This window comes from Pseudomonas sp. NPDC087804 (assembly GCF_044742965.1).
In the GTDB taxonomy this organism is placed as follows: Bacteria; Pseudomonadota; Gammaproteobacteria; order Pseudomonadales; family Pseudomonadaceae; genus Aquipseudomonas; species Aquipseudomonas rustica.
The window spans coordinates 642,400-757,742 of the sequence record NZ_JBIUVN010000001.1 but is presented as its reverse complement, the minus strand read 5'-3'; the positions used below and the strand labels follow the sequence as shown (position 1 = coordinate 757,742).

Sequence of the window (115,343 nt, the reverse complement as noted above, 5' to 3'; positions counted from 1 at the left end):
GGGTTGTGTGGCGTTGAGCAGCGAGCGACCGATGAAATCCTTGTCGCCCGTAACACCCGGGAGGGTGAAGAAGTAACCGCCGCCGACCGGTTTGAGGTATTCCTCAAGCGGTTCGCCGTTGAGGCGGGTCTGCACGGTGATGAAGCCTTTTTCCAGATCGGCCTGGTAACAGATGAACAGCAGGCCCATGTCAAGCTGGCCGTTCTTGTTGACGCCGTTGGAATAGTTGAACGGCCGACGCAGGATCAGGTTGGCCTGGCTCGCGGCGGTGCGCGGGTTGGCCAAGCGAATGTGCGCGTCGAGTTTGGTCAGCTTGCCTTCCGGGTCTTTGTGATAGTCCGGGACTTCAGTTTCGTGTTTGCCACCGATAGGCGCGCCGGAGGTTTTCACCCGGCCAAGGATGCTTTCCTGTTCCTGCAACGGCGTGCGATCCCAGCGCTCGACGAAGTTGCGGATGATCCGCACCGCTTGATAACTGCCATGCGCGGCCCAGGCCGGCTCATCTCTGCCCGGTTGCACCCAGACGATGTTGTCCATGGCTTTCGCATCGTTGGAATTCGGGTTGGCCGAGCCGTCGCGAAAACCAAGAAAGTTGCGCGCCGATTGCGCCGGCACACCCGGTTTCGACGGGGCTTGCGGCGGCACGCTGCCTTCCTGTTTCCAACGCACCAGCAGCAGATCGGGCAGGTTTTTGACGATGTCGCGCAGGGCGTGAATATTGGTGTCGGTGGTGTTCGAGCAGAACTGCAAACTCAGATCGCCGTGGCAGCAATCGGCCTCCAGCGCATCGTTGGGGAAACCGACCATGCGTTGCAGGCGCTTGGGCTTGGCATCGGCCAGACCGAAGCGCTCGTCGAACAGCGATTCGCCGACGGAAACGGTGATGGTCAGGTTGTCCGGCGTCACGTTCGGGCCGAGGATGCCGGAGTCCGGTGGCGGCAACTTCGGATCGATTTGCTCAACCGGGCCGCCCTTCATCAGGAAGGCGATGCGCTCGTTGAGGGTGCGGAACAGTCGCTCAAGGTCTTCGCGATCACTGGCCAACACGTCGAACGAAACGAGCATGCCCGACGCCGGGCGCGGGGTGACGATGCCGGTCTGGTGGACGCCGTGGAAATCGTGGCGGTCTTCGGTTTTGTCGCTGCTCGGCGCTTCGGTGACTTGCGCCGGCGCGGCGGCCATGGCCGGGCAGCTCAGGGCTGAGCCGGCGAGGGCGACACCGGCGGCGCCCATGCCCATCAGGACACGGCGACGTTGCAAGTTGAGGGGTTCCAAATCTTTCATCGCGAATTCGTCTTCTGCTTACAGGCCGGAGAGGCCGAGGGCGGGATCAATGCCATCAAGCGCGTCGGCCAGAGCCTGGGCCTTGTCGGCGATCTGCTTGCGTTGTTCGCCGCTGACGGAGTCGTAGCTGGCGTAGCCGTCCTTGATCTTGTAGCTGTTGAGTTGTGTGTCGAAGTCCGCCAGTGCCTTGTCGATTTTCGGCAGCAGGTCAGCGGCTGACTTGCTCAGCATTGGCCGCAGCAGATCGACGACTTTGTGCGCGGTTTCGGCATTCGCAGCAAAACCGTTGAGATCGCTGTGGCTGTAGCGTTCCTCTTCACCGCTGGCGGCGCGCACGTCGGCCAAGGTGTTGAGGTTGCGCACGACGATGTTCACCAGTTGCTCCGGTGGCAGCGATTGCGCGAGCAGTTGCTGTTTGAGCGCGGTGACGTCGCTGAGCAGGCGTTGGCCTATTGGCGCCAGTTCATCGAGTTTGCGCTGTTGGAACAGGCCGAATTCGAGGCGATGGAAGCCGACGAAGGCCGGATCCTGTTCGCGGTTTTCGAAATAATCGGCGCGGGCGTTGATGCTGTTGTCCAGCTCGGCCAGGCGTTGAGCGGCCGGGGCCAGACGCTGATAAGCCGCACGGGCCGGCAGGTACAACGCCTGAGCCTGATTCAAATCACCGCTTTCAATCGCTTGATTGAGCGCGGTCACGGCTTTGATCAGCACGCTGCTCTGGCTGGCCAGATAAACGCGGAATTCCGACAACGGCCCGACGAAAGCCACCATCGACGGCTTGGCTTTCGCGGCCGCATCAGAGGCGGCAGTCGGCGTGACGTGCAAGGTGCCGCGCGGGTTGCTCAGCAGGCCGCAGGTAATCGCGTAATCGCCCGGTTGCAGATTGGCGTTGATCACCTGGCTAAGGCCCGGCGCGATGTTCTCGCGCTCTTCGACAACCAGCACGCCGTCGAGAATTTCCCATTCCACCGCGCGGTCGGAGCGGTTGACGATACGGAAGCTGGCGCGGCCGGCCGGTACGGTCAGCGCATTCGGTTCGCAACTGCCCGGATGGATATTCACCACCACTTCATCGTGATTGTGCTGACGCTTGGCCGCAGCCATTTTCGAGGCGTACCAGAACAGGCCACCGGCGGCGATCATGATGACCACCGAACCGGCCACCGCCCAGCGCAAGGCGCGGGGAGGGGAGGCCTGAGGAGTATTAGGCTTTGACATGGATGCCCTTATTGGCTGGAAACGGAAGACGATTGCGCGGCGGGTTTGGGCGCGGGGAGAAAGAACATCACCAGCGCCACCAGCAGATAAAGCAGATAGGCACCGAGGGTGCTGACGGTCGGTGCATCCTGATAACCGAACATGCCGGCCAGCACCGAGCCCAACGGGCCATCCATCGGCAGCGTCGCGCTGAAGTCGAACAGCACGGTTTGCAGGTGATTCCACAGCCCGGCTTCATGCAGCGCCTGCACCGAGTTGGCGAGAATCCCGGCGGCAACCACCAGAATGAACAGGCCGGTCCACTTGAAAAACGCCGAAAGATTGAGGCGCATGCTGCCGCTGTAGATCAGGACGCCAACGATGATCGCCAGGATCAGGCCGAGCAGGGCACCGATCGGCGCGCCCGGGCCTTCGCTCTGCTGGAACACCGCGAGCAGGAAGAACACCGTTTCCAGACCTTCGCGGGCCACGGCAAAGAAGACCATGGCGATCAGCGCAATGACCTGATGCTTCGAAGAAGTCAGCGCGTGATCGAGTGAGGCTTGCAGCGAATGCTTGATCGAACGAGCAACTTTGCGCATCCAGAACACCATCGAACTGAGAATCCCCACGGCGACCAGCCCGACGATGCCTTCAAACAGTTCCTGCTGCTTTTGCGGGAATTCGGCGCTGACCAGTTCCAGACCACCACCAACCAGCAGGGCGAGGGCGGCGGCAAGGAAAACGCCGATCCACACGGCAGGCATCCACTGGCCACGGCCGGTTTGCTGGAGGTAACTGGCGATGATGCCAACGATCAGCGCGGCTTCAATGCCTTCGCGCAGCATGATCAGAAAAGGAACGAGCATTAGGTGTCCAACGAATCATTCTGAGGGGTTACAAGTTGTAACATAATGACAACCATTCTCACATGACAATCATTGACACAAACCTGAACAGAAGCTGAACAAAGTAAAGAACAACCATTCTCATGCGGGTGACACCGGAACTTTGTAGGAGCTGCCGAAGGCTGCGATCTTTTGATCTTGGTTTTGAAAATCAAAAGTCGCAGCCTTCGGCAGCTCCTACATAGGGTTTCGTGTGGCCTGAGGTAAGATGCGTGTCATCGAAAAAACAACAGGAATACGCGCGCTCCATGTCGGAAAAAGACACCATCGCCGTTCAACTGGTGCGTGAAGCGCTGCTGCAAAGTTGCGCCCCGGGCGTGGCCACGGAAGAGGTCTTGAACAAGGTCGGGATTGATCCGGCGCTGCTGCAAACCGACCACGGTCGGGTGCCGGCCTCGCAATACGCCAAACTCTGGCGCCTGCTGGCCCGGCGCGGTGACGACGAATTTTTTGGCATGGATCCGCGCCGGCTCAAGTCCGGCAGTCTGGAATTCCTTTGTCGCAGCGCCATGGCGCAACCCACGCTGGCAGCGGGTTTGAGTACGGGTTTGAGTTTTCTCTCGCTGATGCTGGAGCGCATGCCAGCGCAGTTGGTGCACCAGCAGAGCCTCGCGGAGATTGTGCTGCTTGAGAGTGACCCCGAACCGCGTCGCGCCTTCACCTATTTCACTTACTGGATGATCGTCCACGGCGTCGCCTGCTGGCTGGCGGGGCGGCGGATTCCGATTCTAGCGATCGAATTGCGTTGCGCTGAGCCAGATTTCACCGATGACTATCGGGTGATGTTTTCCGAGAACCTGCGTTTCGATCGACCGCGCACGCGGATGATCTTCTCGGCGGATTGCCTCGATCTGCCGATCAAGCGGTCTGCCGAAGAGCTGAAACGCTTTCTGGCCCATGCGCCGGCGAACATTCTGGTGAAGTACCGCGATCCCGAGAGCCTGGCGAGTCGGATCAAGCAGGATCTGCGAGAGTTGCCGGCCGAGCAGTGGCCGGAAACCGAGGCCCTGGCGCAGCAATTGTGCATGTCGGCCTCGACCTTGCGCCGAAGACTGGCCGAGGAAGGGCAGACGTATCAGGGGCTCAAGGACAGCGTGCGCAAGGAATTGGCGATTGTCTGGCTGGCGGAGCCTTCGATCAGTTTTGTTGAGATTGCGAGTCGGTTGGGGTTTGCCGATGCGAGTTCGTTTTATAAGGCGTTTCGGAAGTGGTCGGGGTCGAATCCGGGGCACTATCGGACGCTGATTTTGAATGAGATTGTCTGACCCGGCCCTATCGCGAGCAGGCTCACTCCCACAGGGGAATGCATTTCAAATTGTGGGAGCGAGCCTGCTCGCGAAAGCGCCAGTCCATGATGATCGTTCCCACGCTCCGCGTGGGAATGCCTCTAGGGACGCTCCGCGTTCCGGTTCTGAGGTGGACGCAGAGCGTCCGCGGCCGCATTCCCACGCAGAGCGTGGGAACGATCGGTGTAGCAAGGCATGGCCAAACCAGTCAGCCACTTTGATGGCTTTGACCATTGCCCCAACCCCCGCACAGCGCGACTATCCCTCTGTTGTTTACGGTTCCCAGCCTAATAAAAACACAGAGGGATTCTGGCAATGCGCGATTACTTGTCTGCCACCGCACAGTTCAACTATCAGCACACCGTGGAAGCCGCGCTCAGCGGTACGCTGGAGGCGCTCAACGCCTGCGTCGAATGCTGCGACCGCCACGCCTTGCCCGGGCGTATTGCGCTGTTCTGGGAAGGTCGCGACGGCGCCAGTGCGACATACACCTTCAGCGACCTGCAGGACAAAGCTGCGCGTTTCGCCAATTTCCTTCTCGCCCAAGGCGTGCAGAAGGGTGACAAAGTCGCCGGCCTGCTGCCGCGCAACATCGAATTGCTCATCACCGTGCTCGCCACCTGGCGCATCGGCGCGGTTTATCAACCGCTGTTCACCGCGTTCGGCCCGAAAGCCCTCGAACATCGCCTGAACAGCTCCGGCGCCAAAGTCGTAGTCACTGATGCTCTCAACCGGCCGAAACTCACTGAAGTCGCCGATTGCCCAACCCTTGTCACTGTCGGCGGCGCCAAAGGCCAGGGCATCGTCCGTGGCGATTTCAGTTTTTGGGCCGAACTCGCCAATTATTCCAACCTCTGCGAGCCAGTGCTGCTGACCGGTGAAGACCCGTTCCTGCTGATGTTCACTTCGGGCACCACCGGCCCATCGAAAGCACTCTCAGTACCACTCAAAGCCATCGTCGCGTTCCAGAGCTACACCCGCGATGCCGTCGATCTGCGCCCGGAAGATGCATTCTGGAACGTTGCCGATCCGGGCTGGGCCTACGGCATTTATTTCGGCGTCACCGGCCCGTTGTCGATGGGCCACCCGATCACTTTTTACGATGGCCCATTCACCCTCGAAAGTACCTGCCGGGTCATCAATAAATACGGCATCACCAACCTCACCGGTTCGCCGACGGCCTATCGTCTGCTGATTGCCGGCGGTGACGAGTTCGCCAAGTCGATCAAGGGCAAATTGCGCATCGTCAGCAGCGCCGGCGAGCCGCTGAACCCGGAGGTGATCCGCTGGTTCGCCGACAACCTCGGCGTGGTTATTCACGATCACTACGGCCAGACCGAATTGGGCATGGTGCTGTGCAACCACCACGGCCTCGACCACGCGGTACACATCGGCGCTGCCGGTTTCGCCTCGCCGGGCCATCGCATCGTCGTACTCGATGATCAGTACCACGAACTCGGTGTCGGCCAGCCCGGCATCCTCGCCATCGACCGTCCGCAATCACCGATGTGCTGGTTCGGTGGCTACGAAGGCGCGCCGACCAAGGCCTTCGTCGGCGATTACTACTTGAGTGGCGACACCGTGGAATGGAACACGGACGGCAGCATCAGTTTCGTCGGCCGCAGCGATGACGTGATCACCACCTCAGGCTATCGCGTTGGCCCGTTCGACGTCGAAAGCGCACTGATTGAGCACCCGGCGGTGGTCGAAGCGGCGGTGGTCGGCAAACCGGATCCGGAGCGCACCGAGCTGGTCAAAGCTTTTGTCGTGTTGAGTGCGCAATACCGCGCCGCGCCGGAGCTGGCCGAGGAACTACGGCAACATGTTCGCAAGCGTCTGGCGGCGCATTCGTACCCGCGTGAAATCGAATTTGTCAGCGAATTGCCCAAGACCCCGAGCGGCAAATTGCAGCGCTTTATCTTGCGCAACCAGGAAATCGCCAAGGCTCAAGAGGCCGCGGCGCATAACGTTTCAGCTTGAATCAGGAAAGACAGTCATGCAGATCGAGAACAAGGTTTTTATCGTCACCGGCGGTGCGTCTGGCCTAGGCGCGGCCACCGCTGAATTGCTGGTGAATGCCGGCGCCAAAGTGATGCTGGTGGACATGAACGCCGAGGCGGTTGCCGCTCAGGCTCAGCGTCTGGGCGCGCAAAGTGTGGTGGCTGACATCAGCAACGAAGCCGCCGCCGAAGCTGCTGTGCAAGCGACCGTCGCCGCGTTTGGCAGCCTCAATGGTCTGGTCAACTGCGCCGGCATCGTGCGTGGCGAGAAAATCCTCGGCAAGAACGGCCCGCATGCGTTGAGCAGCTTCGCGCAAGTGATCAACGTCAACCTGATCGGTAGCTTCAACATGCTGCGTCTGGCCGCTGCGGCGATTGCCGAATCCGAAGCCAATGCCGACGGCGAACGCGGCGTGATCATCAACACCGCCTCGGTCGCAGCGTTCGACGGCCAGATCGGTCAGGCAGCTTACGCCGCATCCAAAGGCGCAATCGCCAGTCTGACTCTGCCCGCCGCCCGTGAACTGGCGCGCTTCGGCATCCGCGTGATGACCATCGCCCCGGGCATTTTCGAAACCCCGATGATGGCCGGCATGACCCCGGAAGTCCGCGACTCGCTGGCCGCCGGCGTACCGTTCCCGCCGCGTCTGGGCAAGCCTGCCGAATACGCTGCACTGGTTCGGCATATCATCGAAAACAGCATGCTCAACGGCGAGGTGATCCGTCTCGACGGTGCCTTGCGCATGGCCGCCAAGTAAGGAGGATTTGTCATGACTATTTCCAACGATCCGATTGTTATCGTCAGCGCCGTGCGCACACCGATGGGCGGTTTTCAGGGCGAACTGAAAAGCCTCACCGCGCCGCAACTCGGTGCGGCGGCGATCAAGGCTGCGGTTGAACGCGCCGGTGTTGCCAGTGATGCGGTCGATGAAGTGCTGTTTGGTTGCGTGTTGCCGGCCGGCCTCGGTCAGGCGCCCGCGCGTCAGGCTGCGCTGGGCGCCGGGCTGGACAAGTCGACCCGTTGCACCACCGTCAACAAGATGTGCGGTTCGGGCATGGAGACCACCATTCTCGCTCACGACATGCTGGTCGCCGGCAGTGCCGATGTGGTGATCGCGGGTGGCATGGAGAGCATGTCCAACTCGCCGTATCTGCTGGATCGTGCTCGCGCCGGCTACCGCATGGGCCATGGTCGCGTGCTCGACTCGATGTTCCTTGATGGCCTCGAAGACGCTTACGACAAGGGCCGCTTGATGGGCACCTTCGCCGAGGATTGCGCCAAGACTAACCATTTCAGTCGCGAGGCGCAGGACGCTTTTGCCATTGCCTCGACCACTCGCGCACAGCAGGCGATTCAGGACGGCAGCTTCAAGGACGAAATCGTCCCGCTGACTGTGACCGTCGGCAAAGAGCAGGTGCTGATCAGCAACGACGAACAGCCACCGAAAGCCAAACTGGACAAGATTGCCTCGCTGAAACCGGCGTTCCGCGAAGGTGGCACGGTGACGGCGGCGAACTCCAGCTCGATTTCTGATGGCGCGGCGGCGTTGGTGCTGATGCGTCAATCGCAGGCGCAGAAGCTGGGGTTGAAACCGCTGGCGGTGATTCATGGTCATGCTGCATTCGCCGACACCCCCGGCTTGTTCCCGGTGGCGCCGATTGGGGCAATCAAGAAGTTGATCAAGAAGACCGGTTGGTCGTTGGGTGATGTCGATTTGTTCGAAGTGAACGAAGCGTTTGCCGTGGTTGGCATGGCGGCGATGACGCACCTGGAAATCCCGCATGACAAGTTGAATGTGCATGGCGGTGCGTGTGCGCTCGGCCATCCGATCGGTGCTTCCGGTGCGCGGATTCTGGTGACGTTGCTCTCGGCCCTGCGCCAGCGAAACCTCAAACGCGGCATCGCCGCGATCTGCATTGGCGGCGGTGAAGCCACGGCCATGGCCGTGGAATGCCTCTACTAAACACACCACCCCTGTAGGAGCTGCCGCAGGCTGCGATCTTTTGACTTTGATTTTTGGAAAACAAAAGCAAGATCAAAAGATCGTAGCCTGCGGCAGCTCCTACAAGGGATTGTGGAAACCCGGATTTAAGGATTCACCATGATTCCCAACGAAGACCAGACCCAGATCCGCGACATGGCCCGGCAGTTCGCCGAGGAACGCCTCAAGCCGTTCGCCGCCGAGTGGGATCGCGAGCACCGTTTCCCCAAGGAAGCCATCGGCGAAATGGCCGAGCTGGGCTTCTTCGGCATGCTCGTGCCGGAGCAGTGGGGCGGTTGCGACACCGGCTACCTGGCCTACGCCATGGCCCTGGAAGAAATCGCTGCCGGTGACGGTGCCTGCTCGACGATCATGAGCGTGCACAACTCGGTCGGCTGTGTGCCGATCCTCAAGTTCGGCAACGACGATCAGCGCGAACGCTTCCTCAAACCGCTGGCCAGCGGCGCCATGCTCGGTGCCTTCGCGCTGACCGAACCGCAGGCCGGTTCCGACGCCAGCAGCCTGAAAACCCGTGCGCGGCTGGAGGGCGATCACTACGTGCTGAACGGCTGCAAACAGTTCATCACGTCCGGGCAGAACGCTGGGATTGTCATCGTCTTCGCCGTCACCGATCCGAGCGCCGGCAAGCGCGGCATCAGCGCGTTTATCGTGCCGACCGATTCGCCGGGCTACAAAGTTGCGCGGGTCGAAGACAAGCTCGGCCAGCACGCCTCCGACACCTGCCAGATTCTTTTCGAAGACGTGAAGGTGCCGGTGGCCAACCGTTTGGGCGAGGAGGGCGAGGGCTACAAAATCGCTCTGGCCAATCTTGAGGGCGGTCGCGTCGGCATCGCTTCGCAATCGGTGGGCATGGCCCGTGCCGCATTTGAAGCCGCGCGTGATTACGCCCGCGAACGTGACACCTTCGGCAAGCCGATCATCGAACATCAAGCCGTCGCATTCCGCCTCGCCGACATGGCCACGCAAATTGCCGTCGCCCGGCAGATGGTGCATTACGCGGCGGCCCTGCGTGACAGCGGCCAGCCGGCACTGGTCGAGGCGTCGATGGCCAAACTGTTCGCTTCGGAAATGGCCGAGAAGGTCTGCTCGATGGCATTGCAAACCCTCGGCGGTTACGGTTATCTCAACGACTTCCCGCTGGAACGTATCTACCGCGACGTGCGCGTCTGCCAGATCTACGAAGGCACCAGCGACATTCAGCGCATGGTCATCTCCCGTAACCTATAAACCCCACCCCGTGTGTAGGAGCTGACGAGTGCAACGAGGCTGCGATCTTTTGATCTTGAAAACCAAAGTCAAAAGATCGCAGCCTGCGGCAGCTCCTACACGGGGAATGAATGAGGAGTTATGTAATGAGCTACGAAACGATTCTGCTGGAAAACCATGGCCGTGTTGGCCTGATTACCCTCAACCGTCCGCAGGCGCTGAACGCCCTGAACGCGCAACTTGTCAGCGAAGTGAACCAGGCGCTGGATACGCTGGAAGCGGACGCGAACATCGGTTGCATCGTTATCACCGGTTCGAAAAAGGCTTTCGCCGCCGGTGCCGACATCAAGGAAATGGCTGAGCTGACCTACCCGCAGATCTATATGGACGACCTGTTCAGCGACAGCGATCGCGTGGCCAACCGCCGCAAGCCGATCATTGCCGCCGTCAACGGTTTTGCCCTCGGCGGTGGCTGTGAACTGGCGCTGATGTGCGACTTCATTCTGGCCGGCGACAACGCCAAGTTCGGTCAACCGGAAATCAACCTCGGCGTGCTGCCGGGCATGGGCGGCACCCAGCGTTTGACCCGCGCAGTCGGCAAAGCCAAAGCCATGGAAATGTGCCTGAGCGGGCGCTTGATTGATGCGGTCGAGGCTGAGCGTTGCGGGATTGTCGCGCGGATTGTGCCGAGTGATGAACTGCTGGATGAAGCGCTGAAAGTCGCTGCGGTGATTGCGAGCAAGTCGTTGCCGATTGCGATGATGGTCAAGGAGAGTGTCAACCGTGCCTTTGAAGTGAACCTGACGGAAGGCGTGCGTTTTGAGCGTCGGGTGTTCCATGCGGCGTTTGCGACGCAGGATCAGAAAGAAGGGATGGCGGCGTTTGTGGCCAAGCGTGCGCCGGAGTTCAAGGGCAAATAGCGCAGATCAAAAGATCGCAGCCTTCGGCAGCTCCTACAGGAAACGCGTTCCAATGTAGGAGCTGCCGAAGGCTGCGATCTTTTGCCGTTAAAGTTGATAGTTCTTCAAATCCCGCGCAATCACCATCCGCTGAATCTCGCTCGACCCTTCATAAATCTGGGTAATCCGCGCATCGCGGTAGTATTTCTCGACCGGATAATCTTCCAGATACCCATACCCGCCATGAATCTGAATCGCCGACGAACAGACCTTCTCGGCCATTTCCGAAGCAAACAACTTGGCCTGCGAAGCCTCCGATAAACACGGTTTCCCCGCCGAACGAAGTCGTGCCGCGTGCAAGATCATCAGCCGTGCCGCGTTGATCTGCATGTGCATGTCCGCAAGCATATTGGCGATGCTCTGGTGTTCGATGATCGGCTTGTCGAACTGCACGCGATCCTTCGAATAGGCCAACGCCGCTTCAAACGCCGCACGGGCAATGCCCAATGCCTGAGCCGCGATGCCGATACGTCCACCCTCAAGGTTGGACAGGGCAATCGCCAGACCTTTGCCACGCTCACCGAGCAGATTGGCCTCGGGAATGCTGCAATTGTTCAGCGTCACCGCGCAGGTGTCCGACGCACGAATGCCCATCTTGTGTTCAGTGCGATCCACGATAAAACCAGCGGTATCGGTCGGCACCAGAAACGCCGAGATGCCTTTCTTGCCCAGCTCCGGATCCGTCACTGCAAACACAATCGCCAGTTTCGCCCGCTTGCCGTTGCTGACAAATTGCTTGGCGCCGTTGATCACCCACTGGCCGTCACGCAATTCAGCGCGGGTGCGCAGGTTGTGCGCTTCGGAGCCGGCCTGCGGTTCGGTCAGGCAGAAGCAGCCGATGGTTTTGCCACTGGCCAGATCCGCCAGCCAGGTTTGCTTTTGTGCTTCGCTGCCGTAGTTGAGCACCGGGCCGCAGCCAACCGAGTTGTGGATGCTCATGAACGCGCCGGTCGCGCCGTCGCCAGCGGAAATCTCTTCCACCGCCAAGGCATAAGCAACGTAGTCGACGTAGGTGCCGCCCCATTCTTCGGGAACGACCATGCCGAGCAAACCGAGCTCGCCCATCTTCGCCACGAGCGCATCGTCGATCCAGCCAGCCTTTTCCCACGCTTGTGCGTGCGGCGCGATTTCGCCACGGGCAAAGTCGCGGGCCATGTCGCGGATCATCACTTGTTCTTCAGTCAGTTCGAGATCGTGCATGGCTCAGCTCCCGCTCTCATCAAAACCGTGAAAGAAACTCGCGACGTGCGCAGCGTCCAGCGCGGCGAGGGTCGGCGGGTTCCAGCGTGGTGACTTGTCTTTGTCGATCAGCAGGGCGCGTACGCCTTCAATCAGGTCGCCACGGGCGAACCACTGACGATCGAGATGCAGCTCCAGGGCGAAGCAATTTTCCAGGCTGAGGTGGCGACCACGACGGAGCATTTCCAGGGTGACGGCCATGGCCAGCGGCGAGCGGGTTTCCAGCAGATCAGCCGTGATGGTTGCCCATTCATGGCTGTCGGCAACGGTCACCGCGCACAATTGCTCGACCATGCTTGGCACGTCGGGCAGGGAAAAGAAGTGATCGATCGCTGGGCGAAGTTTTTCGAGCGGTGCGTCGGGCAGGGTTTGCACGCCGTGTTTGGCCAGCAGGTTTTGCAGCGATTTGAGCGGCGTGTCCTGCCATTCCATCGCGTCTAGTTTTTCGTCGAGGAGTGCGAGTTTGCTGCTGTCCAGATACCAGTCAGCCAAGCCGCAATACAGCGCATCGGCGGCGCGAATCTGCACGCCGCTGACGCCCAGATAAATCCCCAGTTCACCGGGAATCCGAGGCAGGAAATAGCTGCCGCCCACGTCCGGGAAATAACCGATGGCCACTTCCGGCATCGCCAGACGGCTCTTCTCGGTGACCACGCGCAGATCCGCGCCTTGCACCAGGCCCATGCCGCCGCCGAGGACAAAACCGTCCATCAAGGCCAGCACCGGTTTGCGGTAGTGATGAATCGTCAGGTCGAGGGCGTATTCCTCGACGAAGAAATCTTCGTGCAACGTGTCGCCGCTTTTGAAACTGTCGTACAGGGAACGAATGTCGCCGCCGGCGCAGAAGGCTTTTTCGCCGGCACCGCGCAACACAACGGCGTGGACGTCGGCATCGGTCGCCCAGGCGTCGAGCTGCTGTTGCAGCAGGCGCACCATGTCGAGGGTGATGGCGTTGAGGCCGGCGGGGCGGTTGAGGGTCAGGTGCCCGATGTGGTTGCGAACCTCGGCCAGCACTTCGTTTTGCGTGGCATCCATGGACTGAGTCCGCGGGGATGAAGCCTGAGCTGTCATCAGTAACTCCCTGCTTTTATTGTCTTTATTCGAGAAGCTCGCGCGCGAGCGTTACCGGATCGTAACAGTGCAAATTTGCCATGTACAACGGGGATATGTGCAGGGGCTGTCTGCGTTTTTGCCTTAACACACGATCCCATTGTAGGAGCTGCCGAAGGCTGCGATCTTTTGATCTTGAAAAACAAAGTCAAAAGATCGCAGCCTTCGGCAGCTCCTACAAAGGTCAGGTGAAGGTTGCGGTGATGCTGCGGCGTTTGGCGTGCAGTTCGCTGGCGTGGATCAGTTGTTCGAGGTCTTCGGGGGTGATGTCGATGAAGGCTTCCATGTCGGCCAGCGCCAGCTTCAAGTCTTCGGCGGTGATTGCCTGGTTGTCCACCGGGGCCACCAATGGCGCCGGTTCCGCCGGGCGTTTCGGATAACGAATCCGCGTCAGATTGTTGTACGCCAACGCACTGAGCAGCATGCACGCGGCGCCGAGCATCACCGGCTCCATGGCTTTCCAGTCCATGGCGATCGTTGCGGGATCGGCCAGCACCAACGTCAATGCCAACGCACCCGCCGGTGGATGCAGGCAACGCAGCCAGCACATCAGAATCAGCGCCATGCCCGCTGCCAGACACGCACTGCCGAGGGTTCGCCCGAGTACATGAGCCACCAGCAAAGCGACGACGCCGGCACACAAGTAACCGCCGAGAATCGACCACGGCTGCGCGAGGGCGCCGGAAGAAACGGCAAACAGCAACACCGCCGAAGCACCCAGCGGCCCGATCAAGTGGTACGCGACTTCATGACCAAACACCTGCGCGCACAACCACACACTGAACAGCGTGCCGAGCGCCATGCCGATCGCGGCGCGGCTCCATTCGGTGGGGCGGGTATTTATGGCGGCGGGCAACCAGCGAGCGAGCATGTAAAACCGATCCTTCTACAAATTCCGGACAAAAAAAAGGACTCGTCCGGCAATCCGGAAAGCCCTCGAAGTGTTCCAACATTGGGGGAGGAACGCGCACAGTGTGCCGATCTATTTCGATGCTGACAAATTCATATAAATGCAGTTTCAGTGCATTACTTTTGAACTGAAGCGACACGACGTCCGCTGATTACACACAAATAACCACCCACCGCCGCCAATGCGCTCAACGCGTAGAACATGCTCGGCGCTGGCGTGTGCATCAGTAGAAACCCGCACATCACTGGACTCGCCGCGCCACCGAGTGCCGCCAGATTCTGCGCGCCGTAATAGCTGCCGCGCAGTTCTTCCGGGGCGAGGGTATCGACGAAGAGGAAATCTGCCGGGTAGATAATCATCTCGCCCAAAGTGAAGATAAACATCGCCATGCACCAGCCCACCAGGCTGTCGGCGAGGCTGAAACCGATCAACCCGACGATGAACAACGCCGTGCCGCCGGCTATCCAGTGACGCAGGTGTTCGCGCTTGAGGAATCGGCCGATCTGGTACTGCAACAGAATCACCGTGATCGCATTGCAGGCGAGCAGGGCGGCCATGGTGTCCAGCGTCTCTTGCTGGGTGTGCGTGACCAACAGGTATTGCGACAGGTACAAGGTGAAGCGCCCGTGCACCAATGTGCTGAGCAGGCAGCCAAGGGTGAAGAGGATCATCGTCCGGTCGTTTTTCAGGATCATCAGGGTGTTTAGAAAACTTTGCGGCGGGCTGCTCGAAGTCTCCGTGCTTGCCTCCTTCCTGGCGCCCAGCAGCAGAAAAATACTGCCTATGGCAATCGCCCCCGCCACGATGAACGGCGCCGACGGCTGAACGCCGGCAATCACCACGCCAATCATCGGGCCAACCGCGTAGCCGATATTGGTCAGCGTGTAGTTCAGCGAAAACGCCTTGACCCGTTGGCCCACCGGCAGGTTTTCACTGAGGATCGCCTTCGAGCAGATCAGGAACAGGGCTGACGCGGTTTCGCTGATGATCAGCACCAAAGTGACCAGATAAAGGTTCTGCGCGAAGGTCAAAAGCATCAGACCGATGCCGCTGGAGAGCATGGTCAGGATCAGCAACTGACGCTTGTCGAGGCGGTCGATGATGTAGCCGCCGTAGAGCGACAGGAGTGTGGCGCTGAAGACGGCGATACCCAGCAGAAGTCCGACATCCTGGGGGTTGAGGCCGAGTTTGTTGCTGAGAAAGAGTGTGAGTAAAGGGCTGATCAGGGCGCGGCTGATGACGACGGTCATTGAAGCGACCATTAGCCGGCGGATGAGGGGGGAGTAGGTGGCCACGGCGGGGGGAATGTCCTTATTTCGAGGTCTTTGCGGGCGTGGGGCAATCCTCTCTGGACGGGTGCGAGTGGTCAAGGCGAAGAACTGCTAATTCATTGCAGGGATAAACTTGGGTGGGCTAACGACCGTTTGTCGGGACTGTCAGATCTTACAGGTGTGTTCACTGGGCAGAGCAGATTACGTTAAGTCACACAGTACGCACACGAGTACCCATCTTTCTAGAGTGTGGCCAATATGACGGACGAAACCGATCAATCAATAAATGGCGGTAGTAGTGACGAGAACCCCGCTACGGAGACGTCGCAGGTTCAATCGGATTTGATAAATACAGCTGACCTGTCTACTCCCTATATTTTTCCGCCTACAAATGTAGGTGTTGGATTTTCCCCCAAAGTTTCGGGTTACGGTGATTCGGGGGCAACAGTGAGAGTGTACGTAAGTGGGGATGAAAGTACGGTCTATGGGACTGCCACAGTGGGGCCGTTCAATTTGTGGGAGGTTACGTTAGATAAGCAGTTACCTGCCAATATTAATAATTTGACCTGCCGACAAACTGTTGGAGGTAATCATTCTCAGTGGGCGAGCCCAGTCAAGTTTACATGCCTTGCGCCTCCTATAATTACACCTGATGATGACGTTATCGATTTTTATTCCAATATTTCCGGTACATCGATGGGACTGACGCCCACCAAAATCGACCTGTATGAGGATATGAGCGACGAAAGAATCGGTGGTAGTGATTCTACTTTTCTCTGGATGTGGGTGGCCAATTTCAATGAAAGCACCAAGCCAGGTGTAATCACCGTTACTGCGAAGCTGAATCGGCATGGAATTTTGTCCGAACGCAGCGGCCCTGTTACTTTCCTCCGACGCCCAAATTATCCCCTTATCACGAGAGTCGAGTATCGGGGCACAACCACCGTATTCTTCGGTACGGGCTATCCGAAAGCCACGATCGAGATTAACCACGAAAGCGGCAGCCCAATTGCAACGGCTCTGGTAGCTGCCGACGGTAAATACGAAACTACTCCAATCACTTTGCCGCCAGGTACTACAGGCATCGAATGGGGAGCAAGACAAAAAATCTTTGATCGAGACTGGATTTATTCGCTTTATCATCCCCAAAAACCCGTATTTGACGTACCCACTTGCGCCCCGACCATCAATGCGCCAACGTTGATCGAGCAAATTCCCACCGTTACTGGGCGGGGTAGTATCTGGGAGGGTTTGGCGGCTGCAAAAATCGAGGTGGTGCTCCAAGGCGCAACGAATGTTGCACTGGATCAGGCAACCGTTACAGCCACCGGCGACTGGACGGCGACAACCGCTACTGCGGTTGCACCGGGCAGCTATACCGTGTCGGTACGGCAGTTGATGAATGGCGTTTACTCACTACCGGTTACGGCGCCAGCGCCCTTGATCATCAAGCCACTGGCACCTACAGACATTCTTGTGGTTCCCGATGGTCTGTCCGCAACGTTTTCCGGTAGTTGCTGGCCAAGCGCTTCGCTCATGCTTTTGATCAACGACGGAAAACAAGAGATTCCGATTCCGGTAACAGGCGCTCCAGACGGCAAATGGACGTCATTGCCAATTACATTTGTGCCACGTAAATACACCTTCACGGTCACGCAAACATTTTCTGAACAAACATCTCCTCCTGCCGGCCCGGTTGAATTCAAAATTGCGACACCTACACCCGTGATCATCTTCCCGGGCAATCAACAGGAGACAGACTTCCGACCCGAAATCAAAGGGACAAACGGATACGATGGCGCCACCGTCGCAGTGTTCGACAACACGGTCCAAGGCCCAGCGCTGGGCCAGACTATCGTGCCCGCATCGGGTATATGGGCAGTAAAACTGGACAAAGAACTCGTCGTGGGCGAGCACGATATTTATGCCCAGCAGACCTCAGAAAAACAGGCCTCCGATCGCAGTGTTTCTGTACGGTTCGCGGTTAAGGTGCCAAAGCCTCTGCTCACACCTGTTCCAAACAATTATTACCCACGACGCAGCACATTTAGTGGAACAGGTTGGCCCGGTGCTGTTGTAAAACTGTCTTTCGATGGCGTCGATTACCCAGTGACCGGCGGCATTAAAGTCGATGCAAATGGCCAATGGGTAGCACCAGTATTTTTGGAGCCGGTGGGCGGCAAAAAATTGAAAATCACTCAATCTTACGGAGGCGGAGATGGGGTAAGCATGGACTACTCCTTTGTTACGGTGACCAACGCTCCAGATCTTGAAAGCCCTTCGGCAGGGGAGTGGGTTGATCCTTCGTCAATGGTCGTTTCGGGATACACCCACCCGGGCGATACGGTCGTTGTAAGACGTCTCGGTGCAGGAGCGGGCGACAATCTCGGTACATTCCTGGCAGACAGTGAAGGACGATGGTCGGGCACTGTCAAAAAAATCGAGGGTGATACGAACTATAGCTATTGGGCCTATAGCACCAAAGATTCAATTGGAGGAGATCCTAGCGATACCGCCGTCGTCAACCTTCAGGATCTGACGGCACCTCTGATCGTTCACCCTGCAGACGGTGACTTCCTCGTTCCAAGAGTACTATTCAGCGGCCAAGGGCTCCCCGGCGCGACGATTCAGGTGGCCGATCTATTCAACCCCGCAATCAATCATGCACCGACTACAACCGTCGATCAGTCTGGCTATTGGTCAGTTGAGGGCAACACGGATCTTAATCCCGGGCCCAACTGGGTCATCGTGCAGCAAACCTTGGGCGAGAAAAAGTCGCCATGGGTGCGTAGCGGGCGATTCATTATCGAGTATCCGCTCACCGGTTTCAGTGCACCGACTGTCGACCGGCCATTTCCAGGTGAAGAGGTCGGGCTCCAGCCGATGTTGGCGGGGACAGGCGTTGCGGGGGCCAAGATCCATGTCCGTCAAAACGGTAAAGACCTCGCTCAAGCTTGGGTGGACGTACAGGGACGTTGGGCTTTGCGCTTACCCGCTTTTGCCGAGGGTTCGCAGTCACTCACCGTCATTCAGGCCAGTGACGAGATTTGGTCTGCAGAGTTGAAGCCAAATCCGACGTTTGAAGTTGTTCAAGTCAGCGCCGGATTCCCCGCGCCCACTATCGAAAGCCCGACAGCAGGAGCTACCGTGGACACTCGGTTCTGGATGAGCGGAAAGGGGATGCCTGGGGCCGTTGTTCGAGCGCGCGATTTTTATAATGGTGCCATTCTTTACGGTGAAGGTTCCGTCGATGCTTATGGCCAGTGGCGTATGTGCCTGAGTCATGCCGCGGCGCTCAAGAATTTCACTATTACAGTCCAGCAAACGCTGGATGATAAGAATTCTTTATTCTCTCCAGGAGTCACCGTTAACGTGGAAAATGCTCTACCTGCACCCATTCTCGAGAGTCATTCAAATGGTGAGCAAATTGCGCCGGCGACGCTGTTGAAAGGGCGTGGTCATCCTCGCGCAACTGTCTTTTTATACAAATCCGGAGAGCCCAATAATCCGTTGGCAAGTGCAAATGTCACGGAGGACGGGTACTGGGAGTGTGTCACTAAACCTCTGCCACTCGGGAACATTCGAATGGGAGGAAGGCAAATGTTGCCGTCCATCGTCGGGCCGTGGATGAATGAATTCACCTTTCAGGTGGTGAATGCGGGCTAGGGCTTCATCGGGCGCGAAATTGTCAAAAACTTCGCGAGCAAGCCCGCTGCCACAGGGGCTTGCGCTGGTCTCAGGTGATTGCCAGGCGCATGGCGCAGCGGGCGAACGGCCGCGTCAGCGAATAGGGCACGACGCACAGCAAACGTTGGGACATGTAGGAGTTGCCACAGGCTGCGATCTTTTGATCTGGATTGTAAAAAAAGCCAAAAGATCGCAGCCTGCGGCAGCGCCTGCAAGGGTTTCATGTATTGCAGGATCTCATCGGGTTGGTGAAAGCTACCGCTGAAAACGGGATCGGCAATTTGCGCGATTCGCCACGGCCCATCGGGAAGTATTGGATGCCGTTGCGCTCCAGACGCTCGGCGTCGTACAGGTTGCGACCGTCGAAGATCACCGGATTGTTGAGACGCTGTTTGATCAGCTCAAAATCCGGCGCCTTGAACTGCTGCCATTCGGTGCAGATGATCAGTGCATCGGCGCCGGGCAATACCGATTCCGGGGTGCCCATCAGCATCAGTTTCGATTCGTCCGGATAAAGGTTCTGGGTTTCCTGCATGGCTTCCGGATCGAACGCGCGCACGCTGGCGCCGGCGGCCCACAACTCCTCCAGCAACACACGGCTCGGCGCATCGCGCATGTCGTCGGTGTTCGGTTTGAACGCCAGGCCCCACAGGGCGAAGGTCTTGCCGCGCAGTTCGCCTTGATAGAACGCATTGATGCGCTCGAACAGCTTGTGTTTTTGCCGCTGATTGATCGCCTCGACCGCTTGCAGCAAATCGCTGGAGCAATGCGCTTCTTCGGCGCTGTGGATCAGCGCGCGCATGTCTTTCGGGAAGCACGAACCGCCATAACCGCAACCCGGATAGATGAAGTGATAACCGATGCGCGTGTCGGCACCGATGCCTTGACGCACCGACTCAATGTCGGCGCCCAAGTGTTCGGCGAGTTCAGCGATCTGGTTGATAAAGCTGATCTTGGTCGCCAGCATGCAGTTGGCGGCGTATTTGGTCAGTTCAGCGCTGCGCAGATCCATGAACATGATGCGGTCATGGTTGCGGTTGAACGGTGAGTACAGATCGCGCATCACGTCGCGCACGTCATCACCTTCACAGCCGATGACGATGCGATCCGGGCGGCGGCAGTCAGCAACCGCCGAGCCTTCCTTCAAAAACTCAGGGTTGGAAACGATATCGAACTGCAGCAGTCGACCGACCTTGATCAGCGCTTTCTCGATGTGCGCGCGCAAGGTATCGCCGGTGCCCACCGGTACTGTGGATTTCTCCACCAGAATCAGCGGCTGCTCACGGTGCCGGGCAATCGCATCGCCCACCGAGAGCACGTAACGCAGATCCGCCGAACCGTCCTCGCGGGACGGCGTTCCCACCGCAATGAACGCCACTCGACCGTGCTGCACCGCGAGTTTTTCATCGGTGGTGAACAACAGGCGTTTGGAATCGAGGCCTTCGCGCACCAGGCTGGCCAGCCCCGGTTCGAAAATACTCACGTGGCCCTGACGCAACAGATCGACCTTCTTCTGGTCGACGTCCATGCACACGACATCATGGCCAACCTCGGCCAATACCGCCGCTTGCACCAGACCGACGTAACCGCTGCCAAATACTGTGATTTTCATGGAGCACTCCTGAGTGCAGGCGCACGAGCCGGACGCGTGTTGATGGTGATGACCCCGAGCATGACCAACGCCACGCCCAGCGATTTAGTGAAACTGAAGGATTCGTTGAACAGCGGCAGACTGGCCGCCAGCAGGTACACCAGCGCGTAGCTGATGCTCAGCAGCGAATAGGCGCGGCCCAGCGGCAAGTCGCGCAAGGCGAGCAGCCAGCACAACATTGATAAGGCGTAGGCAAAAATCGCTGCGACAACTACGGCCAGGGCACGCAGGTCGAGGCTGTCGAATGCCAGCCATTGTTCCGGTGCGGGCAGGCGCGTCATGCTCCAGCGCATTGCCAATTGCGCGGCGCTGACCAGCAAAACGCTGCCGAGGGCGAAGGTGATGCCACGACGTTGATTCATGACTGTTGCCCCAGCAGAGCCACGCCGCCGATCACCAGCGCGACACCAAGCCAATGCTGGCGGTCGATCGGTTCACGGAAGACGAAGCGCGCAATCAAAGTGATCAGCACGAAGTTGAGGCTGAGCATCGGATAAGCGATGCCGACTTCAATGCGCTGCAACACCAGCAGCCAGACCAACAGGCCCGAGCCGAGGGCGAGCAGGGCCAGCCATAACCACGGCGAGCGCAGTTTGGCGGTCAACGAAGCGTCGACGCCGCGCCAACTCTCCACGGCGTACTTTTGCGCGACCTGTCCCAGACAGGTCAGCAGGCACGCGGCCAACAGCAGCAACAGGCTCATGACGCCTCCCTGGGCAGAATCATGATCACCAGGTTGCCCTGCTCGTAGCGGACGCCGTCCTTTGGCAATCTGTCGATTTCGTCCAGTTCGTCCTGCCCCTTGACGCGCATCACCACGCCGACCGAACCACTGCGGCGCGCCTCGCGCATCCACTGTTGCACTTGATCGGGATCGACCCGTTGTTGAATGCCGTCAGGATAGGCAAGGCCATATTTCAATTCGCCTATCGTGTTGTACAACGCTACTTGCGGGGTTTTCAGACGCCAGGCCAGTGCAGCGGCGGCACCCAGATCATTGCTCAGCAGGTGATCGGTCTGCGCCAGTTCAGCAACGTGATGTTTGATGAATTGATCAGGCATCTTGTTGGCGACCACCGATTTCGGCAGCGCCGCCGGCAGTACCGCGATCAGCAACAGGCTGCCAAACGCCGACGCGGCCCAACATTGCAGCGGCAGAAAGGCTTGCAGCAGGTTGGCGATGATCCAGCCGATCAACCCGATAAACACCAGCACCAGACTGTGCAGTTCGTGGTCGTACAGCGGCCGGTTCAGTTGCAGGTAAACCAGCGCAATCAGCGTGACGATGCCCAATAGCAGATTGAGCAGGCCGTTCAAGCCCAGCGCTCGACCCTGTTCCAGCCGCAAACGGTCGGCCAACGCATTGCCCAACAACAGCGCCATCGGCAGCAGGCACGGCAAAATGTAGGTCGGCAACTTGCCGTTGCTCAGGCTGAAAAACAGCAGCGGCATCAGCAGCCACAGCAACAGAAACACCACGGGGGGCTGGGCGCGTGTCTGCCATGCCTGCTTGAACGCTGTCGGGATCAAACCCGCCCACGGCAGACTGAACGCCAACAGCAGCGGCAGGTAAAACCACCACGGCGCATCGTGCTGGGCGTCGTCACTGGCAAAGCGGCGGATGTGTTCATGCCAGAAGAAGAACCGCCAGTAATCGGGTTCTTGCGCATGCACCGAGAGCACCCACGGCAAACTGATGAGGATCGCGATGGCAATCGCTACCGGGCCGCATGTCAGCAGTTCCCTCCAGCGCTTTTGCCAGAGCATCCACGGCACAGCGATCAACACCGGCAACAACCACGCGAGAAATCCTTTGGTCATAAAACCCATGCCGCACGCCAGCCCCAGCACTGCCCAGGCCAGCATGCGTTTGCCACTGGTTTGACTGTCGACAGCAAACCACAGCGCCACCAGACTCAGGTTGACCCAAAACGTGAACTGCGGATCGAGGTTGGCGTATCCCGCCTGGCCGGCAACGATGGTGAAACTCATGTAGAGCAGGGCGCATGCGAAGCTTTTGCGTGGCTCATTCCACAAACGCCGGGCGATCAGATAACAGAGCAACACGCTCAACCCGGTGCTCAGCGCCGAAACGAAACGCACACCGAACAGGTTCTGTCCGAACACATTCTGCGCGAGCGCGATCATCCAGTAGCCGGCAATCGGCTTCTCGAAATAGCGCAGGCTCATAAAGTGCGGCGACACCCAGTTGCCACTCAGCAACATGTCCTGACTGATTTGCGCGTAGCGTGTCTCATCAGGAATCCACAAACCGTGCGAGCCCAATGGCAGCAGATACGCCAGCAAGCAGATTCCCAACAACAGCAGCGGCAAAGCCCAGCGTTTAATCATGCGCCTTGCACTCCCAGCCAGCCTTCACGGCCATCGAGAGCGCCGCGCTGTACGCAACCCACGGGCAAGGTGTTGAAGAACTCGGGCAGCAAGTCGCCCAGCGGTGTGAAGTCGATACCTCGCTGGCGCGCATCGGCCAGCAAGTGACGAAAATCCTCAGCCATCAGAATCCCTTCCACTTCGGCATGAATGGTGTAGACGTTGAGCTTTGCCGGGCGAAACCGCTCAAGGATGAACGCGTTGAAATCCTGCGCGGCAACGATGGGGCCGACCACCTCATCGAAGGTCGGCAGATCCACCGGTATCTGCGGCGTGCCGGGCGTGCCATCCGCCAACAACGGACGGAACAGCTGCGACCCCCGGCAATCGCTGTTGTAGCGAAAGCCGAAGGCTTGCTTGGCTTCGATCACGCGCTCGTCGGCGCGCCAACCGGCGGCGGCGGAGCAGGTGACTTTCTCGCCAAGAATGTCGCTCAAGGTGTCGACGCCCTGACGAATCTGCTCGATCAGTTGCGCGTCGCTCCAGCGCCCGGCATTCGCTTGCCAACCGTGGTGATCCCACGCATGCAGACCAACTTCATGCCCTGCGTCGCGGGCCTGACGCATCAGGTGCCCGAGTTCGCGGCCAATCGGTTTGCCCGGCCACGCGGTGCCGGCCAGCAGAATGTCCCAGCCATACAGGCCGGCGGCGTTGGAACGCAGCATCTTCCAGAGGAACTGCGGGCGGATCAGGCGCCACAGATGCCGGCCCATGTTGTCCGGGCCGACACTGAAGAAAAACGTCGCCTTGATCTGCGCCTCGTCGAGCATTTCCAGCAAACGCGGCACACCTTCACGGGTGCCGCGAAAGGTGTCGACGTCGATGCGTAGACCGGCCTGCATCAATGCTTGTCCGCGATTTCGAGCATGGCTTCACGCAAGAAGAAATCCAGCGTATTGCCGATGGTCTCGCGCATTTCCACGGTTGGCGTCCAGTCGAGCAGGCGCTTGGCGTTGGCGATGCTTGGCTTGCGGTGTTCCACGTCCTGATAACCGGCGCCGTAGAACGCCTTGCTTTCCACGTCGCGGAAACCGGCGAACGGCGGGAAGTTGGCACGCAGTGGATGCGCTTCAAACTGGCGCAACAACTCTTCACCCAACTGGCGAATACTCGCTTCGTTGTCCGGGTTGCCGATGTTGATGATCTGGCCGTTGCAGACGTCGTTGTCGTTATCGATGATCCGCGCCAGTGCTTCGACGCCGTCAGCGATGTCGGTGAAGCAGCGTTTCTGCTCGCCACCGTCGAACAGACGAATTGGCGTGCCTTCGACCAGGTTGAGGATCAATTGGGTGATGGCGCGGGAACTGCCGATACGCGCCGAGTCCAGACGATCAAGGCGCGGGCCCATCCAGTTGAAAGGGCGGAACAGGGTGAAATTCAAACCCTTGGCGCCGTACGCCCAGATCACGCGGTCGAGCAGTTGCTTGGACACGGAGTAGATCCAGCGCTGCTTGTTGATCGGGCCGACCACCAGGTTCGAGGTGTCTTCGTCGAAATGCTTGTCCTGGCACATGCCATAGACTTCCGAGGTCGACGGGAAGATCACGCGCTTGTTGTACTTGACGCAGTAGCGCACCAGTTTCAGGTTTTCTTCGAAGTCGAGCTCGAACACGCGCAGCGGGTTGCGGGTGTATTCGATCGGCGTGGCGATGGCCACCAGCGGCAAGACCACGTCGCACTTCTTGATGTGGTACTCGATCCACTCGGAGTGAATGCTGATGTCGCCTTCGACGTAATGGAAATGCGGGTGGTTGCGCAGACGGTCGATGGCGTCGGAACCGATGTCCAGGCCATAGACTTCGTAGCGATCATCACGCAGCAGACGCTCGGACAAGTGATTGCCGATAAAGCCGTTGACCCCAAGGATCAGCACGCGCGTGCGACGTGGCGCGCGACCGGATTCAGCGCCGCGCAGTAGCGAACCGTCGACCAGACCCAACTCACTGGCCAGTTGCGGGCCGCTGAGGAACAGACCGTTGTCGTTACGCTGACCGGAGAGAATCACCAGCGAATCTTCACCGCAAGCAATGCGCAGCGGATCGACACTGATCACCCGGCCTGGCGCCTGACCGTCGTTGCCTTTGACGACTTCGGCACTCCAGACGATCAGCTTGTGCTCGCCCACAGCGCAGAACGCGCCCGGATAAGGCTGGGTGACGGCGCGCACCAGATTGAACAATTGCTCAGCGGGTTTGGCCCAGACCAGTTTGCCGTCCGCCGACGTGCGACGACCGAATACCGTGGCTTGCGATTCGTCCTGCGCGGTTTCGCTGGTCTTGCCTTGCAACATCGCTGGCAGGGTGTCACGCAACAGATCGGTCGCGGCGATACGCAGTTTGCCGTGCAGGCTCAGCGCGGTGTCGCTGCGCTCGATGGCCACGCGTTGTTGCGCGACGATGGCGCCGGCATCGGCACGTTTGACCATGCGGTGCAGGGTCACACCGGTTTCGCTTTCACCGTTGACCAGCACCCAGTTCGCCGGGGCGCGGCCACGGTAGCTTGGCAGCAACGAACCGTGCAGGTTGAACGCACCTTTTTTCGCGGTGGCCAGCAGTTGCTCGCTCAGCAGGTTGCGGTAGTAGAAGGAGAAAATGTACTCAGGGCTGAGCTTCGCAATCCGCTCGATCCACAGCGGGTGGTTAACGTCTTCCGGCGCATGCACCGGGATGCCTTTGCTGGCGCACAGTTGCGCGACTGAGGCGTAGAAAGCGTTCTCTTTCGGGTCATCGGCGTGAGTGAACACGGCGGCAATGTCGTAGCCGCTGTCGAGCAGGGCTTGAATGCCGGCGCAGCCAATATCGTGGTAAGCGAAGACAACAGTTTTTGCGCTCATGAGAGAACCTGACCGGTAGTAGAAGTAGAAGAAAGACCATCAACCGTGATCGCAGGCGCCGGGTGGGAAGGGTGGCTGCGCAACACTTTTTCAATGAAGAAACGCGGGCGGGCGCGCACGTCGCTGTACATGCGCCCCAGGTATTCGCCGAGCAGGCCCATGCCGATGAACTGGCCACCGGTGAACACGAACAGCACCGCGAACAGCACGAACATGCCGTCCCCGGCCCATCCGGCTCCGAACACCAGACGCAACACGATCAATGCAGCGGCGAACGCCACGCCGAGACCGGCCATGGCGAAACCGACGATGCTCAACAGGCGCAGCGGCGTGGTGGTCATGCAGGTGATCAAGTCGAACATCAGATTGATTAAACGCATCGGGCTGTATTTCGAATCACCGTGTTCACGCTCGGCGTGGGCGACGACGATTTCGGTGGTGTGGCGGGCGAAGCTGTTGGCCAGAATCGGGATGAACGTGCTGCGTTCACGGCAGGCGAGCATCGCGTCGATGATCGTGCGGCGGTAAGCGCGGAGCATGCAGCCGTAGTCGCTCATGGCGACGCCGGTGGAGCGCTGCACGGCGAGGTTGATCAGCTTCGATGGGTAGCGGCGCAGTGCCGAATCCTGACGATTACCGCGGACGGTGCCGACCACGTCGTAACCTTTTTCCGCCTCGGCGACCAGACGCGGAATTTCTTCCGGCGGGTTCTGCAGGTCGGCGTCGAGGGTGATCACCACATCGCCTTTGCACTGTTCGAAGCCGGCCATGATTGCCGCGTGCTGACCGTAGTTGCGGTTGAGGATGACCGCCACGAACGGGCTGTCTTCGCGGGTGGCGGCTTCTTCAAGAATGTTGGCGGATTCGTCCCGGCTGCCGTCGTCGACGAGGACAATTTCATAGTCGTGGCGCAGCATCCGGCACGCCGCTTCGGTGCGGCGCAGCAGTTCCGGGAGGCTGTCCTGTTCGTTGTAGACCGGGATGACGATCGACACGCAGCGGATCGGATAGGGTTTCACAGGCGTTTATCCATGAGGGTGGCGATAGCCCCGACCACGCGATCAAGGTCTTGATCGCTCATGTCGGGGAACAGCGGAATCGAGCACAGCCGTGCCGAGTTCCACTCGGTGTTGGGCAGGTACAAATCAGGGTCACGCTGGCGATACCAGGTGTGCAGGTGGGTGGCGATAAAATGGATGCCGGTGCCGATGCCCTGATCCTGCAAGCCCCTCATAAAGGCTTCGCGATCCATGCCGCAGCGCTCGCTGTCGATGCGCAGGATGAACAGGTGCCAAGCGTGCTGTTGTGCGTAAGTGGGCAGGGCCAGTGGCTGCACCGGCAGGCCTTCGAGTTTTTGCTGGTAAGCGGCGGCGAGTTCAGTGCGGCGCGCATTGATTTTGTCCAGACGTTGCAGCTGTACGAGCGCGATGGCGGCGTTGATGTCGGCGAGGTTGTATTTGAAACCCGGCTCCATCACTTGCGCCTGCGGCTTGCGGCCACCGGTCAGGCGATCGTAGGCGTCAACGCCCAGACCGTGGAACTTGAGCATGCGCACGCGGCGGGCCAACGCTTCGTCGTCGGTGACGAACATCGCACCTTCGGCACAGGTCATGTTCTTGATCGCGTGAAAGGAAAAAATCGCTGTGCCGTGCGAGCCGACATGACGACCTTTGTAGCGAGTGCCCGCCGCGTGGGCGGCGTCTTCGATGATCGCGATGCCATGCTTTTCAGCCAGGGCGTACAGCGGATCGAGATCAAATGCCGCGCCGGCGTAATGCACCGGGATGATCGCTTTAGTGCGTGGGGTGATGGCGGCTTCGATACGCGCGGCGTCGGTCATCAGCGTGTCGCGGTCGATGTCGACAAACACCGGTTTGGCGCCAAGCAACGAGATCATGTTGGCGGTCGACACCCAGGTTTGCGAAGGCGTAATCACCTCATCACCGGGGCCGATGCCTAACGCGAGTAAAGCGATGTGCATACCACCTGTGGCCGAGGAAAGTGCAACGGCGTGACGGCAACCGACATAGTCTGCGAACTGTTCTTCCAAAGCCTGGTTTTTAGGCCCGGTGGTTATCCAGCCCGAACGTAATACTTGTTCGACGGCGGCTATTTCTTCTTCACCGATACTCGGACGCGAAAACGGCAGCAACGCTTGACTCATAAGAACCTCGAGGCGACAGCCATCCTTCAGCCAATTGTCTGAAAAACACGGGATTTCAATGGTTTGGAATACCGTCCGGGGAATGCCTGATTGACTTTTATGCCCATGGACGGCAGGTTGTAGGCCTTTCGGGGCAACCTGTTGTAATTAAGGTTATGCCGGTTTTTGTGAAAGGAACATCAAAAAGCGGTCGGCAAATCGTCTATCTTTGAGCCGTACAGCCGCCGTTCAGACTTCTTCCATTCATCGGCACTTTTAATAGAAAAGTCCTACGGAAGAGTCGTTCCTTATATAAGTTTCTTTGCACTTTTAAGTTGTTTTGTTGAACCGTTTTCTATTCAAGGCCGTTTCGTTTGATTGACTTGTCGAGTATTGAATCCACCCCGTCCAACATTAATCCGCTGACGTTGTATCTGGCACGACTGGCGCCTTCCAGCCAGTTGACCATGCGTTATGTTTTGCAAGATGCGGCTGACCGCCTCGGTTTCGAAGAAGTGAACATCGAGGAAATCCCTTGGCATGCACTGCAACCTGAGGATGTCATCGCGCTAGTCGCCGCATTGCGCGCCGACAACTACGCGCCGAATACGTCTTCGCTGTATGTAAACGCGGTGCGCGGCGTGATGAACGAAGCGTGGCGCATGAGCCTGATCACTCAGGATCATCTGTTGAAGATGCGTTCGGTCAAAGGCATCGCTGGCACGCGGTTATCGCAGGGCCGCAATCTCAAACGCACGTTGATTCACGAGTTGATGGAAGTCTGCGCTGCGGATCCACGTCCGCAGGGTCTGCGTGATGCTGCCGTGATTGCTTTGCTGTACGGCACCGGCATGCGCAAGTCGGAGTCCGTGGATCTGGATTTAAACCAGGTCGACTTCCGCGAGCGCAGCCTGACCGTTACCGGCAAGGGCAATAAACAGCTGATCAAGTACGCGCCGACCTGGGCGTTCGCCAAACTCAATGCCTGGCTGGAATTCCGTCGCGAGCAGCTCAAGGAGGGCGAGAGCGATGATGCGTTTCTGTTCAATCGCATCCGTCGTGGTAGCCACATCACCCGCGAGCGCATCACCAAACACGCGATCTATTACATCGCCCGTCAGCGCGGCACGCAGGTCGGGGTGAAGATCATGCCTCACGACTTCAGACGTTCATTCATTACGCGGGTGATCGAGGAGCATGATCTGTCGATCGCGCAGAAACTGGCGCATCACAGCAACATTCAAACCACCGCCAATTACGACGTGCGCGACGACAATGAACGTCGCCGCGCCGTGGATCGCTTCGACCTCTGATCAGGGCGAGTGGGGGTCAGGAGGAGGGTGGGCAGCCGCGTGAGCTGACGGCAGCCTGGGTGATTTGCGCCGCGAGGCGTTTGACGTTGTTTTGCTGCGCGGCCACCAGTTCGTCGATGCTCGGCCCGGACGGCGTTTGCAGGACTGAACGGCACGTCAGCAAGGCGCTGTCGGTCGCCCCCAGCGGACGCAAGCGCCATTTCACGTCGATCAAGCCGTACTGACCGGGAATCGAATCGAAGCGTTGCACTTCAATCCGCACTGATGATCGCTGTTGCCCGGCCGCGCTGCTCAGTTGATCGACCAGCGCGCTGCGCAATTCATCGGCGAGGCTGGCGCCCCACCATTCGGTTTCCAGAATTGCCAGACCACTGTTGCCTTCGCGAATGACGATTTGCGCTCGATCGACTTGCGGCGGTACGGAAATGCCTTCGATGGCAATGTCTGCGCCACTGCGGCCAGCACCGGGTTGCACCGGCGTCAGGGTGTGGAAGCTGATCGGGTCGCTGCGACAGGCGCCGAGCAACAAGCACGCAGCGAGCACGGTGATCTTCAACGGTAATGCCATGGTTTCAGCTCCTGTGCTCAATTGCGTGGCGGGCCTTTAAGGTCCAGTGGTGCGGCGTTATCAGGGCGACCGCGAATCAGCGATTCCGGATGACGGCCCAGGTAATCCGACAACTCACGCAGCGAGCGTGACATGCGTCCAAGTTCTTCGAGGGTTTCGCCGAGTTTTTCGCGTTGCGGCGAATCTTCGGCCAGCGTCGAATTGGCCGACTCCAGCGTTTTGCTGACATCGCCGAGGGTTTTTTGCACGCCCGGCAAAGTCTTCGCATTGAACTGCGTCAGGCCTTTGCGCAACTCGATCAGGTTGCCATCGAGATTGCCGGCAATGCGCTCCACTGGCAGTGCATTGATCTTGTTGAGCATCGCTTCGAGTTTTTCCTGCAACTGTTCGAGGCTGCCCGGAATGGTCGGGATGCTGACCGGACGTGCATTGACGTCGAACGGAACTTTCGGCGCTTTCGGGTAGAAATCCAGACCGATGTACAACTGCCCGGTGAGCAAGTTGCCGCTGCGTGCCTGCGCGCGCAAACCATTCTCGACGAAGGTGCCGATCAGGCGCACGCCGGCGGCTTCGTCGTCGGGGTTGTGGTTGAAGGCTTTCAGCACTTTGGCGTGAGCCTGGCCAAGACGCTGCGGGTAGATGACGATGCCGACATTGACCGGAAAGGTTTGTTTCTTCGCATCGAAGTCGAGATTGATCGCCACGACTTTCCCGATCTCAATGCCGGAAAACTCCACCGGCGCATCGACCTTGAGGCCGCGCATGGGCTGTTCGAAACGCAGACTCAGGTATTGCGCCTTGCCGTTGGGGGGGGCGAGGGCGGACTGTTGATCGTCGAACAGTTCGAAATTACGGTCATCAGCGGCGACCGTGTCGTTGGGACTGTATTCCGGGGCACGGAAGGCGATACCGCCGACCAACAGGGTCGACAGCGATTCGGTTTTCACCGCAAAACCGTTGGCGCCGACGTTGACGTCAATGCCGCTGGCGTTCCAGAAACGGGTGTTTTCGGTCACGTAAGCATCATTGGGGGCATGGATGAACACTTCGATGTTCACGCCTTTGCCATCCTTGTCCAGCTCATAGGCAACCACTTGGCCCACCGGGATCTTGCGGTAGTAAACCGGTGAACCGATGTCCAGCGAACCGAGGTCTTGAGTGTGCAGGCTGAAGCGCTTGCCCGGCTCGCCATAGGTGATTGGCGGCGGGTTCTCCAGGCCTTTGAAATTCTTTGCACGGGTATTGGACTGACCGATGTCGGCGCCGATGTAATCGCCCGACAACAGGGTGTCGATGCCGGACACGCCGCCCGCGCCGATACGCGGACGCACGACCCAGAATTGCGAGTCTTCGCGGGTAAAGGTTTCGGCCTGTTTGGCCAGTTTGATGGTGGCGTTGACGTTCTTCTGATCGTCACTCAATTCCACGTCCGAGACATGGCCGATGACCACATTGCGGTAGCGAACTTCAGTTTTGTTGGCGGTGAGACCGTCACCGGTCTTGAAGGTGACCGTAATGGTCGGACCTTCCTGCATGATGTTGTGCACGACCAGCGAAATACCCACCAATACAGCAACAATCGGCACAATCCAGACCAATGACACGCCAAAACGGCGGGTCTTGATCGGTGCCTGGCCTGGTGCTCGCGGCTCGTCGACGGCTGACGACTTCATCCATGTCCTCCTCGGTTTATTGGGCACTGAGCGTCAGTAACGCAAAAGCACCTCATTAATATAGAGGTGCTTCGCGATAGAGCAAATGTGAACAACCCATATGTCATTGAAAATGTAGGAGCTGCCCAAGGCTGCGATCTGTTGATTCTGTTTTTAAGATCAAAAGATCGCAGCCTTCGGCAGCTCCTACAGGGGAGGGATGTTAGCCGATGAGTTCGCGCAGGCGATACCAGAACATGCCCAGAGCCAATAACGGCGAGCGCAGCGCCGGACCGCCGGGGAAGGTCATGTGCGGCACACAGCTGAACACGTCCATGCCTTGGCTGTGGCCGGCGTGAATCGCTTCGCCGAGCAGTTTTGCGCACCAATGCGTGACGTTCAGGCCATGGCCGGAATAACCCTGCGCATAGAACACGTTCGGATGCTGTTTGAGGCGCCCGACCTGCGGGAAACGGTTGGCCGTGATGCCGATCTTGCCACCCCACTGATAATCGATTTTCACGTCGGCCAACTGCGGGAAGACTTTGAGCATTTTCGGCCGCATATAGGCGGCAATGTCGGCCGGATCGCGTCCGGAGTAGTGACAGGCCCCGCCAAACAGCAAGCGCCGATCCGCCGAGAGCCGGTAATAATCGAGGCCGACTTTCTGGTCGCACACCGCCAGATTCTGCGGAATCAATTGCGCGGCGCGTTCCTCGGACAACGGCTCGGTGGCGATGATGTAACTGCCGGCCGGCAGCACTTTGCCACTGAGTTGCTGTTCGAGTTCATCCAGATGCGCGTTGCAACCCAACACCAGACTGCCCGCACGCACACTGCCATTGGCGCAACGCACTTGAACGGTGGCGCCGTGGATGATCTCCAGTACCTGGCTTTGCTCGAAAATCCGCACGCCGAGCGAAGCCGCCAGCCGTGCTTCGCCTTGCACCAGATCCAACGGATGCAGGTGGCCTGAGCCCATGTCCACCAATCCGCCGGCATAGATGTCGGAGTTAACCACTTGCTGGCGAATCTGCTCCGGGCCGATCAGACGGGTTTCGTGGGCATAGCCCAGTTCGGCGAGGTCGAGCAGTTCGTCCTTGAAGGCATCGAACTGCGCGGTAGTGTTGGCCAGATCGCAAAAACCCCAGCGCAGGTCGCACTCGATGCCGTTGTCGCCGATGCGATTGCGCACCAGCTCCACCGAATCGATGCCGGCGCGCTGCAAATAACGCACGCCTTCCTGACCGACGTATTTGGCGAACCCGTCGACGTCATGGCCGATGCCACGGATCAACTGGCCGCCATTGCGCCCGCTGGCGCCCCAGCCGATTCGCCGGCCCTCGATCAGAATCACCGAGAGCCCGCGCTGCGCCAGTTCAATGGCGGTGTTCACCCCGGTGAACCCGCCGCCGATCACACAGACATCGGCGCTCAGATCACCTTCCAGTTGCGGATAAGGTGCAGTCGCCCGAGCCGAAGCGGCGTAATAGGATCGGGCGTGTTCTTCGGTGTACTGATTCATTTGTTCGACTTCACTTTGCTCCAGGAGCGGGTCATCAGACGCATGATCGCCTGGGGCGGGGTGGTAGAAATGTAGAGCTTGTCGAGCACTTCCTGTGGCGGATACACCTCAGGATTGTTGACCAGCTCCGGATCCATGAACTGCTTGGCGGCCGGGTTCGGGTTGGCGTAACCGACCGAAGCGCTGACCTTGGCGATCACTTGCGGATCCAGCAGGTAATTGATGAAGGCGTGGGCTTCTTTGGTGTTGCTCGCATCGGCCGGAATCGCCAGCAGGTCGAACCAGAGGTTGGCGCCTTCTTTCGGGATGGCGTAAGCGATGTTCACACCGTTTTTCGCTTCCTTGGCGCGGTTGGCGGCCTGGAACACGTCGCCGGAATAACCGAAGGCTACGCAGATGTCGCCGTTGGCCAGATCCGACACGTATTTCGAGGAATGGAAATAGGTGATGTACGGACGGATGCTCAGCAGTTTGGCTTCTGCCTTCTTATAGTCTTCCGGGTTTTCGCTGCGCGGGTCCATGCCCATGTAGTTGAGCACGGCGGGGAATACTTCGTCGGCGGAGTCCATCATCGACACGCCGCACTGGGTGAGTTTTTTCAGGTTTTCAGGCTCGAACAGCACGGCCCAGGAATCGATGTGATCGATGCCCAGCACTTGCTTGACCTTGTCGACGTTGTAACCGATGCCGTTGGTGCCCCACAGGTACGGCACCGAGTGCTCGTTGCCCGGGTCGTTTTTCTGCAGCAGTTCAAGCAGTTTCGGGTCGAGGTTCTTGAAGTTCGGCAGTTGCTCGCGATCCAGTTTGAGGAACGCGCCGGCCTTTACCTGTCGGGCGAGGAAATGGTTGGACGGCACGACCACGTCATAGCCGGTGCGGCCGGCGAGGAGTTTGCCTTCAAGTGTTTCGTTGGAGTCGAAAACGTCGTAGATCACCTTGATCCCGGTTTTGGCCTGGAAGTCGGCGAGGGTGGTTTCGCCGATGTAGTCGGTCCAGTTGTAAACGCTGACGGTGGGCTGGGCTTGTGCTGCGACGCTGCACATCAGGGCCAGCGCGGCGGGAACCATGGTTTTCAACAGACGCATATCGACACCTCTTAAATTTATTGGATTTTTCAGGTGGTTCTTTGGTGTTTGAGCTGCCGCCATCGCGAGCAGGCTCACTCCTACATTTTGGAATGCATTCCCCTGTAGGAGTGAGCATGCTCGCGATAGCGGTGGTACAGACAATGAAGGGGTTAAACGCTCAGCAGCAGGAACTCGCGCTCCCACGAGCTGATCACGCGCTTGAAGTTTTCATGCTCGGCGCGTTTCACCGCGACGTAGCCACGCACGAATTTGTCGCCGAGGTATTGCGCAACGGTTTCGCACTCTTCCATTTGCGTCAGCGCTTCTTCGATGGTGATCGGCAGGCGCAGGTTGCGGCGTTCGTAAGCGCGACCTTCCACGGCAGCGCTCGGCTGCACCTTGTCGACCATGCCGATATAACCGCAGAGCAAACTCGCGGCGATCGCCAGATACGGGTTGGCATCGGCGCCCGGCAAGCGGTTTTCCACACGCATCGCTTCAGGGCTGGAGGTCGGCACGCGCAGGCCGACGGTGCGGTTTTCTTCGCCCCATTCGACGTTGACCGGTGCCGAGGTGTCCGGCAGGAAACGGCGGAACGAGTTCACGTTGGGTGCGAACATCGGCAGCACTTTCGGGATGTACTTCTGCAAACCGCCGATGTAATTGAGGAACAGCTCGCTCATCTGCCCGTCTTCATTGGCGAAGATCGGTTTGCCGGTGGCGATTTCCACCACGCTCTGGTGAATGTGCATGGCGCTGCCGGGCTCATCACCAATCGGCTTGGCCATGAACGTCGCGGCGACGTTGTGCTTGAGCGCAGCCTCACGCATGGTGCGTTTGAATACGGTGATCTGGTCAGCCAGATCCAGTGCGTCGCCGTGACGGAAGTTGATTTCCATCTGCGCCGGGCCGTCTTCGTGTATCAGCGTGTCGAGATCCAGACCTTGTAGTTCGCACCAGTCGTAGACGTCTTCGAACAGCGGATCGAACTCGTTGGCGGCATCAATCGAGAATGACTGACGACCACTTTCAGCACGGCCCGAGCGACCCAATGGCGCCTTGAGCGGCAAGTCCGGGTCTTCGCAGCGTTGAGTCAGGTAGAACTCCATTTCCGGCGCAACAATCGGCTTCCAGCCTTTGTCGGTGTAGAGCTGCAAGACTTTCTTCAGGACGTTGCGCGGAGACAGTTCGATCGGGTTGCCGAACTTGTCGAAGGTGTCGTGGATGACGATGGCGGTCGGTTCGATCGCCCATGGAATCACGTAGACCGCGTCAGCCACTGGCTTGCAGACCATGTCGATATCGGCAGGATCGAGCAGGTCGTAGTAGATGTCGTCGTCGACAAAATCCCCGGTTACCGTTTGCAGCAGCACACTTTCCGGCAGGCGCATGCCTCGCTCATGCAGGAACTTGTTGGTCGGTGCGATCTTGCCGCGGGCAATGCCGGTCAGGTCACTGACCACACATTCAACTTCGGTAATCTTGTGATCTTTCAGCCACGTGAACAGCTGATCGAAAGGGGCATTCATAAAGACCTCGTTATTGGTTTTATAGACGCCGGGGAGGGCGGGTTTCATCTTCCGCCCCTTCCCCTGTGGCGCGTTGACGACTATCTTGGGCGAGCCTTGCAGTTCCATCTATCCACTTTAAGCAGCACCAAAGCGCACCAAAAGAGTGCGCAAGGTCACCCCATGACAACGTGCAATCCGCTCCAGGTACAAGCGTTCAACACCGCCGATGTGGCCGAGCAAGTCCGCGCCACACCGGGCTGGGTACAGCATTACCAACAGATGTCGCCGGGCCATTTCGCCGGGCAGATTCGCTATCTGGATCTGCAGGGTGTCGAGGTCTACGAAGAGCAGATGAACACCCGCGTCGAGCAGAATTTCAGCGCACCGTCGGGTGCTTTGGCGTTCTGTTTTGATCGCAGTGATAACGCGCTGTACCTGCTCAACGAAGACAGCCGCAACATCTGGATCACCCCGGAGAACTACCAGGAAATTGCCGTGGTGTTCGGCCCTGAGTTTGTCCGTCAGCACGGTCTGGACGTGGCGAAACTCGAAGGTTTGTTCATGACCCAGCTCAACTGCGGACAGAACGCCCTGTTCAGTCGCTGGTTAAGCTCAACTCTCACGAAGTTGACGCAACCGCTTGATATAGATGAAAAAGATGCGCTAACTAAACAGCTGCTTGAGGACTGTATGTTCCTCCTCGACAACGCACGCGTGTGTCTCGACGGCGGCGGATTGCAGCGCCGCGCCGAAGAGCGAAGCATCATGAAACGAGTAGGGGAGTGGGCCGCAGATTCGCCGGAAGACACGCTCAATCTGCTCGAGCTTTCCAACGTTGCCGGCGTGTCGTTGCGTCAGTTGCAACAGGCGTTCAAGGCCTACACCGGGATGACGCCCAGCCACTGGTTGCGTTTGCGCCGGTTGAACAGTGCCCACCGCGAATTGCTCAAGCGCAGACCCACGGAAACCACGGTGGCCGAGGTGGCGATGCAGTGGTCGTTCTGGCATTTGGGGCGGTTTTCCAGCAGTTATCGGGCGTTGTTTAACGAGTTGCCGAGCGAGACGCTCAAGCGTTAATGAATACTGCAGCGGCGAAAAAGACCTTTGTCTCCTGAGTGAAGTTAATTAGAATCAGTCTCATTTGAATTCTTACTTCGCGCAGGGCCTCTCGAGATGACTGAAGCAGCGACGCCATCGCAGCAGAGCCTGCACGAGCTGTACCGCGATCATCGTGGCTTTCTCGAAACCTGGTTGCGGCGGCGCATGGGCAATGCCTGGGATGCGGCGGATCTCAGTCAGGACACCTTCATGCGCGTGCTGTGCAGCGCGCAACCCATCGTCGACATGCGTGAACCGCGGGCCTATTTGCTTACGGTCGGCAAACGTCTGCTGAGCAATTTCTACACTCGCCGCAGTCTCGAAAAAGCCTACCTCGAAGCCCTCGCGCAATTGCCCGAAGAGTGCGTGCCGTCGCCCGAGCAGCGTTGGCTGCTGCTGGAAACCCTGCAAGCGCTGGACGAATTACTCGATGGCTTGCCGCGAGCGGTGCGTAAGGCGTTTTTATGGAGTCAGCTCGAAGGCCTGGGTTATCGCGAGATTGCCGAACGCTTGCAAGTCTCTGAGCGAACCATAAAACGTTATATGGCAACGGCTTACGAGCATTGTTTGATGCTAGATCTATGATGAGAATAGCGCCCGGTAATGAAGCGCGGGAAGTGGCGCGGGCTGCCGCGCAATGGCTGGCGTTGCTCGAGTCCGGTGAAGCCAATGAAGCCGATCACTCACGGCTTAAGACCTGGCGCGAGAGCGACAGCCGCCACGAAAACGCCTGGCAGAAGATTCAGTTATTGCGTCAGCGATTTTCCAGTCTGCCCACAGAATTGGCCATGGCCACCCTCGATCGACCGGATCTGGAACGACGTGCGGCCGTGAAACGGGCGCTGGCTCTGGCCGCACTTGTGCCGACGGCGTGGCTGATCAGTCGCCAATTACCGTTGGACGTCTGGCGCGCCGATTTGCACACCAGCACCGGCGAACACAAACAGACGCTTTTGGCCGATGGCAGCACCTTGCAGCTGAACACGGCGAGTGCGGTGAATGTCGATCTCACCAGCCGTGAACTGACCTTGGTACGCGGCGAAATGGCGCTCAACGTCCGTGGCGGCGCGGCGTTGACGATCAATGCGCCTTACGGCCGGATTATCGTCAGCCGCAGCGAAGTCTGCGTGCGTCTTAACGAGCGTGATTGCAACGTATCGGTGCTCAGCGGTTCCGTACAATTGCAGCCGTTACACGGGCCTTTGCTGCAACTGAATGCAGGGCAACAGATTAACCTGCAAGCCTCAGGCGCCGGTTTGATCACGCCTTACGACACGAAAATGCCAGGCTGGCGCGACGGTGTGTTGATGGCGCAAAACCAGCCATTAGGCGACTTCCTGCGTGAGTTGAGCCGCTATCGCCCGGGTTTGCTGCGCTGGGATCCGGCACTGGAAAACCTGCGCATCACCGGCAGTTTCCGCCTCGACAACACCGATAAAGTCCTCGCACTGCTGGCGGCGAGCCTGCCGCTGGAGGTGCATTCGCGCACGCGTTTCTGGGTCACGTTGATGCCGCGAAAAAATATCGTCTGAAGCCTGTCCCTTTTATTCGCCTCACCGGTCATTGCAGGTAAGTGAACAAAATCGAGAGCTTCTTCCAATGCCCGCAGTATTCCCAAGTCGTTTGCGTCCGTTGTTGCAGTTGAGCCTCCTGCTGAGCCTGAGTGCCAGCCCTGTGTTGATTCAATCCAGTTGGGCCGATGACGCGGCCCGCCGCAGTTATTCGGTGCCGGCCGGCAGTTTGAGTGCCGCGCTGACTCGCTTTGCCGGGTTGGCCGGGGTCAATCTGTCGGTGGATCCGGCGCTGGTCAGTGGCCGCAACAGCAACGGTTTGTCTGGCGAATATGGCGTGGAGGAGGGCTTCACCCGCTTGTTGCTGGGCTCCGGTCTGCAACTGCAACCGGTGGGCGATCACGCTTATACGCTGATTCCTGCGGCCGATGGCAGCAGCCTGCAACTGGCGCCGACCTCGATTCTCGGTGCCACTGGATCGAGCGATGCCGATGTGTTTGCTGGCGGCCAGGTTGCTCGGCGTGGCTCGCAGGGCTTGCTGGGGTCGAAAGACTTTATGGAAACGCCGTTCAGCATGACCACCTATACCAGCGAGGCGGTGAAGAATCAGCAGGCGCGCACCTTGGGCGATCTGATTTCCAGCGACCCCTCGGTGCGCGCGACCAACCCGGCCGGTGGCCGCTATGAGCAATTCACCATTCGTGGTTTCAGCTTGTTCAACAGCGACGTTTCGTACAACGGGCTCTACGGTGTGTTGCCGACGTACACCATCGACATGGAAATGGCCGATCGCGTCGACATCCTCAAAGGCCCGAGCCAACTGATCAACGGGATCTCGCCACGGGGCAGTGTCGGCGGCGGGATCAACATCGTGCCCAAGCATGCCACCGACCAACCGATCACTTCGCTGACCGCCAATTACGCCTCGAACAATCAGCTTGGCGGCGCGGTGGATGTCGGCCGGCGTTTCGGTGAGGACAATAAATTCGGTCTGCGCTTCAACGGCGTCAAACAGTCCGGCGACACTGAATGGGATCATCAGAGTGTCGACCGCGACATGGCGGTACTGGGGCTGGATTTTCGCGGTGAGCGCTTGCGGCTTTCCACCGATGTCGGCCACACCGAACGCGACACCGATGCGCCGCAGGAACGCGTGCAGGTCGCGGCCAATGCAAAGGTGCCGAGCGCCAACGACGTGCATCGCAACTACGCGCAACCGTGGAGCCAGGCGAAAACCGAGGACACCTTCGGTACGGTCAACGCTGAGTTCGACGTCAATGATTCGGTGATGCTGTACGGCGGCGTCGGCGCGCGCAAAAGCAATCATGACTTCCTGCGGCATGCGGTTTCCGTCACCAACGATGCCGGTGATTTCAGCGTTCTGCCGCGAGATTTCACCCGTGACGAAAACGTGCGTACGGCCACGGCGGGTGTGCGCAACTGGTTTCACACCGGGCCGGTGAGCCACGAGGTCAACCTCGCGGCCAGCTATTTCTATATGGATTTCGAGAACGGCGGCGCGCGTTATGCGGCAGGGCGCAGCAATCTGTATGACCCGGTGGAAACGGCGAAACCCGGCACGCCGACGCGCTACGACGCCAAGGTTTATACCGAAAACCGTTTCAGCGGCGTGGCGCTCTCGGACACCTTGGGTTTCTTCGAAGATCGTTTACTGCTGACCCTCGGTGCGCGCTGGCAGCGGGTCAAAGTCGATGACTGGAGCGATGACGTGAAGGGCGACACCGCGTATGACGAGGAAAAAGTTTCGCCGTCCGGCGGGATTTTGTTCAAGGCGACCGACAAGCTGTCGCTTTACGCCAACTATATGGAAGGCCTGAGCCAGGGCAAGATCGCGCCGTCGACGTCGGTGAACGAGGATGAGATTTTCCCGCCGTTCATTAGCCGTCAGGTCGAAGTCGGCGCCAAGTACGATGCCGGCGCCTATGCGCTGACCGCTGCGGTTTTCCGCATCAAGCAACCAGCGTATGAAACCAACGCCACCACGCGCGTGTTCGGGCCCAATGGCAAACGCGAGAACAATGGTGTTGAGCTCAGCGTGTTTGGCGAACCGCTGAAAGGCTTCCGCTTGCTCGGCGGTGTGATGTACATCGACAGCGAGTTGACTGAAACCACCAACGGCACGTTTGACGGCAATCGTGCGCCGGCGACGCCGAAGTACAACGTCAATCTGGGGGCAGAGTGGGACGTGCCAACTGTGCAGGGGCTGACGCTGACTGGACGCGGGATCTATTCGAGCTCGCAGTATCTGGATCAGTCAAACCAGAAGGAGATCGACTCCTGGGAGCGCTTCGATGTCGGCACGCGATACACGTTCAAGCTGGATGAAAAGACCGTCACCTTGCGCGGCAATATCGAGAACGTGCTGGATAAGCGTTATTGGAGTTCGGCAGGGGCGTCAGATGACAGTGAACCGGGGTTGACGCTGTCGACGCCACGGACGTATTTGCTCTCGGCCACTGTGGATTTCTGATATGAAAACGCCCGGTATAACCGGGCGCATGATTGTTCTGATCAGAATAGATTCAAAGTCCGCTGTGCTCTTCAACCGGGGCCAGCGGGTTCTGGCAGGCGAAGTTGCCTTTTGAGTTTCTCAACACCGTCAGCAGGCTGTGCTTGAGCAACACCACCGAGCCGGCCAGCAACACCGCATCCTTGATCAGAAAACTGGTCGCACCGCCCATCGCCGGAAAGCCGCCAGCCGACGCTTCCCAGGCGCCCGGTGTGGTGAAAATCAGGGTGAGGGTGGTCAGGTAAGTGACCGCCGAGCCTGCGGACGCCAACACGGAAATGCGTGGGAACCAGATACCCAGAATCAGACCCAAGCCGATGGTCCATTCCGCCACACCCAAGGCGTAGCTGGCACCTTGTATCCCGAACGCACTGTGCATCCAGCCGAGGATTGCGCTGTTACTGAGCAGTGGAACCAAACCCTCAGCTTCATAGGGAAACCATTTGGCATAGCCAAATATCGCGAAGATCAGTATCAGCGCCCAACGCATTAATTTGATTTCAAAGTCGTTGGAGAGCAGGCGAAGGAGGGCAGGTGAGTTCATGGTAAATCCTTGTCTTTAAGGTAGATGACAACCCATAGAGAAGGATCAACGTCGAAAATTACACATCACCTCAGTGAGGGTGGAGGTTTGAGAAATACAAACAGTTACGGAAATGGCCTACAGATTCGGGCATTGCGTACGCTTAGCGTGCGCAGCCAGTCTATTGGACGTTGACTTGTGGCTCTTCTCATTCTTCGCCTCCCGTTTGGGAGGTTTTTTTTGCCTGAATTTAGTTGGAGAGAGCGTCTGGGGATGGCGATATATAACTACACTAAATGACCGTTTAGTCGAGCTATCCAGAAGTTCGGCGCATATTCGAAGGAGAAGGCCGTGATTCAGCGCAGAAGCGGATCTGAAGGCGTGATCAGGGCACTGAATCTGGAGCCTCACGTCGAAGGTGGTTATTTTCGCAGAACCTATCAGGCAGACCATCGAGACATGCTCGAAACGGCCAATGGTTCACGATACCTGATGACGTCGATTTATTATCTGCTGGATGAACAATCGCCCGTGGGCCAGTTTCATTTCAATCAGTCGGACATCCTGCATTACTTTCATCTGGGCGACGCCATCGAGTACAGCCTGATTCACGCCGATGGTTCGTTGCAGACATTGGTAATGGGCAGCGACATGCTCGCAGGACAGCTTTTGCAATTACACGTACCGGGCGGATCTGGAAAGCTTCACGGTTACTGGATGGGCCGAACGGATTTGGATTGATCAGCGAAGCGGTTTCGCCAGGGTTTGATTTTGCGGACATGGAAATGGGTGATCGTCAGAAACTCGTGCAGCAGTTTCCACAGCATCGAACGCTGATTGAGAAGCTGACGCGTGATGAGGGTTGAGTGAGGTGAATTTCGACGGGTTGCTAAAGGCTTCGGGGAAAGAGGTTCTGAGAGCGATGCTGGAGATTGAAATGCTGTGCGGCAACCACCCCAACCTCGTAATACTTTGTTACGTGTAATGTATATTATGTTAAATCATGTATTACGGAATGGTGTTCACTAGCTCTCTGCATCACGGCTTCGATAAAGCTGCGCCAATCGCGGTTTAAGTGGAAAGCCCCTTGCTATCCCCCTCAAACCCATGATTCCCGGGGGGGTTAGCGCATTCAGCATGTCAATGCGACAGGTTTTTCTAACGAAATCAGTGGAAAAATCTGTTAGGTAAAAATTCGTAATCTACTGATTAACAACAATATTTATTAGTTAAGCTCAAATGTAATAGCTCCCTAGCCCAAGGAGAAATTAATGGACTGAGATCCGAAGGTACGAATCCATGGCTGCCCTGAAACCCACGAAAGACAGGGGTTCCAGCGATTTTTGAGGAAATGCGTGGACATTCCCACCCTCCGTTTCCTGAGACGAAACAAGTGGACATTCCATGCCAACAGAGCGCTGGCAAGGTCTTTCCGTAGCCTGCTGAAACTCAGCGTCCGCTTGCACACCAGCCCCTAAACCGAAGTCTCTCAAAGCCGCTGCAACTTCCTCAAAGCCCCGTAATACCGGGCCGGCGCCATATCCACCATCGTTCGTGTTGCAATCACGCACTGATGCATGCCTGCTCGCCGCCGCTCCTGAACGACATGATCAACAACACGTAGCTGGATCGTGGCCTCCCTCGATGGCGCCATTGTTTATTAAAACAATAAGTGGAAATGCCATGTGCTAATCGTACTTAAAACCCATGAAAGCCACGAAGACAGGGCTCTCTCAGGTATTCAACGAAATAAGTGGATGTTCCAGAGGGCGTTTCCATTTAAAGATTTAAATGGAAAAACCATTCGTGCTTTTCCACTCATTTATTGAGATCTGCCTGGTCTACGTTGCAGCGCATATCATTCGGTCAATGCAGAGCCTGAAGCATGAATTACACAACAATTGCCACTGACCGTATGCCGAAAAAAGCCGCTCCAACAAGCCTAACTCCGCCTTAAGCCCAAAACCCCCAAAGAAGCAAAAACAGAATTCGCACACTCTGACAATATTAGGTTAAATAATTTTTGGAATAATTCAGAAAGATCTCAATCCATTACGGTACGGAGACTTAAGCTGGATCTGACAATACATAGTTAAATAAAATAATCCCAAGCACGACATAAGGCGAAAAAAATTCACGTAAAGAAATTAGCGGAAAAACCAACAGAACCATCGCTCCTAGTTCATGCTTCAGGCTTTTGTCAAGTTGAAACTAAAAACTATATCCGCTGAGTAGGGGGAGTTGCAGCGGCGTGTTTCAGGGGCTACCATCGATCAATGTTCATCGGTTCGGAGTAGGGAAGATGAAAAATGCATCTGCCCTGCCCTAACTTCCAGTTACTTCCATTACTGGAAGTTTCTCATCGAAGCAAAACTATACGGTAAAGCACAACAATGGTTACGCAGCCAATGCCTCTATTCGAGTCCTACGAAATCTTTATAGAGATGGACTTTACTATGCGCAAACCTGTTATGGCTTGCGTCCGTGAATACATCGAACAATTTCCATCTCCCGTAGAGGCTATCAAGGGCTACCTAACAGCCCGTGATTTTCTGAGAGCGTTTTCAGATAACGATCTGACATTCACTTCTTATAGAACCCATGTTGAGCGCTTGCTGCTATGGACGCTCATCATCAAGCAAAAGCCTTTTTCTCAGCTCAAACGCCAAGACGCGGAGGACTATCTGGAGTTCTGCCGTAACCCTCCAGCTAACTGGATCGGCCCGATCGTGCGCGGCCGATTCGTGACAAGCGATCATACTGAATCAACTTGGGGTGATCCTGTCATGCCAAACGAGAAATGGAGGCCATTCAGATTGAAACAATCCAAGGACTCATCGAATGAGCTGAAGTCACCTTCAGACGCTACGTCCCGGGATGGGGAGCAAGGCATAGCCGTCGGCGTCACTCTTTACAAACCTTCCTCGAGCACCATCAACCAGATCTACACGATCTGCAGTCGTTTTTTTGAGTACATGGTCGAGGACGGTTCGGTTGCGGCGAACCCTTTCCGGATGATCAAGAAGCGGAGCGTTAGCGGTGGAGCGCCACAACAGGAAGCTGTGAACCGCGCCCTTACGCCCTTGCAGTGGGACTACGTACTGGAAACCGCTGAACGGATGGCCGTGAATGAGCCAGAGCGGCATGAGCGCACCTTGTTCATCGTGGCTACTCTGTTCGCAATGTATCTGCGGGTGTCCGACATTGTTGGGCGCCCGAATTGGCGCCCAGTCATGGGTGATTTCCGCCAAGATCCGGAGGGCAACTGGTGGTACCACGTGATCGGAAAAGGTAATAAAGCCGGCAAAGTCGCGGTGAGGGACGAGTACGTCTCCAAGTACTTGACGCGCTACCGCCGATTCGTTGGGCTGTCTCCATTGCCTGAGTGGAATGAGCAGACGCCGCTGCTCATGACGCTCCGAGGACGCTCAGGGCTTTCTGGTCGGCAGGTGCGCGCCCTCCTCCAATCGGTCTTCGATAACGCTCTAGCGCGAATGCGCGATGAGGAGCGCGCGGAGTATGAGATGAACAGCCTGCGGGCAGCTTCCGCACATTGGCTCAGGCATACCTCGGCGACGTTCGACGCGCCCCTGCGCAGTCCGAAGGATCTCCAAATGGACTTGCGTCATAGCAGTCTCAGCACAACCCAGAACGTCTACTACCATTCGCATGACCAGGAGCGCAGTCAATCCGTGCGTGGCGTAAGCATGCGCGACAGGGGTTAAAAGTCCTCGGCGACTTGCACCGAACCTAAATTCTAAACTTTGGCCGGTCGTGAATGCCTTGACCGACTAGGCTCAAATTGGCGAAAAGTACTTCCGTTGATGGCGATCAATGCGCCCAAACCGCTGCCGAATTTTTGCTTGAGGCCGCATACTCACACGTTATAGTCTCAAAATTCTCTGGGACAGCAACTGAACGAAGAAACGATACTTTTCTCCATTCGAACGTTATGAACTCGTCTAGAACAGGAGCAATTAAAGCCAAACGCTTGTCGGCGTCCAGAAACACCATGCTTTTAGTGGCGCTATCTATGTTTGCACAAGGAGAGTACGCATTGAAATCTACCGCGTGGGCAATTCTGTAGATCATTTGATCCCTCGAACTCTCCCTGTCGATCCTGAAGTGCGAAAACCCCGCCATGGTAATAAATGAAATTCCTGTAACGACCTGGCAGACTATTAGCATGAGCCCTTTGCCGTGATGGCTTCCTTGCAATACTGAACTGACCACTAATAAATTGCACACAAAACCTGAGATAATGAAAAACCAAAACAGAATACTGATCATATGTAACAAAGTGGTTGCTGCTAAGGTCATCGGAAAAGCACTGGCCTCCATGTGAAATATTCGGTTGATATCCACTGACGCTCTTGTTCTAGCGACGTAGCCTAGGCACGCCACGAAGAACGCCCACAATAATAAACTTGATTTCAGATTCATGAGGCGATGCATGAGGGTGACTTCAACCAAACCCATGAACACATAAATCGAGCCTAGCAGGACACCACACATAAAAAGGGCAAACTTTTCGGGTTCAGGGTCAGAGCCGTTAATACATGAGATCGCGATGCCAAACATTGCAATGACCCCCAGGGTTACGCCAAACAGAGCCTGGGTAGCGGACTCTTTAGCTTTATTTTCACTAGGCGGAATGCTGTAGGAATTACTCAACGCTCTATAACCTTATTTGATTCGTGAATGATGACAGCCGCAACGACAGGAGCGACCGCTTTCTGAAGAAACTAGCTATGCTTGCCCGGGTGTCGGGGATCATGATGGGGCAGCCTGGGCGATTACATTTAGAGACGTGAACTACGACTGCCCTCTGCCTCCAAAATACGACAAATAGCGGGCGCCCCCTGAGAACCTCTAGGTGTACGGCGATTGCCAGATCGGGGCTGCGATGGTTACTAAGCCAGGCCTCGAACGCTCAGGAAATGCCGGTAAGCATTCCCTGCGAACCAGTCGTGGGGTCGAGGCTAGCCACCCTTCCCCATCAGCTTAATGATCCACTCATACGCCGCAACTGCCTTGCCCACTACCTCGCCCGATGTGTTCACCAGTTCTAGGGCCGATTTGATTCGGGTCAGTTGATTTCGGTTGATACGGGTAGTGGCTATTTGTTTGCCCGGCAAAAGACCTTCAAGTTCTCCGAACAATTTGTCGCGGCTTTCCATCCAATGCTGAGCCTGCTCCGTGACCGATGGGATAAAGATGCCACCACGTTGTAGCTCAATCAGTGGTGCTCGACGGCTGTCCAGCTCATCCGCCAGCCTCAACAAGCGCGAGATTTGCTCGTCTCTGAGAAATTTCTCAGACTCTTTGAAGGAGAATCGCGACAGGACATCTTCGAGTATCTTTCGGCCCTGACAGCCTTGAGCCACATAAGACACCACCATCCGACGATCTTCATCACTGCCATCATACCGTCGAAGCATCTGATCCAAGATTTTAGAGATCTGACTCGTCTTTGCACCGATGCTGTTGACGAGATCTTGGATTCGCTCCAAGGACTTAGGCAGCAGGCCTGCCATACTCGAAATTTCTTTTTTGAAATTAGGCGTGCCATCCACAATCTTGCGGATTTTCTGCAGGAGCTCTTTGAGATGCTCTGTTGTCCACTCCTTGTCTAAAGAAAGGACAATGGACTCATCCACTCCATGCACGACCAAGCAGAGGCATGGGAGGTCGGCGGGTTCCACGTTGAAAATCTGCATGAAGTCCGGAACGAACCGGGCCATACCTCTTGCTGATGTCTTTGCTACATGATCACGATGGTGTTCCCACTCATCAGTGAGATCTCGAAAGCTCGTGGTGTCCCGTAAGGGGAAAGCCACTCCTGAAAACGCCCCTACCTCACCAAGACCCCGGTCAAGCCCTACCGCTGAACCTCCAGTGGAATCGAGCAGAATGAAGGCTACCTCGCCACCGAGCACCGCGTCTGCAGCTGAAAAGCCCAGGATCAAGTCCTTCAGCTTTTGCTGGTCTTCCAATTCCGGCGCCAGCATGACGCACATGATTCGCTGTTTTTCTTGCTTGGCATGGAACCAGTCAATGAGTTCCTGCGGAGTTGCGGATGTGATCAGCATTGGTCTTCCCTTCTAATGCACAGTCAGGTCTGTAGGTGTTTGGGATGTTCGTAATGCTACAAAGCGATTAGGAGCGGCCTTGTGGCCTAAAGTCGTGTTCTATTCCGATGAGCCCTATCTAGGTCGCGAGCTCCAACATCGACCACCCAGCCGCTTTCAGTGCAGTCCTTCGCTTTTCGCCAGCGGCGCCCTCCCCCAATGAACTCTGACGTACGGCCAAGCACAGCATATGCGACGGTCGGGTCATCACCGGCAAGGCAGCCATAAATTTCCCGAGGCCTCACATCACTTCGGGTGGATGGCACTACCTAGCATATTGGAACAGCGAGGTCGGTGAGGCGAAGGTGTCGCTTGCTGGTATCCACTACCCCGACACGAGATTTTGCTTTGGTGACACGGGTATCTTGAACGCTACCGATGAACTAGAACTGCGGGGGTGGAAGATCGATCGCCAGATCTATATGGCTGACCATTTCCGCGCGACGGGGGATATGGTTCTCAAATGGGTGTTCAGCCGTTCAGAGTTTTGCAATGTCGAGCTGTCCGAGTGGTTTCCGGACGATGATGATTTAGATGCCATGGTCGGAATGCTCGGAGGTGCCATCAACAAGCTGGAAAACGTTCAAGGTGATCGTCTCAGTCGATGGCTTGGTTCGCAGCTCCTGTAAGATGGTAGGAGCTTTGTCTATTTGTTTAGGGACAAGGCATCACCCTTCACTCCTCCGCCCGTTAGCTCGTCAGGTCGCCATGATCAATAAACAACTGCAGCAGATTCTTCCCCAGGTGATCGAAGTTGTGGAGCGGGCGGGTTTGTTATTGGCAGAGGAATGTGTACGTCCGGAAGGCCGTAGGGGTTACGGTGATAAAGCTGAAATCGACGTCGAAATTGAGGTGTTTCTCCGTGAGGAGTTGCTGAAAATTTTGCAATGCGATTGGTGGGGTGAAGAGACCGGCCACGTACTTTCCGGCAACTCCTTCTGTTGGGTCGTCGACCCTAACGATGGCACCAGCGATTTTTTGAGGGGTCTCGCAGGCTCTGCCATATCCGTCGGCTTGCTCCATGACGGCAAGCCTATCCTTGGAGTGGTGCACGCCCCTGTTACGCCTTCGGGAATTCCTGACTGCATTGCCTGGGCAAAGGGAATGGATCATCTGTTCAGAAATAACAATCGCATTGTTGTCGACCTCTCTGATCAAAAACTTACCGAGACTGCCACCGTGATGGTAAGCGCGGCAGCTACTGGCAAGTCCGAAATCAATAACCAACTGTGCGCGCCGGCAGATTTTTACGCGATGCCTTCCATTGCATATCGGCTCGCTAAAGTTGCTGCAGGAGACGGGGTTTGTGGTATCTCGCTATACCCTGTTAGCGCTCATGATGTAGTGGCTGGTCATGCGCTGTTGATTGGTGCCAAGGGGGTGCTGATTGGCGCGGATGGAACTCCAATTCAATACACGACTGAGGCCACCATGGCGAAGGTATCTGGACGTGTATTCGGTGGCGCACCAGATGCATGCAGCGAGCTCAATAAACGGGACTGGAATAGAGTGTTTGAGTAATGCTGACTGCATGCAAAAATTCAGTCAGACGGCTTATTCCTACAGACTGGCGTTTGGCACGCCCTTCGGGCCAGCTGTCGTGAATCAAGCCAGCCATTTTCAATGGCTATCTTGCCCCTCCGGGCTTCCATCTTCGTGCCTGCGCGCTCCGCTTGCCTGATGTGACAGTCTTCCAACGTATCAGTCCCAGCTGCCGTGCTTGGACAAACAAGTATATCTTCAAAAAAAACTCACTTCAGGCTCAAGGTTTTCCGAAAGAAACCGTTTGTCATAGGTAAGTACCCTTTTTGAGCGACAGCTTTGACCCTCTCTACACATTACTTCGCACAGCGCCTGAGCGGCGCCTTTTCTTTCCCCTTCACGATTCTCGGCAACCGACAACGGCGCACATGGGAGCGACTGATCGGCTACATCGAAACCTCAGCCTGCACATCCGAATTCAACAAAGCGGCAGCCTATGCCGAGGGCTATGCGCATGCATTGGCCGATAGCGGCCAGATCAACATCTCCAAAGATCGGGATCTGCTGATCATTGCAACGTTGGATGCATGGCGATGCGCCCGAACCTACCCGAATACTTCGACCAACCTGAGCTATCCAGGAAAACCATGACTTCCTTTTTTACCCGCACCGTTTGAGCCAGCGGTGAGATGAACTAGGCTCTGTGCATCATCCCAAGGAAGACCGCTATGCCAGATAATTCGAACTACAAGATCGCCACGGCGGACGCCCTGACATTGCTGCTGCATAACCAGCACGCACTAGGTGCAGCAATAGAAGAAATAACCAAGTGGCTTTCAGAAAATGGAGTGGGAAGCGTCGCCGCTCATGCGATGTCGGCCATGGAAGCGCTGGATGCAAATGCTCAAGCCATCACCGATTCCATTTTGAGGATTCGACAGTCTTAGGTGCTGTTACCCCGAGCCCTGCGCACCTATCGCGCACTACCACGATAAGGAAAAGAATGTTCCCACCAATGGCGAATCCCAACCTCGAAATTACCGCCACTGAATTCGAGTTCTTGGTCAGCGACTGGATCGTCAAGCAAGGAGGTGAACTGACATCGCTGGAGGTTAGCACTGATGGCTACATTAGGATTTCAATGACACCACGAATCCTTGGATGGTGGATTTTCAACAATATCGATTGATGTGCTCAGCTCGTATTGCATGCTCAAGTCGCCGACGCCCGTCGACTACGGATGTGGACGAGTGCGCGCGATCTCGGGCAATTAGTCCGGATTGGCTTAGAGCACCCTGAGGTTCGACACGAAGTTGTCTACGGCGTATCAGAGAGCCCCAACCCGCTGTTCCACAATCCTCGGGCAAGAGTGCTGGGTTACCGCCCTCAAGACAATGCAGAAGACAATCTTGCTCCCGGATATTTGGCTTATGAAAAAATGGATCCTGAATGTTCGGGCCGTGATCACGTTGGCGGCGCCTATGCCGGAAACAAACTGGTGAGCCTTCTGGGTGCGCAGTCATGAAGATCACGAGCCTGAAGACCTTTGTAGTCGAGATCCCTTTCCATGACGGCGGCAAGGAAAAGGTCATCACCCCCCTGACCTGGCATACGCTGGAGAACGTTCTAGTTCGCATTGAGGACGAGCTTGGAAACGTGGGATGGGGAGAGGCCTTTGGGTACTTCGTTTCAAGTTCAGTGCAGGCAATGATCGATCGCCTGATCTCCCCCCTCATCGTCGATCAAACGGTGAACGATATTCCAGCCTGGAACCTCAGCGCCCAGCTCCGGCTACACATTTTTGGTCGCTACGGCGTCACCATGTTCGGTTTATCGGGCGTCGACATGGCGCTGTGGGATTTGAAGGCTCGCCGTGAAGGACTTCCGCTACATCGATTGCTGGGTACAACCGCACGCGATTCGCTTCCAGCATACGCAAGCCTTGTCCGGTACAACGACAGCGTTATCGGGCCGGCCACGTGCGAGCGCGCACTGCGCGAGGGTTTCAACACCATCAAGCTGCATGAAAACTCACTCAAAGAAATCGCCGCTTGCCGTCATGCCATCGGTGACGATGTTCCGCTGGCCACCGACGTCAACTGCTCATGGACTGTCGACGACACTCGTGAGTTGCTTCCAGCGCTGGCTGAGATGAATCTCGCATGGTTGGAAGAGCCAATCTTCCCGCCTGAAGATTTCGCGACTCTCTCGAGCTTACGCGGCCAAGGCGTTGCCATCTCGGCAGGTGAAAACTGGTGCACCGCCGTTCAATTCGAAAACGCCTTGGCGCTGGGTGCGGTCGACTCAATTCAACCCTCGGTAACCAAGGTAGGAGGTATCAGTGAGTGTCTTCGGATCGCCGAACTCGCAAGCCGATATAACACCCTAGTCCTACCTCATAGCCCGTACTTCGGCCCGGGCTTGTTAGCCACGCTGCATCTCGCAGCCGTTCAACCAAAGGTGCCGTTAATCGAGTACCACTACGTTGAAACGGATGGCTGGCTCTACGACGTCAAAGGCCTACTGGATGGTGGATCGATACAAGTCCCAACCGGGCACGGTCTGGGCCTTGATCTGAACTTGGGCGTTTTTGAGCAATTCCTCAAGAGTTAGACACCTACTCCTTACGAACTAAACCACTTCCTCCGGCGTGCAAAGTGCGCCGGATGGGACGTTGCATGCCCGATTTCAGGAGCATCCATGAAACGTGTAGAACTCAAGAATAAAACTTGGTCTCTGGCACTCATTCCCGAATGGGGCGGTCGGGTCGCGCTACTGCAGGCAACCGGATTGGATATCGTGACCCCGATCACTTCGGAATCCTTTGATCCCGTCGCTTGGCCTAAAGGTGGGATCTATCCACTCATGCCTTATTCCAACCGCATTCGGGACTCCCGACTGGCGCATGGTGGAATCACCCACGCTCTTCCTCCCCATCCTGAAGTTCTTCCTCACACCCTGCATGGCGTTTCCCAAACCTTGCCGTGGCTGGTCGCCAACCACAGTGAACGCAATGCCACGCTTACCTGCGACTACGACGGCGAACATTGGCCTTGGCCTGTGCGTTTTGAACAGCAATTCACACTCAACGATGATCAGTTACACATCGAAATAGCTGTGACAAATCTGGGGAATTCTTCGATGCCCGCAGGACTGGGTCTGCACCCGTATTTTCATCGCCATGCAGGAATGCGCGTGGAATTGGGTCTGGTTCGCGTATGGGAAATCGATAATGCCTACCTGCCAACCGGAGTGGATCATTCAAAGCACCGTTCGATTGTGATCAGCGAAAAGATAAGCGAAGAGCTCGCCATCTACGGATCCGAATGGAACGGCGAGTTGAAGGTGAGTTATCCCGAAGGCCGACTGACCCTGCTGACAAAAGCACCACTGAACCACTTCGTCGCATTCGCACCAGTAAACGCCCCGTACGTTTGCCTTGAGCCGGTTTCGCACCTTGCAGATGCCTTTAACAGCCCCCCCAGCCAATGGCATGACCGGGGCACCCATGTTCTCGAGCCCGGCGAAAGCCTGGCCGCATCACTGAAGTTTCATTGGCAACCTAACTGAACTTGCCGGACTACCGGCAATGCAACGCCGCCCATCGAAGGAAAATAATAAGAATGAAAACTCTCCAGCTCCGCTCATCTTCCGTCCCATTTTTCACCCTGGTTGCATCTGGGCTCATCTCCACCTGTGCCCAAGCGGACTTCGTCCACGACAGTAAGGCTGCGCTGACGCTACGAAACTTCTACTACAACCATGACCTACGCGATTCGTCGGCTCCCGCACAATCGAAAATCGAGGAGTGGGCTCAAGGATTTATCTTCAAGGCTCAATCTGGTTACACCGATACGCCGATTGGATTTGGGGTGGACATGTACGCAGGATTGGGCATAAAGCTGGACTCTTCTCCGGATCGCAGCGGTAGCGCCCTCCTTCCGGGTGCCTACAATCGCGCGGGCGGGCCACGTAACGCAGACCCTCGATCGGTCGATGAGTACTCAGAAGCAACAGCGGCAGTAAAAATGAAGATATCCAAAACTGAACTGAAGGTGGGTGGACTCTTTCCGAAGATCCCATTGGTTTACGCCGGCGACTCCCGGCTGCTTCCTCAGTTTTTCGAAGGCGCAATGCTCGATAGCAGCGAGATTGATCATTTCACCTTTAGCCTCGGCCAGATGAGGCAGGTCAACTATCGCGAGTTCAGTGGTTCGCGCGCGATGCAGACGGGAAACTATTTGAACGTCACCAGCGACCGATTCAACTACATCGGAGGCACCTGGTCTCCCGAAAACAGCCTGTCGCTCGGCATCTGGGGCGGACGTTTGGAAGACGTGTATCAGCAAGTTCTCTACACCGGCACGAAGTTTGTGGATGTTGGTGGATGGAGGCTGTCGGGCACTCTCAACTATCTCGACAGTGATGAAAGCGGCGTGGCGCGTGCCGGAAACCTGGATAGCCGCATGACATCGGGGCTGGTGAGTGCGGCCTACGGTTTCCAGAAGGTCACGTTGGGTTACCAGCACAACGCTGGCGATAGCGCACTGCCTTTCCTTCACGACACCGATCTGCCAGGCGTTGCCAACGCAGTCCAGGTGCTGCGGTTTGATCGTGCTGGAGAACGATCCGTGCAGGCTCGCTACGACATCGATTTTGCAGGCCTAGGTGTGCCAGGCCTGACCGCATTCGCGCGCTACGTGCACGGTGAGGATTTCACAGTAAAAGGCATAGCAGGCAAAGAGTGGGAACGGAACATCGACGTGAGTTATGTGATTCAAAGCGGCCCACTGAAAAACTTGGCACTGCGCCTGCGCAACGTTGAAATCCAGGGGGATGCCACAGGGCGGCGCGATGAAAACCGCGCCATCATTTCATACACGTTCGCGCTGAAATAGGATCAGGCCGGCCCGCGCGTGATAGCCGCTGGGGTGCCACGGCTATCTGCTGGTGTACTCATGACAGTGCCCGACCAGGGCGCAGTTTTCAGAGCATCTCGGCTGACTGCCTGGCGCGCCGAGGTGATGAACAGAGAGGCACCATCAACGCCTCCAAAGCAGAGATCCGTGGGTGATGAGACAGGCACGCCAAGCATCCGCTCCAGATTTCCTTCTCGGTCGAATTTGACGATACTCCAACCGCCAGAGAGCGCTGTCCAGATGCTTCCTTCTTCATCCACAGCCAGACCGCTCAACAAACCAGAACCCTTTGGAAGCGTCGCGAATCTCCGAACTTGCCCTGAGCGCTCCAGTCGGAAGATCGTCCCGGAATCGGCAGCCAGAGCAAAAAGCTGGCCACTCTGGGAATCCCAGGCAAGTGCACTGACAGCCTCACTAAACTGCCACTGGCTATTGAGCGTTCCGTCGCGCTTCACTTCTCCAACCTTCCACGTGCCCCCGCTCATTCGAGTCGCTGCCCACAGCCGGCCATCACGGTCAGTGCAAATGCACGCGGGGGCACCGAAGCCGTACTGACCTCGGGATCTGATTGCTCCGTCAACTATGAAGAAGAACTCCTCGTCAGCAGCCACGAATAGACCGTTGGACGTCAGCTCCATGCCACTAATTGGCCGCTCGGACTGAAAGATCTTCTCGGTGCCTTTATCGTCATGTCGATAAATCGCGGGCCCTAACATATCTGCCCAATAGAGACACGACTCCCGCGCGCTCCACCTCGGCAGCCCTCCCAAGAAGGCCCACCGGTCACTTAGTGGTCGCAAGACATCCGGATTCGAGGGGTTATGCCGCACTGCCAACTGGCTTCCTACCCTCTGAGCCGAAGCAACAACCTCTGGGCCGATCAACTCAAGTCGATCACGATCCAGACGATAGGCCGGGCCTGCGATGCTCAAGGCGCCACGTACCTGACCCGAAGCGTCCACTACAGGGGCAGCTACACACCGAATGCCCATTGCGATCTCTTCATCGTCGATGGCATATCCACGCGCGCGCGTGACCTCAACTTCGATAACGAGTCGATGTTTGTCAGTGATAGTCAGGGGAGTCAGGGGTATCAACTGCATACGTTTGATTAGGTCACGGCGTTCGCCTTCACGCATAGCACTGAGGATGGCCTTGCCCTGGCCCGTGCAATACATCGGCTTGCTCTGTCCCATGGCTGCGGCGGAGCGGTGCGTATGAGCCCCATCACAACGCTCAAGAGAGAGAACTTGATCTCCCTCTCTGATAGCAAGATATGCAGTCTCGCCAGTAAGGTCTCGCAGCGACCTCAGTTCGAAGCTAGCAGCAGCTATCAAATCTGGCTCCAACCAAGCGCCCCTAACCATCTCCAAGTAACGGAAACCCAGACGGTACCGTTTGCTTATTGGATCACGCCGAACCATTCCGCGATCTACCAGAAGTCCTAGAAGTCGGTACAGCGTCGAGCGCGGAAGACTTACCTGAGCGGCAAGCATCTGGGTGTCGATTCCCTCAGGGGCTAACCCGATCGCTTCAAGTAGATCAAAGGCTTTTTCTAGCGATGCGGTACCTTTGCCTGCATCCATCGAAAACTCCAAGCTGTTTTTTAGGAGGAATATCACATCGCGGGATATTAGACCTCTCCAAGAAACGTTCCTATCTATACTGCTCCCATATAGTGGGAATTTTGAGAATGATGCGCGGATTCTATTATGGCCACCGCCATGACTCTTCAAAAATTGCCAAAAGCCGCGAAAATTACTCGCCTCGTATGCCTCTTCCTTATGAGCTCGCGGCAGATCCTCAATAGAATCATCAGAGCGCATTTGTTGATACTTAATGAGCGTAGTCATGCAAGCAGTGCATAGTCGGCGCGCCGACTTTCGCATCAGAATCAACCGATAACAACCTTTGGTGCAAGCCACGACTGGAGCTCATTCACAATAAAGTTGTGATATGAATATTTAAAGCCTGTTTTTTAGCATGGGTACCTTTCTTTAAAAATTAGGCACGCTGTTAGGGCGTAGACGTAGAACCGCTTCAATGTTCCTTGGACAGATCGACACCAGGCTATTCATGCTATGAGCATTCAAGCAAAACTTAATCACATTCAAGTCTTCCAAAATCTTCTCACAACATACCGCTACCCATATGATCAGAGAGGGACACCTGCGAAAAATCCCTGCTCTTTCTCTATCTACACCAGCAATAAAAACATTACGAATATCAAACTCAGCAACGCATCCTGACAAACCGACACATATAGCTGAGTAAAAAAACACCATCATAAATTAAGTACTAGGGTTACGCACATATCGAAAAATCACATAGCAACATGCAACCAACACCGGAACGATCGCTAACATACCCATGTAGGTCTGCCCTGTTAAATCATTAATAAATCCTACCATAGCCGGCGCGATCATCCCGCTCAACTGTCCGGTAGAGTTTACGGCTGCAACGGCGCTGGCAATCGCTATACCTGAAAAAGTCGATTGAGGCAAACACCAGAAAATCGGTATAGCTATGAATGATCCTGAAGTAGCGAGAATCAAAGCGGCCATTAAAACAATTGGGTTATCGGAGTACAAACAGGCCAGGATATAACCGATGGTGGACGCCAGCATGCATAACAATAGATAAAATTTCCGGTCTCCCGTACGGTCAGAGCGCCGCGTCAACCAGACCATGCCAACGCAAGCCACGGCGTATGGTAAAGCGGTTAGTAATCCCACATGGAGAATGTTCTCAACACCGGACTGCGCAATTAGATGCGGCATCCAAAAATTCAGACCGTAGCTAGCCATTTTGATGCCGAAATACACGAACGCGAAGACGGCCACCTCTCGCGTCACTAGCACTTTCCAGAACGATGAATGGCTTTCAGGTGCGTTTTCGCGTCCCACACCAACGTTTTTCTGCAGCAAATCTTTTTCTTCTTGGGATAGCCATTTTGCAGACTGGATGTCCCTATCCAGCTTCCAGAGGACGATGAGTCCCATTAAGCAACATGGCAAGCCAGAGAGTAAGAACAACCAGTGCCACCCTGCGAGACCGAGAAAACCATCCATACCTTCAAGTAATAGCCCTGCGAGTGGGGCACCGATAGCGCCAGAAAGCGGTATAGCGAGGAACCAGATTCCATTGATACTGGCCAGTTGTTTCTTAGGAAACCAACATGCCATGTAAAAAAGAATAGCGGGGCCAAATCCCGCCTCCATAACCCCAATCAGAAAGCGCAAAAAGTATAGTGTGTATTGTGAGTAAGCAAATACTAGGGCAGCCGTCGCCAACCCCCATGAAATCATGATTCGGCAGATCCATGCCGGTGCACCGTACTTTCTCAATCCCAAGCCGCTGGGGATTTCGAATAATACATAACCAACAAAAAACATACTTGCAGCCAAACCATAGGCTGTATCGCTCAGACCTAATTCGGACTGCATTTGTGCTTTGGCGAAGCTGATGTTGATTCTGTCGAAATAGGAAAACAGGAAACAGATAATAGCAAGAGGAACGATTCTCCACGCCACCCTTCGATAGAGCAGCAACTCCTTTAGATGTTCATCGCGCGAGACTTGATTTGCCGAAGCATTGGTAATAGTGATCATGTAATATTCTCCAGTTATTGTATTTGTTGGAGATGAGTGGTTTTTCCGATATTTATCCGAACCAATTAAACTCTAAAAGCTAACTTCATCGCCCTATATCACCTTTACGAATTCACATCTTAGTTTCTTAGAGCCCTTCTTTACTTTCCCATCCTGAAAATACCTTCTGCCTGAAGGCTAGCGATTTGAGCGTCGCCATAACCCAAGCTTTTCATAACCTCAAAAGTATGTTCGCCCACGCATGCGAGGGATTGGCGTGGCTGAAGTCGCTTTCCGCCGTAGCTCAAAGGCAACAGTGGTACTTGCGTCTGAGAACCGTCATCCAGTTGCAATGAAGCCAACCCACCGCTAGCTTGGAGGTGCGGGTCATCAAACAACTCCTCTGGCTTGCGGATAGCAGCGAATGGAATGCCATTAAGCTCTAGTTCAACTGCTAGCGTCTTCGCGTCTAACGTGGCGAATATTTCACCTAGTTGAGCGAGCAATCGTGGGCGATTCTCAACTCGCATTGCATTGGTCGCCAAGCTGGGGTCACTCAGAAGCGCGTCTTGGCCCAATATCCTGCATAAGGCATCCCACTGGCCATCTCCAGTGGCAGCGACGAACATCTGCTCTCCGCCTGAAAATTTAAAAACGTCATAGACCGACCATGCACTGATCCTGCTGGGCATGGGCGCAGGTGCTTGTCCAGTGACCGCGTACTGCTGCATATGCTGGCCACTGAGCAGGACGCAGTTTTCGAACAAGCCGCTGTGGATTTCCTTACCCTCGCCTGTACGATCCCGTTCGAGCAGAGCGGCTAGCACGCCAATCGCACCAAACATACCGCCCATGATGTCATTCACTGAACTTCCCGCACGTAGCGGCTGCCCTACGGGGCCTGTCATATAAGCGAGCCCGCCCATCATCTGAACGACCTCATCCAGCGCCAGGCGCTTTTCATATGGGCCATTCAAAAAGCCTTTGTGGGATACATATATGAGTCTGGGATTGCGCGTATGCAGTGAGTCGAAGCCAAGTCCAAGTTCGGTCATACGGCCGGGTCGGAAATTCTCGATAAACACATCGGCGGTATCTATAAGGGCTAAGACTGCTTCTTGGCCAGCCGCACTGTTCATGTCGACGGCAATGCTTTTCTTATTGCGGTTGAATATCCTAAAAAAACCCGCGCCAGCACCTGGAAGGTGTCGCGTACCATCCCCTTTTAACGGTTCCACTTTGATGACATCAGCGCCCAGGTCGGCTAACACCATGCCGCAAGCAGGGCCCATCACCATGTGGGACATCTCTACGACACGAACACCTTCAAGCGGTAACTTTGACATTGGATTTACTCCGTAACAGACAATCACGAATGCTGAAATCAAGCATGGGTCGGATAATGTTTAGGCAGGCCGGCAATGGCGAGATGGCCATACATCTGCTCATCGGGAAGCGCGGATTTGACAACTGCTCGGCATGCCAGCAAACGCTCAAAATCTATGCCGGTGTGAAGGCCCATACTCTCAAGCATGAACACTAAGTCTTCTGTAACTGCATTACCTGACACACCAGGGGCAAACGGGCACCCGCCAATCCCGCCAAGTGACGCATCGTGCTCGCGAATTCCGTGTTGCGTTGCGACTATGGTGTTGGCCAAGGCAAGGCCGCGAGTGTTATGAAAATGAACCGACTGCAGTTTGTCGCCGGCAACACGTCGCACCGCTGTTAAGGTTTGCTCGACCTGCCTTGGAGTGGCGTAACCGGTCGTGTCTGCCAGGGACACGATATCGCCCCCGGCCTCGATAACTAGAATGATCAGCCTGATCAGGTCTTCTAACGGAACATGTCCTTGGATGGTGCAGCCGAAAGCGGTAGACATTCCGGCTATCATTTTCACCGGTTGGCTAGCTTGTTTGCGCGACTCACACATTTCTGCAAAGGCTTCAACCATTCGCTCGGGAGTACAGCGAACGTTCGACAGACTGTGGGCCGAACTGACAGACACGGGTACGATAATTCGATGAGCGCCTGAGGCAAGCGCATCGTGGGCTCCACGTAGGTTCGGTGCAAGGACAGTGACCGTCAGCTCAGGAAGAGTCAGTGCATGCTTTACGACTTCAGCAGCATCGGCCATCTGAGGTAGCAGTTTAGGCGGAACGAACGAAGCGACTTCCATGTGCCGCACACCCGCCTCGTAGGCTGAGTCAATCCATTTCAGTTTCGCCGATGTAGGCATGATGCTGCGGATGCTCTGCAGACCATCGCGCATGCCTACTTCATTAACGATAACGTTGTTCATGCGGCACCTTAGGCTTAAGGGATTGATGCCAGCCTAAGCAGCTCGGATTAGACAGAAAAGACGTTTTTGGCGGTGCTAATCATCTCCGTTGGCGATGGATCTCTATTGGCTGGTGGGTGCTGCCAAGAGATGATTGAGCAACCGTCGTGCTGGGTGCGAAAGACTTACGCTATCGCGAACACACACCACGAACTCACCCCTAGCCCAATCATCCGTCAAAGAAATAACTCGAAGCCCGAATAATTCTACATATCGCGCCACAGCTTCCTCAGGGAAGATGGCGAGTACCATCCCCGCTTCTACCAGCCGAAGTGCCGCATCGAAGGAGGACACGCAAGTTCGGTATTGCAAATCCTTGCCGGCAACCTTCGCTAATCTCTGCATTTGATTACCAAGCGTGGAAAATGCGGAAATGTTGAGGTGATGGAACTCGAGTGTCTCTACGAAGCTGATGCATTCACGATTGGCAAGGGGGTGACGGGGATTCACTACAACCGAAAGATGATCTGTGCGGTACGGGTAAAATTCGAGATCACCCTCCGCCATAGATTTTCGGCAAATCCCGATATCGGCTTGCCCTTCTTCTATGCCTCTAACCACCTCGGAACTGAACCGCTCTTCGACATCTACTTGGATATGTTCATTTTCTGCTAGAAAGCGGGCGAGCTCTTCCGGTAAAAACTCCATCAGCGAAGACACGTTCGCCAGAACGCGAATATGGCCGCGTGCACCCTCAGCATATTCGCTTAGCTCGCCTTGCAGACGATTGATTCCATGCATGAACTCCCGTGCATGGCGAAGCAACGCTTGGCCCGCCGGTGTAGGGCTCACGCCTTTCTTACTTCGCTTCAATAGCGCAGTACCAAATGCTGCCTCAATTCCCGAGATTCGTTTGCTGACGGCAGAGGGCGCTATAAATTCCCGCGCTGCTGCCGCTGCTATGCTGCCTTCCTCGCAAGCTGCAATGAAGAGCCTCAATGAAACTGCATCAAACTGCCACATGCTCTTCCTGCCATCGATATCGGCCACATTAGTGTTCCGTATGACAGCCTTCCCTGAAGCTGTCAAAGCCATCTCTTCCGATCCAAACCTAATAGACACCGATATCTGAGTTCATCAATGTGAAGTTGATCGATAGGCTCAATAGGTACAAGCATCATGGCGGTCAGCGTCAATTATCAAGGCTTTCAGATCAAGGTACGCGACAGCGCGGGACACTTCCGCCAAAGAAGCAATAAAAAGAGAGGCGACCGTCATCCACACGGCGCCCCTTAAAAACGCCATACAACAGCGCACAGATCAGACTTTACTCCTCAAAAACTCACTTCGAGACCGGCATCGTGAACTCGGCTCCCTTCTCAATGCTTTCTGGCCAACGTTGCATAATGGATTTTTGCTTGGTGTAGAAGCGAACGCCTTCAGTCCCGTAGGCATGGGTATCACCGAAGAGGCTCTTCTTCCAGCCGCCAAACCCGTGCCAGGCCATCGGAACTGGGATAGGTACGTTGATACCTACCATCCCTACCTGTACCCTGCGCCCAAATTCCCGTGCAACGTTGCCGTCACGTGTGAAGCAACTTACGCCATTGCCGAACTCATGATCGTTGATCAGCTTTAGGGCCGTGGCTAAATCTGGAACACGTACACAGGCCAGCACCGGCCCAAAGATCTCTTCCCGGTAGATGCTCATTTCTGGAGAGACATGGTCGAACACCGTCGCGCCCATCCAGAAACCATCACGCAATTCCGCTTCACGCGGCGTAAACTCGCGCCCATCAAGGAGTAGTTCGGCACCGGCCTGGACACCTTGTTCGATGTACCCAGTGATACGTTGCAGAGCAGCTTGGCTTACGATCGGGCCCATTTCTGCCTTCAAATCACGGCCATCGGTGATCCGCAGTTCACGAGCACGCTCCACCAATGCTGGAACAATTTTGTCCGCGACATCACCGACCAAAATCGCCACGGAGATCGCCATACAGCGCTCCCCTGCGCTTCCGTAAGCAGCTCCAATCAACGCGTCTACCGTTCGGTCGATATCCGCATCAGGCATCACGACCATATGGTTCTTGGCGCCGCCTAGACCCTGTACACGCTTGCCGTTACGGGCACCGGCTTCGTAGATGTACTGAGCAATTGGCGTCGAGCCGACGAAGCTTAAAGCCTTGACATCTGGATGCTCAATGAGCGCATCAACGGACTCCTTGTCCCCCTGAACCACGTTAAATACCCCTTTGGGCAAACCTGCTTCACGAAGCAGATCGGCCATAAAAAGAGAAGCGCTTGGATCGGTAGGACTAGGTTTCAGGATGAAGGTGTTACCTGCAGCGATGGCAATCGGATACATCCACATCGGAACCATCACAGGAAAGTTGAATGGCGTCACTCCGGCGACTACCCCGAGTGGTTGACGCAACGTCCAGTTATCCATACCACGGGATACTTGATCCGTGTGATCACCTTTCAGCAGATTCGGGATCCCACATGCGAATTCCAGGATATCGATACCACGATCAATCTCTCCCTGAGCATCGGTAAACACCTTGCCATGCTCGGCAGTAATGATGTGCGCCAACTCATCCTTTCGCTCCTGCAACAGTTGCAGGTAGCGAAACAGTACGCGCGCTCGGCGAATAGGAGGAGTGTCGCTCCACCCGGCGAACGCTGCTTGAGCCGCAGCGACCGCTTCGTTCACTGTAGCAGCACTTGCCAGAGCAACCTTGCCTGTCAATATGCCGGTCGCCGGGTTGTACACATCCTGGTAGCGGTCATTTCGAGACACCCGCTCATCGTTGATGTAATGCTGAATGATGTTTTGCATCGCCTAACCCTCCGCTAGAAAGCTCTTCTACTGCCACCAGGGATCAAGCGGCCAGCAATGAAGCCACGATAACGGTTGATTTTGTTCAAAACGAGAGCAGAATTTAGAATTCATTGTCCTCTATGGCGAACAATAGGAATGGATAAATTTGAGATCGAAGCTCTCTGGTCGCATATTCACTTGCTATCAGTGCTCGAAGAACAAGGCACATATACCGCTGCTGCAGCGCGCTTAGGTGTCAGCAAATCAGCTGTAAGTCAGCGTATTGCTGATCTTGAAAAAGCCGCAGGAACACAGCTAGTTACTAGGACGACCAGGAGCGTCAGACTCACTGAGGCCGGTACAGCTCTGACGCGGGATGTAAGGAGCGCTTACAGTCAGATCGCAAACAGTTTCGCCTCCATGAAGGAATCGGTCGGATCTATCAGAGGGTTGATTCGCATCACGGCTCCAGTCGCATTTGCACGTCAACAACTGGTTCCTAATCTGTCCACGTTCGTGGAGCGCTATCCCGACGTCCGCATCCAGTTAGACGTGAGTGATGCAATAAGCTCCATTGCCTCAGAAGGCTACGATCTGGCTGTGAGGCATAGCTTCCAGGTTCCCGAAACACATGTTGCCTGGAAGCTCTGCGATACATTTTCAGTTCTGGTTGCATCCGAGAGATACCTGGCCCGCCACGGACAGCCTAGCCACCCTAGTGAATTATCGAAACACAACTGTCTGTACTATCCCCGTTCGGATCATCCTGCTTGGACATTTGAGCGCAAAACAAAAAGCAGCTCGGAAATAGAGCGTTTGACGGTGCCGATATTCGGGAATTTTGCGACCAATAACAGCGAATCATTAAGGGATGCGGCGCTGAACAATCTGGGAATCGCGCTATTGCCAGACTTCAGTGCTACATCCGCTATCAAACGAGGCGACCTCGTCCCGCTCCTGTCGGACTGGGCACTTAAAGGGGTGTTTGCTAATGAGATCCATCTAATCCGGCCCTATTCCCCTTTTGTACCACGCTCAATAACGGCGCTCGTGAAGCATCTAAGAAACGCGTTCTCGGGTGGGTTCAGCTAGTTTTCGCAAGTGGATAATTGCCGGCAAAGTCACAATCCATCCAATGTCCATCGAAGTGTTTCAGACCTTTAACATTCGAGTGGAACGCTAGACCAAAAATGGTCAAAATGACTCTAAATAGAGTCATTTTGACCATGTCATAATGACACCATCGAATACTTACCCCTCTAAATGCGCCAATTTAGAGCTTGGCATACCATTTGCTATTCCTAAAACGCCATGGGTCTTTACTTAAGGACTGACTGGAGCAGAGCTTATCGAAATGAGCCTCCCCGCCTGCCGTCTTGAGCCCTTGGCCGTCGTATTCAAGTCCTTGCATGAGAACGCTTATGAAACAGAAGCCGCTGCTTCATCTCCTCGGCGTGCGCCACCCCATCGTCCAAGCGCCCATGATAGGAGTCGCCACCCCCAATCTCGCAGCAGCAGTGACCAATGCAGGTGGCTTGGGCTCACTAGGATTGGGAGCTAGCACCCCAGAGCAAGCTAAAGAGCTCATTGATCAAACCAGAGCATTGACGGGCGGCCCCCTTAATACAAACCTCTTCTGTCATCAGTCGGCAAAATTTGATAGGGCGCGTAACGATGTATGGATAAAACAGCTGAGCCCCTTTTTTGAGGCTTATGGAGGCCAAGCGCCGACTGATCTCAAAGAAGTGTATCGAAGCTTCCTGACCAACGAAGAGATGCTAATAACGATCTTGCGCGAAAGGCCAGAAGTCGTCAGTTTCCACTTCGGGCTTCCTCCCGCAGAATGGTTACAAGCCTTGAAACAACGTGGGATTGCCACATTGGCATGCGCAACCAGTGTAGAAGAAGCGCATCTCGTGGAAGCTGCCGGCATCGACGCAATCATTTTGCAAGGAATCGAAGCCGGAGGCCATCGTGGAGTATTCGACCATGAGAGCGGTGGCGATACAGAGCTTGGCCTATTTACCCTCCTTCGCCTAGTCGCGAGCGAGGTTAAGTTACCCCTCATCGCAGCGGGCGGCATCATGGATGGTGCTGGTATTCGAGCCGCAATGGATCTCGGTGCTTCCGGGGTACAAATGGGTACAGCTTTCCTCGGCTGCCCAGAATCCTCCACCAGCTCCGCTCACAGAGATGCGCTGCAGACTAAACGAGCTTATGGTACGCGAATGACTCGCGGTATCTCAGGCCGGCCCGCTCGTGGCCTACCAAACAAGCTTTTCTATGAGTCTTTGGCAGAAAAATGGGCGGTCGCTGCTGAGTTCCCATTGGCTTACGATCTATCCAAACAACTGAACGTACTCGCTGCAAAATCAGGCTCTACGGATTTCGTAGCGCAATGGGCAGGTCAAGGCGCTCCTCTGATACGTGAGCTGCCTGCCTCCAAGCTGATCGAAACACTGGTCAGTGAGCTGAATAACTTTTAAGTTCCCCATCGAGATTAAACCATGCCAATGTTAAAAGTAGACATCATCAAAGGAAGATCCAACGAGGAAGTTCATCTACTACTCGATACGATACATGGCGCGATGGTGGAGGCCTTCCAGGTTCCGGATCGTGATCGTTATCAGATCCTGAATGAGCATGAGCCGTCGCACATGATCATCCAGGACACCGGATTGGGCTTTGAACGAAGCGCAGACGTCGTAGTTATCACTGCGGTGAGTCGCCCTCGATCCCAAGAGATGAAGACTCGCTTCTATGCTTTGCTGGCAGAACGGTTGAAAGACAATTGTGGTATCGAACCAAACGACCTGATGGTCTCGATCGTCATCAACGACGATGAAGACTGGAGCTTCGGCTTTGGACGCGCCCAGTTCATTACTGGGGAGCTATAAGACTCTGGCTCAGAGATACCCTCATCTGCTAGCCAGCTGATTACTCAGTAGTGGTTCAGCGACCTAAGTGCTTGCGCGCCAGTAATGATCGCTGACGATGCAAGCACATATCAAAAAATGTGTCCGTCCACACTTTTGCGTACCCTCCATTTTCTACCAAACACCTAATAACGGCTCGGCAGCAAACAAGTATCTTGGCATTACCCCCCATGTCATCAATAAAGTTCTTTAACCGTCGGCGCCATTGAGAGCACAGCAGCCGGCCGTTGACTAAACCCCTCGCGAATTTTCATAAACCGCATCCCGATCTGTGCATATTGGTCACCAATGAGCCATGGCAAAAAATTGGCCCCTGCCATCCGAAGCCTTGATCAATTGTGCGCCAATATCACTCTCTCACATTTACTTAACCCCAGAGCAACACTTCTAATAACACAAGCTCGAGACGGAGTGTACTTTTGAAGATTGATTGAACCCCCCATCTTGAGATGACATCGAATATTTTTTAATGGCAACCCATCACTTACCCACTCAATTAAGTTAAACATTAGTGCCATTTAACGATAGCCTACGGTATTGATGAGATAATCAGCTCGTTATTGACCGGCTACATTCATACTCAGCATCAATCGTTTTCGTACTCTTTGACATCTCCGAGAGTTGGGCTCGTGCTTGCGACGCCTGCACCTTTAAAGCTCTATTTTCAAAGACGAGGATTGCCTAATTCCGCATATGGGCGCTCGACTCTGGCCGCGCATCTATTGCAGGTCATGGCGCATACTTTTTTCTTAACCACTCAGCTCTTCCAGACAAACGCTGACACCAATCTTGTGCAAGGCCGGTTGTCATGCTTAACCTTATCAGATCATCCAGTTCAGGACGGTGCGACAACTGGATTTGCCAAAAACGGTCAATTGAGTACTCCTCGGTCTCTCGATTCAATAACCGCATCGTATCTCCGACATCAAACGAACCTTCACGCAGGACGCGGTAATACCAACCTGTCAAATGTCCCTGCACCACGAACATAGACATTTTTTCCTCCCCAAACCGGTGATTAATTTTCCAGCAAGGGCTCCTGGGTTGAGAGACTTGTATAAGACAGCTTCCCACCTGATAGGTATCGCCAATGAATACATTTTTCTCATTCATGCCCCGGGTAGAAATATTTTCACCTAAGCTACCCGCTACGAGACTCTCAACACTGCTGGGAAACTCAGCGGCAAGCAGACTGTAGTTTTCAGCAGCATAATGATGTATCGCTTTTTCTGGGCCACCATGTACTCGTCTATCCGCTTGCTGGTCTCCGACGACTCCATTTAAGTTAACAAAAGCTCCAGAAGATAGCTTTTTCTTATAAATACCAGTGCTCTGCCCTTCAGGCTTCAGCACTGTGATACCGCCCGCAAATATGTGATCGATTATGACATCGCCCATCAGTATCGCTCCAACTTATTTAAACATGTCTACTTTACGTAAATAGAAAGAATAACGTAAAATGATTTCAGAAGTTACCATCAATCATAATTAGAGATAGGTATCCGGCATGGAAATGCGTCAGCTTAAGATTTTCTGTGCGATATCCGACCTGGGCAGCTTCACAGCCGCTGCGGAACAGGTAAATACTGTCCAATCCAACGTCACCATGCGAATTAAAGAGCTCGAAACTGAACTAGGCCATGAGCTGTTTATCAGAAAAAAAACTGGGGTCACATTGACTCCTGCTGGCCAGACATTCCTTAGCTACGCTCAACGTATTTTGCGGTTGACGGATGAGAGTCGAAGCGCTCTTTTAGATTGCGGTACACCTGCCGGCCCGTTGCGCTTAGGGTCAATGGAGACGACAGCCGCTATCCGCCTCCCTCAGGTGCTGACGCGATATCGCGAGCTACATCCAACCGTCAAGTTATCGCTCATGACGGGTACCACGACCGAATTGATCAAGGCTATTGAGGCGCATAAAATCGATGGTGCCTTTGTCGGTGGTTTTCATCAGAACACGAAATTAATTCAAGAAGAAGTCTTCAGTGAAGAACTCGTGTTGGTCAGCAGTGCTCAGTTCGAAAATCTTGAGGAACTGCTGGCCGAGGTTCCTTCACAGACGGTTCTAGTATTCCGAACCGGATGTTTTTATCGATCAACTCTGGAGAATTGGTTTTATAAAGCGGGTTTGATTCCAAACCAAATCATGGAATTGGGCACCCTTGACGGTATTCTGACGTGTGTATCAGCAGGCTTAGGTGTGACCCTACTTCCAAAGTCGGTAGCTCAAAACTGCAGCGTGCGTCATACAATCCGCTGCCATACCCTGCCGCCTGAATTTGCCAACGTGTCCACCGTATTTATTAGGCTTTCCGAAAGTACTCAATCCTCAGCCATAAAGGCGTTCCTAGATATTGCACTAGAGCTCGGCTCTCGGGCGTTCAGCGCTGAACACCCTTAAGCCTCTGAGCTCTGAAACTAGGCCGCTGTCTCAATTCTCGAGAGACCGTCCGGTAGTCTTGCGTTTTTTTCAGGCAGCCCCTGAATCAGCTCGGCCATACGTTGGGCTGCAGGAACCACACTATCGATCTTACCTACCCCTTGGCCGGCGTACAGCGACAGTTTTTTTGCCAATCGGGGCTTGTCAATGGAACGTGCTCCCCCCCCCATCAGACGAAGCAGGTTCCAAGGATCGCGATTCGGAATCACTCGATGAGGCGTTCCGTAAGTCCAGCCAAACGAATAACCCGTGCGATACTCAGTATCCTCAACAGTCGCATCTACAATCTTCTGCTTGTAGAGCGGGTGCGCGTTTGACTCCTCAGTGGCAACGAAAGCGGTACCCACCAGGACACCCGATGCGCCCATCGACATCAGCGTCCTTACGTCATGCCTGTTAGTGATGCCACCTGCGGCCAGCACAGGCTTGCCAGCGGCTTCCTTCAGTAACGCTGGCAAAAGACTCAGTAGACTGATCGTCCCACGGTTCAAGTGCCCACCACTCTCGCTACCCTGGGCAACGATGATGTCCGCCCCCGCAGACAACGCTGTACGTGCCAGCGCTATGGTGCCAACCTGCACCATCACCAGCATTCCTGCTGCTTTGGCACGAGGAATCATATCTTCACAGTAGTCTTCTGCGTAAAACAGGGACAGTAGACGTGGTCTCTCCTCCAGGATCACTTGGAATTGCGCTTCGAACACATCAGGCCCGCCAAACTGAGGTACTAGGTTGACTCCAAAGGGCTTATCCGTCAGAGAACGAACCTCATGAATCCAGCGTCGCAACGTTTTGGGTGCAAGTCGTAACCCGCCCATCACACCCATACCGCCAGCGTTAGCAACAGCCGCCACCAGTTGAGGGCCTGATATCGCTGCCATTCCCGCTAAAAAAACGGGATAGTCCACGCCGCACATTTGCTCGATAGAGTTCACTGAAGATTCTGAAATATCCATGTTCACAACTCCACTTGCTTGCCCAGCATGCGCTTGAGCGTGTCATTTTTTAGGACGAAGTGATTCTTGCACGCACCAAACATATGCAACGCCAAGCCAAACAGGAAAGCACCTGATCCTATATTGAAGAGTATATCCACTACTTGCTTCAGTGTAGGATTTGGTGAAAATACCATCGGGAGCGTTAAACCGCCTGGCAAATAAACAGGAACGCCATCGGCAGCGCGCCCCCCCCAAATTGCGATAGGCAGTAATACCGTAGCTAACACCAAAGCAAATGCAACCGATCTACTAATAATAACTTCAATCGGATTTGGTGTACCCACGGGTAAGGGATGGTAGCTCTGCATTCGCGCGCGGAGTCGATATATCGCCATTAGAAAGATCAACAATCCGATAAGGTTCTGAAGTTCAACAAACCTCATTGAAGGCGCTCGAACATCATTGATCTCCACTTCCATCACCAATAGGGCCACCAAACCTATCAGCGTAAGCCAGTGCAATATAATGGTGATGGGCGAAAAACCAAGTCCAGTATCTCGAATTTGCATACCTTTCTCCTATATTTTCGGCAGGCCGGGGTCATGTTAGGCAATGATCAGAGTGCGTCAATGCGCTGAAGCTTTATCCGCTCCAATTCCAGTCCTAGCCCGGAATACTTGGTCTGCAAACCCCTGTTTTTCGAGCACCGCCGCAGCCGAGCGGTCGGTGACGGAGCCTAGCCATGTAAATAAGAAAGCAACGTTCATCGAAATAATTGCAGGGTAATCGTATGGGAAAATTGCCTCCGGGTTACCAAGCACTTTCACCCAAACGGCTGGAGATAAAATCACCAGTGTCACAGATGAAATCAGACCGGCGACGCCACCAATCAGCGCGCCACGAGTCGTGAGGCCTTTCCAATAAAGCGAAAGGGCTAAAATCGGGAAGTTTACAGAAGCCGCAACGCCGAAAGTCAACGCTACTAGGAACGCAATGTTCTGATCTTTGAACAAGATACCAAGCACTACAGCTACCACCCCGATGCCGATGGAGGCGAGCCGGGATACTTTCCGCTCAGACTGTGAGCTGACTTTCCCCTTCTTCAGGACTTTCACGTACAGGTCATGAGCAATGGCAGAGGTTCCCGCCATAGTCAGACCAGCAACCACAGCCAGAATCGTTGCAAAGGCCACTGCAGATATGAAACCAAGCAGCAAGTTGCCTCCAATCGCTTTGGCCAGATGCATGACAGGCATATTGCTCCCACCAATAAGCTTTCCACCTACGATGCCTGACTCATAGAACACTGGATTTTTCCCTACGATAACAATCGCAGCTAAACCCAATATGGCTACGATGATGTAGAAAAACCCGATGAAGCCCGTCGCTACAAATACGGACTTGCGAGCTTGTTTTGCATCCGGAACCGTAAAGAAGCGCATCAAGATATGTGGAAGACCTGCCGTACCGAATACCAAGCCGAGAGCGAGTGAAAGCATGGATAAAGGATCAGCCACAAGCTTACTGGGCATCAACATAGCTTCCCCCTGAGGGTGAGCTTCTAAGGCCTGCTTGAATAAATTTTCAAGCGAGAAGCCAAATTCCTTGAGAGCTAGAAATGCTAATAGCGTACCACCCAATAACAGCAATCCAGCCTTAATAATTTGCACCCAGGTGGTTGCAACCATTCCCCCAAATGTCACATAGATGGCCATGAGTAGACCTACAGCAATGACCGCATAGTTGTAAGGCAGCCCGAAGAGCAGCTGTATGAGCTGCCCCGCCCCTACCATTTGCACGACCAAATAGAAGCAAACGACTGTTAGTGAGCCAAACGCAGTTAAGGTTCTTATGCGCTGCTGATCCAAACGGAAAGAGGCAATATCTGATATCGTCGTCCTTCCTAGGTTGCGTATGCGCTCTGCGAAAAGGAAAAGTAAGAGTGGCCATGCCACAAAGAAGCTAACTGAGTACAAAACCCCATCAAAACCGTTGAAGTAGATCATACTTGTTACACCCAGCAGTGCGGCGGCTGACATGTAATCACCTGCTAGTGCAAGTCCATTCTGAAACCCCGTAATGCCACCGCCAGCATTATAGAAATCATCCATTGATTGGGTTTTACGTGCGGCCCAGTAAGTAATGAGCAACGTCGCCATGACGAAAATCAAGAACATGATGATCGCGGTTACATTCAGTGGTTGACGTTCAACGTTCTGAATGACATCAGCACCAAGTGCGCGACTTGCAGCTACAGCCATAAGAATTGAAACAATGGATTTAATGCTTGCCTTCTTCATGGCTTCGCCTCGTCACGGACTTTTTCGGCGAGCCTATCAAGCTCGGAATTGGCGTAGACAATGTAGATCCCAGTCAACACCCAAGAACCCACAACAAAAACTACACCCAAAGGCCATGCCACATTTATCACGCTATCGCTTGAGATCTTGATAGCAAGTAAGTGTGGGTAAAATGCCGCTACAACCACGAATGCGGAGTAGGGAACAAGAACGGCTGCGGTTAGGATACCCACCAGTCGCTGCTGCTTGGCGACAAGCTCTTGATAAGCGGACGGACGAGGTTCATCGAGCGACTCAAGGACATGATTCACGTTGACTCCGTGTAGCAGTGGTAATTTTATTTTTGTTCCACAGCTTCAGGTGCGAAAGCTTATCTGCCACTGGCTGTGCTTTCATGCTTCACAAGGAAACCCTAAACTCAGCCTAAAATCATGTAAAATGATTCATAATGATGTGAGTCATCTTTTTTCGTGAAATGTTCTGTGTGTGGCGTTCTAGAGGCACTCAGCTACAGCACCTTGATTAATTCATTGCCATAAGCTTGTAGCGGCTGCGACAAAAGGACTACAAGTCAGGTCAACTCAGGGCCCGTCATAGCCACCAACGCCATCTTCCCTTCCGATATCGCATACGCAATGCCTTCAAGATTTTTTGCGCACGACGCCATAATCCAGTTACCCAGCCGGTGCCTACTGCACCGTCACGCCTGTGACCAAGCGCGCCGGGACGCAAGGCGTCGCAGCTTGAATGCGGTGAAAACTTGGGGGAATAAGTTGGGAATGGAAACCTAATGGCCCTAGCTGAGCAATCGCCCCAGACCAATGAGTAGCGATGAACTCTAAGGCGCTCAGTGATTTTGGTGGTGGCAAGGCCTGCCTTGAACTGAGCGAGACTGAAATCCGCTGCATGGCTCATGCCCGACGCAAGTTTTTTGAATTGCATGCCACCCACAAAGCACTCTGGCTGAGTTGGGCCTGCGTTACATCCAGGCCTTGTACGAAATGGAGGGTGAGCTAGGATCTGAAACCGGACACACACCGCCGAATACGGCAAAAAAGGCGATACAGGTGGTGGATGTATTGCACGTCCGGATTGTTGCGCACCGCGATATCGTGCACACCGATTAAGCTGCCAGAGTCATCTCTCAGCTTCGCCCGGCCGCTGCCTCGGACAGCGTGGGTCTCAGACGAATATCCGGAGATTCATCTGCCCGGGTCGATTCAGTCCATAGGTCGCCTACCTCAGTAACACCCGCTCAAAAAAACCGTCACTGCATACCGGGCAGTCTTGCTCCGCGAGCACCTGCAGTCGTTTGCTTGCGCCATCCATTTATCGATCGGGCAAGCTTGCATTTTGAGCCCACAATGATAATCTCCAACGAAGAACGTAGCCAAAAAATCATTCCCAAACAGAGATAAATGGTGAAGCTATGAATGACGTTAATCTTGGAGCACGCTCTGCTGAGATTCTAAAGAAGTGCCTGTACGCAAATATTGCTACAGCCGCAGGGGACGAACCTTGGAATACCCCGGCCACAGCCATTCCCGACTCTGACCTAAATTTCTATTGGTCATCTTGGGTGGAAGCTGTGCATTCGAAAAATTTGATTGAGAACGGCGCAGCCTTTTTGACCTTTTACGATTCAACTAGGTTGAGAGGTACGAATAACATGATGTGCCTCTACTTGCAGTGTGACGCAATTGAGGTAGAAGATCCCGTTGAGGCTGCCAAAGCTTTCCGCCTTCTATATCCAGACGAAGAAGTTAATCTCGAAAACTTCCTGAAAAACGGTATTAAAAGATTCTACCGCGCCACACCAAAAAAAGCGTGGCTCAATTGTTTGTCTGAGAAAGAATTAGAACCCTCCACTCTAAAAATGCGTATCGAGGTTTCACTCGACGAGATTAAGACCGCTATGATTTAGTTGTATCAACGTCTACGGTCGCTATCTTTAATAAGTAGTGACCGTGAATGTAAGACTACCGCCCTCGTGCAGCAGTCTCCAAGCCGTCGACTATTTATATATGGAGTGCAACGGCACCTGAATTCCTTTCGAATCCATCTACGAATGAGATGAGAACGGATGCAAATAGTAAGCTGAGGCCACACATGGACACAGTTACCCTTGAGATATTCAAAACAGTTGCCACAGAACTAAGTATCACCCGAGCTGCAGTCCTATTAAAACGAGTACAATCCAACGTTACCACCCGAATTCAGAATTTAGAGTTAGAATTGGAAGTTGATCTATTCAACCGGGAAGAAAAAAAACTAAGGCTTACCGAACAAGGCATAGTGTTTCTCCAGTACACAAATCGGATGCTTGCCCTTGCGAATGAGGCACGCCAGGCGATGCACCCTCAGTCACCGCAAGGCATGTTGCGTGTTGGTTCTATGGAGAGCACCGCAGCCAGCCACTTGCCTTCTCCTTTGTGTAAGTTTCACCAAGCATTTCCGCTTGTAAACATGCATGTCACCACCGGCGCTACACAAAAGCTGGTTGAGCTATTGGAGCGGGGCGAGATTGATTGCGCCCTTTTGGCTCCTCCTGGCGAAGTAGACTGTGTACAAACAGAGTTCTTAGACACACTTGGTTTCGAGGGTGAAGCGGCCTATGAAGAAACACTGCGAATCGTAATGCCTAAGGGTTATACCGAGGAAGACTTGGTTTCTCGAGTCCCACCGCTCCCATTAGCGGCGTTCCAGAAGGGATGCAGTTATCGTTTTATCGGTAGCGAGTGGTTCGCATCTCATCAAGGCGCTGCCAGTTCACTAACTGTCAATGAGGTAGGTTCCTACCATGTCATGATGGCATGCGTAGCCGCAGGACAAAGTTTCAGCATTGTCCCGCAGAGCGTGTTGGATTTGTGTTCAGATCTGGGTAGCGTTCAGGTCTGCTCATCTATTCAGACCACAACATGGCTTGTCTGGCGCGCCGGATACTCAACAGCTGCTTTTAGGGCATTTAAGGGCATTCTTCAGGACAGCTATTCGGAGGAGATAAAATGCTGATTAGCGCCGATGAGCAGCAAATAAGACGCAAGCGAGCCTTGCTTTGGTCTGCGGCAGCGGCCGCAGTCGTCATGGCAATTGGGATGGGATTTGGACGGTTTGCCTTTACTGGCGTTTATCCCGTCATGGTGCATGAAGGTTTGCTGACAGTGCATGACGGCACTCTAGCGGCATCTGCCAATTACGCTGGGTATCTTGTAGGGGCTCTTCTGGCTGCACGTTTGGGCAGTCACCAATCCTTTTCGTGGGTGTTAGCGTCCGTCATCGCGAGTGTGATTTGTCTGATTGCATTAGCGCTCACTTCAACTCCTTGGTTAATCATCGCAATCCGTGGAGTCGCTGGGTTATTTAGCGCTCTCTCGATGATCTGTGCTTCATTGTGGCTTCTCCAGCACAAAGGCCACCACAAAGGTGCGCCAATCTTATTTGCTGGAGTTGGAGTCGGCATCTTTCTATCGGCTGAAATTTTGGCAATAGCTGAATGGTTGGGTGTGAATAGCGCCGGTCTCTGGTGGGTGCTCGGGTTAAGCAGCGCGCTATTGGGCCTCATTGCACTTTTCAAGCTAGATCGGACACCAGGGCAACTACCTAATCATGAGCCTACAGATTCGGATAATAAAAGACTTCCACTCGGAGCGTGGCCCCTTATTATTGCCTACGGACTGGCAGGCTTCGGATACATAATCACCGCGACTTATCTTCCTCTACTTGTGAAAAACAGCCTAGGTTCTATTAATCCTATTCACGTGTGGGCCGTATTTGGCCTCGGCGCGGCACCGTCCTGTTATTTCTGGCATAGGCTTAATATCCGCTATGGTACGCATGCCGCGCTACGTGCCAATTTGTTGATACAAGCTCTTGGAGTGATATTGCCAGTGCTGCTCCCGAATGCTCTCGGATATATTGCTAGCGCTCTCATTGTTGGTGGAACATTTATGGGTACAGTCACGATTGCGATGCCTGCAGCCAAGCTGGTATCACATACAATCAAATTCAATTTGATTGCAATCATGACGGCGGCCTATGGCATCGGTCAAATTTTAGGCCCCCTACTGGCCAGCTATCTCTATTCGAACAGCGGAAATTTCGCGTCCTCACTAATTGCAGCAGGATGTGCATTGTTACTATCACTGGTCTTTACACTGCGGATTTCTATTCTCAGCAGCAGGCATTGATGAAAGGTGCACTAAGTGCGACTTGCTTGCATCGATAAAAACTGCATAGGGCTTAAACTATCTGACGAAAGCTGTATGATAAATCGTGTTCTTTTTCATGATCAGCGAACTTTTAAAAATCGCTATTTTTTAAATAGCGCTAGGAGTGTGGGCTTTCCGGCAAAGGCACAGACTTACTTCATCGAAGTAAATCGCAGTTAGGTATTCTGCAGACCGAAGATTCCACATGATGGTGATCTAAGCTGATGTATAAGAGGCTTCGATACCATAGAGCTTCTTTCATGCTCCGGTGCGGATTGTGGGATTTCTGCGGGTAATTTTGCACCACCGAGACCGTTGATTAGCTCTCATTTGAGCCAAATGAAACCGCAGCCTAACTAGCTTATCGCTGATTCCATATCATTACATTTAGCTAAGTGCGCAGGGGTACTCAATTGATTTCGCCTACCATCAAGTGTTCCAGCATGCGAAAAATCGAGTCAGCCAAATTAAGCAAGGTCAACATGGAATTCATGCATTGAAAGATCACAATCGAAACCCTGGAATGGCCGCCGTCGCTGAATTAGCCTGTGTGAGCTTGAGTACAGTGGGACGAGTAATCAATGAGCGCGGATCGGTTTCAGATTCCAAACGACGAAAGGTGTTAGAGGCTGCCAGAACCCTAGGGCTGAAAAGGCTCCTCCCTTCACCCTTGCACGGCTTGCTTCGCTTCGATCTACTTATTGTTGACAGTCATACAGACCATTTCCAGAAACTGTCCAATGCTTTCTCTCGCCAAGCGCAGATACACCGGTCTCGGCTGGTGATTCAGCGACTGACCTGGTGTGAGAACAAGCCCGATCAGTTACTCGACTTCATCGCAAACCCTAAAACGCCACGGCAGGGACTCATCGTCGTGGCTCATGACACCCCGCTCATCCGATCTGCGCTTCAGGCTGAAATAGATAAGGGTGTAGCGATAGTGCTTTTGACTAGCAGCTTGTCAGGATTGGAGGGAGCTACATATGTGGGTATCAATAACCGTGTCGCGGGCCGTTGCGCGGGTAGATTGCTGAGCCGTTGGGCCGGACACCCCACCGGGCAGGTTCTTCTTTTGACGAACTCGCTGCTCTTCCATGCGCATCAAGAACGCGTTAATGGGTTTCTTGAAGTCTTACGAGACACTGCACCAGAGATGGTGGTCAGCGACCCTTTCCAATGTTTCGACGACAATGATCGAGCTGCGCTTGCAGTGAAAGAAGTCCTGGCGAGCGGAAAGAAAATCGCGGCCATCTACAACACCGGCGGTGGATCCACTGGCATTTATCAAGCGCTGCTTCAGTATGATCTTCGCCCGGTCTGGATCGGGCACGAGGCCAGTCTGGAACATGCACAGATAATGCGCAAAGGACTACTATCGGTGGTTGTAGATCAAGATGCCGATGGTCAAGCCGAGGCTGCGATTCAGCACCTGCTGTTTGTCAGCGGCGATATCGAAGAACCAGTAAACGTGAACCTTCAGCTGCGAATAGTGATAGACGAGAATCTTCCCGCCTGACCTCTTGACCGAATTCGGTCAAAACTCCAATAGCGTGGCGTTTTGCCGCGCCCTAGACTTGCCCACCAAGTCGACCTCACATACCACAAATACCAGTGATTTTGTGTCGACCTGATTAGCGCACTCATTACTGAATATTACGGCATCTTCGGCGCCCTTTGCGCCATGAAGACCGGAGTCTAGATAAGTGATATCGCGCGCGTTAATGCTCGCTGCGGGTACTCCGTAATTTCTTAACAGCACAAATCAATCTTGGGTTGGTAATACAGCTCAAATGCGTGTTGCTCGACTGCATCACGTAAAGCAGCCTCCATTGCTTGACGCGCGGATGCCTCCACATTCATTTGTGCCGTGTAGAAACGGTATGTGTCTCTGCCGATCTTTTTGGCGCGATGCATTGCAGTATTCGCGTGCTTGATCAATCCGTGAGCATCGTCTCCGTCATTCGGGTATAGAGCGATACCGATACTTGCGGTCATCGCTGTCAACTGCCCGGCAAGGTGAAAAGGCTCACGTAACTTTTCACGCACCCGCTCTACTGTTTGCAGAGGATCCGCTTGCCCCTCACGAATCATCAATATCAACGCAAATTCGTCACCGTCCATGCGCCCTACGGTGTCACTCACGTTCAGACAGTTAGTCAGTCGCTGACCTAGCTCAATCAGCATCTGATCGCCCACCAGATGCCCCCACGTCTCGTTAACGTTGTTGAAGTCGTCCAGGTCAACGGTCACTACGGCCAATTGCCAGTTACTGAGCAATGCTTGGGTCAGCCCCATTTGCAAAGCCGTAAAGAAGAGATTGCGATTGGGCAACCCAGTCAGACTGTCGTAATGCGCCATTTTTAGCAGACGCTGATCGGTCTCCTTGCGTCGGGAGATGTCTCGCGCAATGCCAACGATGATCCAATCGTCGCCAGTTTTATAAGCTTCACGGTGCATTTCTACCGGGATGTAGCTGCCATCTTTGCAGCGAATGCGCGTTTCTATCGGCTCGATTGGGCTTCGACCAGCTATGATCTGGTCATACATGATCTCCAACTGCTCGATAGTGTTATCGCTAAGGTCGGCAGGTGTTTTGCGCAAAAGCTCTTCGACGGAATAACCCATCACCTGGCAAGCGTGTCGGTTAAATTCAATCAGCCGCATGCTACTGCGATTGATCAGAAATATGGCATCGCCAGACGCATCCATAGCCGAGCGAAATCGCTCAAGGTCTATGGTGCGTTGTTGCAGTTGTTCTTCCAGCATCAGGTTGTGGCTTTTCAGATAATCTCCAAATGCCTTGAGCCTTAGCAGATTTCGAACTCTCAACCACAGCTCTGCACTTTCTACTGGCTTGTTGAGGAAGTCCTCGGCGCCAGCCTCCAAACCCAAAATTCGAGCACTGTGCTCACCCAGTGCAGACAACATGATGATCGGGATGTTGGCCATGCTCTTATCGGACTTCAATTTACGTGCTACTTCATAGCCGTCCATGCCGGGCATCATGATGTCTAGCAGGATTAAGTCAGGCGGTTGCTGCTCAACAATAGCAAGCGCCTCCTCACCCGAAGACGCCGTCAGCGTAAGGTACCCCTGATCTTCCAACAGCATTTTTAGTAGCTTGCGGACTAGGGGTTCGTCATCGACGATTAACAACGTTGCAGCGGTTATAGACATGAAGGGAGCTCACATAGAGGGCTGTTGAGGCAGATTGTTTTGCAGCAACGTGTCGATGACCCGGTAGAGCTCCTTGTAGCGCAGAGGTTTGATGATGTAGGCGTTACACCCTGCCAGACGTGTTTTTTCTTCATCCTCCTTCATGGCCATAGCGGTGAGCGCAATCACCGGAATGGCGGCAGTCAGCTCATCACTTTTTAGCAATGAGGTGGCCTTGAGACCGTCCATTCCCGGTAATTGGATGTCCATGAGAATCAGGGCCGGCTGAAGTTCGCGAGCAAGCTTCAGACCGGTTTCGGCATCAGCCGCGCATATGACGCTATGGCCGGCACTGGTCAGAAGTAACCTGGCCAAGCGCATATTCGCGGCGTTGTCTTCGACGATCAGGATCTCGGCCACGGCGCCTCCACATGGGTCGAACTTCGGATAGGTAACCACGCCACAAATCGAGCGCCCGCCCCTTCGAGGCTGGCCACCGCAACACTTCCGCCGTGGAGTTCAGTCAGCTGCTTAACCATTGCCAACCCTAAACCGGTGCCTTCAAATCTACGTGCCAGACTGCTGTCGATTTGACTGAAAGCCCTGAACAATTTGTCCATATTGCTCTCAGCGATACCGATGCCGGTGTCACTGACACTTAACTCCAAAAACAACTCAAAATCGCTTTCTGGAATCTGGAAAGCATGCACCGGCCAGTCCCCTCCCAGCACCCCCACTTCCTCACGCGAAACCTTTCGCACCGCCAATGTGACAACCCCGCCCGGCGCACTGAACTTCACGGCGTTGGCCAACAAGTTGTAGACGATCTGCTTGGTCTTACGCAGATCAAGTTCAATACTGCCGAGATCACCGTCAGTCTCGAGTTTCAGCTGAATGCTTTGCAGTGCGGCTTTCTCGCGCACGATCAACAAACTGTTGCTGAGCACGCTTTGAAGTTCGACGGGCTCCAGTTCCAGCTCCATCATCCCGGCTTCCACTTTGGACAAGTCGAGGATGTCATTGATCAAAGAAAGCAAATGTTGGCCGCTGTTGAAAATATCGTTGATGTACTCGCGCTGAGTCTCGGTCATGTCTCCGACCATTCCATCCTTAAGCGCTTCGGAGAAACCGATGACGGCGTTTAGCGGCGTGCGCAGTTCATGCGACATGGTGGCCAGGAACTCGGACTTCATATGGCTGGCGCGTTCCAGCTCGATATTTTTCTCTTCCAGGGTACGCTCGAAGCGTTTGCGCTCGGTAACATCCCGCGCAGCAGCAAACACGCCCTGCAGCTTGCGATCACGATCATGAAATGTTGCAGCGTTGTAAGAAACAACGGTTTCAGTGCCGTTGTAAGCACGAACGGTCAGCTCGTAGTCGCTGACTTTGTTTTCACTCAAAACTCGCTTGATTGCGGCTTCGGCACTAGCAGGATCTGTGAAAAAGTTTTTGCACGGAGCACCAATCAGTTCGTCCCTGGTACGGCCCGTGAGCGCCATCATTTGTTTGTTCACGTCAGAAATAATGCCTTGAGGATCAGTCATCATCAGGGCGTCGATGTTCGACTCGATCAACGAGCGCGTATAAAACTGCTGATCCCGCAAGCGCTGATCCAGCAAAGCCTGGGCGGCTTCCTCCTGCTTCCTTGCGGTGTTATCAGTCCCGATCAGCAGATAACCAATGATGGTTTCGCTGCTGTCACGCAAAGAGGTGACCGACACCATCGCCGACAGCCGGCTTCCATCCTTACGGATGTAGGTCAACTCGTAGATGTCCTCAATACCCCGAGAAGCCTTGAATATCAGGGCGTCAAAACCGGGGGTGATTGGCGTTTTAAGCTCTTGGCTTAGTGCTGCTGCTCGGGTAATCAACTCAGCAGGATCGGAAATGTCTGCCGGGGTGATTTTGTTGATCACATCTTCGGAAAGGTATCCGAGCATACGTTCGGCGCCGACATTGAAGATCTGGATGACGCCTTTTTCATCGGTCGCAATACTGGAAAAGTAGGCGCTGTTGAAGATCGCGTCTTGAAGCGCGCCAGCCTTGAGCACGGTTTGCTGCCGGCGAAACTCGACAAGCTTCTCAGCTCGAGTTTGGGGATGGATAGGTGGACTGTCTGAAGACGAGGTATCCATTGATTAGTTTTCCGTTAACTCGCGAACCTGACCGTTATGACGGTGCCGTAAAGCGTGCTTACGGAAATCGCCCGAATGAGCAATTAGAGGTGTTAACAAGATAGCAGAGGCTCGGCCTCTGAAGATAAACGAAGGAGCTTTCGCGAGTCTTTCAAGTAAGAGCATTTTGCGCGCAGGTTTAGATATCAGTCCTAATCCTCGGCGCAATACTCATGTCGCGGGTCGGTAACGTTGTTCACAGCGCCCTGCTCCCCGAAACTGAGCCCAGAGCTCAATAAAAACTCTTTCAGTACCCTAAATACTGAAGCCAAAGCTGAAGTGCTTGATTTTTTATTATACGGATAGACCGCAATATGTTTCCCGATACTGGCCGATTATCAGAAATCCTCGTCAGGCTACTCTGTGCCCAGAAGATTCACTGACGCTATACGAGGAGACGCAGATGTCCACATTGTTTACCCCAGGTTCCGTTGGCAAATTGAACACCCCTAACCGTGTGGTCATGGCGCCAATGACGCGTTCGCGCAGCACACAACCTGGCGATGTCCCTAACGCCATGAACGCGGTGTACTACGCACAGCGCGCATCGGCTGCGTTTATCGTTACCGAAGCCACGCAGATCTCCCCGCAGGGCAAGGGCTATTCCTATACCCCTGGTATTTACAGCGAGGAACAGGTCGCTGGCTGGCGTTTGGTGACCGATGCGGTACACGCTGCTGGTGGTCGTATCTTTCTGCAACTGTGGCACGTGGGGCGGATGTCGCATCCGGACTTCCATGATGGGGAGTCACCCGTTGCGCCGTCTGCCATCCCGTTTGACGGCAGCATTTGGAAAGTAGATCCATCAACGGGTGTGGGGAGCATGGTCAAATGCCCGACGCCGCGCGCACTGAGTCGCGACGAAATACACGACGTCGTCAACGACTTCCGCAAGGCGGCCCGCAACGCCATGGCGGCAGGTTTCGACGGTGTGGAGGTGCATGGCGCCAACGGTTACCTGATAGACCAATTCATGCGCACCACCTCAAACGTGCGCACGGATGAATACGGCGGCTCGCGGGAAAACCGCCTGCGTTTTCTCAAAGAGGTCATGGATGCCGTGATTGATGAGGTGGGTGCCGACCGCACGGCGATTCGTGTGGCGCCATTCCTGACTGCGCGCGGCATGGCTTGCCCGGACATTTTGCCGACAATTCTCGAAGCGGCTACTTACTTGCAGGAGAAAGGCATCGCCTATCTGCATCTGGTCGAGGCGGACTGGGATGATGCCCCCAAGTTTCCAGAGGAGTTTCGTCAGGCCGTGCGTGAACGCTTTCGCAACGCCATTGTAGTTGCCGGCAAATATGACCTGGAATTGGCAGACTGGGTGCTGAGTAAAGGCTATGCCGACTTCGTTGCGTTCGGTCGAAAATTCGTTGCCAACCCGGATCTGCCACTGAGGCTTGAGAAGGGCTACCCATTAGCCGGCCTGGAAGGTGCTGAGTTGTTCGGCGGTACCGAGCGAGGTTACTCCGACTTCCCTGCCTGGTCTAAGCAGGGCTGAAGCATCACGCTCGGCGAATCAGAATAAATCTCCTTGAAGCGGCTCAAGTCGGCAGCTTCGAGGAGATTTCGTCCATCAGCAGTTTGACGCGTCGCGGCAGCACATGGCCGGACGGGTAAACAATTTGCAAGTCCACACCTTGTAAAGAGTAAGCCTCCAGCACCTCGATCAGTCGACCCGTTTCCAAGTCATCGCGCACATCGATATACGACTTGATGCAAATACCATGACCTGCCAGACACCACTGGCGCACCTGATCGCCGTCATTGGCGATACGTCTACCCGAAACCAAAACCTTGAAAGAGCGACCGTCAGCGCGGAATTGCCATTCACGATGGATGTTGACGCCGAAGCGCATCAGGATGCATTGCTGCTGGGCCAGTTCAGATGGATGTTGCGGCGTTCCATGAACACTCAGATAGGCCGGTGATGCACACACAACACGCCGCCCCTCGCTGAGTTTTCGAACACGCAGCGTGCTGTCAGACAACGCACCATAGCGAATGGCGAAGTCGATACCTTGTCCAGCCAGATCCAGAAAACCGTCAGTCAAATTCAGATCCACGCTGACGTTAGGATTATCTTCGAGAAATTGATCCAGGATGGGCACGATGCGGTTTCGTCCCAGATCAACCGGTGCGCTCAGCCGTATGAGACCGGAAATACGCTCTGTCCCCAGTTTGATATTGCTCTCGATGTCTTCAGCGTCTGCAAGCATTCGACGCGCACCGTCCACCAACATTCGCCCCTCGTCAGTCAGGCTGATCGAGCGGGTGGTGCGGGTCAGCAATGTCGCCGCGTAATGCTTCTCCAGCGCTCCAAGCCGCTCCGAAACAGAGGTCGGAGAGAGACCTACCTCTCGGCCTGCCGCCGACAAGCCACCTTTCTCGACGATCAACAAAAACAGTGCCAGATTTTCGAGGAGCATTATCCGGATTTCCCTGAATATGATTGCGCTTTCAGCCGGATTCTACGCCAGATAGATCATCGATATCGTTGCTTCATTAACTTAATGAGGAGCCTGTCATGGTTATAGATCACGTAACTCTGCGCACCCAAGACCTCAGAGGAACTCGCGATTTCATGATGCGAATTTTTGACCTGGAGGAAGGTCGTCGTCCCGCCGAAATCAGCGGCATACCCGGCCATTGGTTGTACAGCGATGGCCTGCCTCTGGTTCACATCATTGAGGCTCGCGGCAAAGGACTGCTTCGAGCAGCCGAGTTCATTGATCATGTCGGCTTCAGGATGGGCGACTACGACACGTTCAAAACAAAACTTGAGCACCTTGGGATTACCTACAGAACGACTGAGATCCCAAGCCTTAACGAGCGGCGAATTTTTTTACGCACTCCAGGCGGGCAGTTGTTGGAGACCGTTTTTCCTGGCCCAGCGTTGAAACACAACTGACCGACAATAATCCCGCGATTCTGGAGACACCCCCGTGAACACCACAACCAAGATGCCTTTTCAGGTATGGATTCTCACACTAGCCGCTTTCGCAATAGGTACTGCCGAGTTCGTCATCGCCGGCATACTGCCTCAGGTAGCCGAAAGCCTGGGAATTACCGAAGGGCAAACAGGTTCTCTCATCACCGCGTATGCGCTGGCAATTGTCGTAGGTGGCCCACTGTTGACGCTGTGGCTGTCGCGTTTCGAAAAGCGCAACGTACTACTGGGTCTGATGGCCCTCTTTATTGTCGGTAATCTGATCACCGCCGTTAGCCAGGACTACAACGTCCTGCTTATCAGTCGTGTCATTGCAGGATTAACCCAAGGGCCCTTCTACGGAATCGGCGCTGTAGTCGCCACTCAGTTGGTCGCCAAACACATGGCTGGTCGTGCGGTAGGACAGATGTTTGCAGGTTTGACACTGGCCAATGTACTGGGGGTGCCGGCGGGAGCGTGGATTGGTAACGCTTTAGGGTGGCATGCGTCATTTTTCGTGGTCGCAGCACTGGGTGTCTTGGCCGCCATCGCTATCGCCAGCAAAATCGAGAAGCAAGGAGGTGAGAGATCTGTATCCGTCATGGGGCAGCTGGCTGCGCTGCACGACCGTAACTTGTTGGCAAGCCTGTTGATTACCGTGCTCAGCTGGGTCGGCTTCATGACATTTTATGGTTACGTGGCACCACTGGCCGAGCAGGTGGCCGGCATTGATCGCAGTAATGTCACCTGGGTGTTGGTGGTCGTTGGGATTGGCTTGGTCATTGGTAATAGCCTGGGTGGTAGAACTGCGGATGCCAACTTGCGTCTGTCGTTAATTGGCTGGCCTCTGGCGATGATTGTCTCGCTGGTCGTGGCTTACCTGGTGTCGAGCAATCCATACGCTTTCCTGGTAGCCGCTTTTGCATTCGGTGTTACCTCGTTTGCAAATGTGCCTTCGCTACAAATGCGGGTGATGAAATATGGTAATAAAGCACCGGAACTGGCTGCCACCGCGAACATCTCTGCCTTCAACATCGCCAACGCCCTGGGCGGTATTATTGGTGGCGCTGTGATCGACAGCCATTTCGGCGCACAGGCTATCCCTTTTGCAGCCGCAATTATTCCGATGTTCGGTGTGCTGTTCATCCTGACTCAGGAGCGCAAGGTATCTACCACAGCAGTTTCAACGGTGAATTAACCACACCAAACGCCCAAGCTAATCTTTCCGCCGATGCATAGCTGTGGCACGTCATACAAAGTGGCATTCGAGCACATTGCTAATTTCCTGAATTATTCGATACGCACCGCACGACTGCGGTAGAGGTGTTGTCTACTTACACCGGTAATCCGTTAATCATTTTTCAACGTAATCGAACAGCGAATTTAGGTGCATCAATGATTATCTTGCATAGCTTCTGGCTCTCACTCGCCACTTATCGAGTTCGCATCGCACTGAATCTCAAACGTGTGGCATACGAAGAACGAACGCACGACCTGACGCAGGGTCATCAAAACATAACGGCGTTTCGCGCAGTTAACCCCTCAGGCGCAGTACCTGCGCTTGAAGGTGCTACCCCTGAACCGTTGACTCAAAGCTTAGCGATCTTAGAATGGTTAGATGAGACCTATCCTAGCCCTGCCCTGCTGCCCGCCGACGCAGCAGGTCGCGCCAAGGTACGGGCTATGTTTCTGATTACTGCGGCAGACACGCATCCATTAATAGTCCCAAGGATTCAGGCCCAACTGAAGACGCGTTTCGGAGCCGACGTTGATGCTGGGGCAGAATGGGCTGCCTACTGGTTCCGAGAAGGCCTGAAAGCTTACGAAGCATTACTGCCCGAAGGCGCCACTCGCTGTCATGCGGAAACACTCAGCATTGCTGACCTGGCTCTAGCCAGCCATCTAATTGGCGCAGAACGTTTCAACGTGTCGCTAGAAGAATACCCACGCGTCTCAAAAGTAAGCGCATCGCTGATGCTGATCCCAGAAATTGCTGCAGCGCATCCTGATCTACAAATAGATGCACCTAAGAAATAACGGACTGACCTCCAAGCTGCTATGAGTTATCGTGCTTTGCGCGAATGGCTCTTTTCGTTGTAATTAATAAAAGGCCCTTGAGGGGCCTTTTTGTACTCAAACCAAAATTACTTGATCAGCCAAGATTCAATGGTCACTGAGCTGACTCCTATTCTTTCAAAGTTTTGTGATACGGCTTTGGGTTCTACTGCATCGAAAGGATGCGAACATTTGCACCTCCCCCTAGACGGCAGTCAACAGATCGTAGCGAGATGGAAATCCGAATAACTCTAGATAGAAAAATCCAGCGCTTGAAAGCTCAACCACCGTATTGAAACCAATGGCGTCCTAATTCACCGATCTAAATTGAGTCAGGTCTGCTACGTATTTTTCGCCGTTGCCTCCCTCACTACCTCCCGGATCTTGTCCATCAACGCAGTCGCCGCTGGCGACTGGAGCGCTCCCGTCCTTGAGATAAAACCAATTGGTCGCGTTGTATGACTCAAGGAGAGCGGTAGCTGAACAAGATCACCGCTTAGCATTTCGTATTCCAACTGGTGTGCTGAAACAGCGGCAAGCATGTCTGAACGCAGCAGCACTCCGCGCAAAATTGCAAGGTCGCCCGTTTCAATCACGGGGCTGGGGGCGGCGATACCAATATGGCCAAAAAACACGTCTAGCAATTGCCGCGCTGGAGAGCCCGCGCGAGGCAAAATCCAGCGGGCGGCACTCAAGTCTTCATAGACTGGTGCCCTTTTCAACCAAGGGTGGTCGTGGCGTACAAGGATCACCATTTCTTCCTGCAGCAATTCCTCGCTAGACAGGTCACTGGCGTAGGCCAACGGGCGAAGAGCGCCCAGCACAAAATCCACATCGCCTGCACGCAGTTCGCCGGCCAACAAGTCAAATGGACTTTCGTTGGTGAGGATTCGAACATAAGGGTGTTCCAGGGTCAGGCGCACTATGGCTTCAGGCAGTATCCCGGTGCGCCCAAGAGGCAGGGCCCCTACGTGCACGACGCCTTGAAGGGAACCACCCAGCGCAGCGATATCCGCATCGATGTGACGCAGCTCATTCAAGGCTCGACGTACCCGCACTAACATTGCCAGGCATAGATGGGTCGGCAGCAGGCCGTGGGGGGTGCGTTCAAACAGGCTGCAGCCGCTACCCTGCTCAAGTATTTTGATAGCGGCGCTGATCGCTGGCTGGGAAACCCCCAGGATGCTGGCGGTCGTTTGCATATGGTGGGTTTCGCAGAGCTTGGCAAACGCTTCCAGGCGCCGGGTCTGTAATAAGTAAAGCGGTTCGGCGGCCTGACCTAACGAGTGCCAGAATAAAGGCGGTACGGCGAGCAACTCAGCCATGGCCCGCCGAGCTCGGGGTATTGCGCGCTCTCCATAATCGGTCAGACGCATACCACTGACGTTACGCTCAAACAACGCCACGCCGAGGCGTTTCTCCAAGGACAGGATGGCGCGAGTCACGACGGGCTGAGCCCGAAAAAGTACGGCGGAGGCCTTGGATACACTGCCGTGTTCAGCGACACGAAGGAATGCTCGAACCTGCATCAGATTGGGCAATTCAGGACTGTGCATATTCACCTGTCGGCTTTTCAGGAACTGGCCGTACAGCATGCAGAACTCATCCCGATAAGTAAAACGCATACCTCTTGCCGCCGAACGCATTATTCATCACTCACCTCAAATGCGAATGTGGGCTCTATCAAACAGCCGCAAAAAGAGCCCTCCCATGATCAATACAACAAAAACTGCACTGGTCGTCAGCGCCCACTCTGCCGATTTCGTCTGGCGCGCAGGTGGTGCCATCGCCCTGCACGCCCAACAAGGTCACGCCGTTCACATCGTGTGCCTTTCCTACGGAGAAAGAGGTGAGTCGGCCAAGCTCTGGCGCAAAGGCGAGATGTCCGAAGACAAGGTCAAAACCGAGCGTCGCAGCGAGGCTGAAGCCGCAGCGGAGATTCTTGGCGCGAGCGTGGAGTTCTTCGACATCGGTGATTAAGGTCGCTCCTTGGGGAGTGCGTACGAACAATTCGACGCCCATCCAGTTCTCCAAAGAACGGACTCTACGACTGAAGGCGGGCTGAGTTACGTGGCGCGCTTCAGCCGCCCGAACAAAGCTTCCGTATTCCGCGAGCGCTGAAAAATCCTCTAGCCAAACGAGTTCCAAGGGCAATGCCTCCTGTGCATAGGGCGCGGCATTAATAGCATTGGGCGGGTGTCATCGCAACGCATAACGTGGGGTCACAAACAACAAGAGGAACCCGTCATGCGTATCGTAGACATCCGTGAAAAAACCGTTTCTATTGCCTCCCCGATTGCCAATGCCTACATCGATTTTTCGAAAATGACCTGCTCGGTCGTCGCTGTTATCACGGATGTGATTCGCGATGGCAAACCTGTCATCGGCTACGGTTTCAACTCCAACGGTCGTTATGGCCAAGGCGCTTTGATGCGTGATCGCTTCCTGGCGCGTATTCGGAAGATGACTTCCCCGGTCGCTTACGACAAAACAAACCAAGAAGCCAAGGCCTTGAAAATCTCTGCAAGCACCTGCGCGTATAGCAACACATGGTGTGGTAGATCACATCAATCCACCTGTTCAAGAGCTTCCACATTTATGCATCGCTATACTATCGGCGATTCAATATGCCCGAGAAGATGTGGCCTGCCCATCGGGCTAAGCCACTGTTAGAATTAAGGTGTTTCGCCTCCTGCACTTGAGTCGATTTCCCGACACTCACCTTCAGAAAACGAAACTATTTCCTGCTGATCTCATTCGCCTTAAATAGCCAATCAAACGCCTGATCCAATGTTGGTGTGCTTGTATCGAGGGCATTCGCATTGATTTGCTCGGCAGTGCGCTGAAATAGATCCCTAACACCTGGCAATACAGACACTGGCATATTGGCAGCCCGTAACTGCCGCTCTGCTTCTTCAACCTCTTTCAGGCGACGTGGCGCATGTACTACGTGCGTGCGGATCAAAGCCCCGAGAAAGTCGCGCAGGCTTGCCTGATCGATGTCGCTCAACGCGTCATGGAGCTTGTCTGTTACTCCCTGCTTTTCTGCAGCCATAAAGCATTCAATCGTCAGCGCTTCCAGCCCTTTGGTAAAGACGCTACGCAGGATTTTCAGCGCAGCCGCGTCGCCCGCAACGCCATCCTCTACTGGCTTGAGGGGAGCACCTATAGAAGAGTAGAGGCTCATAGCACGATCAATCCCCTCCCCTGCGCCAAGCAAGTTGGTTTTCTCGTGAGTAAGAGCGATGGCTCCCAGAATAGCGACATCTACATACTGGATATTAAGCTTCTCAGCCAATGTTGCAGCCGTCCTAATCTGGCCCGGATCCGCTGTTGTCATATCGACGTAAAGGGCACTCTCCTGCATGGCAGAAAGCGCTTGCTCAGCAACTACCAGCGAAACTGTTCCGAACACACAGGACACCACAGCATCGCAGTCAGGAACAACGTCTGAAATTGATGTGCAGATACTTAGCCCCAATTCGGCAGCGAATGCCTCCGCCCTGGAGGATGGTTTCAAATCACATAAGACGATTTCATGCCCAGCAGACGACCACGGCCGCGCGTACGTAAGCCCAACTTCACCAGCACCAATAATTCCAATTTTCATTTTTTTTGTTTTCCTGTTCAGTGGGCCGCATAGGCGCCTTTGTAGGTTCCCGCCGCGATCTGCTTCATGAGCTCTGCTTCTTTTTGCTCGGTCTCGTGGCATTTTTGCAGCAAGCTCTCTGCTTGCGACGCAGGGAAAGCAACGACACCATCATGATCTGCAACGACGAAGTCGCCCGGCGAAACGATCATGCCGCCGATGCAGACGGGAACGTTAATTTCACCTGGCCCGTTTTTGTAAGGGCCACGATGGATACCTGCACGGGCAAACACTGGGAACACACCTTTGCCAATAGTCGCCAGGTCACGGATGGCCCCATCCACGACCACTCCGACCGCTCCTTTTTTTTCTGCTATAGCAGCCATGATGTCTCCCATCAAAGCACGACTAACATCACCACCTCCATCGACAACCAAAACTTGACCAGGACTCAAAAGCTCTAGAGCTTGATGGATCGCACGATTGTCGCCGCAAGGCACTTTCACGGTAAGAGCGATCCCAGCCATAGTGCCTTCAATGCAATGAAATGGCTGAAGTGAAGCGCCAGGGAGACGATCGAGGCAATCGCTGATAATCGATGTCGAGGTGCGGGTATAAGCCGCCAGCAGCGAACTGAGCTCTGGAGTTGGGACAATAGCGTTCATGTGTGTTCCTCAGGGTGGCAAGTCTTTCTGAGGATAAAGGTGCTGTTAAATAGAAAAAGCGATATTATTCTATGTTCATACATGCCTATTAGGAATGTCAGTGATTACTTTACGACAACTCCTTGCGATTCATTGGATCGAGCGTCTTGGGACATTCGAGCGTGCAGCCGATCACCTTCATACAACGCAGTCAGCGATGTCCAAGCGCGTTCAGGAGCTTGAGCAGTCAACCGGCCTACGCCTTTTTGACCGATCTCAACGTGGTGCAAGGCTTACAGCAGCTGGTGAAGAGTTGCTGGTTATTGCTCGGGAAATGCTGAGTCTTGCCGACCGAATTACTTCGTTGAAGGACGGGACTCACTTGTCCACGCGACGTCTCAGGCTCGGAATCACAGAGCTTACCGCACTGACATGGCTGCCTAAGCTGATAGCAAGGTTGGTAGCAGACTTTCCAGGGCTGACAGTGGAGCCCGATGTAGATATGAGCCGCAACCTTCATGAAAAGCTCATGGATGATCTGGTGGATATCATCATCATTCCCGACACGTTTACCGCGCCTGAGGTGACCTCAGTTCCGCTTGTCAACGTTGAAAACGCTTGGATGGCTGCGCCTGGCCTTATAGGCCATTCAGGTGTTATCGGACTTGCCGAACTGGCCAAATACCCTGTGCTGGTTCAAGGGAAAAGATCGGGGTCTGGATTGTTTGTGAACAAGTGGCTAGGGGCACTTGGCATCGAACTACCCAAAACGCTGTCCTCAGACAGTCTAACGGCAATGCTCGGACTGGCTGCAGCCGGGATGGGAGTTACCTATTTGCCATTAGAGTGCTTTCGCCCTCTAGTTAATGAAGGGAAGTTGACGGTTATACGGACAGATCCCGGATTGCCACCTGTTCCTTACATGGCAATGTATCGAAATGATCGACCCTCTGCATTCGTACAGGAAGTGGCCGCTCGCGCGGTCGAACTCTGCGACTTCTCGCGCCAACTGCAAAGCTAAAAAGGAGCCGGAGAGGTTCCGAGCTCCTTATTTCGCTTATTAAATTACTGACGATAAATATGAATCACGGTGTAGCAACCTTCCTATAAATGTCTGAGAGGATTATCCGGCATTGTTCTCGGGCTCAATTATGTCTGCAGGCTCGGTAATCGAAAGCACAAACAAAAGGGCCGAAAGCGAACATACTCCAAGGAAAATGAATACAGCAGTCCAGCTATAGCTGTCCAGAAGCATGCCGGTAATGAGAGGAGCCATGGCACCACCCGCTTGTCCGGCGCTATTAACCAAAGAGGCGGCAACAGGATAGGTGGCTCGAGTGGTCAGGCCCATCGAGTACACGGAAAACGATGAATAGCCGATATTTAATAAGAATCCAGTTCCAAACAGAAGCAGGCTGACAGAGAGAAGATCATTCGGTGCATACACCAAAGCAATCATCATCAAGCAGGTTGCAACAGCACTGATCATCATCGTCGGTTTTCTGCGACGGTCTAAAATCGTGTCTGATAGCCAGCCGCCGGCGATGTTGCCTAGAACGCCCCCGGCGAAGGGTAACGATGCAACGAAGCCGATTTGCATCAACTCGAAATGCTTCACCTCTCCCAAATATTTCGGCAACCAGGCGAGGAGTACGTTGACTACACCGGTCATCAACAAATAGCCCAGACCGCATCCCCAAATATTCCACGATTTGAACACAGAACGTGACGTTGCCAAAGGGGATATCTGTTTGTAGCGTAGCGCCCTGTCGAATGCACCGAAGCTCCTGTGAGTGCGTGCAGATCCGGTGACATCTTTCGTCTGATCCTCGATATGAGACGCCTCCGCATCGTTGACCCGACGGCTTGAGCGCGGTTCATTAGGTACTAGCCACCACCACAGTAGCGCCATCAGCACTCCAGGTATGGCAAAGGCAAAAAACATTGTGCGCCAGCCATCGAGCATGATGAGTGCCGCACCGATTGGAGGGGCAATTACCGCTCCCATCTTTGCTGCGGAAAGAAAAGCGCCCGTAGCCAAACCCTTCTCTCGCGGCGGAAACCAGCGATTGATCGTACTTAGCATCGACAACGGCAGCGCTGCTTCTGCGACACCAAGTGCTGACCGGTATATCTTCAGCAATCCGAAGTTATGCGCGGTTCCGATGAGTAATGTCACAGCAGACGTCAAACCAATTGATATAGGCGCGACCAAACGAACGCCAACGCGGCTGAGCAAAAAACCCGCTGGGATTTGCCCCAACGAATAAAATAGGAAAAACGCGCTGACGAGCAAGCCGGCTTGAGCGTTCGTTGCACCAAACTCTTTTTGGATGTAAGGCAATGCGATACCAATATTGGCACGATCGGCAGCGGCTAGCATGTAAACAACGACGATAACGGACAGAACCACCCATCGATATTTTGACCTTGCCATCTTTACCGTGGTGTCAGTGGTGGCGAATGCAGTCATATGCCCCTCTTTTCTTATGCTTATTGGAGTGGACATGATCGGTATTCTGCAAGTATAGAAAAAGCGATAAATAAGAAACCAAACCCATTCCTTTTCAGAATCATTACCCTGTCACTGCAGCACGCCAATGCTGGGTGGCGTCCTCACGAAGAGAGTGCAGCCTGGCAACAACCTGATGATGCCTACGTGAACCCTGGACAGGGCGCGTAGGTGTGCCTCCCTGTCCTCCAATTTAGGACAGGCTATGATTTTACTCCGCTGTTTCCCTCCCACTTTTCATGCATCCCTCTTCCTGTCAAACCACACAGGTCTGATGAGGAGAGCTTGCTGTGTTTAAGTCATTAATCGTCATTGCCATTGGAGCCTCACTGGGAGCTTGGTTGCGCTGGCTTTTGGGCATGAAGCTGAACACTCTGTTCCCGACGATTCCTCCAGGTACTGTGGTCGCGAATATGGTTGGGGGTTACATCATTGGCCTGGCAATAGCCTTCTTGGCTGCTTCACCTACCCTCAGCCCTGAATGGCGTCTCTTGATCATCCCGGGTTTCTGTGGCGGCCTTACCACCTTCTCCACATTTTCAGCCGAAACGGTCGCCTTGATTCAGGAAGGCAGACTGCTATGGGCGCTCGGCTCAATTTCGTTGCACGTCTTCCCCCCTCGCTACAATGCCTTCACGATGTACACATCCATTAGATCTGTTTTTACCGTTTAGGTAGGAATCTTCTACGATCGGTTGAAGTCGCGGGAGATCAAGCTCGATAAAATTGTGATGGCAGTAATGATCTGATCATTCTCGAAGTCCCCCAACCCTAAAATCAAGCCTGGCAGGCTCTGGCCTTGGCGATACAGGGGCGACAAGGGACGAACAGAAACCCCGGATGTCAGAGCATCACGCGAAATCTGGAGGTCGTCTGCAGCCTTATGAAGCCAGAGAACTACGTGCATTCCTTGGTCGCTTGGCTGAAGCCAAGCCAACTCGGTTGGCATATGCTGCTCTATAAGTTTTACAAGCTGAAGTCGTCGTTCCGCGTACACACCTCTAATGCGCCGAATATGCCTGTCCAGATGTCCTTCGTTTATGAATGCGGCTAACACATGTTGATCCGCGCTCGGCGGATGTCGATCCATCAAAATGCGAGCGCCGCAAAACGCATTTTCCATGCCGCTTGGGACAATGGCATAGCCCATTCGTAGAGAGGGAAATAGTATTTTGCTAAATGTCCCAAGATAGATGACTCGATCAGGGTCTAAGCCCTGTAAAGCCGGAAATGGATGTCCTGCGTAACGAAGTTCGCTGTCGTAATCGTCCTCCACAATCCAAGCGCCTTGTTCACGAGCCCATTCGAGTAGTGCATTTCGACGGCTCATGCTCAAAGGCATTCCGAGCGGATATTGATGAGAGGGAGTTACGAAAGCAACTCTCGCATTTGGCGCTAATCCCACGCCAGCGGACACATCGAGACCTTCAGTGTCGATTGGCACATTAACCGTTCGAACGCCTGTGACTGAATAATCCAGGATCGCCGTGAGTCCACGGTACGCTGGAACCTCTACCCAGGCGCTGTCACCTTCCTGTAGCAAAATTTGGCAGCAGAGATACAAAGCCTGTTGAATACCACTGGTAATAACCACCTGGTCAGCGGTGCACCGAACGGAGCGTGAACGCCGCACATAATCCGCAATAGCTTCTCTGAGCACTAAAGCACCTTGCGGCTCGTCATAACCCGAAGGTGCTCCTGGGCCGCGAGCTCTCACTTTATTTCCTAATCTGCGCCAAATGTCGTCCGGAGCGGTCTGATTAACCGGAACAGAAATTGCGAAGGGGACATTTGGAAGTGGCATAAACTCACTAGCTACCCGCTCGTAGCGTTTAAGTGAGGCAGGCATCACCTTGGAGCCCGCAAGTGGGGTGGCTGATAATCTAGTCCCTTCTCCATGAAGCACTGCCAAAGCTCCCGATACACGTGTCCCTGACTTGGACATCGCCTCCAATATCCCTTCCGCAACTAACTGCTCAAAGGCTTCGCTAACGATACCTCTGGCCACTTGTAAGGACTTTGCAAGAGTGCGTGATGAAGGCAAAGGGTCGCCCGGCTTCAGATCACCTTTCCTAACGGACTCGCGCAAGGCTTCCGCCAGCTGGCGGCTAAGGCTGCCCCGTGATCGATCCAAGGCGCCGATAGCTGGAATATCTACTGCAACAGGACGTCTCGCCACAATTCTGGCTCACAAAAAATTATTGAAACTGGCCCTAAACAGAAAGCCAGATAACACAGACAATATCTCCATTCGCTGATTTTGTCAGGCGAACGCTTCAAGGAGACCGGAAGATGAGCACACGAACCGAACGAGACACCAACATTGCGTTGAATGATACTGAATTTAGGAGCTGGATATGTCTTGTGTGTGGTTTTAATTATCACGAAGCGCAAGGCTTACCAGAGGAAGGAATTCCCCCAGGCACTCGATGGGAGGATATTCCCGAAAGTTGGTGTTGCCCCGAATGCGGAATAGGAAAGTCAGACTTCGTAATGGTTGAACTCTAAGGTAAATCAATCAATAACTTTTAAAAAATCTCATTTACTGACACGACCTAAAGGACAACATCATGTACGTACCTCCGCACTTCAGTGAGCCAAATAAAGAAAAGCTATACGAGCTTATCCAGCGTTTCCCATTAGGAATCTTTTTCACAAACGGTAAAAATGGCTTGGACGCCAACCATCTTCCATTCGAACTGGAACGTTCGAAAAATAAGCCGGATATTCTTCATTGTCATGTAGCTAGAAACAACCCCGTATGGCAAGACATTGCTGACGGGGAAGAAGTCATGGTCGTATTTCGAGCCGCTGATGCGTACATTTCCCCTCAGTGGTATCCCAGCAAACATGAGTTTCACAAGCAAGTTCCGAGCTGGAACTATATGGTTGCCCACGCTTATGGGCGCGTAACTATTCGAGATGATGAGCGCTATGTTCGTGGGATCGTTGCGCGTCTCACGCGAAAACATGAGGAGTCTTTCGCGACCCCCTGGAAAATGACTGATTCACCGAAAGACTTTATCGATATGATGCTCAAAAATATCGTCGGCATTGAGATTGAAATCACGAAACTGATAGGTAAATCCAAGCTCAGCCAAAACAAGGAAAAACGCGATATTACCGGTGCAGGCCAAGCTTTAAATCAGCAAGGTAATTTGGTGCTCGGCGATGCAATGTTGGCTTGTGCTGCTGAAAAACAAGAATGATAAACAACGATACTCCTCGTAAAATTCTAGGAAGTGAACGTGACACAGCTGTCAATGGTAATCATCGGTGCAGGCCATAGTGGCTCCAAAGCCGCCGCAGCACTACGTAAAAATGGATGGACTGGCCCAATAACTTTGATAGGCGCTGAGAGCCATCTTCCATATAATCGACCTCCATTATCGAAAGTAGTTCTATTGGGAAAAAAAACAGCCAAGTCTTGTACGTTTTTTCAACGAAACTGGTACAAAGACCAGGATATCGATGTCGTTCTCGGAAATCCGGCTGAGGTTATCGATCGTACGCAAAAGATGGTTATTTTGGCTGATGGGACGACATTGAATTATCACCGTCTACTGTTCGCTACCGGTGCTGAACCCAATGTACCAGCCATATCTGGTATTGAATTGGAGAATGTTTGGCCTCTGCGTACGCCTGAACACGCGGACGCTATAGCCGGCGCGCTTAAACCGAAGACCCGTCTCGCCATCATCGGAGCCGGTGCTATTGGTTTAGAGGTTGCTGCAGCAGCTGTGGAGCGCGGTTGCAATGTTCACATTATTGAAGCTACATCACAAGTAATGGGCCGTTCGGTGCCGGCAACGTTTGCCAGTATAATTATGAATATGCATCTTTCACGACGTGTAATATTTCATCTCAATACTCGGGTTATTTCGCTAACTGGTGATTCGAGTGTGCAAAGCGTTTTGTTTGAATCAGGCGAGCGGCTTGATTGTGATGTTGTGGTATACGGCATCGGGGTTAGACCCTGCACCCACCTCGCAGAGTCATCAGGTTTATCAGTGAAGAACGGTATACAAACCAACGCTCGTTTGACTACCTCAGACGAGTCTATATTCGCTTGCGGGGATGTTTGCGCGTTTGAGAGTGCAAGATACGGTCGAGTAATTCGTTTAGAAAATTGGAAAAACGCAGAGGCGCAGGCTGAAATAGCGGCTCGTAGCATGCTTGGAGAGGACATATCATATGATCCTGTTCCTTGGTTTTGGAGTAATCAGTATGACTGGACGATACAGGTTACTGGCCTAGTTGAACAAAGCGGGATTATTGAAACGCTAAATACAGCTGATGCTTGTTATTTCATTAATTTGGACTGTGGAGGTCGCCTGCTTGCTGGGGGAGCGATAGGTTCAGTACGAAATGTGGGTTCGGTCATTCGAAAAATTAGCCAGCAAATTCAAGATGGTTTTTGTCTTGAGAATTTGACTTCAGGAAGTGTTCGTGCAGCTATTACAGCACTGGTGGATTGTAGCTCTGGATGAGTGTTAAAAGTTTACATACAGTGCTTATATGGATTTTAAATATATTGATCGAAGCGAATCTCATAACCTTAGGCAATGCACGTACTGTCTCGCCTTGTTGCAGCTCCAATATAATTCTTTGGTTCTAACTGAAGTTTAAGAGATCTACCACCCTACTAGAATATTTTCTAATAAATGTAAAGACAGCATACGACAACAATGGATCTTTCGTCGATCAAGTTACACCATAAACTCACCTCATATTTTATGAAATCAGCAGAAGCCATAAATTAAAATCAAAACGTCGAAAGCACTCAGCTACGGGAAGTTATTATGAGCTACAAGAGCTACTCAATTTGTATTGGCGCATCCGCTCTATTGGTTCTATCAGCACTACGCCTCCCCACTATCCAACCACCTAACAGGGAAGACTTTGCGAAGTATTCTACATTTCGACAAAAATGGTTCGCGACATGTGACTTACGCAGTGACCTAGCAAAGCTTAATGATGTAGGCTGCAAGAACTTACACGAATGGCAGGCTGCTAATAATTTACCTATTCTTGATAACTTGATGAATCAAAATCTGGGCAAATGACTAAAATTATATATTCACGGACTCAACCTCTTTTATGATTGGCTAGGTTATCACTCATGCGGCAGCAACTAATTACACTCGCTGCCCCCCATCTCGGCAAACGCGGGAAGGTAATATAGATGAAGAGTCTTGTGCTGTTGTGATTAACGTGAGTAGGCGAAAGCAACAGATCGAGTAGCGATGGCTTTTTACCTATATACCATTAGGCTCAGGTCAAACTGCAGATATTGTATCTGTGCGGGCGCGAGCGCATAATCACGCATTATCGCGAAGACGTTAAACGTTTAGAGAACACGCATCGTGCACACTCGCACACCCTCACTTCTACGTCTCGGAAATATACTGGCACTAGATTGTACTGGATGAGATTATGGCCCGCTGGGGATTTGCTGCGTTCAAGAAGACAGTATATTTATGTCTACGAGCGCCCGATCTAACTTAATGCGATTGCACTCGTAAAAAATCAGTTGCAAAAGCTCGAAATACCTTGGCCAACCATCAGCGATGGGCACTCAGAGATTGAAAAGGATGCCGAAGCTGGGTTCAACCTAGCTCTGCAGCAGCTTTGAAATTCAAAGACAAGGCACCCTATGATGTTGATCAGGACGCGGACGAGCAGTGATTCATGATATCTAGCGTATCGTCCGCTCAAGTCACTCAAGGGCAATTTAGCTTGTCGCATCCTAGTAAGCGGAGCGCGCAGGCCGCCCCGGCCGTAGACGTGAGGATGGAAGCCCGGCAGGGCCGAGACGCGGAGTGGCTCGGTTCACGACAGCCGTCCGCGAAAGCGGCACGCCACCCCAGTTGAATCAGTGGGATCCTACGGTTTTATTCGGTACTGCTACCGTCGTGGGTCAAACACAGCGTGCTAACCCACTGCTCTTCCATAAGCCTGCCAGGAGCCCCGCACTTTGGGCGACAGTCACCGGCGTGACGTCAGGATGCCGCGTTAGATGCGACTGCAAGGTATCGCAGAGAACCAAGAGAAGACCGCCTCAACCTGGATCACAGTAAATCTCATCGACTCTGGGATCCGAGAAAAGCTGCGGATAACGCGCTCTGAACTCTTCAATATTGATTTCGGGTAGAGCCTTTTCGTTTGGAGGAATATCGCTCATGTCGAACTCAGCAAGGTAGCTCTGGTTGCGGTTCTGCCGTTTTCAAATAACTGAGCAGACTCTCGCTCCCACCTTCCTGGCGAAATGTAACAAGCACGTACCTGCTGCCCGCCTCATCTGATAAGACCCAATAACCCCCTTCCTTCTGAGCCATCACCACAACACCGGTTTGGATAATCCGGCCGTCTTCGAACCTTCCGTGAGGGTCGTCCCCTTGATGTCCGAATACGACTCCAACACATGTCCGAGACTTGATGAACGCTTCAGTGAGGTATGCAGTAACCGGTTCAGCGAAGCCTTGGGAAATGGCTCCGGCTATGCACTGGAGATCAAAGTCAGAATGCTGTTTGCTGTGAAAATCTACATCGATGGAGCCGGGCATTAAGTGTCCTTACCAGATGGACTGACCACTGCTATACGCGATCAGAAAAAAGAGAAAATCGTTTTGAGACTCGCCGTTTGGCGTCGACCGGGGCCGACCAAAACGTACACCGTGTTCTTGGTCTCAGCGAGGATGCTACCGTCGAATGATATGCACATACTCGACCGCACCCAATCACCAGGTCGAAAGCGACCACGGCTATCTTCTATTACTCGATGGGCAAAGACCACCAATGGAAGATGCCCAGCCGCGTGAATCTTGGCCAGATCATCAGCGGATACGTCTGCCTGAAAAAGAGTCCACTGCTCGACCAAGCAATAAGCTTTCCTAGGAAAGTGCTCGGACACAAGTGCACGAGCCTCATCCAGGCTCAGCGATACACCTTCAGTAAAAGTATGGTCATCATTCAACAGCTCGTTACCATCCGCTCTAGTCATTCACGCCGCCCCTCTGACAAGTCAGTGCGCGCCTTGCCCAACATTGCGATCGTAAAGAGTGCGCACATTGGTCAGCGTTGTCACATCCAAGCTGGAACGATACGAGTCGTGGTAAATCGAGCCACCCTCAACCGTCACTACACAGACGGCGTCACCATCCGAATCGTGCCCCAGGGCCAAGCTCTCTACCTTCTCCATCCGCCAAGCGTCGCCACCATTCATGTTGGCTGGGGTGACAATCTGAATCTCTTTGACGAAGACCTCATCGTCTTGTGACTGGAGCACTTGCTGAAGCTTGGGCTCGTCATTGACCATTAGCTCAAACTCTTGCGCCCTGCCCTTCACGATCATTTTTACAGTGAGGTGGAACCAGTGCTTCCTGAGCATCCTGGAAACTGCATGCCAGTGTGCAAGGCCCTCCCCGAAAACTCCTGGGACGCCTGCCAAATCGTTGTCGTCTGTTCTGAACATCAGTGGTCTCGGTTGAACCCATCGCGAAGGCGATGCAGCAAGGGTTGGGAAAAATCGCCAGCTGCACCGCGGTGCAATATCGCAAGATGGATAACGCTAGTGTAGGCGGTGATTGGCGAATAATACACAATATTGACGTTTATTCGTACTGGTCAATTGTGGCTATATCCTGACTTTTGGGCAAGTCATGGAATTGAGAACCGCATTTGCAGGAGTGCTTCGTGCGCTCCGCGTAATACGACGTGCCAAGTACGCCGACGTCTCGGATGCCACCCACCGGCGAAAGGTAAGTGCTCTGGAGAATGCTGAAACGAGCATCACACTGGAGAAATTTGCAGAGCTGGCTGAGTCGCTTGGAATGAGTCCAGTGGCGATGCTTACCTTGTGCATTGCTCACAAAGATGGAAAGCAGCCTCTTGAAGTGATCCGTGGATCTGCAATAGAGGTTTCAAATTTCCATACCGCTGGAGGAATGGAAGCGCTCAGCGAGCAATTTGACAGGGATGGCTCCCTTGTAAAGCGAGGTCGGGGTAAGCCGTTGAATGCTGAGAATGAGAGAGCGGTGCTAGATCTCAAGGCGGTCGGCGCGACTCAGCAGCAGGCAGCGGCACAGTTGGGATTAGCATTGTCGTCTGTACGAGAGTACTGGAAGAAAAACAGAAAATGATTCAGCTTGCACTGGATCACAATCAAATGCGTCTACGCATAAATATGCCTAATTTCCTTTGCTTCGAGCGAGTTTTTTGTAAACGTTAGGTAAACCCAAACCAAGGCACTTATCTGAATCACGATCCTGTGCTCCCCATTCTATTTCCGAAGTCAGACCTGATTATGCGACTAGACGCCAGAGTCGAGAAAGGTGGGGCCCTGCCAACAGCATCGGCAAATCAAAAACCCGTCGACGGCCTCGCTTCACTGGTCGAATTCAATGGGTGCATGGCACCGCCACGCGTCAGATAGGTACACAGTGTCAACACTTCCAGACTACATTCCTGAGCGAGCTGTCCATTTTTCGCAAGGTGGATTACAGGGCTATTCCGATGCTACGAAATCAGCGCGCAGCGGATTTAATGCTCCAACGTCGGAGCAGTTCGCTGTACCTAAGCCGCGGCCTTGATTCAATGATGCCGGCGGCTTGCGCACGAAAACTCATATATGATTTAACGTCATACAAATTGAACGAAAACTTTTATTGTCGATGAGCAACAGATAAATTAGCCCTGGGTGGTGCAAAATCCATTAGCGTATTCAACCGAGCGGTTGATTCTTTGGAGCAGAAGATTGTTGGAAGTCCGTATGGGACTATACAGATGACCGAGTTGACTGGCGTTTAAATCGTAAAAACTTTTCATGAGGCGATTAGCTAAGAGGCTCAATTTGGCGGATGGGAATTTACGGATGACGCGTAGAGGGCCAAAACTATCGAAATCCCCCCTGGCGAGTCTTGGTGACGCCAAAACCGACGCCGTATGCCTATTCAAATCACATTGATCTGCTTGCCACAACCAGAAACCATGAGGATTCAATGTATTGATCAAGGATGGCTTAGATATATCATCACACCCTTCCTTGAATTGGAGAGCGTAAGTTAGGATCTCCAAAGTAATCAAGTCCACATGTAAGACAACAACAAAGTGATGATACGAAAAGGTACCAGGGCGATGCACTAGACATCCCGGCACCCAAGTGAGTGTACTGATCTTACGCATCGTAACGAATCCGAATCAATTTAGGGATCTCCATCGATCTTAAGTTTAGGTATGACGTTTCATAAAGCTTAAGTTCAGAAAAAAGCAAGCTCAGAAATCCTGATGTCTTGTCGAGTATTAACCATATCGCGTCAGTGCTCCAAGGCGAAAAATAACCTTCATGAAGAGTCTTCCGCGCTTGTTCACTGGTAATCCAGCCCAAAATAATAGCGCTAAAATAAAGAGCGTACAGCCGAGCCAAGGAAGTGCTTCGATAGATTTCCTGGTAGAAATCGCCGTGAACCCCCAGGCCCGCATACGGGTCGCTGCCACCCCAATGATGAAATGCGATTTTGGGATAGCCGTGATGGAGCGCAGGACTCATCATGGCCCTCATTAATGTCACCATGAACATCTGAACATTGAAACTCTGTCCAGATTTGGACGCGAGTCTAGTCAGTTTGTGCAAGCGCTGTTGTGCTTTTAGCGCCAGACTATTCCTCATCCTCCAGACGTCACAGATGGCATCGCAGTTTTCCTTAAACTTAGGGTCATCCCAGTAGGACACAAATGCCTGAATTGTGTAATCGTCATGATTTATAAAAAAAATCGAAGAGTCGTGCAGTGGAATATGATGTAAATCACAGAATGGCTTGGTTAGGTAGCACCACTGAACCTTACTGATCGGAGTGCCTACCTGTTCGAAGGACGCCATAAAGCATTGCGAACAAAACGCCCTTCTGAACTGGGTCGGTATGGTCGGTCGACTGAATTCAGGAAATCGCTTACTTAACCAACCCTGAGAGATATTGAATGTTTTTTTGAATAACTCAACATAAACGTTTTCATTCAATAGATCACGATCTTCAAACCGTTCAGCCCAGAGTTCCATTGAGTCGCGATTTTTGATCTCGCCTTCCGGCGAACTGAATCGCACATGGGAGATAATAGGTATTTGAGAGTTCACTCTCCACATCCATGAAGATAGCGTTTCGTCTGCTAGGGGTTCCGGCACTACGGGCTTTGTCGATTTCACTGGTGCTATTCCTTTGCTGGAAGGTAAATATTTGGCGACGCTGTCATTTGCATAGCGTAATTTGGCGAACTCTGTGCTCGAGGTATGTCAGCCGAACGCTTCATATTCAACGGCATGACGAAGGTCTGACAAATGATAAAGCGACCCAGAAGTGGTTGGTTTTTTTGTAAAATCAGACATCTTCTCGTTGAAACTGCTGGACGCCTTCAAAAGTTCTGAGCAATAAATGGTTTCACACGCATAAATAATGCGGTCGATAGGCATATCTTGCTCACGTTTGAAGAGTTGAGACATGCAGGGAAATTGAACGCAAGTATCGAATTGCCCATTGCACCAGTCGGAAAATCTTTGAACAACGTCTTTTACATCGGCTGCCGATATTATTCCAGACACTGGAACAACCATGCTTTTGACGCGCCTTACCCGGCAGTAATCACCGAGCAGCCTCTTGTTCCTCGTAGACATAATAATCTTGAATTCACTTGGACACCGTGCAAGCTGTTGGAGCTGGTCAAAGAGAACCTCATGCGTATCGTTTTGGTTAGAAATGATATCCAAATCGTCGAAAATAATAATTTTTCGCGCGGCCCGACGGAATTGCATCAAGCTGTTCGGTACGTATGTGTGGCTCCGGAAATTGCTATATGGAAAAAGAGCGTGAAGTACTTGGCCAATCATGTTTAGCCGTTTTGAATAAAGACGCGGCGTCACAAAAATAACCTGGCTACGGTATTTCGAAGCGAACTCTTCAAGTATTGAGCTGATTCCTACCCCTGCCGCCCCCCGCAACATCAGAAAAATGGCTTCATCGGAATTGGCTACTCTGTCCAAAGCCTCGATAACCTCTCTGCGTTCAGGCCAGAGATACTGGAAGCCGTGGAGGCCTTCCAGTACTGCGCGGGCGATCTGGCGTTTTTTTAAAAGTGACAGATCATGCTTCATCTTATGCAGACTGCTCATCTTCTTCCGGGGGCATCTCTGCGCCACGAAGTGCATAGTTAAAATTCGCCATGATCTCATCGATGTTATCAAGGTGAAGGTGGTTGATGTGTTCGGTACCATCAATGATGCTGGCCATCGCCGATGCCTGCAGAATTTTCACGACGTTGTCGGTGATACCCTGCCCTTTTTTCATGATTTTCAGGAAGAGCACTTGATCTTGGAAGTTGGTTTTTTTCTTCAGTGGCAAATGGTGGATATAGCTGGACACAAAGTTGCGAAACTCTGGGCCATTTTCCCACCCATTAAGGGCCACCACGGGATATCGACGTTCAAGCTGAGGATCCTGCCGAAGTACACGCGCTGCATCTGGAACCCCGAACGCAAACACTGAGAGGCCGTAGGTGGAGCCAGACAAATTCTTCAGAAGCGAAAGATTGATGCGCTGCTGAAGCTCGGTTAATGTTAGTGCATCATGAATTTCATCAATAACGATAGCGCGAATATTTTCAGTCCTGATGATGTATTGAAGTTCAGGAGTAATGTTATGGCCTTGCCGCGCCCTTCGCCCTACCCCCAAACCAAGTTCGCCCAGGATAAGATCCTTTAGTGAGTAGCCATTAGGGCTTTGGTGCATGGTCACGAAGATCATTTTGTTTTCGTTCGTCGCATTCCGGGCCTTCATTTCACCAATCAAGGCAGTTTTGCCTCCTCCTCCAGGAGATGTAACGAGCATACTGGGTGCGTTGATCTTGTTCCGCATCTTCATTGCCATTTCCATCCTTAGTATGATTTTCTGAGCGTTAGGATGGTGCACCCAGAAATCGTTGGAACAGGTGATAAGACGAACATCGTCTGGCTCATTGAAGTGAATTTGAGATGCAGGGTGTACGTGCGAGTAATCTGTCATGGGAGTTCACAAAAGTGTGAGCGCATGAATGCCTTCAGGCTGATGTCTAAATAAGAGACAACAAAGACAAGCCCATGCGCTCAGGTTAAGTACAATATAGGCGTTTAATTAGTTGCTATCGTAAAAAGTCGGAGGCTGGTTGTAGTCAACATCTTCGGTCTTTTTGAAGAAACCGCCAATATCAAAAATATTCGACTTCTTAGATGACTTACCGGTTTGATTTGCCTTGCCGGTAGTGCTGGGTGTGTTCGGAGCAACACGGCTCAGTGTGCTGTCAACTTCTGATTTTTTGCCGTGTAAACCTGATTGTTTTTTATAGTCAGTTTTTCCTTTTACCGTTTTCCTCCTGCGCTTTTCCTGAGTAGTTAATTTTACTTCCTTATTTTTTTGCTTGGTAATTTCTCCATAAGACTGCGCTCCTTCCTTCGTCATGGTGCCATCTCGATCTCCCTTTTGCTGGCGCTGCCAACGGTATGTCTCATAGTCCGAACTCCTACAGAAACTATTGCGCACACAAGGAATCCTCTCGAAAATCTCGCCAAGTTTTACGTAAATGAAACTCAAATCGTGTGGATCATACTTAACTGTCACCTCGTCGCGAACCCTGTCCTTAAGTAAGCGACCGTAATAAAATCTGCGAAAAATCTCAATACCTCCCGGCACGACTTTCTTATTAGAGACTTCTGGGTAAAACCGGTATTTGAAGTCTTCATACTGGGACGTTTCCAAAACCCGACTGTTCGGTTTTTTAGAAAAGTGACCCTCCCATGCTTGCGCGGGAGTCTTATTTAGCTCCGAGTGTTTCGTCTGATGGTAGGCGTGTAGGGCATAGGCCAGCATACGGCGCAGCCCAGTTAGCCCTATTGCAGACTTCTTGTTACTTTTCAGATGCTTACCCTGCTGAGCATTGGAGCCTGTGGTGCCTGGCAGCGGATGGATCGTGTGGATCATCAACTTTCCAATCAGACTTTCAATATGGCCACCTTGGTGTTTTTCGGGAATATCTCGATGCTCAACGTCAATGCCAAAGTCCTTGGCGTTTAGGACGAATACGTCAGATATGAACTCCTTTGCATTATCAGTGTGGATGACTTCCGCCAATCCGTAGTAGGGAAGCAAGTGTTCTGGGAGTCCTAGGCTTTTCAGAAACTCCGCTTTGGGCAAGGCGCAGTTTTCCATAAGCATTGCAACAGATACAGCGCTTGGCGGAAGTAATGAGACGTAAAAACCAAGTATCACACGTGTATGCAAATCAACCGCTATACTTATGTAAGGACGTCCCAAGACGACAGTTCTGTCTTCCTCATCCACTACCATAAGATCGACAACAGTGTGGTCGATCTGAACCCACTCCAACGGTCTCTTAGTAGCTTTATAACCGGGCTTTGCCCCATACCTTTGCTTGTTTTGGTCTCCTGTGTGAGTCATCTCGTAAAGAAGCGACTCTGTTTTGGCCTTGATCCAAGTCGAGACGGTATGGTAACTCGGCCTAAGCGTCCGCCGATTATCGGCTTGGGTTTGACAATGTCTCCATACCGCAGCGATGGTCTTGTGGCTAGGGTAATGTTCCTCGAACATCTCCTCTATTAACTTCAGTGTCTCAGGATCTGTCACTGTCAGGCCTGGCTTTCTCCCTGTCACATTCGATACCAGTGCCCTGTAACTTTTAGCTCCCGTCATGTATTTAAGTAGCTTGTAAAAGCGAGACTTCTTGATGCAAAGAATCTCCATAGCTACATCAGCACTAATTGTTCCTGTCAAATAGTCCTTGAGAATTTCGTATCGCCTAACTGCCTCCTCATGCCGTCTTATTTCGGCGATAGTACTGGTTGAATCTAGCTTCAGATTATAAGTTCCCAAAATATGTCCAGGAAGATCTTTCAATTACCATTCCTCTAATATGTGGTCAGATCTATGGTTTCTATTTTTTTACGAGATATTCGCCAAACCTTAGATCGACCACTTTCGATTTTTTAAAGAGCGGGTTGTAACCGTCCAACTATTGGATGGCGAGCAGTAAACCCAAATCCATTTTGAAGGTCAAGAGCGCCTCTTGGCACTGTCAATACATGTAAACTAAATTTTTTCCCAAGCTTCACTTGGCACACTAAATCGCTGGAAGTCCCAAGTACCGGGCGCTCTAGAATTTTCGAATATTTTTTATTCCTAAAAAACACCCATAACTTTATGGTTATATTGGCAGCCGATTAGGACTTCCAGTTAGTCATTTGAACTCAATGATGTTATTTAACGTCAAGACCTATCGAAAATTCAGATGCAAAAAACTTTGAAATGCTAAAAAAAGCTTACTGCTAAATATTTATAGATATATTGCCACTTTCCCCTTGTTTCTTTTGGAGAACGGGTACGGATAATATATGAGTATTGACAAAAATCTTGGCAACCAAGTGCTCTGAGTGGCGCATGCGGAGACACAGGAGAGGTGGAGGCAGGGGTTAGCTAGATTTTTTTGCAGGACGCTTAGAGTGGTTTGAATTAATGAGTGGCAACTCACGAATTGGGCCTAAATAAACAAGCGGAAAATCATGATTTATTTTGTTTCTTGAATGGAAAAACCGTGATGGATTCCACTCATTTCTTTAAGAGGAGGGTTTGGAGTAGGAATTGCTGCGTTTTAAGGGTTTTCCACTCAAATCACGATTGGCGCAGCTAAATCACCGGAAACGGCCTCTTTAACCTCTTAACCTATTGATTCAGCAAGATATACGTTTGCCACGATCCAGACGGCTCATCACTTTTTTAACGATATACTTTTGCTTGGTCTGGTCACTGGAGTGTGTCATGGCGTGAAGCAACCGCTCGCCTTTGGAATTAATCCAACGTTTGACCGTGTGATAGCTGGGTCGCAGCATCCTTCTGTTGTCTGCTTGTGCCTGGCACGCTTTCCAAACGACTGAGATCTTCTTCGAATCCGGATAGTGCTCAAGAAACATCTCTTCGATGAGCTTTAGCACCTCTGAATTCGTCACCATCAATCCGTCTTTGCGTCCTGGACTGCCGGTTACGACTGTCCGGTAGCTGGTAGCACCCTCCATGCGTTTAATCAGCTGGTAAAACACTGTTTTCTGTAAACCAAGTAAGCTCATCGCTTTCTTGGCGGTCAGATGACCATCTTTGTAGTCCTTTAAAATGGTGTACCGTGATGCGGCCAACTTGTGTCGCTCTACTTCGCTGGCGGTACTTCTTGAGCTCAATGTAGCCTTGGCTCGCGAAATGTGTTCCTCGGTCACTTTTTTCATTGGTGATTGTCCATAGAGAATGAAGTCCTTCTGACGCAGCATGTTTATTACGCACATCGGCGCTGCGATGATGGTCTTCGATCTATTGCATTAGTTTTTAAAGAGCGGTAGTTACACGCTTCGATTGCGTCGAAGCGAAATTAGTTAATCTCATCTGAACAAAGTCCGCAATAGGCCGGCCAAGAGCACAAAAAAACCGGGGAAACAAATAGAGAATTAAATTTTTACTTGGCTATTTTTTAAATTGAAACCCTTGTAGATCGGGGCTCCTAGAATTTCGAATGCATTTTATTTTCAGCGTTATTCGCATATCAATTTTTGACTTAATCGTTTGCAATTATAACTTCCGATTTGTTCAGTCGAATCATTACGTGCAGACTTGGCTGGAAACAATCGATATTTTCGACCAATAAACTTGAGATTTTATTTTCGAATCAGGTTTGTCGAGCAAAAGAGGCGAATAATAAATATATTGATGCTTGCGATGATGTAGGGATGTCGAATTAAAGTTATATTGACACGTATCAGGCGTTATTCGTCCTCGTCTCGGGCATCCTGTCTGGCTTGCCACCGAACTAAGATCATTTGCCTGTGAGAGTGTGATTGGAGGTCAAAGAGCAGGCGACAGCGTTGCTGCCGAAAAAACGATCCCTTTAGGGCTAGACCTGGACGTGCCTACACTGAAACAGATAAGCACGTTGATGCTCCGCGCTGACGTCCGATACGTTTCCGGCATCCGCCTCTCAATGCCTCGTAGGACAGTTACTGCGGTTACCACGGTCGAGCTGGATCGTCAGTTTCAAGCCCGACGTAATAGAAAGGAAATGGGATTTGGATCAAATTGCACTGAATTTCAGTCGCCCGCCCTTGGCCGCATTCGCACTCTTCAGAGACGGCTGCAACACCGCATGCTCGCGGTGATAACGCTCAAATGCCAGTGCGACGTCTTCATCCACCAACTGCAGAAATTCTCCGCTACCGGTGGTTTCCAACGCAGACAGATCAACTCCGTGCGTCTTACAGAAGTCTCTCAGTAAGCGCCAGAAAGGACGAGCATGATCGATATGTAAGTCTCGGCGGTGCTCAACAGGCAGGCCACTGAGCGCACACACGACAGGCAGTGTAATGGACTCTCTGTATTGCTTTAGTTGAGGCTGAACGACGAATCGTAAGGCTTCACGGACCTTCCCGTCCGCAGACTGTACGACACCCGAAATGCATCGCTTGTAAGAAAACGGCTCCTCGCTACCATCCGTTCGAACGATATGAATGCCCTGACCTGAGCCACGGACATTGCGGACAATTTTAAAATGGTCGATACCAAGACCCATTTTTCGCTCCGCATCTGGATGCATCGCAATGAGCAAGCGAAGCTTGTAATCCAGCACCTCATGGCTGACGCGTCCTTGGGGGGCGTCCTGTAGAAACGCCTTGAGCTTGTCCAGCAAATCCTGCTTTGTTTTGTACCCAAAATGACCGAGCCAGAACATCCTTTTCTCCTTTGCTATCCGTCGAGAGCTCTTACATTAAGCTGACTCTAATCAAACTCAGGTGGATGGTTCGGCTCGCCACCTGCCCCACTTTTGATGAATTTCTACATCCGTTTTTTGGCAATACGCGCCTGGTAGACCCCGGACGAAAAATCAAACACGTGATAAATTGATAGCAATGTGTCATCGCCAAACCGAGGCCGTCAAGGTTGACGTGGGCACGGATCAGGGCGCATTTGAAAGGCTTGCTACGTTAAATCGCAGAGCGAATTGATGAAAATTGCCTACCAATGAAATTGGATAGATCGCCATGTGCCTGCTCCCTAGCAGGCCAACGATGAGGCAGGCTTCACAACTTAGGTAAGCGCCTTTACAGGGTCAATCACGCCAAATGCCATCCAACATCCCAGGAGTTCTTTAAAACATATGAAGACTTCCAAGCGCGTCTTTCCACCCGGGCGAGAAGACTTCGCGAAAGATCCACTGGGTTACAGCTCATTGGCGCATATCAAATGGGCTGTCGCATGTGAGCGTGCCGGTTACTCGTTAGATCCAGCAGCGCCAGCTACCAGCGAACACCTCAAGAATCCAATCCTCTGGTTGTCGCAGGCCAACGCGATGTCGCAAGCAGCGTATGCGGTGCTCATGACCGAGCAGGGATTTGAGTCGATGCCATTTTCGATACGCGCATCTTCAGAAAGCCAATATTGCGCGATCGCTCTCATGTTGGTCGGGTACAGCCTGGAGATCTGCCTCAAAGGGATGATCATCATGAGAGAAGGTATTGAGGGTTATACGGTGATCGAGAAAAAAACTCGTCACCACCGACTCCATGACCTGGCGGCATTTGTGCCTGATCTGTCGAAAAAAGATAACGCCATATTGATTGGACTTACCCACTTCGTAACATGGGCAGGTCGGTACCCTGACCCAGGCTCTGGAAGGGAAGCTGACACTGAAAAAGTTTTCGATCTAGCAGAAAAGTACAAAATCACTGCGGGAGACGTTTTTAGTTTGTCAGCGCGAATCATGCGGCATGCCGCAACGATCACTGACCAGCTTTAAGCATGACAAAACTGTTTGAGGTATCCATCGGTTGCATGGAAGCTCAAACTTTTCATAGGAAACAGTGACGGGCGAATGGTCAAAAAACTCGGCGAAAACGGTGAAGACGTCGTTGCCGCTTTCATGAACATGATCGGCTGGAAAGCGCCTCTGCAGTAATGAATATATTGGTCTTTAGCGTGACTGATAACCCCCTGAATTAATCACCGGACATTCCCAAAAACAGAAAAATTAATGGGCGGACATTCCCGTAACATTTGCTTTTTTCAGCGGAAATTCCCGAAAAAAGTCCGGTGATAGATCATAACAAGTCGCTTTAATCAATAAAATCAGAAACTTGGGAATTTCCGGTTATTTCGCGATTGGAGCAATCGTTTCAGATGATCACGCTCTTTCAACGGGCCTTGTTGTTCAAAGTCATGGCGGCTGGTGATAGCATGCGCCCCCCCCCGGATTGGGGGCTTTATCACTTCCCGTAAGGAACACGTCCTGTGAAAGACTTCGTCATCAGCGTCAACAACCTCGTCCTCTACGTTTCTCTGGCCGTTATCTGGCTGGTCGCTATCGTGTCTCTGTTCACCGCCGGTTTCTTGCCAGCGCTGGGGATTTTCGTGGCCGGCACGTTGGTTTGGTGCATCGTTTCCGGTTTCTGGTTCGTCCAGTCGGCGACTTACGAAGAGCTGCGCAAGCTCAACGCTAATAAAGTCTGAAGTGTCTGTGCGGAGCCTTAGTGCTCCGCCTCTCTGGGCAACTAGCGCCTCTAAACCTGGATTCCCCACCCAGTAAATCGCAGTAGAACCCCTCCGAACCGCAACGGTCTGTTCCTTATTACTCTAAGGAATTGATCCGATGTCCGCGCACCGCAGTCTTGTGATACTCGCTCGAGGTGGATACGCCGCTCGAGGCGTGCTCTATTTGATCATCGGTATCTTCGCGTTACTCGCCGCCCATGACTCAACCAAACCCAAAGACAGTCACAAAAGTCTCGAAGCTTTGTTGGCCCAGCCATTCGGCTATTTTTTAGTAGGACTTGTAGTGGCAGGTCTGCTCGCGTTCGCAGCATGGCGTGTACTGCAAGCCACGCGTGATGTTGATCATCACGGCACACAACTCAAAGGTTTGGTAATTCGCGCGGGTCTTTTGGCGGGCGGTCTGGTCAATGGCGCGCTCGCGCTATTTGCCTTGAGCCTGCTTGTGAGCGGGATCAAAAGTTCGGGCAGTTCCGGAGGGCAAACCAAAGACTGGCTGGCGCATCTGTTGTCGTGGGAATACTCGAATTTATTGGTTTACCTGATCGCGCTTATTCCGTTGGGTGTTGGTATTGCTCACATCATCAAGGGCTGGAAAGCCTCGTTTGAAAAGTATTTCGAGGCCGACGAAGACGTCATGCGCTATGTCCGCCCGGTGTCTCGATTTGGTCTGATCGCCCGTGGCGTGGTGTTTATAGAGATCGCATTGCTGCTGGCCGTCAGCGGTTCCGCTTATCAGGCGATGGATCCTCCCGGAATGAAAGAGGCCTTGGACGCGCTGCAAAATCTGCCCGCAGGATGGCTGATATTGATGGTGATGGCCTTGGGGCTGATTGCCTTCTCGGTCTACAGTTTATCTGAAGCGTGCTGGCGCAAGATCAACATGGATGTGCCGGGCGTTTCCAGTCAGTAGATCCTCAGGAATTAACTACGAACCGCCCTCCTGTTCCCGATACTTCGTCAATCGTCCATGGAACACTCCGTGGACGATCGGAGATGAGCAATGCATCCAGTGACGCCTGACGGTCGCTACTTTGTTGTCAAAGGGCAGCTATGGCGATGCACCAATCCCTCGTTGCAAGAAGATCTGCGACAGCAACTTGTAAACGAACTCATGGCCGCCCGACGGGACGTAAAAGTTGCAAAAGTCGCCAGTGATCCGCAGCAATTGAAAGCAGTAAGAGCACGCGTTCATGCTGCAAAAATTGCACTCGGAGAACGAGGCCCGGTGTGGTGGGACGATGGCAGTCCTGACCTAAACAGGCATCAAGTTTCCAATACGCCTTACGCGCAATGGTATGAAACGCTCTGCAAAGGAACTGATTAGCCCCCGCCAATACGGTCACCCGTCGAATTGCCGAGCCCTGAGATTGACCAAAAGCCAAGCTAATCGTTAACTGTATGCATGTACAGTTAATCTGATAAGGCTTGCATCATGAGCATCACCCTCCTCGGCCCACTTGCGACCGGTGGCCAGAAGCTGCCTCTCTACTCATCACGGGTGCCAGCGGGCTTCCCCTCCCCGGCGGCTGATCACATCGAAAAGCACATTTCCCTCGATGAGCTGTTCGATATCCGCGCGCCGCACGTGTACCTGGTGAGAATTGACGGCGACAGCATGCAGGGCGCCGGCATCTATTCAGGGGATCTGGTGGTCGTTGATCGAAGCATCGATGCTGCAAGTGGCGATATCGTCATCGCTGCGCTGAACTCCGAACCCTTCTGCAAGCGTCTGCTGCTGCGCGAGAACGCCGTGATGCTTTTATCGGAGAACCCGAAATACCCGGCAAGACATGTCATGGAGGGCGACGAGCTGGTGATCTGGGGTGTGGTGAAATACAGCGTGCGCGATCATGACAACACCTGAACCGGTCTTCGCCCTGATTGACTGCAATTCGTTTTATGCGAGTTGCGAGCGAGTTTTCCGGCCCGACCTGGCGAAGACGCCCATCGTGGTGCTGTCCAACAACGACGGCTGTGTGATTGCGCGCAGCTACGACGCCAAACCGTTTGTGAAAATGGGCCAGCCGTACTTCCAGATCAAAGACCATTTGCGCCGTAACGGCATCGTCGCCTTCAGCAGTAATTACGCGTTATATGGCGACATGAGCGAGCGCGTCATGACCATCATCGAATCGCTGGTGCCTGCGCTTGAGGTCTACAGCATCGACGAGGCGTTTGCCGATCTGACGGGCATTGCCGGTGACTTGTCCGCGTTTGGTCGGCAGATGCGCTCTGCACTGCTCAAACGCACGGGCATCCCTGTCGGAGTGGGCATTGCCCGCACCAAAACCTTGGCCAAGCTCGCCAACCATACTGCGAAAAGGCTGCTGGACATCACCGGCGGCGTGGTCGATCTCTGCGATCCGTTCAAACGTGACTGGACGCTGCGCAACACCGATGTCGGCGAGGTCTGGGGCATTGGCAGGCGCATGAAAGCTCACCTGGAAGTCATGGGAATCAGCACTGCCATGGACTTGGCGAAAGCCGACCCGTGGATGCTTCGGCAGAAATTCAGCGTGGTGATCGAAAAGACTGCGCGCGAGCTCGCCGGCACGTCATGCCTCGAACTGGGAGAAGCTGACCCGTCGAAGCAGGAAATCTGCTGCAGCCGAATGTTCGGCACGCGACTCACGCAGATCGAGCCGATCAAGGAAGCCGTCGCGACCTACACCCAGCGTGCGGCCGAAAAACTCCGCGCGCAAAACTCGCTGTGCAAGAAGATCCGCGTGAGCATTCGCACCGGCATGTTCAATCCGGAAGAAGCGAAATATGCCAATGGTGCACTGGTGGAATTGCCCTACCCAACCAACGATGTGCGCCTGATGACGAAAGCAGCCACGGAAGCGGTCAATCGGCTGTTTCGCCCGGGCTTCAGATACAGCAAGGCCGAAGTGCTGCTGATGGATTTGCGGCAGCCGGGTGAATTCACGGATGACCTGTTCGCCCATTCGCAACCGGCGATGGCTGACAAGGTCATGAGCGTTCTGGATGAGATCAATGGCCGCTGGGGCAAGGGAGTCCTTCGAGTGGCCAGTGTGCCCGCCGCGCCTGACTGGGGGATGCGTCGAGACCTGATGAGCCAAAGCTACACGACCAAGGTCAATCAGCTGTGGACGGTCAAGGCCCGATAGCCGGCGGGTGTTGCCGAACGTCCGACAACACCCGCTAGCGGCAAAGCCCTAGATCATCGGCGAACTACTAACGACCCGCAGCGCCAGGCCTTCATAGGCATCGAGAACAATGGTGAATTCACCCTCGGGCGTAAGGTCACCTTCGACCCGCTCGTTGATGATGTCGACCACCGGCCCCGGGGCAATGTTGGGCAAGTGCAGGGTTTCAGTAATCGGTGTTGCGCCAAAATTCAGGGCGGTGATCTGCGTGCCTTTGCCCGCAGGCAGTTCGTGAACCATGATCAGCAACCCCGGGTGTTCAACGTCCGGAACCAGAATCTGTCGGCTGGCGGCAATATCGTAGGCTCGGCGCGCCGAGAGAATTCGCTGCAGTTGCGAGGCAAACGAATCCGGATCCTGCATTTGCGCAGGCAGGCTGCCGTACAAGGATTTCGAACGGGGCATGAGGCCCGCTGACAGCGACGCCTCCGGGTTCAGATCCACCAGATCGTAGGCACCACGATGAATCCAGCGGGTATCGCCATCGCCCATCAGATGCTCGACCTGCTCTGCCGGCAAAGGCAGTGCACCGACAAGATCCCATCCCGATAGCGCGAACACCCCGGGTTGCATCGCGTTGTACATCACCAGCAGCAAATGGATCTGTTTGATCTGCTGAATATCCGCAGGGGTGATGGCATCGAGGTCGCGAATGCCGAGGGCGGCGGTGATGATACTGGCGGTGGTGCAGGACACGCCGTTGGTCACGAACTTGAGATTGTAGGGTGCGTGTTCACCGGTCAGGCGCTCGTACATCTGCTCGCGGATGTGTTCGCGCAAGATGTTGCCGGGGAATGTCTGGCCCTGGAACAGATAAGTGTCGTGGGCGTGCAACGTCCAGAAATGCACCAGTTCCAGCGTCAGTTCGTCATGGTTCTGCAAGGCATGGATCAGCGAGCCCGGGTCGATGCCGAGCGTGTGCATCTGGCGCAGCATCAGGCGCAGGAATTCGGTATCGCCCATCAGCAACGCGTGCTGGTAGGCCGGCCGGGTGATGAAATCGTAGGAGAGATCGGCGCCGCCGTGGGACATGGCAGCGATGTCGTCAACCGTCAGGTTCAGCTCCTGA

General features: G+C 53.8%; 95 protein-coding genes and 6 pseudogenes (2 of these 101 only partly in view). 48 read left to right on the top strand and 53 right to left on the bottom strand.

The window, feature by feature from the left end; translation table 11 throughout:
• The 3 genes in view from efeB to efeU are tightly spaced (at most 18 nt apart) and all read right to left on the bottom strand, a layout consistent with a single transcriptional unit that may run on beyond the window.
• A protein-coding gene (gene efeB, locus ACIOMO_RS03310; protein ID WP_401238061.1) for an iron uptake transporter deferrochelatase/peroxidase subunit crosses the window boundary here: on the bottom strand, positions 1–1,284 show its 5' portion. Its footprint begins 15 nt before the window's first position; only the first 1,284 of its 1,299 coding nucleotides appear in the window; its start codon is at positions 1,282–1,284; its stop codon lies off the left edge, out of view.
• An 18-nt stretch (positions 1,285–1,302) separates the two neighbouring features.
• Positions 1,303–2,502 (bottom strand): iron uptake system protein EfeO, encoded by a 1,200-nt coding sequence (gene efeO / locus ACIOMO_RS03305; protein ID WP_401238058.1) that lies wholly within the window; start codon positions 2,500–2,502, stop codon positions 1,303–1,305.
• Positions 2,503–2,510: 8 nt separating this feature from the next.
• Positions 2,511–3,350, bottom strand: a complete 840-nt coding sequence (gene efeU / locus ACIOMO_RS03300; RefSeq protein ID WP_401238055.1) for an iron uptake transporter permease EfeU — start codon at positions 3,348–3,350, stop codon at positions 2,511–2,513.
• A 287-nt stretch (positions 3,351–3,637) separates the two neighbouring features.
• On the opposite strand from efeU, the gene ACIOMO_RS03295 reads away from it, so the two are divergent.
• The 6 genes from ACIOMO_RS03295 (at position 3,638) to ACIOMO_RS03270 (ending at position 10,804) form a co-directional block, all read left to right on the top strand.
• The gene (locus ACIOMO_RS03295; protein WP_401238052.1) at positions 3,638–4,654 is read left to right on the top strand and encodes an AraC family transcriptional regulator; all 1,017 of its coding nucleotides are present in this window, start codon (positions 3,638–3,640) and stop codon (positions 4,652–4,654) included.
• Between the two features lie 336 nt (positions 4,655–4,990).
• A complete protein-coding gene (locus tag ACIOMO_RS03290; RefSeq protein WP_401238049.1) occupies positions 4,991–6,655 on the top strand; it encodes an AMP-binding protein in 1,665 nt (554 codons plus the stop codon).
• Between the two features lie 16 nt (positions 6,656–6,671).
• Complete coding sequence (locus ACIOMO_RS03285) at positions 6,672–7,433, top strand: SDR family NAD(P)-dependent oxidoreductase (protein ID WP_053120266.1); 762 nt, start codon at positions 6,672–6,674, stop codon at positions 7,431–7,433.
• 12 nt (positions 7,434–7,445) lie between these two features.
• Entirely contained in the window at positions 7,446–8,639 is a 1,194-nt protein-coding gene (locus ACIOMO_RS03280) for an acetyl-CoA C-acyltransferase (RefSeq protein ID WP_401238045.1), read from the top strand.
• A 138-nt stretch (positions 8,640–8,777) separates the two neighbouring features.
• A complete protein-coding gene (locus ACIOMO_RS03275; RefSeq protein ID WP_025109815.1) occupies positions 8,778–9,905 on the top strand; it encodes an acyl-CoA dehydrogenase in 1,128 nt (375 codons plus the stop codon).
• 125 nt (positions 9,906–10,030) lie between these two features.
• On the top strand, positions 10,031–10,804 hold the full coding sequence (locus ACIOMO_RS03270) for an enoyl-CoA hydratase (RefSeq protein WP_401238042.1): 774 nt from the start codon (positions 10,031–10,033) through the stop codon (positions 10,802–10,804).
• Positions 10,805–10,891: 87 nt separating this feature from the next.
• On the opposite strand, the gene ACIOMO_RS03265 is transcribed toward ACIOMO_RS03270, so the two are convergent.
• The 4 genes from ACIOMO_RS03265 to ACIOMO_RS03250 all read right to left on the bottom strand — a co-directional run bounded on the left by ACIOMO_RS03265 (position 10,892) and on the right by ACIOMO_RS03250 (position 15,397).
• Positions 10,892–12,043: an acyl-CoA dehydrogenase family protein gene (locus tag ACIOMO_RS03265; protein WP_401238040.1), complete on the bottom strand. Its 1,152-nt coding sequence runs from the start codon at positions 12,041–12,043 to the stop codon at positions 10,892–10,894.
• 3 nt (positions 12,044–12,046) lie between these two features.
• Positions 12,047–13,153 (bottom strand): enoyl-CoA hydratase/isomerase family protein, encoded by a 1,107-nt coding sequence (locus ACIOMO_RS03260; RefSeq protein WP_401238038.1) that lies wholly within the window; start codon positions 13,151–13,153, stop codon positions 12,047–12,049.
• Between the two features lie 223 nt (positions 13,154–13,376).
• Positions 13,377–14,063, bottom strand: coding sequence for an HPP family protein (locus ACIOMO_RS03255; RefSeq protein ID WP_212550990.1), 687 nt, complete (start codon positions 14,061–14,063; stop codon positions 13,377–13,379).
• A 155-nt stretch (positions 14,064–14,218) separates the two neighbouring features.
• Positions 14,219–15,397 carry an MFS transporter gene (locus ACIOMO_RS03250; protein WP_401238035.1) on the bottom strand — a complete coding sequence of 393 codons (1,179 nt, stop codon included), beginning with the start codon at positions 15,395–15,397 and terminating at the stop codon, positions 14,219–14,221.
• 234 nt (positions 15,398–15,631) lie between these two features.
• On the opposite strand from ACIOMO_RS03250, the gene ACIOMO_RS03245 reads away from it, so the two are divergent.
• On the top strand, positions 15,632–19,039 hold the full coding sequence (locus tag ACIOMO_RS03245; protein WP_401238033.1) for a hypothetical protein: 3,408 nt from the start codon (positions 15,632–15,634) through the stop codon (positions 19,037–19,039).
• 241 nt (positions 19,040–19,280) lie between these two features.
• On the opposite strand, the gene ACIOMO_RS03240 is transcribed toward ACIOMO_RS03245, so the two are convergent.
• From ACIOMO_RS03240 to arnB, 8 genes are read right to left on the bottom strand one after another with little or no spacing between them, the layout of a single operon-like run.
• A complete protein-coding gene (locus ACIOMO_RS03240; protein WP_401238031.1) occupies positions 19,281–20,672 on the bottom strand; it encodes a UDP-glucose dehydrogenase family protein in 1,392 nt (463 codons plus the stop codon).
• Positions 20,669–21,073: a 4-amino-4-deoxy-L-arabinose-phosphoundecaprenol flippase subunit ArnF gene (arnF, locus tag ACIOMO_RS03235; RefSeq protein ID WP_159812238.1), complete on the bottom strand. Its 405-nt coding sequence runs from the start codon at positions 21,071–21,073 to the stop codon at positions 20,669–20,671. The genes ACIOMO_RS03240 and arnF overlap by 4 nt, the downstream gene beginning before the upstream one ends.
• Positions 21,070–21,414, bottom strand: a complete 345-nt coding sequence (gene arnE / locus ACIOMO_RS03230) for a 4-amino-4-deoxy-L-arabinose-phosphoundecaprenol flippase subunit ArnE (protein WP_159812239.1) — start codon at positions 21,412–21,414, stop codon at positions 21,070–21,072. The genes arnF and arnE overlap by 4 nt, the downstream gene beginning before the upstream one ends.
• Positions 21,411–23,063 (bottom strand): lipid IV(A) 4-amino-4-deoxy-L-arabinosyltransferase, encoded by a 1,653-nt coding sequence (gene arnT, locus ACIOMO_RS03225; RefSeq protein ID WP_401238027.1) that lies wholly within the window; start codon positions 23,061–23,063, stop codon positions 21,411–21,413. The genes arnE and arnT overlap by 4 nt, the downstream gene beginning before the upstream one ends.
• A complete protein-coding gene (gene arnD, locus ACIOMO_RS03220; protein WP_401238025.1) occupies positions 23,060–23,944 on the bottom strand; it encodes a 4-deoxy-4-formamido-L-arabinose-phosphoundecaprenol deformylase in 885 nt (294 codons plus the stop codon). Before arnD ends, arnT begins: the two co-directional genes overlap by 4 nt.
• A complete protein-coding gene (gene arnA / locus ACIOMO_RS03215) occupies positions 23,944–25,935 on the bottom strand; it encodes a bifunctional UDP-4-amino-4-deoxy-L-arabinose formyltransferase/UDP-glucuronic acid oxidase ArnA (protein WP_401238023.1) in 1,992 nt (663 codons plus the stop codon). Before arnA ends, arnD begins: the two co-directional genes overlap by 1 nt.
• A complete protein-coding gene (arnC, locus tag ACIOMO_RS03210) occupies positions 25,932–26,954 on the bottom strand; it encodes an undecaprenyl-phosphate 4-deoxy-4-formamido-L-arabinose transferase (RefSeq protein WP_212550999.1) in 1,023 nt (340 codons plus the stop codon). Before arnC ends, arnA begins: the two co-directional genes overlap by 4 nt.
• Positions 26,951–28,099 carry a UDP-4-amino-4-deoxy-L-arabinose aminotransferase gene (arnB, locus tag ACIOMO_RS03205; protein WP_401238021.1) on the bottom strand — a complete coding sequence of 383 codons (1,149 nt, stop codon included), beginning with the start codon at positions 28,097–28,099 and terminating at the stop codon, positions 26,951–26,953. Before arnB ends, arnC begins: the two co-directional genes overlap by 4 nt.
• Before the next feature lie 446 nt (positions 28,100–28,545).
• Here arnB and xerC point away from each other — a divergent pair, with 446 nt between their 5' ends.
• On the top strand, positions 28,546–29,391 hold the full coding sequence (xerC, locus tag ACIOMO_RS03200) for a tyrosine recombinase XerC (RefSeq protein WP_256671833.1): 846 nt from the start codon (positions 28,546–28,548) through the stop codon (positions 29,389–29,391).
• Positions 29,392–29,407: 16 nt separating this feature from the next.
• On the opposite strand, the gene ACIOMO_RS03195 is transcribed toward xerC, so the two are convergent.
• The 5 genes from ACIOMO_RS03195 to ACIOMO_RS03175 form a co-directional block, all read right to left on the bottom strand.
• Positions 29,408–29,959: a membrane integrity-associated transporter subunit PqiC gene (locus tag ACIOMO_RS03195; protein ID WP_400645045.1), complete on the bottom strand. Its 552-nt coding sequence runs from the start codon at positions 29,957–29,959 to the stop codon at positions 29,408–29,410.
• A gap of 17 nt (positions 29,960–29,976) precedes the next feature.
• Complete coding sequence (locus ACIOMO_RS03190) at positions 29,977–31,632, bottom strand: intermembrane transport protein PqiB (protein WP_053120231.1); 1,656 nt, start codon at positions 31,630–31,632, stop codon at positions 29,977–29,979.
• Between the two features lie 202 nt (positions 31,633–31,834).
• Positions 31,835–33,136, bottom strand: coding sequence for an NAD(P)/FAD-dependent oxidoreductase (locus ACIOMO_RS03185; RefSeq protein ID WP_401238019.1), 1,302 nt, complete (start codon positions 33,134–33,136; stop codon positions 31,835–31,837).
• Positions 33,133–34,221 carry a polyamine ABC transporter substrate-binding protein gene (locus ACIOMO_RS03180; RefSeq protein WP_282357739.1) on the bottom strand — a complete coding sequence of 363 codons (1,089 nt, stop codon included), beginning with the start codon at positions 34,219–34,221 and terminating at the stop codon, positions 33,133–33,135. Before ACIOMO_RS03180 ends, ACIOMO_RS03185 begins: the two co-directional genes overlap by 4 nt.
• Positions 34,222–34,373: 152 nt before the next feature.
• A complete protein-coding gene (locus ACIOMO_RS03175) occupies positions 34,374–35,732 on the bottom strand; it encodes a glutamine synthetase family protein (protein ID WP_053120225.1) in 1,359 nt (452 codons plus the stop codon).
• A gap of 162 nt (positions 35,733–35,894) precedes the next feature.
• Here ACIOMO_RS03175 and ACIOMO_RS03170 point away from each other — a divergent pair, with 162 nt between their 5' ends.
• The 4 genes from ACIOMO_RS03170 to ACIOMO_RS03155 all read left to right on the top strand — a co-directional run bounded on the left by ACIOMO_RS03170 (position 35,895) and on the right by ACIOMO_RS03155 (position 40,814).
• A complete protein-coding gene (locus ACIOMO_RS03170; RefSeq protein ID WP_401238018.1) occupies positions 35,895–36,791 on the top strand; it encodes a helix-turn-helix domain-containing protein in 897 nt (298 codons plus the stop codon).
• A gap of 96 nt (positions 36,792–36,887) precedes the next feature.
• Entirely contained in the window at positions 36,888–37,397 is a 510-nt protein-coding gene (locus ACIOMO_RS03165) for a sigma-70 family RNA polymerase sigma factor (protein WP_401238016.1), read from the top strand.
• Positions 37,397–38,344, top strand: a complete 948-nt coding sequence (locus tag ACIOMO_RS03160) for a FecR domain-containing protein (RefSeq protein ID WP_401238014.1) — start codon at positions 37,397–37,399, stop codon at positions 38,342–38,344. Before ACIOMO_RS03165 ends, ACIOMO_RS03160 begins: the two co-directional genes overlap by 1 nt.
• A 67-nt stretch (positions 38,345–38,411) precedes the next feature.
• Positions 38,412–40,814, top strand: a complete 2,403-nt coding sequence (locus ACIOMO_RS03155) for a TonB-dependent siderophore receptor (protein WP_401238013.1) — start codon at positions 38,412–38,414, stop codon at positions 40,812–40,814.
• 52 nt (positions 40,815–40,866) lie between these two features.
• Here the strand turns inward: ACIOMO_RS03155 and ACIOMO_RS03150 are convergent, their stop codons facing one another.
• Positions 40,867–41,397, bottom strand: coding sequence for a YkgB family protein (locus ACIOMO_RS03150; RefSeq protein ID WP_212551008.1), 531 nt, complete (start codon positions 41,395–41,397; stop codon positions 40,867–40,869).
• 330 nt (positions 41,398–41,727) lie between these two features.
• Between ACIOMO_RS03150 and ACIOMO_RS03145 the strand changes: the two are divergent.
• Both ACIOMO_RS03145 and ACIOMO_RS03140 read left to right on the top strand, forming a co-directional pair.
• Positions 41,728–42,242, top strand: a pseudogene (locus ACIOMO_RS03145) (cupin domain-containing protein).
• Between the two features lie 1,527 nt (positions 42,243–43,769).
• Positions 43,770–45,101: a tyrosine-type recombinase/integrase gene (locus ACIOMO_RS03140; protein WP_401238011.1), complete on the top strand. Its 1,332-nt coding sequence runs from the start codon at positions 43,770–43,772 to the stop codon at positions 45,099–45,101.
• 106 nt (positions 45,102–45,207) lie between these two features.
• Here the strand turns inward: ACIOMO_RS03140 and ACIOMO_RS03135 are convergent, their stop codons facing one another.
• Positions 45,208–46,050: a hypothetical protein gene (locus tag ACIOMO_RS03135; RefSeq protein ID WP_213939632.1), complete on the bottom strand. Its 843-nt coding sequence runs from the start codon at positions 46,048–46,050 to the stop codon at positions 45,208–45,210.
• A 308-nt stretch (positions 46,051–46,358) separates the two neighbouring features.
• A complete protein-coding gene (locus tag ACIOMO_RS03130) occupies positions 46,359–47,468 on the bottom strand; it encodes a hypothetical protein (RefSeq protein ID WP_401238010.1) in 1,110 nt (369 codons plus the stop codon).
• A gap of 404 nt (positions 47,469–47,872) precedes the next feature.
• Here ACIOMO_RS03130 and ACIOMO_RS03125 point away from each other — a divergent pair, with 404 nt between their 5' ends.
• The 7 genes from ACIOMO_RS03125 to ACIOMO_RS03095 all read left to right on the top strand — a co-directional run bounded on the left by ACIOMO_RS03125 (position 47,873) and on the right by ACIOMO_RS03095 (position 53,887).
• On the top strand, positions 47,873–48,136 hold the full coding sequence (locus ACIOMO_RS03125) for a hypothetical protein (RefSeq protein ID WP_401238009.1): 264 nt from the start codon (positions 47,873–47,875) through the stop codon (positions 48,134–48,136).
• Positions 48,137–48,215: 79 nt separating this feature from the next.
• Entirely contained in the window at positions 48,216–49,028 is an 813-nt protein-coding gene (locus ACIOMO_RS03120; protein ID WP_401238007.1) for an inositol monophosphatase family protein, read from the top strand.
• Positions 49,029–49,328: 300 nt separating this feature from the next.
• A complete protein-coding gene (locus ACIOMO_RS03115; protein WP_401238005.1) occupies positions 49,329–49,640 on the top strand; it encodes a hypothetical protein in 312 nt (103 codons plus the stop codon).
• Positions 49,641–49,717: 77 nt separating this feature from the next.
• Positions 49,718–49,936 (top strand): hypothetical protein, encoded by a 219-nt coding sequence (locus ACIOMO_RS03110; RefSeq protein WP_078048948.1) that lies wholly within the window; start codon positions 49,718–49,720, stop codon positions 49,934–49,936.
• A gap of 574 nt (positions 49,937–50,510) precedes the next feature.
• Positions 50,511–51,602 carry a mandelate racemase/muconate lactonizing enzyme family protein gene (locus tag ACIOMO_RS03105; protein ID WP_401238003.1) on the top strand — a complete coding sequence of 364 codons (1,092 nt, stop codon included), beginning with the start codon at positions 50,511–50,513 and terminating at the stop codon, positions 51,600–51,602.
• Between the two features lie 87 nt (positions 51,603–51,689).
• A complete protein-coding gene (locus ACIOMO_RS03100; RefSeq protein ID WP_401238001.1) occupies positions 51,690–52,559 on the top strand; it encodes an aldose 1-epimerase in 870 nt (289 codons plus the stop codon).
• 53 nt (positions 52,560–52,612) lie between these two features.
• Positions 52,613–53,887 carry an OprD family porin gene (locus ACIOMO_RS03095; RefSeq protein ID WP_401237999.1) on the top strand — a complete coding sequence of 425 codons (1,275 nt, stop codon included), beginning with the start codon at positions 52,613–52,615 and terminating at the stop codon, positions 53,885–53,887.
• A 2-nt stretch (positions 53,888–53,889) separates the two neighbouring features.
• Here ACIOMO_RS03095 and ACIOMO_RS03090 read toward each other — a convergent pair whose 3' ends face one another.
• The 6 genes from ACIOMO_RS03090 to ACIOMO_RS03065 form a co-directional block, all read right to left on the bottom strand.
• Positions 53,890–55,761: an IclR family transcriptional regulator C-terminal domain-containing protein gene (locus tag ACIOMO_RS03090; RefSeq protein WP_401237997.1), complete on the bottom strand. Its 1,872-nt coding sequence runs from the start codon at positions 55,759–55,761 to the stop codon at positions 53,890–53,892.
• A 438-nt stretch (positions 55,762–56,199) separates the two neighbouring features.
• Positions 56,200–57,519 (bottom strand): MFS transporter, encoded by a 1,320-nt coding sequence (locus ACIOMO_RS03085; protein ID WP_401237995.1) that lies wholly within the window; start codon positions 57,517–57,519, stop codon positions 56,200–56,202.
• 140 nt (positions 57,520–57,659) lie between these two features.
• Positions 57,660–58,844, bottom strand: a complete 1,185-nt coding sequence (locus ACIOMO_RS03080; protein WP_401237993.1) for a CaiB/BaiF CoA transferase family protein — start codon at positions 58,842–58,844, stop codon at positions 57,660–57,662.
• 38 nt (positions 58,845–58,882) lie between these two features.
• Positions 58,883–59,800 carry a hydroxymethylglutaryl-CoA lyase gene (locus ACIOMO_RS03075; protein WP_401237992.1) on the bottom strand — a complete coding sequence of 306 codons (918 nt, stop codon included), beginning with the start codon at positions 59,798–59,800 and terminating at the stop codon, positions 58,883–58,885.
• Positions 59,801–59,902: 102 nt separating this feature from the next.
• Positions 59,903–60,802: a LysR substrate-binding domain-containing protein gene (locus tag ACIOMO_RS03070; RefSeq protein ID WP_401237990.1), complete on the bottom strand. Its 900-nt coding sequence runs from the start codon at positions 60,800–60,802 to the stop codon at positions 59,903–59,905.
• A gap of 319 nt (positions 60,803–61,121) precedes the next feature.
• On the bottom strand, positions 61,122–62,621 hold the full coding sequence (locus tag ACIOMO_RS03065; protein WP_401237989.1) for a CoA-acylating methylmalonate-semialdehyde dehydrogenase: 1,500 nt from the start codon (positions 62,619–62,621) through the stop codon (positions 61,122–61,124).
• A 138-nt stretch (positions 62,622–62,759) separates the two neighbouring features.
• Between ACIOMO_RS03065 and ACIOMO_RS03060 the strand changes: the two genes are divergently transcribed.
• The 3 genes from ACIOMO_RS03060 (at position 62,760) to ACIOMO_RS03050 (ending at position 65,500) form a co-directional block, all read left to right on the top strand.
• Positions 62,760–63,695, top strand: coding sequence for a LysR family transcriptional regulator (locus ACIOMO_RS03060; RefSeq protein ID WP_401237987.1), 936 nt, complete (start codon positions 62,760–62,762; stop codon positions 63,693–63,695).
• 329 nt (positions 63,696–64,024) lie between these two features.
• A complete protein-coding gene (locus tag ACIOMO_RS03055) occupies positions 64,025–65,089 on the top strand; it encodes an NAD(P)H-dependent flavin oxidoreductase (protein ID WP_401237985.1) in 1,065 nt (354 codons plus the stop codon).
• A 21-nt stretch (positions 65,090–65,110) separates the two neighbouring features.
• Positions 65,111–65,500, top strand: a complete 390-nt coding sequence (locus ACIOMO_RS03050) for a tautomerase family protein (RefSeq protein WP_401237984.1) — start codon at positions 65,111–65,113, stop codon at positions 65,498–65,500.
• A gap of 768 nt (positions 65,501–66,268) precedes the next feature.
• Here ACIOMO_RS03050 and ACIOMO_RS03045 read toward each other — a convergent pair.
• Positions 66,269–66,937, bottom strand: coding sequence for an MOSC domain-containing protein (locus tag ACIOMO_RS03045; protein ID WP_401237983.1), 669 nt, complete (start codon positions 66,935–66,937; stop codon positions 66,269–66,271).
• 109 nt (positions 66,938–67,046) lie between these two features.
• On the opposite strand from ACIOMO_RS03045, the gene ACIOMO_RS03040 reads away from it, so the two are divergent.
• Complete coding sequence (locus ACIOMO_RS03040; protein ID WP_401237982.1) at positions 67,047–67,943, top strand: LysR family transcriptional regulator; 897 nt, start codon at positions 67,047–67,049, stop codon at positions 67,941–67,943.
• A gap of 17 nt (positions 67,944–67,960) precedes the next feature.
• On the opposite strand, the gene ACIOMO_RS03035 is transcribed toward ACIOMO_RS03040, so the two are convergent.
• Genes ACIOMO_RS03035 through ACIOMO_RS03020 form a run of 4 tightly spaced genes read right to left on the bottom strand, consistent with a single transcriptional unit; the run spans position 67,961 to position 71,531 of the window.
• On the bottom strand, positions 67,961–68,938 hold the full coding sequence (locus ACIOMO_RS03035) for an NAD(P)H-dependent flavin oxidoreductase (RefSeq protein WP_401237980.1): 978 nt from the start codon (positions 68,936–68,938) through the stop codon (positions 67,961–67,963).
• Between the two features lie 2 nt (positions 68,939–68,940).
• Positions 68,941–69,489, bottom strand: coding sequence for a cytochrome b (locus ACIOMO_RS03030; RefSeq protein ID WP_401237978.1), 549 nt, complete (start codon positions 69,487–69,489; stop codon positions 68,941–68,943).
• A 57-nt stretch (positions 69,490–69,546) separates the two neighbouring features.
• The gene (locus tag ACIOMO_RS03025; RefSeq protein ID WP_401237977.1) at positions 69,547–71,220 is read right to left on the bottom strand and encodes a cation acetate symporter; all 1,674 of its coding nucleotides are present in this window, start codon (positions 71,218–71,220) and stop codon (positions 69,547–69,549) included.
• Positions 71,217–71,531, bottom strand: coding sequence for a DUF485 domain-containing protein (locus tag ACIOMO_RS03020; protein ID WP_401237975.1), 315 nt, complete (start codon positions 71,529–71,531; stop codon positions 71,217–71,219). The genes ACIOMO_RS03025 and ACIOMO_RS03020 overlap by 4 nt, the downstream gene beginning before the upstream one ends.
• A gap of 541 nt (positions 71,532–72,072) precedes the next feature.
• On the opposite strand from ACIOMO_RS03020, the pseudogene ACIOMO_RS03015 reads away from it, so the two are divergent.
• The 5 genes and pseudogenes from ACIOMO_RS03015 to ACIOMO_RS02995 all read left to right on the top strand — a co-directional run.
• Positions 72,073–72,335, top strand: a pseudogene (locus tag ACIOMO_RS03015) (transposase); the annotation flags it as partial.
• A 314-nt stretch (positions 72,336–72,649) separates the two neighbouring features.
• On the top strand, positions 72,650–73,144 hold the full coding sequence (locus tag ACIOMO_RS03010; protein WP_401237974.1) for a pyridoxamine 5'-phosphate oxidase family protein: 495 nt from the start codon (positions 72,650–72,652) through the stop codon (positions 73,142–73,144).
• A gap of 185 nt (positions 73,145–73,329) precedes the next feature.
• Positions 73,330–74,232: a LysR substrate-binding domain-containing protein gene (locus tag ACIOMO_RS03005; RefSeq protein ID WP_401237973.1), complete on the top strand. Its 903-nt coding sequence runs from the start codon at positions 73,330–73,332 to the stop codon at positions 74,230–74,232.
• Positions 74,226–75,407, top strand: coding sequence for a YbfB/YjiJ family MFS transporter (locus ACIOMO_RS03000; protein WP_401237972.1), 1,182 nt, complete (start codon positions 74,226–74,228; stop codon positions 75,405–75,407). Before ACIOMO_RS03005 ends, ACIOMO_RS03000 begins: the two co-directional genes overlap by 7 nt.
• A 544-nt stretch (positions 75,408–75,951) precedes the next feature.
• Complete coding sequence (locus ACIOMO_RS02995; protein WP_401237970.1) at positions 75,952–76,944, top strand: LacI family DNA-binding transcriptional regulator; 993 nt, start codon at positions 75,952–75,954, stop codon at positions 76,942–76,944.
• Between the two features lie 242 nt (positions 76,945–77,186).
• On the opposite strand, the pseudogene ACIOMO_RS02990 reads toward ACIOMO_RS02995, so the two are convergent.
• The 3 genes and pseudogenes from ACIOMO_RS02990 to ACIOMO_RS02980 form a co-directional block, all read right to left on the bottom strand.
• Positions 77,187–78,605: pseudogene (locus ACIOMO_RS02990) on the bottom strand (diguanylate cyclase domain-containing protein); the annotation flags it as partial.
• Positions 78,606–78,614: 9 nt separating this feature from the next.
• Positions 78,615–79,004 carry a response regulator gene (locus ACIOMO_RS02985; protein ID WP_122722118.1) on the bottom strand — a complete coding sequence of 130 codons (390 nt, stop codon included), beginning with the start codon at positions 79,002–79,004 and terminating at the stop codon, positions 78,615–78,617.
• A complete protein-coding gene (locus ACIOMO_RS02980) occupies positions 78,989–80,719 on the bottom strand; it encodes a PAS domain-containing sensor histidine kinase (protein ID WP_401237968.1) in 1,731 nt (576 codons plus the stop codon). Before ACIOMO_RS02980 ends, ACIOMO_RS02985 begins: the two co-directional genes overlap by 16 nt.
• 442 nt (positions 80,720–81,161) lie before the next feature.
• Between ACIOMO_RS02980 and ACIOMO_RS02975 the strand changes: the two genes are divergently transcribed.
• Entirely contained in the window at positions 81,162–82,262 is a 1,101-nt protein-coding gene (locus ACIOMO_RS02975) for an alkene reductase (protein ID WP_401237966.1), read from the top strand.
• A 43-nt stretch (positions 82,263–82,305) separates the two neighbouring features.
• Here ACIOMO_RS02975 and ACIOMO_RS02970 read toward each other — a convergent pair whose 3' ends face one another.
• Positions 82,306–83,190, bottom strand: coding sequence for a LysR family transcriptional regulator (locus ACIOMO_RS02970; protein ID WP_401237965.1), 885 nt, complete (start codon positions 83,188–83,190; stop codon positions 82,306–82,308).
• 98 nt (positions 83,191–83,288) lie between these two features.
• Between ACIOMO_RS02970 and ACIOMO_RS02965 the strand changes: the two genes are divergently transcribed.
• From ACIOMO_RS02965 to maiA, 3 genes are all read left to right on the top strand, one after another.
• The gene (locus ACIOMO_RS02965) at positions 83,289–83,672 is read left to right on the top strand and encodes a glyoxalase (protein WP_401237963.1); all 384 of its coding nucleotides are present in this window, start codon (positions 83,289–83,291) and stop codon (positions 83,670–83,672) included.
• Positions 83,673–83,706: 34 nt separating this feature from the next.
• Positions 83,707–84,888: an MFS transporter gene (locus ACIOMO_RS02960; RefSeq protein ID WP_401237962.1), complete on the top strand. Its 1,182-nt coding sequence runs from the start codon at positions 83,707–83,709 to the stop codon at positions 84,886–84,888.
• 128 nt (positions 84,889–85,016) lie between these two features.
• Positions 85,017–85,727 (top strand): maleylacetoacetate isomerase, encoded by a 711-nt coding sequence (gene maiA / locus ACIOMO_RS02955; protein ID WP_401237960.1) that lies wholly within the window; start codon positions 85,017–85,019, stop codon positions 85,725–85,727.
• Between the two features lie 359 nt (positions 85,728–86,086).
• Here the strand turns inward: maiA and ACIOMO_RS02950 are convergent, their stop codons facing one another.
• Positions 86,087–87,301, bottom strand: coding sequence for a LysR family transcriptional regulator (locus ACIOMO_RS02950; protein ID WP_401239413.1), 1,215 nt, complete (start codon positions 87,299–87,301; stop codon positions 86,087–86,089).
• Between the two features lie 154 nt (positions 87,302–87,455).
• On the opposite strand from ACIOMO_RS02950, the pseudogene galB reads away from it, so the two are divergent.
• Positions 87,456–87,722: pseudogene (galB, locus tag ACIOMO_RS02945) on the top strand (4-oxalmesaconate hydratase); the annotation flags it as partial.
• On the opposite strand, the pseudogene ACIOMO_RS02940 reads toward galB, so the two are convergent.
• Positions 87,723–87,893 (bottom strand): annotated as a pseudogene (locus ACIOMO_RS02940) (LysR family transcriptional regulator); the annotation flags it as partial.
• Positions 87,894–87,992: 99 nt separating this feature from the next.
• Here ACIOMO_RS02940 and ACIOMO_RS02935 point away from each other — a divergent pair.
• Positions 87,993–88,241 (top strand): annotated as a pseudogene (locus ACIOMO_RS02935) (mandelate racemase); the annotation flags it as partial.
• Between the two features lie 241 nt (positions 88,242–88,482).
• Here ACIOMO_RS02935 and ACIOMO_RS02930 read toward each other — a convergent pair.
• The gene (locus ACIOMO_RS02930; protein WP_401237958.1) at positions 88,483–89,355 is read right to left on the bottom strand and encodes an NAD(P)-binding domain-containing protein; all 873 of its coding nucleotides are present in this window, start codon (positions 89,353–89,355) and stop codon (positions 88,483–88,485) included.
• A gap of 17 nt (positions 89,356–89,372) precedes the next feature.
• Positions 89,373–89,999, bottom strand: coding sequence for an RraA family protein (locus ACIOMO_RS02925; protein WP_401237957.1), 627 nt, complete (start codon positions 89,997–89,999; stop codon positions 89,373–89,375).
• 100 nt (positions 90,000–90,099) lie between these two features.
• On the opposite strand from ACIOMO_RS02925, the gene ACIOMO_RS02920 reads away from it, so the two are divergent.
• Positions 90,100–90,999 carry a LysR family transcriptional regulator gene (locus ACIOMO_RS02920; RefSeq protein ID WP_401237955.1) on the top strand — a complete coding sequence of 300 codons (900 nt, stop codon included), beginning with the start codon at positions 90,100–90,102 and terminating at the stop codon, positions 90,997–90,999.
• Between the two features lie 102 nt (positions 91,000–91,101).
• On the opposite strand, the gene ACIOMO_RS02915 is transcribed toward ACIOMO_RS02920, so the two are convergent.
• Positions 91,102–92,451, bottom strand: coding sequence for an MFS transporter (locus tag ACIOMO_RS02915; RefSeq protein WP_401237954.1), 1,350 nt, complete (start codon positions 92,449–92,451; stop codon positions 91,102–91,104).
• A 329-nt stretch (positions 92,452–92,780) separates the two neighbouring features.
• Between ACIOMO_RS02915 and crcB the strand changes: the two genes are divergently transcribed.
• Positions 92,781–93,164 carry a fluoride efflux transporter CrcB gene (gene crcB, locus ACIOMO_RS02910; protein ID WP_401237952.1) on the top strand — a complete coding sequence of 128 codons (384 nt, stop codon included), beginning with the start codon at positions 92,781–92,783 and terminating at the stop codon, positions 93,162–93,164.
• A gap of 11 nt (positions 93,165–93,175) precedes the next feature.
• On the opposite strand, the gene ACIOMO_RS02905 is transcribed toward crcB, so the two are convergent.
• Positions 93,176–94,669: a PLP-dependent aminotransferase family protein gene (locus ACIOMO_RS02905; protein WP_401237950.1), complete on the bottom strand. Its 1,494-nt coding sequence runs from the start codon at positions 94,667–94,669 to the stop codon at positions 93,176–93,178.
• 113 nt (positions 94,670–94,782) lie between these two features.
• Between ACIOMO_RS02905 and ACIOMO_RS02900 the strand changes: the two genes are divergently transcribed.
• The 3 genes from ACIOMO_RS02900 (at position 94,783) to ACIOMO_RS02890 (ending at position 96,980) form a co-directional block, all read left to right on the top strand.
• Positions 94,783–94,998, top strand: a complete 216-nt coding sequence (locus ACIOMO_RS02900) for a rubredoxin (RefSeq protein WP_401237949.1) — start codon at positions 94,783–94,785, stop codon at positions 94,996–94,998.
• A gap of 62 nt (positions 94,999–95,060) precedes the next feature.
• Positions 95,061–95,699, top strand: a complete 639-nt coding sequence (locus ACIOMO_RS02895) for an FMN-binding negative transcriptional regulator (protein WP_401237947.1) — start codon at positions 95,061–95,063, stop codon at positions 95,697–95,699.
• Between the two features lie 39 nt (positions 95,700–95,738).
• The gene (locus tag ACIOMO_RS02890; RefSeq protein WP_401237946.1) at positions 95,739–96,980 is read left to right on the top strand and encodes an NAD(P)/FAD-dependent oxidoreductase; all 1,242 of its coding nucleotides are present in this window, start codon (positions 95,739–95,741) and stop codon (positions 96,978–96,980) included.
• Between the two features lie 2,117 nt (positions 96,981–99,097).
• Here the strand turns inward: ACIOMO_RS02890 and ACIOMO_RS02885 are convergent.
• Together ACIOMO_RS02885 and ACIOMO_RS02880 are read right to left on the bottom strand one after the other, a co-directional pair.
• Positions 99,098–99,493, bottom strand: a complete 396-nt coding sequence (locus ACIOMO_RS02885; protein ID WP_401237944.1) for a DUF6957 family protein — start codon at positions 99,491–99,493, stop codon at positions 99,098–99,100.
• 21 nt (positions 99,494–99,514) lie between these two features.
• Entirely contained in the window at positions 99,515–99,964 is a 450-nt protein-coding gene (locus ACIOMO_RS02880) for a hypothetical protein (protein WP_401237943.1), read from the bottom strand.
• A gap of 187 nt (positions 99,965–100,151) precedes the next feature.
• On the opposite strand from ACIOMO_RS02880, the gene ACIOMO_RS02875 reads away from it, so the two are divergent.
• Positions 100,152–100,631 carry an XRE family transcriptional regulator gene (locus ACIOMO_RS02875; protein WP_401237941.1) on the top strand — a complete coding sequence of 160 codons (480 nt, stop codon included), beginning with the start codon at positions 100,152–100,154 and terminating at the stop codon, positions 100,629–100,631.
• Between the two features lie 1,034 nt (positions 100,632–101,665).
• Here ACIOMO_RS02875 and ACIOMO_RS02870 read toward each other — a convergent pair.
• The 6 genes from ACIOMO_RS02870 to ACIOMO_RS02845 all read right to left on the bottom strand — a co-directional run bounded on the left by ACIOMO_RS02870 (position 101,666) and on the right by ACIOMO_RS02845 (position 109,287).
• Positions 101,666–102,688 carry a hypothetical protein gene (locus ACIOMO_RS02870; RefSeq protein WP_401237939.1) on the bottom strand — a complete coding sequence of 341 codons (1,023 nt, stop codon included), beginning with the start codon at positions 102,686–102,688 and terminating at the stop codon, positions 101,666–101,668.
• An 87-nt stretch (positions 102,689–102,775) separates the two neighbouring features.
• Positions 102,776–103,648, bottom strand: coding sequence for a hypothetical protein (locus ACIOMO_RS02865; RefSeq protein ID WP_401237938.1), 873 nt, complete (start codon positions 103,646–103,648; stop codon positions 102,776–102,778).
• Complete coding sequence (locus ACIOMO_RS02860) at positions 103,632–104,537, bottom strand: TniB family NTP-binding protein (RefSeq protein ID WP_401237936.1); 906 nt, start codon at positions 104,535–104,537, stop codon at positions 103,632–103,634. The genes ACIOMO_RS02865 and ACIOMO_RS02860 overlap by 17 nt, the downstream gene beginning before the upstream one ends.
• A gap of 108 nt (positions 104,538–104,645) precedes the next feature.
• Positions 104,646–106,421: a Mu transposase C-terminal domain-containing protein gene (locus ACIOMO_RS02855; RefSeq protein WP_401237935.1), complete on the bottom strand. Its 1,776-nt coding sequence runs from the start codon at positions 106,419–106,421 to the stop codon at positions 104,646–104,648.
• A gap of 830 nt (positions 106,422–107,251) precedes the next feature.
• Positions 107,252–107,797 (bottom strand): hypothetical protein, encoded by a 546-nt coding sequence (locus ACIOMO_RS02850; RefSeq protein ID WP_401237933.1) that lies wholly within the window; start codon positions 107,795–107,797, stop codon positions 107,252–107,254.
• An 836-nt stretch (positions 107,798–108,633) separates the two neighbouring features.
• Entirely contained in the window at positions 108,634–109,287 is a 654-nt protein-coding gene (locus tag ACIOMO_RS02845; protein ID WP_401237932.1) for a DCL family protein, read from the bottom strand.
• Between the two features lie 426 nt (positions 109,288–109,713).
• Between ACIOMO_RS02845 and ACIOMO_RS02840 the strand changes: the two genes are divergently transcribed.
• The 6 genes from ACIOMO_RS02840 to umuC all read left to right on the top strand — a co-directional run bounded on the left by ACIOMO_RS02840 (position 109,714) and on the right by umuC (position 114,235).
• A complete protein-coding gene (locus tag ACIOMO_RS02840) occupies positions 109,714–110,352 on the top strand; it encodes a hypothetical protein (protein ID WP_401237930.1) in 639 nt (212 codons plus the stop codon).
• A 491-nt stretch (positions 110,353–110,843) separates the two neighbouring features.
• A complete protein-coding gene (locus ACIOMO_RS02835) occupies positions 110,844–111,062 on the top strand; it encodes a hypothetical protein (RefSeq protein ID WP_053120216.1) in 219 nt (72 codons plus the stop codon).
• A 139-nt stretch (positions 111,063–111,201) separates the two neighbouring features.
• Complete coding sequence (locus tag ACIOMO_RS02830; protein ID WP_401237928.1) at positions 111,202–112,014, top strand: DUF1206 domain-containing protein; 813 nt, start codon at positions 111,202–111,204, stop codon at positions 112,012–112,014.
• Positions 112,015–112,104: 90 nt separating this feature from the next.
• The gene (locus ACIOMO_RS02825; protein WP_401237926.1) at positions 112,105–112,428 is read left to right on the top strand and encodes a hypothetical protein; all 324 of its coding nucleotides are present in this window, start codon (positions 112,105–112,107) and stop codon (positions 112,426–112,428) included.
• Positions 112,429–112,536: 108 nt separating this feature from the next.
• The gene (locus ACIOMO_RS02820; protein WP_401237925.1) at positions 112,537–112,968 is read left to right on the top strand and encodes a LexA family protein; all 432 of its coding nucleotides are present in this window, start codon (positions 112,537–112,539) and stop codon (positions 112,966–112,968) included.
• The gene (umuC, locus tag ACIOMO_RS02815) at positions 112,955–114,235 is read left to right on the top strand and encodes a translesion error-prone DNA polymerase V subunit UmuC (protein ID WP_401237923.1); all 1,281 of its coding nucleotides are present in this window, start codon (positions 112,955–112,957) and stop codon (positions 114,233–114,235) included. Before ACIOMO_RS02820 ends, umuC begins: the two co-directional genes overlap by 14 nt.
• Positions 114,236–114,283: 48 nt before the next feature.
• On the opposite strand, the gene treS is transcribed toward umuC, so the two are convergent.
• On the bottom strand, positions 114,284–115,343 hold the 3' portion of the coding sequence (gene treS, locus ACIOMO_RS02810; RefSeq protein ID WP_401239410.1) for a maltose alpha-D-glucosyltransferase. Its footprint extends 1,007 nt past the window's final position; the window shows 1,060 of its 2,067 coding nt (coding positions 1,008–2,067); its start codon lies beyond the right edge, outside the window — the gene reads right to left on this strand; its stop codon occupies positions 114,284–114,286.

Coding starts and splice junctions, on each gene's coding strand:
- ACIOMO_RS03160 (WP_401238014.1), top strand. CDS start 37,397: ATGAGAATAGCGCCCGGTAATGAAGCGCGGGAAGTGGCGCGGGCTGCC.
- ACIOMO_RS03255 (WP_212550990.1), bottom strand. CDS start 14,063: ATGCTCGCTCGCTGGTTGCCCGCCGCCATAAATACCCGCCCCACCGAA.
- ACIOMO_RS02925 (WP_401237957.1), bottom strand. CDS start 89,999: ATGAACGCTATTGTCCCAACTCCAGAGCTCAGTTCGCTGCTGGCGGCT.
- ACIOMO_RS02975 (WP_401237966.1), top strand. CDS start 81,162: ATGTCCACATTGTTTACCCCAGGTTCCGTTGGCAAATTGAACACCCCT.
- xerC (WP_256671833.1), top strand. CDS start 28,546: ATGCGTTATGTTTTGCAAGATGCGGCTGACCGCCTCGGTTTCGAAGAA.
- ACIOMO_RS03055 (WP_401237985.1), top strand. CDS start 64,025: ATGAAACAGAAGCCGCTGCTTCATCTCCTCGGCGTGCGCCACCCCATC.
- ACIOMO_RS02895 (WP_401237947.1), top strand. CDS start 95,061: ATGTACGTACCTCCGCACTTCAGTGAGCCAAATAAAGAAAAGCTATAC.
- ACIOMO_RS03285 (WP_053120266.1), top strand. CDS start 6,672: ATGCAGATCGAGAACAAGGTTTTTATCGTCACCGGCGGTGCGTCTGGC.
- ACIOMO_RS02865 (WP_401237938.1), bottom strand. CDS start 103,648: ATGAGCAGTCTGCATAAGATGAAGCATGATCTGTCACTTTTAAAAAAA.
- ACIOMO_RS03100 (WP_401238001.1), top strand. CDS start 51,690: ATGAAACGTGTAGAACTCAAGAATAAAACTTGGTCTCTGGCACTCATT.
- ACIOMO_RS02830 (WP_401237928.1), top strand. CDS start 111,202: ATGTCCGCGCACCGCAGTCTTGTGATACTCGCTCGAGGTGGATACGCC.
- ACIOMO_RS03060 (WP_401237987.1), top strand. CDS start 62,760: ATGGATAAATTTGAGATCGAAGCTCTCTGGTCGCATATTCACTTGCTA.
- ACIOMO_RS03130 (WP_401238010.1), bottom strand. CDS start 47,468: ATGCTGATCACATCCGCAACTCCGCAGGAACTCATTGACTGGTTCCAT.
- ACIOMO_RS03165 (WP_401238016.1), top strand. CDS start 36,888: ATGACTGAAGCAGCGACGCCATCGCAGCAGAGCCTGCACGAGCTGTAC.
- ACIOMO_RS02850 (WP_401237933.1), bottom strand. CDS start 107,797: ATGAAAAAAGTGACCGAGGAACACATTTCGCGAGCCAAGGCTACATTG.
- ACIOMO_RS02965 (WP_401237963.1), top strand. CDS start 83,289: ATGGTTATAGATCACGTAACTCTGCGCACCCAAGACCTCAGAGGAACT.
- ACIOMO_RS03035 (WP_401237980.1), bottom strand. CDS start 68,938: ATGGATATTTCAGAATCTTCAGTGAACTCTATCGAGCAAATGTGCGGC.
- ACIOMO_RS02860 (WP_401237936.1), bottom strand. CDS start 104,537: ATGACAGATTACTCGCACGTACACCCTGCATCTCAAATTCACTTCAAT.
- ACIOMO_RS02970 (WP_401237965.1), bottom strand. CDS start 83,190: ATGCTCCTCGAAAATCTGGCACTGTTTTTGTTGATCGTCGAGAAAGGT.
- ACIOMO_RS03190 (WP_053120231.1), bottom strand. CDS start 31,632: ATGAAGTCGTCAGCCGTCGACGAGCCGCGAGCACCAGGCCAGGCACCG.
- ACIOMO_RS03045 (WP_401237983.1), bottom strand. CDS start 66,937: ATGGGCGATGTCATAATCGATCACATATTTGCGGGCGGTATCACAGTG.
- ACIOMO_RS03090 (WP_401237997.1), bottom strand. CDS start 55,761: ATGACTACGCTCATTAAGTATCAACAAATGCGCTCTGATGATTCTATT.
- ACIOMO_RS03245 (WP_401238033.1), top strand. CDS start 15,632: ATGACGGACGAAACCGATCAATCAATAAATGGCGGTAGTAGTGACGAG.
- ACIOMO_RS03155 (WP_401238013.1), top strand. CDS start 38,412: ATGCCCGCAGTATTCCCAAGTCGTTTGCGTCCGTTGTTGCAGTTGAGC.
- arnF (WP_159812238.1), bottom strand. CDS start 21,073: ATGAATCAACGTCGTGGCATCACCTTCGCCCTCGGCAGCGTTTTGCTG.
- ACIOMO_RS03140 (WP_401238011.1), top strand. CDS start 43,770: ATGGTTACGCAGCCAATGCCTCTATTCGAGTCCTACGAAATCTTTATA.
- ACIOMO_RS03240 (WP_401238031.1), bottom strand. CDS start 20,672: ATGAAAATCACAGTATTTGGCAGCGGTTACGTCGGTCTGGTGCAAGCG.
- ACIOMO_RS02950 (WP_401239413.1), bottom strand. CDS start 87,301: ATGCACAGTCCTGAATTGCCCAATCTGATGCAGGTTCGAGCATTCCTT.
- ACIOMO_RS02885 (WP_401237944.1), bottom strand. CDS start 99,493: ATGACTAGAGCGGATGGTAACGAGCTGTTGAATGATGACCATACTTTT.
- arnD (WP_401238025.1), bottom strand. CDS start 23,944: ATGCAGGCCGGTCTACGCATCGACGTCGACACCTTTCGCGGCACCCGT.
- ACIOMO_RS02820 (WP_401237925.1), top strand. CDS start 112,537: ATGAGCATCACCCTCCTCGGCCCACTTGCGACCGGTGGCCAGAAGCTG.
- ACIOMO_RS03110 (WP_078048948.1), top strand. CDS start 49,718: ATGCCAGATAATTCGAACTACAAGATCGCCACGGCGGACGCCCTGACA.
- ACIOMO_RS03025 (WP_401237977.1), bottom strand. CDS start 71,220: ATGAAGAAGGCAAGCATTAAATCCATTGTTTCAATTCTTATGGCTGTA.
- umuC (WP_401237923.1), top strand. CDS start 112,955: ATGACAACACCTGAACCGGTCTTCGCCCTGATTGACTGCAATTCGTTT.
- arnE (WP_159812239.1), bottom strand. CDS start 21,414: ATGAGCCTGTTGCTGCTGTTGGCCGCGTGCCTGCTGACCTGTCTGGGA.
- ACIOMO_RS03175 (WP_053120225.1), bottom strand. CDS start 35,732: ATGAATGCCCCTTTCGATCAGCTGTTCACGTGGCTGAAAGATCACAAG.
- ACIOMO_RS03040 (WP_401237982.1), top strand. CDS start 67,047: ATGGAAATGCGTCAGCTTAAGATTTTCTGTGCGATATCCGACCTGGGC.
- ACIOMO_RS03005 (WP_401237973.1), top strand. CDS start 73,330: ATGGACACAGTTACCCTTGAGATATTCAAAACAGTTGCCACAGAACTA.
- ACIOMO_RS03150 (WP_212551008.1), bottom strand. CDS start 41,397: ATGAACTCACCTGCCCTCCTTCGCCTGCTCTCCAACGACTTTGAAATC.
- ACIOMO_RS03080 (WP_401237993.1), bottom strand. CDS start 58,844: ATGTCAAAGTTACCGCTTGAAGGTGTTCGTGTCGTAGAGATGTCCCAC.
- ACIOMO_RS02840 (WP_401237930.1), top strand. CDS start 109,714: ATGAAGACTTCCAAGCGCGTCTTTCCACCCGGGCGAGAAGACTTCGCG.
- ACIOMO_RS03065 (WP_401237989.1), bottom strand. CDS start 62,621: ATGCAAAACATCATTCAGCATTACATCAACGATGAGCGGGTGTCTCGA.
- ACIOMO_RS02845 (WP_401237932.1), bottom strand. CDS start 109,287: ATGTTCTGGCTCGGTCATTTTGGGTACAAAACAAAGCAGGATTTGCTG.
- ACIOMO_RS03260 (WP_401238038.1), bottom strand. CDS start 13,153: ATGACAGCTCAGGCTTCATCCCCGCGGACTCAGTCCATGGATGCCACG.
- ACIOMO_RS03295 (WP_401238052.1), top strand. CDS start 3,638: ATGTCGGAAAAAGACACCATCGCCGTTCAACTGGTGCGTGAAGCGCTG.
- ACIOMO_RS03085 (WP_401237995.1), bottom strand. CDS start 57,519: ATGATCACTATTACCAATGCTTCGGCAAATCAAGTCTCGCGCGATGAA.
- ACIOMO_RS02825 (WP_401237926.1), top strand. CDS start 112,105: ATGCATCCAGTGACGCCTGACGGTCGCTACTTTGTTGTCAAAGGGCAG.
- ACIOMO_RS03265 (WP_401238040.1), bottom strand. CDS start 12,043: ATGCACGATCTCGAACTGACTGAAGAACAAGTGATGATCCGCGACATG.
- efeU (WP_401238055.1), bottom strand. CDS start 3,350: ATGCTCGTTCCTTTTCTGATCATGCTGCGCGAAGGCATTGAAGCCGCG.
- ACIOMO_RS03030 (WP_401237978.1), bottom strand. CDS start 69,489: ATGCAAATTCGAGATACTGGACTTGGTTTTTCGCCCATCACCATTATA.
- ACIOMO_RS03170 (WP_401238018.1), top strand. CDS start 35,895: ATGACAACGTGCAATCCGCTCCAGGTACAAGCGTTCAACACCGCCGAT.
- ACIOMO_RS03180 (WP_282357739.1), bottom strand. CDS start 34,221: ATGCGTCTGTTGAAAACCATGGTTCCCGCCGCGCTGGCCCTGATGTGC.
- arnA (WP_401238023.1), bottom strand. CDS start 25,935: ATGAGCGCAAAAACTGTTGTCTTCGCTTACCACGATATTGGCTGCGCC.
- ACIOMO_RS03010 (WP_401237974.1), top strand. CDS start 72,650: ATGAATGACGTTAATCTTGGAGCACGCTCTGCTGAGATTCTAAAGAAG.
- ACIOMO_RS03275 (WP_025109815.1), top strand. CDS start 8,778: ATGATTCCCAACGAAGACCAGACCCAGATCCGCGACATGGCCCGGCAG.
- efeO (WP_401238058.1), bottom strand. CDS start 2,502: ATGTCAAAGCCTAATACTCCTCAGGCCTCCCCTCCCCGCGCCTTGCGC.
- ACIOMO_RS03095 (WP_401237999.1), top strand. CDS start 52,613: ATGAAAACTCTCCAGCTCCGCTCATCTTCCGTCCCATTTTTCACCCTG.
- arnB (WP_401238021.1), bottom strand. CDS start 28,099: ATGAGTCAAGCGTTGCTGCCGTTTTCGCGTCCGAGTATCGGTGAAGAA.
- ACIOMO_RS02880 (WP_401237943.1), bottom strand. CDS start 99,964: ATGTTCAGAACAGACGACAACGATTTGGCAGGCGTCCCAGGAGTTTTC.
- ACIOMO_RS03120 (WP_401238007.1), top strand. CDS start 48,216: ATGATCAATAAACAACTGCAGCAGATTCTTCCCCAGGTGATCGAAGTT.
- arnT (WP_401238027.1), bottom strand. CDS start 23,063: ATGATTAAACGCTGGGCTTTGCCGCTGCTGTTGTTGGGAATCTGCTTG.
- ACIOMO_RS03000 (WP_401237972.1), top strand. CDS start 74,226: ATGCTGATTAGCGCCGATGAGCAGCAAATAAGACGCAAGCGAGCCTTG.
- ACIOMO_RS02900 (WP_401237949.1), top strand. CDS start 94,783: ATGAGCACACGAACCGAACGAGACACCAACATTGCGTTGAATGATACT.
- ACIOMO_RS02915 (WP_401237954.1), bottom strand. CDS start 92,451: ATGACTGCATTCGCCACCACTGACACCACGGTAAAGATGGCAAGGTCA.
- ACIOMO_RS03280 (WP_401238045.1), top strand. CDS start 7,446: ATGACTATTTCCAACGATCCGATTGTTATCGTCAGCGCCGTGCGCACA.
- ACIOMO_RS03050 (WP_401237984.1), top strand. CDS start 65,111: ATGCCAATGTTAAAAGTAGACATCATCAAAGGAAGATCCAACGAGGAA.
- ACIOMO_RS03105 (WP_401238003.1), top strand. CDS start 50,511: ATGAAGATCACGAGCCTGAAGACCTTTGTAGTCGAGATCCCTTTCCAT.
- ACIOMO_RS03270 (WP_401238042.1), top strand. CDS start 10,031: ATGAGCTACGAAACGATTCTGCTGGAAAACCATGGCCGTGTTGGCCTG.
- ACIOMO_RS02930 (WP_401237958.1), bottom strand. CDS start 89,355: ATGAAAATTGGAATTATTGGTGCTGGTGAAGTTGGGCTTACGTACGCG.
- ACIOMO_RS03290 (WP_401238049.1), top strand. CDS start 4,991: ATGCGCGATTACTTGTCTGCCACCGCACAGTTCAACTATCAGCACACC.
- ACIOMO_RS03070 (WP_401237990.1), bottom strand. CDS start 60,802: ATGTGGCAGTTTGATGCAGTTTCATTGAGGCTCTTCATTGCAGCTTGC.
- ACIOMO_RS03195 (WP_400645045.1), bottom strand. CDS start 29,959: ATGGCATTACCGTTGAAGATCACCGTGCTCGCTGCGTGCTTGTTGCTC.
- ACIOMO_RS02980 (WP_401237968.1), bottom strand. CDS start 80,719: ATGGATACCTCGTCTTCAGACAGTCCACCTATCCATCCCCAAACTCGA.
- ACIOMO_RS02995 (WP_401237970.1), top strand. CDS start 75,952: ATGGCCGCCGTCGCTGAATTAGCCTGTGTGAGCTTGAGTACAGTGGGA.
- ACIOMO_RS02875 (WP_401237941.1), top strand. CDS start 100,152: ATGGAATTGAGAACCGCATTTGCAGGAGTGCTTCGTGCGCTCCGCGTA.
- ACIOMO_RS03185 (WP_401238019.1), bottom strand. CDS start 33,136: ATGAATCAGTACACCGAAGAACACGCCCGATCCTATTACGCCGCTTCG.
- ACIOMO_RS03075 (WP_401237992.1), bottom strand. CDS start 59,800: ATGAACAACGTTATCGTTAATGAAGTAGGCATGCGCGATGGTCTGCAG.